This is a genomic window from Pseudomonas sp. GW821-FHT01D09 (assembly GCF_059422465.1).
Genome location: NZ_JBWKWY010000007.1, coordinates 56,064 through 170,290 on the forward strand (window position 1 = coordinate 56,064; position 114,227 = coordinate 170,290).

A 114,227-nucleotide genomic window follows, 5' to 3' on the forward strand; every position below is an offset into this window, starting at 1 on the left:
CGTATTTGAACAGCTCTTCCTTGCCGCTGCGCTCGTCCTTGAGGACGATACCCACACCGGAGTTGAGGAAGGACAGCTCACGAATCCGCTTGGCCAGGATGTCCCAGCTGAAGTGGATATTCTTGAAAGTGTCAGCCGAAGGCTTGAAGTGAATCTGGGTACCCGTGGTTTCGCTTTCACCGACGATCGCCATCGGTGCCTGAGGCACGCCATGCACATAGGTCTGTTCCCAGATCTTGCCGCTGCGGCGAACGGTCAGGATCAGTTCTTCTGACAGAGCGTTGACCACCGACACACCTACACCGTGCAAACCGCCGGATACTTTATAGGAGTTGTCGTCGAACTTACCGCCAGCGTGGAGCACGGTCATGATGACCTCTGCCGCCGATACGCCTTCTTCTTTATGCACATCTACCGGAATGCCACGACCGTTGTCGCGCACGGTGATGGATTCATCCGGGTGGATGATGATGCTGATGTCGTCGCAATGGCCGGCGAGCGCTTCGTCGATGGAGTTGTCGACCACCTCGAACACCATGTGGTGCAGACCGCTACCATCATCGGTGTCGCCAATGTACATACCGGGACGTTTGCGTACGGCATCCAAACCTTTCAGCACTTTAATGCTGGTCGAGTCGTACGTGTTTTCTTCGCTCATGCCTTCACTCCCGATGGTCGTGGGTCTGGGTGATACGGCCTTGTTCCACGTGGAACAAAGCGACTGGCGTTTCCGTCTGCCAGCCTTCCCTCAATAATTCGTGGTCTACACAGGTAATAAACACCTGGCAGCGTAAGTCTTCCAACAAGCGGCATAGCGCGCGGCGGTGTTGCTCATCCAATTCGGAGGGCAAGTCATCCACCAGATAAATACACTGACCGCGCCGGGCTTGGCTAACCAAATGCCCCTGGGCGATACGCAGCGCGCAGACCACCAACTTCTGCTGGCCACGGGACAAGATATCCGCAGCGTTATGTGCACCTAATCTAAGGCGCAAATCAGCGCGTTGCGGTCCTGCCTGGGTGTGGCCAATTTGCTGATCCCGTTGCAAAGAGGTGGCGAGTACTGCACTCAAGTCACGCTCTTTGTCCCAACCACGGTAGTAACTCAGCGTCAGCCCCTCGAGTTCCAGCAACTCACTCAAGGTCTGCTCAAAGACTGGTTTCAAGGCTTTGATGTAGGTGCGGCGGTATTCATCAATTTCGTCGCTGGCCAGGCACAGTTCACGGTCCCAGGCCGCTTGCGAAGCGGCGTCAAGTGTACCATGCCGCAGCCATGAGTTCCGCTGCCGCAGGGCCTTCTGCAGGCGCTGCCATGTGGCCATGAACCGCGGTTCCACGTGGAACACTCCCCAATCGAGGAACTGTCTGCGGATTTTGGGTGCGCCTTCCAGCAAGCGGAAGCTGTCAGGGTTGATCAATTGCAGGGGCAGGATTTCCGCCAACTGCGCGGCACTGCGCGCATTCTGCCCATCAATACGGATCTGGAACTCCCCCTGGCGATCACGGGATATCCCCAGGCTGCTGTGCCCGCCTTGCGCCAGTTCAACCTGGCCAAATACGGTGCACGCCAATTGCTCGTACTGAATTACCGGTAACAGGCGGGCGCTGCGAAAAGAACGAGCCAGGCCCAGCAAGTGAATGGCTTCCAGCACGCTGGTTTTGCCACTGCCGTTGGCACCGTGGAGGATATTGATGCGGGGGGAGGGGGAGAAGGTCACCGGGTGCAGATTGCGCACCGCGGTGACCGAGACGCGACTGAGGGACATCTAGCTTCTGCTGAGCATGATTACAGGCGCATCGGCATAACAACGTAAGCCGAGTCGTCGTTATCGGATTCTTGCACCAGGGCGCTGCTGTTGGAGTCCGACAGGATCAGACGCACCTGCTCGGTGGTCATCACCCCCAGCACGTCCAGCAGGTAGCTCACGTTGAAGCCGATTTCCAACGAACCACCGTTGTAATCAACGCTGATTTCTTCTTCAGCTTCTTCCTGCTCCGGGTTATTGGCCTGGATTTTCAGTTGACCGTTGGCCAATTGCAGGCGAATGCCGCGATATTTTTCGTTGGACAGGATCGCCGTACGGCTGAAGGCTTCACGCAGGGCCTGACGATCACCGATCACCAGTTTGTCGCCACCCTTGGGCAGCACGCGCTCATAGTCCGGGAACTTGCCATCTACCAGCTTGGACGTGAAGGTGAACTCGCCTGTGGTGGCCCGGATGTGATGCTGGCCCAAAACAATGCTGACGTTACCGTCCGGCTCGGTGAGCAGGCGCGCCAGTTCGAGGATACCTTTGCGCGGCACGATCACCTGGTGACGATCCGGCTGACCGATATCAGCCTTCATCGAGCACATTGCCAGGCGGTGACCGTCGGTGGCCACGGCACGGATAATGCCTTCGGAGACTTCCAGCAGCATACCGTTGAGGTAGTAACGCACGTCCTGCTGGGCCATGGCGAAGCTGGTGCGCTCGATCAAACGGCGCAGGCGGCTTTGCTCCAGGCTGCAGGTCAGCGAACCCGGGCCTTCTTCCACAGTTGGGAAGTCGTTGGCCGGCAAGGTCGACAGGGTGAAACGACTGCGCCCGGCCTTGACCACCAACTTCTGCTCATCGACCTTGATGTCGATCAGCGCGTCGTTGGGCAGGCTTTTGCAGATATCCATCAGCTTGCGCGCAGGCACGGTGATCTCGCCGGGCTCGGCGGGTTCTTCCAGCTGTACACGACCAACCAGTTCGACTTCCAGGTCGGTACCGGTCAACGACAGCTGCTGGCCTTCGACAACCAACAATACGTTGGAAAGTACCGGCAAGGTCTGTCGGCGCTCGACGACGCCTGCGACCAGTTGCAGGGGTTTCAACAGGGCTTCGCGTTGAATGGTGAAATGCATGGTCTAGTCCCTTGCCTTAATAAGCTGCGCTGGTGTTCATCAAGTTGTCAGTGTACGCAGCAGGTTCTTGTAGTCCTCGCGAATATCCGCGTCGGATTCCTTAAGTTCATTGATCTTGCGGCACGCGTGCAAGACCGTGGTGTGGTCGCGACCACCAAACACATCGCCAATTTCCGGCAGGCTATGGTTGGTCAGCTCTTTGGAGAGCGCCATGGCCACCTGACGGGGACGCGCTACCGAGCGCGAGCGGCGCTTGGATAGCAGGTCGGAAATCTTGATCTTGTAGTACTCGGCCACGGTGCGTTGAATGTTATCCACACTGACCAGTTTGTCTTGCAACGCCAACAGGTCTTTGAGGGATTCGCGAATCAACTCGATGGTAATGTCGCGGCCCATGAAGTGCGAGTGAGCGATGACCCGCTTAAGCGCGCCTTCCAGTTCACGCACGTTGGAGCGAATGCGCTGGGCAATGAAGAACGCCGCGTCGTGAGGCAGGTCGACTTTCGCCTGGTCGGCCTTCTTCATCAGGATCGCGACCCGGGTTTCCAGTTCCGGCGGCTCTACCGCAACGGTCAGGCCCCAGCCGAAACGCGATTTCAGGCGTTCTTCCAGGCCTTCGATTTCCTTCGGGTAACGGTCGCTGGTGAGGATGACCTGCTGGCCACCTTCAAGCAGGGCGTTGAACGTGTGGAAAAACTCTTCCTGGGAACGTTCCTTGCGCGCGAAGAATTGAATGTCATCGATCAGCAGCGCATCAACGGAGCGATAGAAGCGCTTGAATTCGTTGATCGCATTGAGTTGCAACGCCTTGACCATGTCGGCCACGAAGCGCTCCGAGTGCAGGTACACGACCTTGGCATTCGGGTTCTTCTTTAATAGGTGGTTACCTACGGCGTGCATCAAGTGCGTCTTACCCAAGCCAACGCCGCCATACAGGAAGAGCGGGTTGTAACCGTGCTTGGGATTATCAGCCACCTGCCAGGCCGCGGCGCGGGCCAGTTGGTTGGATTTACCTTCGACGAAGTTCTCAAAGGTAAAGGTGCGGTTCAGGTAGCTGGTGTGCTTGAGTGCGCCTTCGACCTGGACCGTGCGCTGTTCGGCACGCACCGGTGCCTGCTGCGAGCTGGCGCCCGCCATTGGGTCGAAGCTGTCTCGGGACGGCTCTTCACTGACCGGCGCATTTTTTTGCGCCATGGATTTGCTCGGCGCTGGCTGCGCCAGCGCCGGTGCGTGGTTGACCGGTGCGGCAGCGGCCTGGGCGTGCGATGCAGCGGCCGCCAGCGGCGCATTAGGCGCAGCGCGCGGCGCGGAGCTGCGTTTGCTGCCTATTAATAAGGAGAGCGCCGGAGCCATACCATTGCCATGTTCGTCGAACAATTCGAGAACGCGGCTCAGGTACTTCTCGTTGACCCAGTCGAGTACAAAACGATTGGGTGCGTAGACACGCAACTCGTCGCCTTCGGCTTCGACCTGTAGCGGACGGATCCAGGTGTTGAATTGCTGGGCAGGCAGCTCATCGCGCAAAAGCTCCACGCACTGCTGCCAAAGTTCCACTGACACGGATATCCCCTAAGTTGAAAGCCGGTGAGGCAAAAACAGCCGCCATTGTAGCGGCGAGCGGCCCACTTATCCACATGTAGGTTTCTCACAGCCCGCCAAGAATCAATGCCTTAACCGTAAAAAAGGCGACAAATGGTCTGTGCATAAGCTCTGTGGATAAGCGCCCCTAAGCTCGTTGTACAAGTGGGGTCGAAAGTCTGTGGGTAACTAGCCTGTGGATAAGTAGCCATTCCACACACAGCTTATCCGATAGCGCAGCACAGGCAGAGCACCGTTTCTCCCCCGTGTTGTCATTCTCTGTACAGCACGTGGAATATGGCCTCAAGGCAGTTATCCACAGAAGATCGCGTGCCTAGCTTTTATAAGCTTTACAGAAAAGCTTTAAATAACTTCCTTCTTTATTTTTATATCTATGGCATTGCTCGTCAAAGTCGAACCGCCTGGAATCGGTCCCGATGCCTTCAGATATCTAATTGAAGGAATAGCTGGTTGGAAATTGACCTAGAGGCTTGCTTTCTCTAGAATCCCCGGTCTCTTAAAACGGGGGCCATTCCGGCCCGTTGTGGACGAACCAGGTAACACGCCATGAAACGTACTTTCCAACCAAGCACCATCAAACGCGCCCGTACCCACGGTTTCCGTGCTCGCATGGCTACCAAGAACGGCCGTGCTGTCCTGTCGCGTCGCCGCGCCAAAGGTCGTGCGCGTCTGGCAGTTTGATAATCCGGTACTGGTGGTGAGTCAGGACTTCAGTCGGGAAAAGCGTCTGCTAACCCCCCGGCATTTCAAGGCAGTCTTTGACTCCCCCACCGGCAAGGTTCCGGGGAAAAATCTCCTGCTCCTTGCGCGTAACAACGATCTGGATCACCCCCGTCTCGGGTTGGTGATCGGCAAGAAGAGCGTAAAGCTCTCCGTTGAGCGCAATCGCCTCAAGCGTCTGATGCGCGAATCGTTTCGCCTCCACCAGGACACTCTGGTTGGTTGGGATATTGTTATCGTCGCGCGCAAAGGCTTGGGGGACGTAGAAAACCCCGAATTGATTCAGCATTTCGGCAAGCTCTGGAAACGTTTGGCTCGCACCAGCAAGCCGACCCCAGCAGTCAGCCCCGAAACTGTAGGGGTAGACAGCACTGATGCGTAAACTGGCCCTCGTTCCGATCCAGTTTTACCGTTATGCCATTAGTCCGCTGATGGCCAGCCACTGTCGTTTCTACCCCAGTTGTTCCTGCTACGCGTATGAAGCCATAGAAAATCATGGCCTTCTGCGCGGTGGCTGGCTGACCTTTCGTCGTTTAGGTCGCTGTCATCCGTGGAATCCCGGTGGTTATGACCCGGTTCCGCCTATCCCTACCTCCCGTTCTTCTTCGATGGCCGAGTAATCATGGATATTAAACGCACGATCCTGATCGTCGCCCTGGCAATCGTGTCCTACGTTATGGTTCTGAAATGGAACCAGGACTATGGCCAGGCTGCCCTGCCGACTCAGAATGTTGCTACCAATCAGTCTGCTCCTGCTATTGCAGATGCACCGTTGGGTAACAATGCTTCCGCCAGTGCCGATGTACCCAGCGCGAATGCCGATACCAGCACCCCTGTAGATAACGCGGTCATCACCAATAAAGACCTCATCCACGTCAAGACGGATGTGCTGGACCTGGCGATCGATCCACAGGGCGGCGATATCGCCCAGTTGAAATTGCCACTGTATCCACGTCGCCAAGACCACCCGGATGTTCCTTTCCAGTTGTTCGATAACGGTGGCGAGCGTGTTTATCTGGCGCAAAGCGGCCTGACTGGCACTGATGGTCCTGATGCTCGTGCTACCGGTCGTCCGGTTTATTCGACCGAACAGAAGACTTATCAACTGGCTGATGGCCAGAACCAGTTGAACGTCGACCTGAAATTCAGTCACGACGGCATCAATTACATCAAGCGCTTCAGCTTCACCCGCGGTTTGTACGATCTGAAAGTCACGTACCTGATCGACAACACCAGCGAAAAGGCCTGGACCGGCAACCTGTTTGCCCAGCTCAAGCGTGATGGCAGCTCCGATCCGTCTTCCAGCACGGCCACCGGCACCGCGACTTACCTGGGCGCCGCCCTGTGGACAAGTAGCGAGCCGTACAAAAAAGTGTCGATGAAAGATATCGACAAGGCCGCGCTGAAAGAAACAGTGCAAGGTGGTTGGGTAGCTTGGCTGCAACACTACTTTGTAACCGCGTGGATCCCGAACAAGGGTGAAGCCAACCTGGTCCAGACCCGCAAGGACAACCAGGGCAACTACATCATTGGTTTCACTGGCCCGGCGTTGACCGTTGCGCCAGGCGCCAAGGCTGAAACCAGTGCCACCTTGTATGCCGGCCCGAAAAGCCAGGCCGTACTCAAGGAGTTATCCCCAGGTCTGGAACTGACTGTGGATTACGGCATCCTGTGGTTCATTGCCCAACCAATCTTCTGGTTGCTGCAACATATCCACAGCATCGTCGGTAACTGGGGCTGGTCGATCATCTTCCTGACCATGCTGATCAAGGGGATTTTCTTCCCGCTGTCGGCCGCCAGCTACAAGTCGATGGCCCGTATGCGCGCCGTTGCGCCGAAACTGGCTGCACTCAAAGAGCAACATGGCGACGACCGGCAGAAAATGTCGCAAGCCATGATGGAGCTGTACAAGAAAGAGAAGATCAACCCGCTGGGTGGATGCTTGCCGATTCTGGTACAGATGCCGGTGTTCCTGTCGCTGTACTGGGTACTCCTGGAAAGCGTGGAAATGCGCCAGGCGCCGTTCATGCTGTGGATAACTGACCTGTCGATCAAGGACCCGTTCTTTATCCTGCCGATCATCATGGGCGCGACCATGTTCATCCAGCAGCGCCTGAACCCGACTCCTCCAGATCCGATGCAGGCCAAGGTAATGAAAATGATGCCTATCATCTTCACCTTCTTCTTCCTGTGGTTCCCGGCTGGTCTGGTTCTGTACTGGGTGGTCAACAACGTGTTGTCGATCTCTCAACAGTGGTACATCACACGTAAGATCGAAGCGGCTGCCAAAAAAGCCGAGGCGTAACTTACTCTGTGGATAACCACTCAAGACGCCCCCTCGTGGGGCGTTTTGCATTCTGTCACTTTTGTCTGGGAAACCGCTGATGAGCGCTCCTCGTGAAACCATCGCCGCCGTCGCCACCGCTCAAGGCCGGGGCGGTGTCGGTATCGTTCGTATTTCCGGGCCGCTTGCCGGCATAGCCGCCCAAGCGATCAGTGGGCGTGAGCTCAAGCCCCGGTATGCGCATTACGGGCCTTTTTTCGGCGAGGAGCTTGAGGTACTGGATGAGGGCCTGGCCCTGTATTTCCCGGGCCCGAACTCATTCACCGGTGAAGATGTGCTGGAACTGCAGGGCCATGGCGGGCCTATCGTCCTGGATATGCTGCTGCAGCGCTGCCTGCAACTGGGTTGCCGCCTTGCCCAGCCGGGTGAATTCAGCGAGCGCGCATTTCTCAACGACAAGCTCGACCTGGCCCAGGCCGAAGCCATCGCCGACCTGATCGAGGCCAGTTCTGCACAGGCGGCGCGCAATGCCTTGCGCTCGTTGCAGGGGGCGTTTTCCCTGCGTGTGCATAACCTCACCGAGCAATTGATCAGTTTGCGCATCTATGTCGAGGCGGCGATTGATTTCCCGGAAGAAGAAATCGACTTTCTTGCCGATGGCCATGTCCTGGCCATGCTCGATAAGGTGCGGGACGAGTTATCCACAGTTTTGAAGGAGGCCGGGCAGGGCGCATTGCTGCGTGATGGCATGACCGTGGTGATTGCCGGCCGGCCCAACGCCGGCAAGTCCAGCTTGCTCAACGCCCTGGCGGGGCGTGAAGCGGCGATTGTCACCGAAATTGCCGGCACCACCCGGGATATCCTGCGCGAACATATCCACATTGATGGCATGCCGCTGCACGTGGTCGATACCGCGGGGTTGCGTGATACCGATGACCAGGTGGAAAAGATTGGTGTGGAGCGGGCGCTCAAGGCCATCGGAGAAGCCGATCGGGTGCTGCTGGTAGTGGATGCCACCGCGCCTGAGGCCGTGGATCCTTTTGCCCTGTGGCCGGAGTTCCTTGAGCAACGGCCAGACCCGGCCAAGGTCACGCTGATTCGCAACAAGGCAGACCTGACCGGTGAAGCCATCGCCCTGGAAGTCAGTGACGATGGCCATGTCACCATCAGCCTCAGCGCCAAGTCTGCCGGCGATGGCCTGGAGCTGCTGCGCGATCATCTCAAGGCCTGCATGGGCTACGAACAGACCTCGGAAAGCAGCTTCAGTGCTCGCCGTCGCCACCTTGAGGCACTGCGCCATGCCAGTGCCGCCCTTGAGCATGGTCGAGCGCAGTTGACCCTGGCAGGGGCAGGAGAGCTTCTGGCCGAGGATTTGCGCCAGGCACAGCAGCTTCTGGGGGAGATTACCGGGGCATTCAGTTCCGATGATCTGCTGGGTAGGATCTTTTCCAGTTTCTGTATCGGTAAATAACCCTTCGTTGTTCACAGACAGGCCATTGGTGCCTGTCTGTTTTGTCCGTTTCAGGACACTCCCACGTATTTTCTAACAATAACCTCGCCCCGAGGTGGCCTTGCCGTGGGCGAATTTTGCCGGGGTTGATGCGTTTCTGTGGATTAAGCCCTGTGAATAACCGCCCCTGTGCCCAGTTGATAACAGGGCTTGAAACCTGAGTAAAAACCCCTCTGTGGATAACAACCTGTTTAATCCACAGGCTTAAAGCACTTATCCAAGGGCCTCCCGACCACCTAACCACAGACTTTTGATTCTCTGTACACAAAGTAAATAAAGGCCTGTAGCAATCTATCCACAGAAAGTAGGCTCAGTAGAAATAAACATAAAAACAAAGATTTAATAAATTTCTCTCTTTTAATTTCTATTGTCTGTGATTCATCCACAGCTGGTTAAATTTTGTGCAAAGGGTTCTTTAGGAAGGGCTAAGTCCCTATACTTGCCGCCATAGCTCCAAAACCCTTTCAACAAACAATTCCTGATTACCTACATAAGCAGGCACGAGGTGCGTGGTGGATTTCCCTTCCCGTTTTGAAGTGATCGTCATCGGCGGCGGTCATGCCGGTACCGAGGCAGCACTGGCGTCAGCCCGCATGGGGGTCAAAACCCTGTTGCTGACGCACAACGTGGAAACCCTCGGTGCCATGAGTTGCAACCCCGCCATCGGTGGGATCGGCAAGAGCCATCTGGTCAAGGAAATCGACGCCCTTGGCGGTGTGATGGCCATGGCTACCGACAAGGGTGGTATTCAATTTCGCGTGCTCAACAGCCGCAAAGGCCCGGCCGTGCGGGCTACCCGGGCACAAGCCGACCGCATCCTGTACAAGGCGGCTGTGCGCGAAACCCTGGAAAACCAACCCAACCTGTGGATATTTCAACAGGCAGCGGATGACCTGATCGTCGAGCAGGACCAGGTGCGTGGTGTTGTCACTCAGATGGGCCTGCGTTTCTTCGCAGAATCCGTAGTGTTGACCACCGGTACCTTCCTCGGTGGACTTATCCACATCGGGATGCAGAACTATTCCGGTGGTCGCGCCGGTGATCCGCCGTCGATTGCCTTGGCTCATCGCCTGCGCGAACTGCCGCTGCGTGTCGGCCGCCTGAAAACCGGGACCCCGCCGCGTATCGACGGGCGTTCTGTGGATTTCTCGGTGATGACCGAGCAAGCCGGGGATACGCCGATCCCGGTAATGTCGTTCATGGGTTCCAAGGAGCAACACCCCAAACAGGTGAGTTGCTGGATTACCCACACCAATGCGCGGACCCACGAAATCATCGCCGCCAACCTCGATCGTTCGCCGATGTATTCCGGGGTGATCGAGGGCATCGGCCCGCGTTATTGCCCGTCGATCGAAGACAAGATCCACCGCTTTGCCGACAAGGAAAGCCATCAGGTCTTTATCGAGCCGGAAGGTTTGACGACCCACGAGCTGTACCCGAACGGGATTTCCACTTCCCTGCCGTTCGATGTGCAAATCCAGATCGTGCAGTCGATTCGCGGCATGGAAAACGCGCATATCGTGCGCCCTGGCTACGCCATCGAGTACGACTACTTCGACCCACGGGACTTGAAATACAGCCTGGAGACCAAAGTGATCGGCGGTCTGTTCTTCGCTGGGCAAATCAACGGCACCACCGGTTACGAAGAAGCCGGCGCCCAGGGTTTGCTGGCCGGGACCAACGCTGCATTGCGCGCCCAGGGCAAAGACAGCTGGTGCCCGCGTCGCGATGAAGCGTATATCGGGGTGTTGGTCGACGACCTGATTACCCTGGGCACCCAGGAACCGTACCGGATGTTCACTTCCCGGGCCGAATATCGCCTGATCCTGCGCGAAGACAACGCCGACCTGCGCCTGACCGAAAAAGGTCGCGAGCTGGGCCTGGTCGATGACGCGCGTTGGGCAGCGTTCTGCAAAAAACGCGAAAGCATCGAACTGGAAGAGCAGCGCCTGAAAAGTACCTGGGTCCGCCCGGGCACCGAGCAGGGCGATGCCATTGCCGAAAAATTCGGCACGCCGCTGACCCACGAGTACAACCTGTTGAACCTGCTGTCCCGCCCGGAAATTGACTACGCTGGTCTAGTCTCGGTAACCGGCGGCGGCGCAGAAGATCCACAGGTGGCCGAGCAGGTCGAAATCAAGACCAAATATGCCGGTTACATTGACCGCCAGCAGGACGAGATCGCTCGACTGCGCGCCAGTGAAGACACCAAGCTGCCGGCGGATATCGATTACACCGGGATTTCCGGGCTGTCGAAAGAGATTCAAAGCAAGCTGGGGATAACTCGTCCCGAGACCCTGGGCCAGGCTTCCCGTATCCCGGGTGTCACCCCGGCAGCCATTTCGCTGTTGATGATTCATTTGAAAAAACGCGGCGCGGGCCGTCAGTTGGAGCAAAGCGCTTGAGTTCGTTGGTCACCTCGCAACACGCCGAAGAGTTATCCACAGGGGCACGCCAGTTGGGCGTGGACCTGACCGCAGCCCAGCACGAATTGCTGCTGGGCTACCTGGCCCTGTTGATCAAATGGAACAAGGCCTACAACCTCACGGCGGTGCGCGATCCCGATGAAATGGTCTCGCGCCACCTGCTCGACAGCTTGAGCGTGATGCCATTTATCGAAAATGGCCGCTGGCTGGACGTCGGCAGTGGCGGTGGCATGCCTGGCATCCCGCTGGCCATCCTGTTTCCCGAGTCGCAAGTGACCTGCCTGGACAGCAACGGCAAGAAAACCCGCTTCCTGACCCAGGTCAAACTCGAACTCAAGCTGGACAACCTGCAAGTTATCCACAGCCGCGTCGAAGCCTTCACGCCTGAACTGCCCTTCAACGGAATTGTTTCCAGGGCCTTCAGCAGCATGGAGAACTTCAGCAACTGGACCCGCCACCTGGGCGACCTGAACACCCGTTGGCTGGCAATGAAGGGCGTTCATCCAAGCGACGAGCTGTTAGCATTGCCGGCAGACTTCCACCTCGATAGCGAACACGCCTTGGCCGTACCCGGTTGCCAAGGCCAACGCCATCTGCTGATACTGCGCCGCACGGCATGATTGGGAACACAAGCAAGAATGGCTAAGGTATTCGCGATAGCGAACCAGAAAGGTGGCGTGGGCAAAACCACCACCTGCATCAACCTCGCAGCATCCCTGGTCGCTACCAAGCGTCGGGTGCTGTTGATCGATCTCGATCCACAGGGCAACGCCACCATGGGTAGCGGTGTGGATAAACACGGCCTGGAAAACTCGGTCTACGACTTGCTGATAGGCGAGTGCGACCTGGCCCAGGCCATGCACTATTCCGAGCATGGCGGTTATCAACTGCTGCCGGCCAACCGCGACCTGACCGCGGCGGAAGTGGTGCTGCTGGAAATGCAGATGAAAGAAAGCCGTCTGCGCAGCGCCCTGGCGCCGATCCGCGAGAATTACGATTACATTTTGATCGACTGCCCGCCGTCGCTGTCGATGCTGACGCTCAACGCATTGGTCGCCGCCGATGGGGTGATTATCCCCATGCAGTGCGAGTACTTCGCCCTCGAAGGCTTGAGCGACCTTGTGGATAACATCAAGCGTATCGCCGAGTTGCTCAACCCGAACCTGAAAATCGAAGGCCTGCTGCGGACCATGTATGACCCGCGCCTGAGCCTGATGAACGATGTGTCGGCGCAGCTCAAGGAACACTTTGGCGAGCAGCTCTACGACACCGTGATCCCGCGTAACATCCGCCTGGCCGAAGCGCCAAGCTATGGCATGCCCGCGCTGGCGTACGACAAGTCATCGCGCGGTGCCATTGCCTACCTGGCGCTGGCCGGCGAGATGGTTCGTCGCCAACGCCGTCATTCACGCACCGCTGCAGCCCAGCCAACTTAAGGAATCCCCATGGCCGTCAAGAAACGAGGTCTCGGACGTGGACTGGATGCACTGCTGAGTGGTCCGACTGTCACTTCGCTGGAAGAACAGGCGGTGCAGGCCGACTCCCGTGAGCTGCAACACTTGCCCCTGGACCTGATCCAGCGTGGCAAGTACCAGCCGCGCCGGGACATGGACCCGCAGGCGCTGGAGGAGTTGGCGAACTCGATCAAGGCCCAGGGCGTGATGCAGCCGATTGTCGTACGCCCCATTGGTGGCGGCCGGTTTGAAATCATCGCCGGAGAACGCCGCTGGCGCGCCAGCCAGCAGGCTGGCCAGGAAACCATCCCGGCGATGGTGCGCGATGTGCCGGATGAAACGGCCATCGCCATGGCGCTGATCGAGAATATCCAGCGCGAAGACCTCAATCCCATCGAAGAAGCCATTGCCCTGCAGCGCTTGCAGCAGGAATTCAAGCTGACCCAGCAAGAAGTGGCCGACGCGGTGGGCAAATCCCGTGTCACGGTTTCCAACCTGCTGCGCCTGATCGCGCTGCCGGAAGTGATCAAGACCATGCTGTCCCACGGCGACCTGGAAATGGGTCATGCCCGTGCTTTGCTCGGTTTGCCGGAAAATCAACAGGTTGAAGGGGCGCGACACGTTGTCGCACGAGGTCTCACCGTTCGTCAGACCGAGGCCCTGGTGCGTCAGTGGCTCAGTGGTAAACCTGCGCCGGTCGAAACCACCAAGACTGATCCGGATATTGCGCGCCTGGAGCAGCGCCTGGCCGAGCGGCTGGGCTCTGCGGTACAGATTCGCCACGGCAAGAAGGGCAAAGGGCAATTGGTTATCGGATATAACTCCCTCGATGAGCTTCAGGGCGTTCTTTCCCACATCCGCTGAAACATTTGCTTATGTAGCGCGCAGTCGGAAATCACTACCTGGCAGTTGAATAGGGGCTGAACCGCCCCTATACTCTGCGCGCATTTTGTCGGCACAAATTATGCCAAGTTATTGATTTCCGGCAGCCGACCATTGAGGAGCAAGAGTGATGGAAACCCGCACGCCAAACACGTTGCCGTTCCATCGCTTGGCTGTTTTTCCGGTTTTATTGGCCCAATTTGTCATTTTGCTGATCGCTGCATTGGCGCTTTGGTACTGGCATGGGGTCGTAGCCGGATATTCAGGACTCTGCGGAGGCCTGATAGCCTTGCTGCCCAATATGTATTTTGCTCACAGGGCCTTTCGGTTTTCCGGCGCCCGGGCAGCCCAGGCTATCGTCCGGTCCTTTTATGCCGGCGAGGCAGGGAAACTGATTTTGACGGCAGTGCTGTTTGCACTGACCTTTGCAGGTGTGAAGCCATTGGCGCCGCTGGCTGTATTTGGCGTCTTCGTGTTGACCCAACTGGTCAGCTGGTTCGCTCCCCTGCTAATGAAAACAAGACTTTCGAAACCTTAGGGCGTTTGAGGCAACCATGGCAGAAACAACCGCTTCGGGCTATATCCAGCACCACTTGCAGAACCTGACCTTCGGTCAGCTTCCCAACGGCGGCTGGGGCTTTGCCCACTCCGCAGCAGAGGCCAAAGAAATGGGCTTCTGGGCTTTCCACCTGGATACTCTGGGCTGGTCGGTCGCATTGGGTCTGATCTTCGTCCTGATTTTCCGCATGGCGGCAAAGAAGGCGACTTCCGGTCAGCCAGGTGCCTTGCAGAACTTCGTTGAAGTATTGGTCGAATTCGTCGATGGCAGCGTGAAAGACAGCTTCCATGGCCGTAGCCCGGTAATTGCACCGCTGGCACTGACCATCTTCGTCTGGGTGTTCCTGATGAACGCCGTCGACCTGATCCCGGTGGACTGGATTCCTCAGTTGGCCATCCTGATCTCCGGCGACCCGCACATTCCATTCCGCGCGGTATCGACCACTGACCCGAACGCGACCCTGGGCATGGCCCTGTCGGTATTCGCGTTGATCATTTTCTACAGCATCAAGATCAAGGGCATCGGCGGCTTCATCGGCGAACTGACCCTGCACCCGTTCGGCAGCAAGAACATTTTCGTTCAAGCCCTGCTGATCCCGGTGAACTTCCTGCTGGAATTCGTCACCCTGATCGCCAAGCCAATTTCCCTGGCCCTGCGACTGTTCGGCAACATGTATGCCGGCGAGCTGGTGTTCATCCTGATCGCTGTGATGTTCGGCAGCGGCCTGCTCTGGCTTAGCGGCCTGGGCATTGTTCTGCAGTGGGCGTGGGCTGTGTTCCACATCCTGATCATCACCCTGCAGGCGTTTATCTTCATGATGCTGACCATCGTCTACCTGTCGATGGCGCACGAAGAGAACCATTAAGACCAGTCTCGACTAGTCTGATGTCCTTCCCGGTGAAACGGGAAGGTGGCCCCCAAGGGCTATGAAACGATTTGTTTTACCGCTTTAAAATCTAAAAAACCTAAACCATACGACGTAAAAGTCGGGAGGAAAGATGGAAACTGTAGTTGGTCTAACCGCTATCGCTGTTGCACTGTTGATCGGCCTGGGCGCCCTGGGTACTGCCATTGGTTTCGGCCTGTTGGGCGGCAAGTTCCTGGAAGGCGCAGCGCGTCAGCCAGAAATGGTTCCAATGCTGCAAGTTAAAATGTTCATCGTTGCCGGCCTGCTCGACGCCGTGACCATGATCGGTGTTGGTATCGCTCTGTTCTTCACCTTCGCGAACCCCTTCGTTGGTCAACTCGCCGGTTAATCACTCGTTTTTTCGAGTGATTGGTGTGTTGTGCAACGAACGAGCGAGGTATTGGCGTGAACATTAATGCAACCATTATTGGTCAGTCCTTAGCGTTCTTGATTTTTGTTGTTTTCTGCATGAAGTTCGTATGGCCTCCGGTCATCGCGGCTTTGCACGAACGTCAGAAGAAGATCGCGGATGGACTGGACGCTGCCGCACGAGCAGCTCGCGACCTGGAGTTGGCCCAAGATAAAGCGGGTCAGCAACTGCGCGAAGCGAAGGCTCAGGCAGCTGAAATCATTGAGCAAGCCAAGAAACGCGGTAACCAGATTGTTGAAGAGGCTGTTGAAAAAGCCCGTATCGACGCTGACCGTGTGAAGGTTCAGGCTCAGGCCGAGATCGAACAGGAACTCAATGGTGTCAAAGATGCGCTGCGTGCCCAACTGGGTGCTCTGGCCGTCGGCGGTGCTGAGAAGATCCTGGGTGCCACAATCGATCAAAACGCGCACGCGGAGCTGGTAAACAAACTGGCTGCTGAAATTTAAGCGAGGGCGATCATGGCAGAATTGACCACGTTGGCCCGACCTTACGCTAAGGCAGCCTTCGAGCACGCCCAGGCCCACCAGCAGCTGGCCTCTTGGTCAGCCATGCTCGGCCTGGCTGCAGCAGTGTCGCAAGACGACACCATGCAGCGCGTGCTCAAGGCCCCGCGACTGACGAGCGCAGACAAGGCCGCCACGTTTATTGACGTGTGCGGCGACAAGTTTGATGTGAAAGTGCAGAACTTCATCCACGTCGTTGCCGAAAACGACCGTCTCCCGCTTTTGCCGGAGATTGCCGCTCTGTTCGACCTGTACAAGGCCGAGCAAGAGAAGTCGGTAGACGTTGAAGTGACCAGTGCTTTTGCATTGAACCAAGAACAGCAAGACAAACTCGCCAAGGTTCTCAGTGCACGACTCGACCGGGAAGTGCGCCTGCAAGTTGCGGAAGACCCATCCCTTATTGGGGGTGTTGTCATTCGCGCCGGCGACCTGGTTATCGATGGCTCGATTCGCGGCAAACTCGCGAATCTTGCCGAAGCATTGAAATCTTGAGTTTGAAGGGGCAGCAGAGCAATGCAGCAACTCAATCCTTCCGAAATAAGTGAAATTATCAAGGGCCGCATCGACAAGCTCGATGTGACCTCCCAAGCCCGTAACGAAGGCACTGTCGTCAGCGTATCTGACGGCATCGTGCGGATTCACGGTCTGGCCGACGTAATGTACGGCGAGATGATCGAGTTTCCGGGCGGCGTCTACGGTATGGCCCTCAACCTGGAGCAAGACTCCGTAGGTGCCGTTGTATTGGGCGCGTACACCAGTCTGGCTGAAGGCATGAGTGCCAAGTGCACAGGCCGCATCCTCGAAGTTCCGGTGGGTAAGGAACTGCTGGGTCGCGTTGTCGACGCACTGGGTAACCCTGTTGACGGTAAAGGTCCACTGGGCAACACCGAGACCGACGCGGTCGAGAAAGTTGCTCCAGGCGTGATCTGGCGTAAGTCGGTAGACCAGCCTGTACAGACTGGCTACAAGGCTGTCGATGCCATGATCCCAGTCGGCCGTGGCCAGCGTGAGCTGATCATCGGTGACCGTCAGATCGGTAAGACCGCTCTGGCGATTGACGCGATCATCAACCAGAAAGACAGCGGCATTTTCTGCGTCTACGTCGCGATCGGTCAGAAACAATCGACCATCGCCAACGTGGTTCGCAAGCTGGAAGAAAACGGCGCCCTGGCCAACACGATCATCGTGGCTGCCAGTGCTTCGGAATCTCCTGCGCTGCAATTCCTGGCACCGTACTCCGGTTGCACCATGGGTGAATTCTTCCGCGACCGCGGTGAAGACGCGCTGATCGTTTATGACGATCTGTCCAAGCAAGCAGTGGCTTACCGCCAGATTTCCCTGCTGCTGCGCCGTCCACCAGGCCGTGAAGCCTACCCAGGCGACGTGTTCTATCTCCACTCCCGTCTGCTGGAGCGCGCATCCCGCGTTTCCGAAGAGTACGTAGAGAAGTTCACCAACGGCGCAGTGACCGGCAAAACCGGTTCCCTGACCGCACTGCCGATCATCGAAACCCAGGCTGGCGACGTTTCTGCGTTCGTTCCGACCAACGTGATTTCCATCACCGACGGTCAGATCTTCCTGGAATCGGCCATGTTCAACTCCGGGATCCGTCCTGCTGTGAACGCCGGTGTTTCGGTATCCCGTGTGGGTGGTGCCGCTCAGACCAAGATCATCAAGAAGCTCTCCGGTGGTATCCGTACCGCTCTGGCTCAGTACCGTGAACTGGCGGCATTCGCCCAGTTCGCTTCTGACCTGGACGAAGCGACCCGTAAGCAACTTGAGCATGGTCAGCGCGTTACCGAGCTGATGAAGCAGAAGCAATACGCGCCAATGTCGATCGCTGACATGTCGCTGTCGCTGTATGCCGCTGAGCGTGGGTTCCTGACTGACGTCGAAATCGCCAAGGTCGGCAGCTTTGAACAAGCGCTGATTGCTTACTTCAACCGAGATCATGCCGATTTGATGGCCAAGATCAACGTGAAGGGTGACTTCAATGACGAAATCGACGCTGGCCTGAAGGCCGGTATCGAGAAGTTCAAGGCCACCCAAACCTGGTAAGCCGCAGCGGGAGCCGCAAGGCTCCCGCTTGCTAACCTGATAGGTGTTACATGGCAGGCGCAAAAGAGATTCGCAGTAAGATTGCGAGCATCAAAAGCACGCAAAAAATTACCAGCGCCATGGAGAAAGTGGCGGTCAGCAAAATGCGCAAGGCACAAATGCGCATGTCGGCTAGCCGTCCTTATGCGGAGCGTATCCGCCAGGTAATTGGGCATCTGGCCAACGCCAACCCGGAATACCGCCACCCGTTCATGATCGAACGCGCCGTCAAGCGTGTAGGTTATGTGGTAGTGAGCAGTGACCGTGGTTTGTGCGGTGGTTTGAATACCAACCTGTTCAAGGCCCTGGTCAAGGACATGGCGGTAAACCGCGAAAACGGCGTCGAGATTGATCTGTGTGTTGTTGGTAGCAAGGGTGCGGCCTTTTTCCGCAACTTCGGCGGTAACGTCGTTGCAGCTATCAGCCACCTGGGTGAAGAGCCGTCGATCAATGACTTGATCGGCAGTGTGAAGGTGATGCTGGATGCGTACCTGGAAGGCCGGATTGACCGCCTGTCCGTGGTATCCAACAAGTTCATCAACACCATGACCCAGCAGCCAACCGTGGAGCAATTGATTCCACTGGTGGCGACCCCGGATCAGGAACTCAAGCACCACTGGGACTACCTCTACGAACCAGACGCCAAAGAGCTGCTTGACGGCTTGATGGTGCGCTACGTGGAGTCGCAGGTGTACCAGGCGGTGGTCGAGAACAACGCAGCTGAACAAGCGGCGCGGATGATCGCGATGAAAAACGCTACCGACAACGCCGGTGATCTGATCAGCGATTTGCAGCTGATCTACAACAAGGCGCGTCAGGCTGCGATCACCCAAGAGATCTCGGAAATCGTCGGCGGCGCTGCCGCGGTTTAACGGTTCAAATATTCAGAGGATCCAGCTATGAGTAGCGGACGTATCGTTCAAATCATCGGCGCCGTTATCGACGTGGAATTCCCACGCGACAGCGTACCGAGCATCTACAACGCGCTGAAAGTACAAGGCGCGGAAACTACTCTGGAAGTTCAGCAGCAGCTGGGCGACGGCGTAGTTCGTACCATTGCGATGGGTTCCACCGAAGGCTTGAAGCGCGGTCTGGACGTTGTCGACACTGGCGCTGCCATTTCCGTACCGGTCGGTAAAGCGACCCTGGGCCGGATCATGGACGTACTGGGCAACCCGATTGACGAAGCTGGCCCGATCGATACCGAAGAGCGCTGGGGCATTCACCGTCCAGCACCTTCGTTCGCCGAGCAAGCGGGCGGCAACGACCTGCTGGAAACCGGCATCAAGGTTATCGACCTGGTTTGCCCGTTCGCCAAGGGCGGTAAAGTCGGTCTGTTCGGTGGTGCCGGTGTAGGCAAGACCGTAAACATGATGGAACTGATCCGTAACATCGCCATCGAGCACAGCGGTTATTCCGTGTTCGCCGGTGTGGGTGAGCGTACCCGTGAGGGTAACGACTTCTACCACGAGATGAAGGACTCCAACGTTCTGGACAAAGTGGCACTGGTCTACGGTCAGATGAACGAGCCGCCGGGTAACCGTCTGCGCGTCGCACTGACTGGCCTGACCATGGCCGAGAAGTTCCGTGACGAAGGTAACGACGTTCTGCTGTTCGTCGACAACATCTACCGTTACACCCTGGCCGGTACTGAAGTATCCGCACTGCTGGGCCGTATGCCTTCGGCAGTAGGTTACCAGCCGACCCTGGCTGAAGAGATGGGCGTTCTGCAAGAACGTATCACTTCGACCAAGGAAGGTTCGATCACTTCGATCCAAGCGGTATACGTACCTGCGGATGACTTGACCGACCCATCGCCTGCGACCACCTTCGCCCACTTGGACGCCACCGTCGTACTGTCCCGTGACATCGCTTCCCTGGGTATCTACCCAGCGGTCGATCCACTGGACTCGACTTCGCGCCAGCTGGACCCGAACGTGATCGGCCAGGAGCACTACGACACCGCTCGCGGCGTTCAGTACGTGCTGCAGCGTTACAAAGAGCTGAAGGACATCATTGCGATCCTGGGTATGGACGAGCTGTCGGAAACCGACAAGCAGTTGGTATCCCGCGCTCGTAAGATCCAGCGCTTCTTGTCGCAGCCGTTCTTCGTGGCTGAAGTCTTCACCGGTGCCTCGGGTAAATACGTTTCCCTGAAAGACACCATTGCTGGCTTCAAAGGCATCCTCAACGGTGACTACGACCACCTGCCAGAACAAGCGTTCTACATGGTCGGCGGCATCGAAGAAGCGATCGAGAAAGCCAAGAAACTGTAATCCAGGCGCCCGGCAACGGGCGCTCATCAGGTTGAGGCAATCAGATGGCTATGACAGTCCATTGCGATATCGTCAGCGCGGAAGGGGAAATCTTCTCCGGTCTGGTAGAGATGGTAATTGCACACGGCGAGTTGGGTGACCTGGGTATTGCCTTGGGCCACACACCGCTGATCACCAGCTTGAAGCCCGGTCCGATTACTCTGACCAAGCAGGGCGGGGAAAAGGAGGTGTTCTACATCTCTGGCGGTTTCCTCGAAGTTCAGCCGAACATGGTCAAGGTTCTTGCCGACACCGTGCAACGTGCTGGCGACCTGGATGAAGCCTCCGCTCAGGAAGCCGTCAAGGCTGCCGAGAAGGCTCTGCACGAAAAAGGTGCGGACTTCGACTACAGCGCTGCTGCTGTACGTCTGGCCGAGGCTGCAGCCCAGCTGCGCACGCTCCAGCAGATCCGCAAGAAGTAAGCGGCCAAGCCGTCATGCTTCATGCGCGATTGATTAAAAAGGGTAGCCTCGGCTACCCTTTTTCTTTTTTTGCAAAACACTTCTTTGGTCTGAAGCCGGACCGCCCAGGATTGGTAGCCATTCATGTCTCTTGAAATCGTCATTCTCGCCGCTGGCCAGGGCACCCGCATGCGTTCTGCCCTGCCCAAGGTACTGCACCCGGTTGCGGGTAACTCCATGCTGGGCCATGTTATCCACAGCGCCCGGCAACTGGACCCACAGCGTATCCACGTAGTGATTGGCCACGGTGCCGATGCGGTGCGTGAGCGTCTGGCAGCCGCTGACTTGAATTTCGTATTGCAGGACAAGCAACTGGGTACCGGTCATGCCACCGCGCAAGCCGTGCCGTTCATCAAGGCCGACACCGTGCTGATCCTCTACGGGGATGTGCCGCTGATCGAAGTGCAAACCCTGCAGCGCTTGCTCAAGCACGTAGTGCCGGGCCAGATGGGCCTGCTTACCGTCGAACTGGACGACCCCACCGGTTATGGCCGCATCGTGCGTGATGCCGACGGCAAGGTTGCCGCCATCGTCGAGCATAAAGATGCCAGCGAGGCCCAGCGGGCGATAACCGAAGGCAATACCGGGATTCTCGCGGTGCCGGCGGCTCACCTGGCAGACTGGATGAGTCGCTTGTCGAATAACAATGTCCAGGGCGAGTACTACCTCACCGACGTCATCGAGATGGCCGTCAGCGACGGCCTGCTGGTCGCCACCGAGCAGCCCCACGACCCGATGGAAGTGCAGGGCGCCAACGACCGCAAGCAACTGGCGGAACTGGAGCGTCACTACCAGCTGCGCGAAGGCCGCCGCCTGATGGCGCAGGGCGTGACACTGCGTGACCCGGCGCGTTTCGACGTACGCGGTGAGGTTACCGTGGGCCGTGACGTGCTGATCGATATCAACGTGATTCTCGAAGGCCGCGTAATTATCGAAGACGACGTGGTGATTGGTCCGAACTGCGTGATCAAGGACAGCACCCTGCGCAAAGGCGTGGTGGTCAAGGCCAACAGTCACTTAGAGGGCGCTGTGATGGGCGAGGGCAGCGATGCCGGGCCGTTCGCACGGTTGCGTCCTGGAAGCGTGCTGGGCGCCAGGGCCCATGTGGGTAACTTTGTTGAGCTGAAAAATGCCCACCTGGGCGAGGGCGCCAAGGCTGGTCACCTGACTTACCTGGGCGATGCCGTTATCGGTGCGCGCACCAACATCGGCGCCGGTACCATCACCTGCAACTACGATGGCGCCAACAAGCACCAGACCGTGCTGGGTGAAGATGTATTCATCGGCTCCAACAACTCGCTGGTTGCCCCAGTGAAAGTGGGCGATGGTGCCAGCACGGCTGCTGGCTCCACCATCAATCAGGATGTGGATAACTTGCAGCTGGGTGTGGCCCGGGCCCGCCAACGCAACATCGACGGCTGGAAACGCCCGGTCAAAATCAAAAAGACCTGAGTTATCCACAACCTCCCAGGCACCACCCATCCATGTGGGAGCTGGCTTGCCTGCGATAGCGATATTTCAGTCACGTTTTCATCGACTGATACACCGCTATCGCAGGCAAGCCAGCTCCCACATTTTTTGATCGGGGCCTTAACAAAATTTCATTCGGCCGCTTGACGACTTCCCGCCAATAGGTTTTGATTGCCTTCGTTATCTTTCGGAACGAAACTTATCATCACCATGTCGAAACGAAATACACCACAACGACGCCACAACATCCTCACCTTGCTCACCGAGCAGGGTGAAGTGAGCGTGGATGAATTGGCCAAGCGTTTCGAGACCTCCGAAGTGACCATCCGCAAGGACCTCGCCGCCCTGGAAAGCAACGGCTTGCTGCTGCGCCGCTACGGTGGCGCAATCACCATGCCCCAGGAGCTGGTGGGCGATCCTGCCCAGCCCATTTCCGTGCACAAGCGCGCCATTGCCCGGGCGGCGGTCAAACGCCTGCGTGAACATGCACGGATCATCATCGACAGCGGCAGCACCACCGCCGCGATGATCCCCGAACTGGGCCATCAGCCCGGCCTGGTGGTGATGACCAACTCCCTGCATGTGGCCAGTGCCCTGAGTGAACTGGAGCATGAGCCGGTGCTGTTGATGACCGGGGGCACCTGGGACCCGCATTCGGACTCGTTCCAGGGGCAGGTGGCCGAACAGGTGCTGCGCTCTTATGACTTCGACCAACTGTTCATCGGCGCCGACGGCATCGACCTGCAGCGCGGCACCACCACCTTCAATGAATTGCTGGGCCTGAGCCGCGTGATGGCCGAAGTTGCCCGTGAAGTAGTGGTGATGGTCGAGTCCGACAAGATTGGCCGCAAGATCCCCAACCAGGAACTGCCCTGGAGCAGCGTCCATACCCTTATTACTGATGATCGCCTGCCGCTTGAGGCCCGCGACCAGATTCAAGCCCGCGGCATTACGCTGATTTGCGCGGCAGTCATCTAGGAGAGAAACCATGTGTGGAATTGTAGGCGCAGTCGCTGAACGAAACGTTACCGCCATTTTGCTCGAAGGCCTCAAGCGCCTGGAATACCGTGGCTACGACAGTGCCGGCGTGGCGGTCTTCAGCAACGCGGGCAAGCTTGAGCGCATGCGTCGTCCAGGCAAGGTCAGCGAACTGGAACAGGCCCTGGCCGGTGAGCCCCTGGCGGGCCGCCTGGGCATCGCCCACACCCGCTGGGCGACCCACGGTGCACCGTGCGAGCGCAATGCGCACCCACACTTCTCCGGTGATATTGCGGTGGTGCACAACGGCATCATCGAAAACCACGAAGTGCTGCGCGAACAACTCAAGGGCCAGGGTTACGTCTTTACCTCGGACACCGACACTGAAGTTATCGCCCACCTGCTCAACCACAAGCTCAAGGACCACAGCGACCTGACCACCGCCCTCAAGGCCACGGTCAAGGAGCTGCATGGCGCCTACGGCCTGGCGGTGATCAGCGCCAGCCAACCGGACCGCGTGGTTGCCGCCCGCAGTGGCAGCCCGCTGGTGATCGGCCTGGGCCTGGGGGAAAACTTCCTCGCCTCCGACCAACTGGCCCTGCGCCAGGTCACCGACCGCTTCATGTACCTGGAAGAAGGCGATATCGCCGATATCCGCCGTGAAAGCGTGGCGATCTGGGACGTCAACGGCAACTCCGTCGAGCGCGAAGCGGTGCAGTACCGCGATGGTGCCGAAGCCGCCGACAAGGGCGCGTTCCGCCACTTCATGCTCAAGGAAATCCACGAGCAACCGGTCGTGGTGCAGCGCACCCTGGAAGGTCGCCTTGTCGACAAGCAAGTACTGGTTAATGCGTTCGGTCCGCAAGCCGCCGAGCTGTTCGCCAAAGTGCGCAATGTGCAGATCGTCGCCTGTGGCACCAGCTACCACGCCGGCATGGTCGCGCGTTACTGGCTCGAAGAGCTGGCCGGCATCCCGTGCCAGGTCGAAGTGGCCAGCGAGTTCCGCTACCGCAAGGTGGTAGTGCAGCCCGATACCCTGTTCGTCACCATCTCCCAGTCCGGCGAGACCGCCGACACCCTGGCTGCCCTGCGCAATGCCAAAGAACTGGGCTACCTGGCGAGCCTGGCGATCTGCAACGTGAGCATCAGCTCCCTGGTGCGTGAGTCCGACCTGACCCTGCTGACCCAGGCCGGCCGCGAAATCGGCGTAGCCTCCACCAAGGCCTTCACCACCCAATTGGTGGGGCTGCTGCTGCTGACCCTGTCCCTGGGCCAGGTGCGCGGCACATTGGCCGCAGGCGTGGAAGCCACCCTGGTCGAAGAACTGCGCCGCCTGCCCACCCGCCTGGGCGAAGCCCTGGCCATGGACAGCACCGTAGAGAAAGTCGCCGAGCTGTTTGCCGACAAGAACCACACCCTGTTCCTCGGCCGTGGCGCGCAATACCCAGTGGCGATGGAAGGCTCCCTGAAACTCAAGGAAATCTCCTATATCCACGCCGAAGCCTACCCGGCCGGTGAACTCAAGCACGGTCCATTGGCCTTGGTGGACGACGACATGCCCGTGGTCACCGTGGCGCCGAACAACGAACTGCTGGAGAAGCTCAAGTCCAACCTGCAGGAAGTACGTGCCCGTGGCGGCCAACTGATCGTGTTCGCCGACGAAAAGGCCGCCATGACCAACGGCGAAGGCACCCACGTCATCAACATGCCGCACATCCACGACACCCTGTCGCCGATCCTCTACACCATCCCGCTGCAGCTGCTGTCGTATTACGTGGCCGTGCTCAAGGGCACCGACGTTGACCAGCCGCGTAATTTGGCCAAGTCGGTGACGGTTGAGTAACGTCTACCGGTCATGAGAAAGGGCTGAAACTACGAATCTGTCGCTGGCGCCTTCGCAGGGAACGTTGAAGGCGCCGCAAACGTGGCGGCGCCGTTAAGCTCCCCCCGCTACGGAGGCGAGAGCCGCTTGCGCATCGCAGGGACCAGGACGACACCCTCGATCAAGCGGTGAACCCACCATCGATGGTCAGGCTTGCTCCAGTGATAAAACCGGACTCCTCGCCTGCCAGGTATGCCACAAACGCCGCTATTTCCTCTGGGCGACTGAAACGATCCAAGGCCATTTGCTCTCTCATGAACCCTGAGAACTCGCCATCCTCGGGGTTCATGTCCGTAGCCACCGGACCGGGCTGGACGTTGTTGATCGTAATACCTCGGGGCCCCAGGTCGCGGGCCAGTCCTTTGACCAGGCCGACCAGGGCGGACTTGCTCATGGCATAAGCCGCGCCCCCCTGGAAAGGCATGCGCTCGGCATTGCAACTGCCGATATTGATCACACGGCCACCCTCGGGCATGTGCTTGATTGCCGCCTGAGTGGCGACGAAGACCGCGCGGACATTGACCGCCAGGACCTGATCGAAACTCTCCAGGGAAAGATGCTCGATAGGTGCTATCACAGCCACCCCGGCGTTGTTCACCAGGATATCGATACCGCCCAGGGCAGCGACCGTCTGTTCGACCGCCGCGATGACACTCTGCGGCTCGGCGCTGTCGGCCTGGATGACCACGGCCCTGACACCCCGTTCACGGGCAAGCGTGGCCGTCTTTTCCGCGCTTTCGCGTTGACTCACATAGGTCAATGCTACATCGGCACCTTCTTCGGCAAGCCGCAGCACAATGGCGGCTCCAATACCACGACTACCCCCCGTGACCAGGACTCGCTTACCGGTCAATTTTTTACTCATGGGAACTCTCCAGTTATTGAGATCAACTTTTTCATGCTTGAATACATCTCCCGAAGCAACAACAGCCTTCTCTTGGATAAAACTTTGCGGCGAACGAACAGATTGTTTATTTCTTATTAAGAAACTTCACCACCAACTCATTCATGGGCGCCGCGCACTCTTCTGGCAACCAGTGGCCACAGCCAGGAAGAATGTGGCCCTCTACATCATTTGCATATTCTTTCATCTGATCGATCTGAAACTGCCCCATACCACCGTGACCACCACCGCTTAGCGCCATGGTCGGCATCGTCAACTTGGTTTTCGACAACTTGATGTTTTGTTCAATGCTCTTGTTCAGGGCCCGATAGTATTCAAAGGAGGCATTCAGGCTATGTGGCTTGGAATAAGACTTGGCATACAGGTCCAGCAACTTCTCGGTGAACACACTCGTATTCGTACCGTGGGACTTGATGAAATGACTGAGAAAGAACTTTTCCTTGCCGGTGATCAGGGTTTCAGCCAGCTTCCCATTGGCCGCGAAGAAGCTGAAGTGCCAGACCAGCGACTCGCCTTCGGGCGTGAAGGCCGGAAAGTCATAGGCTTTGGCATCTGGAATGGGGGCTTCCATATAGACCAGTTTGGCAATATCTGCCTGGTTCTTGACCACCATCGGATACGTGTTCCAGATACCAATGTCATGGGCGACAAGATTAAAAGGCTTATCCGGGCTGAAGTTTTTAGCGAGCTTGTACAAATAGGGTGCTACGTCCTCCCCGGAGTAAGCCTTGGGCGGCTCGGACTGCCCTAGCCCAGGAAGATCGGGAGCGACCACCGTGAAGTTGCGCGCCAGTTCAGGCATCAATTGATGCCATTCGTACCAGGTCTGGCCAAAGCCATGCACCAGCATGACCAGGGGGCCACTGCCACCGGTAACGTAATGCATCTTCACGCCATCGACTTCCTTGTACTCACTTTTAAATCCCGGCGGCAGCGGAAACTCGGTTTCCGCCAGGGCCCATCCTGAAAAACTCAAGGCGACAGCAGCCAGCACACCCTTAATAGATGTTTTCATGGAACTTCCTCTTTAGTGTTTAATTGAAAACTTTCAGTATCAGAAAGTTTGTAGCGCCAACGACACGACCGACCAATGCTGCAACAGACACTTGTCGCTCCCTATATTTATTGCCTTATCGAACCGACAACTTGACGGGTTCCAGTCAATGACTCTTTTATCAATGTCCGATATTGACAGTAACCGTCGATACACCTGGCTTTTTGTCATCCGACAGGACGAAAAGCAGCAGCGCAACCACCGCGGCCACCAGGCTCAGTGCAGCCCCTACCCAACCGAGCAGAGACAACCCGCCACTCTTTATCACCAGCCCCCCGGCCACGGCCCCTAGACCGATCCCCACATTGCAAGCCGATACATTCAGGGAGGCCGCGAAGGCCGGCGCTTGTGGCGCGGACTTCATGACCCTTACTTGCCCGACGATAAACAGGGCCGCCTGGGCAACGCCCCACACCACCAGGCTGGCCATCAGCATCCAGGCGTCATGGATGACCAGCGTCAATGAACTCAAGCCGACCGCCATCATCAGGGCAAACACCAGCGTCGCGCCCAACGGGCTATGGTCCACGAACTTGCCTCCCAGCCAGTTGCCAATCAGCCCCACCAGGCCAAACCCCATGAGCGTCCAGCCGACAAGCGCACCATTGAAGCCGGCGAGGCGTTCGAGAATGTCGGCCAGATAGGTGTAGGTGGTGAACATCGCGGTAAAAACCAGCAGCGACAGCAGCAGATGCCCAAGCACCGAGGGACTGCGCAACACCCGGACCTGCTGACGCATCGACAGGACGGCATGCCCCTCCATGCGCGGCAGCAACAGCAACAGAATGGCCTTGGCGAAGGACATCACTGCCAGGATCGCGAACGCAGTCCGCCAACCCCAGGCATCCGAGATCAAGGTGCCGAGAGGTATACCCAGCACAGTGGCCGCTACCACACCAAAAAACACCCACGATACGGCCCTTCCCGCCTTTGCTGGCCCGGCCAGTTGGGCTGCCGCTTCACTGGCCATGGCCCAGAACACCGGCAACGCCAGGGCCGGGAAAAAACGCGCGAGCGCCATGACCCAAAGGTTATTGGCTGACGCGGCTACTGCATTCGACACCGCAAAGATCAGCAGGCAACCGACGAATAATCGCTTGCGTTCGACATGGCTCAAGGCAGCGGTGAGGAAAGGACCAAAAATGGCGACGGAAAAAGCGAAAAGGCTTACCAGCAACCCAGCCTGGGAAATGCTGATCCCCAGGTCCCGTGCCATCGGCGGAAGCAGGCCGATGATCAGGAATTCGGTGGTGACAATGGTAAAGGCTGCCGAGGCGAGCAATGAAATGGGTAGCAACACGATAATACCCTCGATGGAATCCAGTGCCCTCTGGAGCGGTTAGCGCAAGGCGGGGCATCGCCGATTTACGTAGTGATCGCTATGCTAATTGAAAAAAGATCGGCGTCAAGTATATTTGTATCGATCGATATTTATATATTTAGAGGGTGCTACTGATGGCTATACGCGGAAGACCTCGGACCTTTGACAGGGAGAAGGCCCTGGCCTTGGCCATGGAGGTTTTTTGGGAGTACGGCTACGACGGCGCATCCCTGACACTGCTGACCGGCGCCATGGGCATCAGCACTCCCAGCTTGTACTCGGCATTTGGCAACAAGGAAGTTCTGTTTCGCGAGGCGCTGGCGCATTACCTGTTCTTGCATGGCCCGGACCACCAGGGCTCCCTGGGCAACGCCGCCACCGCCCGGGAAGGCATAGCCGGGTTATTGCGTGAAACGGTGGACATGCTTTGTACCCACCAGCAATCCCGTGGCTGCCTGATTGTGCTGGCAGCCTTGTCCGGAAACCCGGAGAGCAAGGCCGTACGAGATGCCCTGTGCCAGCAGCGCAAGGAGTCCGTCCGGTTGTTTCGACAGCGCCTGGAACAAGGGGCAATTGATGGCGAATTGCCGGTCGAGCGGATCGAAGAGTTGGCGGTGTTCTATTCCACTGTCCTGTTTGGCCTGAGCATCCAGGCTCGAGACCAGGTTCCCCGGGAACAACTGTATTCGGTGGTCGATACTGCGATGCGCGCCTGGCCGCAGGAATAGCCGTTGTGCCAGTCGCCCCAGACGGTCCGCATCAGGCACAGAAAACGAGGTACCGTCCTTTGGGGGCACCTCGCGCCTGATGGACGAACACTGAGCTACAGGTGGAAATCGCCCGCAGCCTCCGGCTGGTAAAGCACTTTCCTGATCTCAATCCGACGGGTCCGATCAGAAATCCGCCAGTCGATGGCGTCCCCTTCCTGATAGCCGAGGATGGCGGCGCCGATGTCGGAATACACGGAATGCTTCCCTGCATTGCTGTCGGCGTCTTCAGGGTAGACCAAGGCCACTTCGATCTCTTCTTCGTCCAGCTGCAGCAAGGTCCTGGAGTTCATCGTGACGACATTGCACGCCACCTGCTGCGGCTTGACGACAATGGCCCGCTCAAGCTCATGTTCGAGGTCAATAACGGCTGGGCCTTGCTCGAGCGCGATCAGGCTCTCGAGCCTGGCCTTGTCGATTTCAGTGATGTAGATCCTGGTGGAGTCGCCAAAGGCGCCTTCGCGCAAGAACTGGAGGTAGCGCCCCGCCGTCATGGAAAATGATTTCAATGTCGGCGTTTCGCTCTCAAGCACAAAGCCGCTGCGCAGAAAAGCTTTCAGCGAGCGCGCGTTGTCCGGGTGGATCTTGGCGATGAGCTTCTTGGCCCGCATGTCGAGGAACGCCAGTTTCATGCCTTCGCGGATCGTGCGGGCGCCAAGGTTGCGGTCCCATTTGTCGCTGTCTCCGATGACCAGGACGATCTCGCAATCTGAGCCGGTCTTGATTAGACGGACAAAGCCCACCGGGGCGTCATGCCGGTCATAGGCCATGAAGAATCGCCCGCCCCGGTTGAATAGATGGGTCAGGATCGGCAATTGAGTCCGATCGATGGCTTGCTCGATGGAGCGGGAGACATGACGCGAATCGCTCAGATAGCAGGTGACGCGCTCATCCTCCAACCAATCCATTAGCGTCAGCGCGTGCGCCCGAGTAATTTCAGGGCACAGCGAAATGAAAGGCTTGTTCATCTTCAGCACACTTATTTGTAGTCGAAAAGGATGGAAGCCTGTCATGGCTATGGCCATGACGGTTCTTTCGGCAACCGGCTATGTTAAGACATAACGCGGGTAATGCCGAACAGCCTGGAACAGATGGCGCCTGACATTACGTTTTCGTGAGCAAGCCCGCACATTCGATCGCCGTTAGCCTTTAGACAGGTGTGACTCAAGTCCACCAATACCGCACCAAATGAAAGAAAATCGGCGCCGCAAAACACACCGAATCCAGCCGATCCAGCATCCCGCCGTGTCCTTCGATCATATGTCCCCAGTCCTTCACGCCTCGGTCGCGCTTGATCGCCGACATCACAATTCCGCCGGCAAAACCCAGCAGGTTGATCAGCAGTGCAATCAGGAAGGACTGCCAGGGGGTGAACGGGGTGGTCCACCACAGCGCTGCGCCGATCAGGGAGGACAGCAGGATCCCGCCGACAAAGCCTTCGACGGTTTTCGACGGTGACAGGTTGGGCGCGATCTTGTGTTTGCCGAACAGTTTGCCGCACACGTACTGCAATACATCCGAGAGCTGCACCACGATCACCAGGTAGGCGATCAGCAGCAGGTTGCGGCCCTCGTAGCCGACGATGTCGAGGGTCAGCAGGGCGGGGACGAAGGACACGCAGAACACCGCGATCATCAGCCCCCACTGCACTTTCGACGCCCGTTCCAGGAAGTGTGTGCTGTCGCCGCCCAGCGAGGCCAGGATGGGCAGCAGCAGGAACACGTAGACCGGGATAAAGATCGAGAACAGGCCGTACCAGTCGAAATAGATCAGCAGGTATTGCAGGGGCAGCGCCAGGTAGAACGCGGCGACCAGCGCCGGGTAGTCGCTGCGGCGAGTGGGTGTGAGGGTGAGGAATTCGCGCAGGGCGTAGAACGATACGGCGTAGAACAGCAGGATTACCGCGCCGGTGCCGAGCCAGAAGGCGATGCCGATCATCACCACCATCACCCACCAGGCATTGATGCGGGCGTTGAGGTTGTCGATCACCGCGTTGGGTGTGCCACGGGTGCGCAGCTTGAGGATCAGGCCGATCAACGAGGCGAGCACCAGGATCAGGCCGATGCCGCCGAACAACATCAGGGTTTGGCTATCCATGTCAGGAATGCTCCGGGGCGAGGGCGAGCAGGGCGTCGCGGCTGCGGGCGAGAAACAGGGTTTTGTCTTCACCGTCTGCAAGCTGCAGCGGTGCGCCAAAACTGGTGGTGCACAACAGCGGCAGCGGCAGCACACGGCCCTTGGGCATCACACGGTTGAGGTTGGCGATCCACACCGGGATCAGTTGTGCCTGTGGATAACTTTTTGCCAGGTGATACAGGCCACTCTTGAAAGGCAACAGGCCATCTTCCAGGTTGCGCGTGCCTTCGGGGAATATGATCAGCGAGTCGCCGTGCTCCAGGGCTTCGAGCATCGGTTGCAACGGGTTATCCACAGGGTCTTTGCGTTCGCGGTCGATCAGCACGCCGTTGAACACCCGGTTGATGATGTAGCGGCGCAGTGCACTCTTGTTCCAGTAGTCGGTGCCGGCCACCGGGCGCGTGGCTTTGCGCAGGTTTTGCGGCAACGACGCCCACAGCAGCACGAAGTCGCCGTGGCTGCTGTGGTTGGCAAAATAGATGCGCTGCACGGGTTCCGGGGCGCAGCCCAGCCACAGGCTGCGGGCGCCGGTTACTGTGCGGGCCATGGAGGTAATCAGGGTCGCGACCAGGGGTTCGAGCATGAGGATTCCTTATCCGGCGAAGGGCAGCCACGGGCTGGCCAGGATGACGGCCAATGTCAGTAACACTTGCGCGCCCAGCAGGTAAGCCTGTTTGCGCAATAACTTGAGGGCGCCACGCCGGCGTTCGGTCCAGGGCCGGCTGGGGCGGTTGGCGGGTTGCAGGCCCAGGGTCTGTAGGGTCTGGTCCAGCTCGCCGGTACGTTCTATGTCCTTGGCCATCAGCGCAAACAGATCGGCGTCGAAGGCCACCCGTAGTGCCCAGTACTTTTGCAGCAGTCCGAGGATAATCATCCACAGGCTCAGCAGCAGGCAGATCGGCGTGATGCTGACCATCAACCATTGCGCCAGGCCAAACAGCACCCCGAGCAGGGTCAGGCCTGTGGATAACTGATCCAGGGAGCGGCCTCGGCGTAGCAGGCTGGCGACCACCTGGAGTTGCATATCAGCGGGCATAAGGCAGTGCTCCCAAGGCTTGACGATGATTGGCGTGCAGGACCACATCCGGTCGTGCTGTACGAATAATAGCCAGCGCTTCATCCACTGTGCTGGCGCGCCCGCTGTGCAGCAGCCAGGCCGCCACGGCGCTGGCGCTGCGGGAGTAGCCAAGGGCGCAGCACACCAGCAACGGTCCGTGTTCGCGCAAGCGCTCAATGGCTTGGGCCGCTTCCAGGCACTGCGCAGGTGTAGGGGCGGTCAGGTCGAGGACGGGCAGGGCATGGTATGCGCGGCCCTGTGGATAAACAGGCAGTTCGGCACACAGATCGACCACGGCACTGAATGAATTCAGCTGCGCTGGCGTCGGAATCCGCCCCAGCCACACGTTATCCACAACCCAGTCTGGCTGCGGATGCTTGCGCGTCCATAGCCGCGAGTTGAGCCACGCCGCCGCGAGATAAGGCGCATACAGCCAGCGTGCTGCCGGGCTGAGGCGGCCATCGGCGTGTTTCTGAAAGCCTGCGGCGCCCAGCAGCCAATAGTTGAGTGCCACCAGCAACACCGCGACGGCAGGCCACAGCAGCCATAACCAGGCGCCGCCCCCGGTAAAGGCGGCTATCGCCAGCCCCAGGGCGCCCAGTGCGTAACGCAGCCCCAGGTGCCAGCGTTTCGGGTCTTTGGCCAGCCGCGCATTCAGCAGCGGGCTTGGATGATCCACCGGCCAGAGCCACACACACAGCCAGCCGGCCAGGGCACCTGTGGGTAAGTCGATAAAGTGATGCTGGTAAGTGGTCAGCACCGAGATACCAATCAGCGCAAACCAGCCATGCACCAGCCAGCGCCACAGGCCTTGGCTATGCCGCTGGTACATGACCCACAGGATCACCAGCAAAGCGATATGCAGCGACGGCGCCTGGTTGAACGGTTTGTCGAACCCCGCCAGCACCGCGAACAGCCAGCCGAACACGCCGTCCATTTCCGGGCGTTCAAAGGTGAAGCGCAACGGCCAGAGCAGGAAGCAGCTCACGGCAATCACCTGGGCACTGAGCAGGCGCAGGGCATGTTGCTTGAGCTCATGGCGGCTGATGGGCAGCAACAGGGAGAAACCGTAGAGCAGGTCGATCGACCAATAGGGCACGATGGTCCAGGCCCAGAACGGCATATGGGTTTCCCAGCCGAACACCAACGTGCCGACATCGCTGCGTTGGCTGGTGACCCAGGTGGCAAAGCCGTAGGTGCTGAAAAACAGCGGCGCCAACAGCAGCAGCCACAGCAACGCGGGTTTGAAGAGGCCCGGTTCGCGCATGGTCAGATCTTCTGCGCCAGCGATACGCTGAAAATGCCCCACTCATCCACACGCTGGGTGATCTTGCGAAAGCCCGCCGCTGCCACCAGTTGATCCATTTCCGCCTGGCTGCGACGGCGCATCACCCAGGCCTGGCCCTGGCGATGGCTGGTCAGGGCACGGGCGATCAGTTCCAGTTGCGGGTGCCACGGTTGGCCGGTGTACACCAGGTAGCCACCGGGCTCCACGGCTTCGGCCAGGCCAGCGAGGGAACCTGCGACCATGGCGTTGTCGGCAAACAGCTCATACAGCCCGGACACCACCGCCAGCGTCGGCTTGGGCGCCAGTGCCGCCAGGTCGGCCCGGTCGAAGGCATCGCCTTTGACGAACTGCGCAATATCCCCCAGGCCTTTCTCGCGAATCAGCGCGCCACCGTCGTGCACGTTGATATCGCTGTAGTCGCGCAACAGGATCGATTCCGGCAGTGGGGAAACGCCCTGCAAGGCTTCCAGAATGTACCGACCGTGCCCTGCGGCGATGTCGACGATACGCACCTCGCGCCCGTCGTCCCGCAGCTGGGTCATGGCCAGGCGCAGCAACTCTTCGGCATGCAGCTTGCGCTGGCGGATCCCGCGCCAGCCAATGGAGTTCAGGTAGTTGGTATCGATCATCCGCCCTAGCGCGCCCTTGCCGGTGGGGGTATTGCGGTACACGTAGTCCAGGGTGCTGCCCGAGTCGAAACCGGTGTCGAAGCCCAGCTTCACCCCCTCGGACAATTGGCGGCCCAGGCCCATGCTGGCGCGGGTCATGCGCCAGTACAGGTCGCGCAACGAGTTGCGCGGCAGCGGCGCGGCGAGGGCTTCGGATTCGGCGCAGGTCGCGCCGAGCTTGTCGGCATCCAGCAGGCTGGCGCGGTCCAGCGGGTGGGCAAAGTTTTGCAGGATAAAACGCCTGGCGCTGGCCAACGCCACGGCGCGCTCACGTTCGCCGAGGGTGTCGTGGAAAAAGCCGGGGAGGATGTGCAGTTCCTTTTTCAGGCTGCCAAGGCGCTCGAAGAACTGTTGCTGGGGTTTGCGATGCACCACAAAGTCCGAGCCGGAGATCAGCAGTTGGGTCGGCACCTGGATGGCCTGGGCATCGGCGACTACGCGGTCGGCCGCTTCGTACAGGCCCAGCAGCACATTCACCGAGATCGCCTTGGTGATCAGCGGGTCAGTGTCATAGGACGCGACACGCTCGGGGTCATGGCTGAGGAACTTGGCCTTGACGTAGCTGTTGACGAAAAAGTTGCCGCGAAAGCGCCGCATCAACGCCAGGCCCGGGCGGGCGAAGGGCACGTAGAGCTTGACCTTGAAGGCCGGGGAGGCAAGCACCAGGGCGCGGATGTTCGGCGCGTAGTCATGGACCCAGGTGGCGGCGATCACCGCGCCGACGCTTTGGGCGATGACGGCGAGGTTGTCTGGCGCGATGCCATAGGCGCTGCCGATATGGTCGCAGAAGGTCTGCACATCCCGCGCGCTGGTGGCAAAGCTTGGGCTGTCGCCACGCTCGCCGGGGGACTGGCCGTGGCCACGGGCGTCCCAGGCGAAGAAATCGAAGTGCGGCAGGTCCAGTTCATCCACCAGGTGTGCAATGCGCCCGGAATGCTCGTGGCCCCGATGGAACAGCAGGATCGCCTGGCGTGGCTCGGGCCCGGTGGCGGTGGTCGCGGGCCAATGCCGATAGAAAAGCTCTACGCCATCATGGGTGCTGAAGGTGTGCTGTTGCTGTTCGCGCATCGCAAGATCCTTATGCCGTCGGGGAGATGTCGGGTTGTTCTTTAAGGCCCTGGCGCACTCGATTGACCAGGGTATAGGCGAGCAGTGCAGCCACCAGCCACATCACCCCATCGACCCAGCCTGCGCCGAACCAGCCCAGGGCCACGCCGGTGGCCAGCACACCGAGGACAAATGCACGATCACTCTTGCCCATGGGGCCGTCATAACGCCGCGAGGCACCGACCATGGGCCCGAGCACGCCGGCGTATTCGCTGAACACCGCCAGCAGCGTCACCAGCAACACCGGCGCCAGGCTGGCCCCGGGGATCAGCGCAAACGGCAGGATCAGCGCACTGTCGGCGATCACATCGCACAGTTCATTGAGGTAGGCGCCCAGGCGTGATTGCTGGCCGAACTCCCGGGCGAGCATGCCGTCGATGGCATTGAGGGCCATGCGCAGGATCATCCACAACGGGATCAATACGAACACCCAGGCGTACTGGGCGAAACCCGCGACCAGCAGGCCCACCAGCAACGACACGACCCCGGCCAGCACGGTGATCTGGTTGGCGGTGGTGCCGTTGTCATACAGACGCTGCACCAGGGGCCGCAGCAGGTTTTGAAAACGCGGTTTGAGCTGATAGATCGAAATCATGAGAGTGACGCTTCCTTGTCCGTGATCCCGCGAAAAATCTGCTGTGAGTGTGACGATAAATCGCGGTGGGCACTAGTGATGGTTCCTACAAGGACTCAGGAAACCACGAAAATTCTCACAGCGTTGTAACGCCTCTCAGGCACCTCACTCTAGTGCTGTGTCGGGACTGAACAAACCGTTCAGCCGACCCCCTACAGACCCATGAGGAATACCACAATGAATATCAAGAATGCCGTTTCCGGTGCTGCCCTGGCCATTGCTGCCGCCACGATGTTTGCCGGTGTCGCGACCCAGGTCCAGGCGGCCGATGAAGCGAACGTGCATTGCTATGGCGTGACCTCCTGCAAAGGCATGAACGACTGCAAGACCGCCGAAAACGCCTGTAAAGGCCAGGCTGTCTGCAAGGGCCATGGCTTCAAGGCCATGACCAAGGCCGCCTGCGATGCGGCGGGTGGCAAAGTCGGCGAATAACCGCGAATACGTGATCCCGCAGCGGTGTGCACGTCGCTGCGGACACTTTCCAGGAGTTCGTCATGTCGCTATCGGTTCCTTGCCTGGGCTACGGCCTGGGATTACGCAGCACTTACTATCAACAGATTATCGAGCAGTCGCCGGATGTGGACTGGTTTGAAATCGTCTCCGAGAATTATCTGGTGCCGGGCGGCAAGGCCCTGTACTACCTGGACGCCATCGCCGAGCGTTATCCGTTGGTGATGCATGGGGTGTCCCTGTCGATCGGCGGGCCCCATGCCCTCGATAGGGATTACCTCAAGCAACTCAAGCAATTGGCCGACCGGGTCAAGCCGGCGTGGGTGTCCGATCACCTGTGCTGGAGCCGTGGCAACGCCCATCAACTGCATGACTTGTTGCCGCTGCCCTATACCGGGGAAAGCCTGCGCCACGTCGCGTCCCGTGTGCGGCAGGTACAAGATGTGTTGCAGCGGCCATTGGTGCTGGAAAACGTCTCCAGTTATGTGCGATCCAAGGACGATGAATTCACCGAGTGGGAATTCCTCAGCGCCTTGAGCCACCTCAGCGGTTGCGAGCTGCTGTTGGACGTCAACAACGTGTATGTCAGCTCGCGTAACCATGGCTTCGACCCCTGGACCTTTATTCGCAACCTGCCGCCGCAGAGCATCCGCCAACTGCATTTGGCCGGGCATATGGACTACGGCGACTACGTGGTCGATACCCATGACCATCCGGTGTGCGATCCGGTGTGGCAACTGTTTCAACAGACCCTGGAGCACCTGGGGCCGGTGGCCACTTTGCTGGAGCGCGATGACCACTTCCCGCCGTTCGCCGAGTTGCTCGATGAGCTGGGCAAAGCCCGTGAGTTGGGGGCTGGCGCCTTGGCCCGGAGGTCGCTATGCGCCTGATCGACTGGCAGCTGGCATTTGAACGGCATCTCTTGGCAGAGGCTGGCAACTGTGGTTTTGCCAGCACCTTGATCGGTGGCCCGACCCTGGGTGTCGAGACGGGCCTGGCGATCTATCACAACGCCTATCGGGCCCGTTTGCTGGAAGTGATGCAGGGGGATTTCCCGGCCGTGTGGCATTGGCTGGGGGATGATGAATTTGCCGGGTTGGTGGCGGCCTATGTGCAGCGCTATCCATCGACGCATTTCAGCTTGCGCTGGCTGGGGCAACGGTTTGCAGGCTTTATCGACGAGCATCTGGTCGCCGAGCAAAGTGCGCCCCTGGCCGAGCTGGCGCGCCTGGAATGGGCCTTTACCCTGGCGTTTGATGCGCCTGCGGGCCAACCCCTGAGCCTGCTGGACATGGCCCGGCTGGCGCCCGAGGCCTGGCCATTGTTGCAGGTTGAGTGGGTGCCGGCAGTGCAGCAGGTGTTGTGTCGCTTCAACAGCCTGCAGATTTGGCGTGCGGTCAAGGCACAGGCTGGGTTTCCCGGCAGCCAGCCGTTGCCGCTGGCCGAGGTGTGCCTGATCTGGCGTGACCAGCAGGTGTGCCGCTACCGCAGCCTGGAGCCCGCCGAGGCATATGCCCTGGCCGGGATGGTCGACAAGGGGTGGACGTTTTCAGAACTGTGCGCCGAATTGGCAGTCACTTATCAAGAGGGCGCGCCGCTGCAAGCTGTTACCTGGTTGAAACAGTGGGTTCAGGACGGTTTGCTGCAATGTCGGGCACCATAGAATGGGGCTATTAAATCGATAGCCTGCTACTTTTTTATGGATGGTCTACCCTCATTTCAGACGTCTGAAACGAGGGGGACTACTCATGTTTGCGCAACTTCCACCGGCCTTACAGAATCTTCAGCTTCCGCTGCGTCTGCGACTCTGGGATGGCCATGAATTCAACCTGGGCCCGGAGCCCAGCGTCACCATCGTGGTCAAGGACCCGGTGATGGTGACGCAACTGAGCCATCCTACGCTCGACTCCCTGGGGTCTGCCTTCGTGGAAGGCAAACTGGAGCTGGAAGGCTCCATCAGTGATGTTATCCGGGTGTGTGACGAATTGAGCCATGCCCTGGTCGAGGAGGCTGAGCACACCGGGGCGGTGCGCTCGATCCACGACAAGGCCACGGACGCCGCCGCGATTTCCTACCACTACGACCTGTCGAACGAGTTCTACCAGCTCTGGCTGGACCGTGACATGGCCTATTCCTGCGGTTACTTCGAGACCGGCAGCGAATCCCTCGACCAGGCCCAACAAGACAAATTCCGCCACCTGTGCCGCAAGCTGCGCCTGCAGCCTGGGGAGTATCTGCTGGATGTCGGTTGCGGCTGGGGCGGGTTGGCGCGTTATGCGGCGCGTGAGTTCGGGGTCAAGGTGTTCGGCATCACCCTGAGCAAGGAACAACTGGCATTGGCCAGGGAGCGGGTGCTCGCCGAGGGCCTGGAAGACCGGGTGGAGCTGGCGTTGCTCGACTACCGCGACCTGCCACAGGACGGGCGGTTCGACAAAGTGGTCAGCGTCGGTATGTTTGAACATGTCGGCCACGCCAACCTGGCGCAGTACTGCCAGACCCTGTTTAGCGCCGTGCGTGAAGGTGGCCTGGTGCTCAACCATGGCATCACGGCCAAACATACCGATGGCCGCCCGGTGGGGCGTGGTGCCGGGGACTTTATCGAGCGTTACGTGTTCCCCAATGGCGAGCTGCCGCACCTGGTGATGATCAGCGCCGAAATCAGCGAAGTCGGCCTGGAAGTGGTCGACGTGGAAAGCCTGCGCCTGCATTACGCACGCACCCTGGACCACTGGAGCGAGCGCCTGGAAGACAACCTGGAGGCGGCGGCAAACATGGTCCCGGCCCAGGCGTTACGTATCTGGCGCCTGTACCTGGCGGGTTGCGCATATGCGTTTGCCCGGGGCTGGATCAACCTGCACCAGATCCTGGCGGTCAAGCCCCATGCCGATGGCAGCCATGAGTTGCCGTGGACGCGGGAAGATCTCTATCGCTGAGATCTTTGGCTACGTTGAAATACTAAATGTGTGAGCTGAGCTTGTGTGGGAGCTGGCTTGCCTGCGATGCAGACACCGCGTTTTTTCAGTTACAACGCAGTGATGCAATCGCAGGCAAGCCAGCTCCCACATTTGGTTCGGTGCAATTTATAAGATGGGGGAAATCAACCGCGCCACGCGCATCCCCAGTTGCTGCAGGCGGCGAGTCTGCTGGCTTTCTTCCTGGCTGGTTTCGTGGGCCTGGGCGAAGTCGTCCAGCAGCATATGTTCCACTTCGCTGGCGAAGGCTTTATCGACGGTCAGCAACATCACTTCAAAGTTGAGGCGGAACGAACGGTTGTCCAGGTTCGCACTGCCGATGGCGCTGATTTCGCGGTCTACCAGCACCACTTTCTGATGCAAGAACCCCGGCTTGTAGCGGAATACCCGCACGCCGGCGCGCACCGCCTCAATCGCGTACAGGCTGGAGGCGGCGTAGACAATGCGGTGGTCGGGGCGTGACGGCAGCAGCAGGCGCACGTCCACGCCGCGCAACACCGCCAGGCGCAGTGCGGCGAATACGGCTTCGTCAGGGATGAAATACGGGCTGGTGATCCACACCCGCTCAGTCGCCGCATGAATGGCTTCGACGAAAAACAGCGAGCAGGTCTCATAGGGGTCCGCCGGACCGCTGGCCAGCAATTGGCAGAGTACGCCGTCATCGGCATAGGTGTCGGGCAGGATCAGCGGCGGCAGTTCACGCGCGGCCCAGAACCAGTCTTCGGCAAACGACTCCTGCAGGCACGCCACCACCGGGCCGCTGACTTGCACATGGGTGTCGCGCCAGGGGGCCAGCGGTGGTTTCTTGCCCATGTATTCGTCGCCGACGTTATGCCCGCCGACAAACCCGGTCAGGCCATCGACCACGACAATCTTGCGGTGATTGCGGAAATTTACCTGGAAACGATTGAACCAGCCGCTGCGGGTGGCAAACGCCTTGATCTGCACCCCGGCGTCACGCAGCGATTGCACATAACCGTGGGGCAGGGAATGGCTGCCGATGCGGTCATACAGCACATAGATGGCAACACCCTCGGCGGCCTTGGCCTTGAGCAGGCTGTGCAGCTGGCGCCCCAGTTGATCGTCATGAATGATGAAAAACTGCACCAGCACCGCAGTCTTGGCAGCGCGGATGGCGTCGAAAATGGCGCTGAAGGTGGCGTTGCCATTGACCAGTAAACGCACCTGGTTATTGGCCAGGCACGGCATGCGTCCCAGCTTGGGCATGGCGCGCAGCGAGGCATAGGCGTGGGAGTTGCGCGCGGCCAGGGCTTCTTCGACCCAGGGGCGCCAGTTCAATTCGGTGATGGCCTTGTGCATTTCCTGGTTGGCCTGGCGCCGGGCCTGGATATAGGCATCGAAGCTGCTGCGGCCAAAGATCAGGTAGGGGATCAGCGTCAGGTACGGCATGAACATCAGCGACAGTGCCCAGGCAATCGAGCCTTGGGCGGTACGCACGGTCAGCACCGCGTGCAGGGCGGCCAGGGAGCCGAGAAAATGCAGGGTGGCGATAAAGTAGCCAAGCAAATGCGGGCCGAAGAAATCCATGGACAACGATACTCCTGACGATCCAATGCGTAACAGACCATGTTCGACGGCGATTGTCGCTATTTTATTGAGCATGCAACGCCGAGCGCTTTGCGACGTCTAACGCCGACAATTACCCAGGAGTTACCCGATGAATGCTCGTCTGCTTGGTTTGGCCATGGTTGTAGGGTTGACGCTGCCTGTGGCAGCGCAGGCGCAGATGTTGGCGCCGGGCTTGTGGGAATTGACCACCAGCAATATGAAAGTCGATAACCAGAACCTGCCGGACTTGTCGTTGATCCTCGGCCAACTGAAACAACAGATGACCCCGGAACAGCGCGCGATGCTGGAAAAACAGGGCATCACCATGGCCGGCAAAGGTGTGCAGGTCTGCCTGACGCCGGCCCAGGTAGCCTCCGATACCATCCCGCTGACCGACCCGCAATCGGGTTGCAAGCAAGAGGTCACCGACAAGACTGGCAACCAGTGGAAATTCCGCTTCAGTTGCCCGAAAGCCCAGGGCACGGGCGTGGCCACATTCCAGAGCCAGAAGGCATTCACCACCACGGTCAACGGTACTTTCAATGCCACCGGCGTGCAGCAGAACGGCAGCCTCGACACCCAGGCACAGTGGCTGGGTAACGACTGCGGCACGGTCAAGCCCCGCGCCTGAACGGCTCCTGGGTTTTAGCGCAGAAAATGCAGGGGCAGCCCCTGGCAACTGTCAATGACCTGCCCCTGGTGCCAGGCCACATGGCCTGACACCAGGGTAGTGCTGACGCTATGGCGAAAGCTGCGCCCGGCAAAGGGTGTCCAGCCGCAGCGGGCGAGGATCGGCTGGCTGCTCACCGGCTTGCCTGCGGGCTCGGGCTTGATCAGTACCAGGTCGGCCCAGTAGCCCTCGCGTAGATAACCCCGGTCAGGAATGGCGAACAGGTCGGCGACGCGATGACTGGTTTTCGCCACCAGGGTGGTCAGGGGCAACAGGCCGTCAGCCACCAACTCCAGCAATGCCGGTAGCGCATGTTGCACCAGGGGCAATCCCGCAGGCGCTTCGCGGTACGCCCGTTGTTTTTGCTCCCAGGTATGAGGCGCATGGTCGGTGCCGATCACATCCAGGCGATCGCTCAGCAGTGCCAGGCGCAGGGCATTGCGGTCGGCGCGGGTCTTGATCGCCGGGTTGCATTTGATCTGGTGCCCGAGGCGGGCGTAGTCGCGGTCATCGAACAGCAGGTGATGCACGCACACTTCTGCAGTGATGCGTTTTTCTGCCAGCGGTTTGTCTTCAAACAGTGGCAGTTCCCGGGCGCTGGTCAGGTGCAACACATGCAGGCGCGTACCGTGGCGGCGCGCCAATTCCACGGCCAGGGACGAGGAGCGATAGCAGGCTTCGGCGTCGCGAATCAGTGGGTGGGCGACGGCGGGGATTGCCTCGCCAAACCGGTTTCGCAAACGTTGCTCATTGGCCTGGATGCTCGGCGTGTGTTCGCAATGGGCCAGGAGAATGGTCGGCACCTCGGCAAACAGGCGCTCTAGAACCCTTGGATCATCCACCAGCATATTGCCGGTGGAGGCGCCCATGAAGACTTTGACCCCGGCGACCTGCCGCGGATCAAGGGCGGCCACGGTGTCGAGGTTGTCGTTGCTGACGCCAAAGTGAAACCCATAATTGGCCACCGAGTGCAGCGCGGCGCGGCGTTTCTTGTCGGCCAGGGCTTCCAGGGTCAGGGTCGCCGGTTGGGTATTGGGCATGTCCATGAAACTGGTGATGCCACCGGCCACCGCGGCGCGGGACTCGCTGTAGAAACTGCCTTTATCCGATGCCCCCGGTTCGCGGAAATGCACCTGGTCGTCGATCATGCCCGGCAGCAACCATTGGCCTTGGGCATCGATCTCGCTCTCGGCCGTTTGCCCCTGGAGACTACTGGCGATGTTTTCGATACGGCCGTTGGCGACCAGCACGTCGGCGTCGAATTCCCGGCCCTCATTCACCAGGCGTGCGTTGCGGATCAGCAGGCGGCTCATGTTCAGAACTCGTTTTGCAGGGCTTTGTAGCCACGCACCAGGTCGACATTGGTGCGCGCCACGTCTTCGGAAAACTCCGACGCGCTGACGCTGACGGGCGGGAACTGCGACAGGTCGGTATTGGGCCCGATACGGGTGGTGGACGGCACGTAGAAGGCGGCCGGCAAGTCACGGCCATCGACCACCGAGTTGTGCCGCACCACGCAGCCATCGCCGACCACGCAGTTGAACAGCACGCTGTTGAAGCCGATAAACACCCGGTCGCCGACGGTGCACGGGCCGTGGACAATCGAGCGATGGGCGATGGAGGTGAATTCGCCGATGGTCACCGCCGCCCCGGATTTGGAGTGGATCACCACGCCGTCCTGGATATTGGAGTTGGCGCCGATGGTGATCGGGTCCATGGCGCCGTCGGCGTTGACTTCGTCGGCGCGGATCACCGCATAGGGGCCGACAAATACGTTCTCGCCGATGATCACCTTGCCGCAGATGATCGCGGTTTTATCCACGTAGGCCGATTCGGCAATCACCGGCAGATCGCCGGAAGGGTTCTTGCGGATCATGCAGCAGGTTCCTTGAGGGGCGCGGTGAGGATATGCACTTGGTCGTCTTCGATGGCGTTGTAAAAGCAGGTGGGGCGGCCGGTATGGCAGGCCGGGCCTTGTTGGTCGACGATCAGCAAGATGGCATCGCCGTCGCAGTCCAGGCGTGCTTCGATCAATTGCTGCCAGTGGCCGGAGCTTTCGCCTTTGCGCCACAACTGCTGGCGTGAGCGTGACCAGTAGCAGACCTGGCCGCTGGCGAGGGTTTCGTCGAGGGCCCGGCGGTTCATCCAGGCCAGCATCAACACCTCGCCGCTGCCGTGTTGCTGGGCAATGGCGGCGATCAGTCCGTCACGGTTCCACGGCAAGGCCTCCAGTACCGGGGCCAGGGGAAAGCGGCTGCCCACGGCGGCGGCTTCCAGGTCGAGCATTGTCAGCTTCATGATGTGCCCAAGGCCGCCCTCGTCCAACGGCTTTCGGCCACCGCGTCATGGGCGTGCAGGCTTTCGGCGTGGATGACCTTCAGGTGAAAGGCTTGCACCGTATCCAAACGTTTTAGCGCCAGATTCAGGCGGCGAGCGGCGTCCTCGCAGAACATCAGGTTTTGGCCATTGGCCAAGGCGAAGGCTTGTTCATCGGCGCGTTTTACGGCGGTCTGTACGGCGGTGCCGAGGGCTGCTTCAGCCTGGTCAATCACGTCAGTCAGGGGCAAGGCTTGAACGCCGGGTTGCAGATGGACCTGCAACAGCGCACTGCTGCGTTGGCTGTGGGGGGTGGCGACGATGCCGTTGGGGCTGCCCAGCCAGGCCAATACCTCTTCGTGTTGAAATGAGGTGTTGGCGAAATCATCGACAAATTGCTGTTGAATCAACTGCCTGGCGAGGGCGGCTGAGCACGGACAGGTTGAGGAGTAGCTCACGTCAATTTTTAGTTCCACGTGGAACATCTGTTTTTCCAGACGCGCTTCGATGGTCACTGGGTAGGTCTTCCAGCCTGATAGTGGGCTGACCAATGCCGGGCGTTTAAGCAGCAAGTCGCTATGAATCCGCAGGTAGGCGCTGCTCGATAACCCTTCGTGGCTATCGAGGAATTGCTGCAACACCTGGCGTAACAGCGCCGGCCGCAGGTCTTGTTGCTCAAGCATTGCCAGCGCCAGGTACAGGCGCGACATATGAATGCCGCGCGCCTCGCCGTCATCCAGGCTCACGCCCGCATCGGCCTTGGCGCTCAAGCGTTGGCCGTCGATCAGGATAGGAAGGGCAATGCCGCACATGCCCACCCAGTCGAGAGGCAAGGCTTGGCGAGAAGCCTGCGCGGCGATATCCGGCAGAGTCAGCGCATTCATGAGCAGGTCCGTCGTTGAAAATAATTCGGCATGTTATATTATAACAATTGAACCGACGATTATTTTTCTGCGACAGGCCTAGCACCCACTGATCCGGCTGCAGGTGAACTTGGCGCTGGAGCCCCCCGAACTGGAAAACCGGTTGATCGTGGTCCAGCCCACACGCCGTGTGTAGCCGACCCACGCCTCACCGTCGGAGGCCAGCCCGGTAAAGAACGTCAATTGGCCATAGCGGCTATTAGTCTGCGCCCAGTAGCGCTTGCCGATCACCTCGAACCCGCGCAAATACGTGGTGTTGCCTGCGGTCGCGACACTGTAGGCATTGCCCTGGGCATCGACGCAGGCCAACAGGGTGGCACTGCGGGTGCAGGTGGCCAGCGGGCCGGGCACTTGGGCGCCGGCCTGGGTCGCCGCCAGCAGCAACACGCTGCATAACAGGTATTTCATCGCGGTTCTCGGAGCCTGGAGGGGCTCAAGGATTGCGCCCTTCGTCGTGACGGGCAAGAGGGGATTGGCTTATTTGCATTGTTATACTATAACATAAAAGCACAACCTGACCCGTGAACCGTCCCGATGACTGAACAAGACCTGCTTGCCCAACCGCCTGCGGATTACATGAATGAGGCCCAGCAAGCCTTTTTCCGCGAGCGGCTATTGGCCCAGCGCGATGACCTGCAAGCGCGCATCGAAGCCGAATTTATCGTGCTGCGCGAGCAAGAGCCCAACAGCGACCTCGCCGATATCGGCAGTGCCGAAGAACAGCGCCAGTGGCAATTGCGCCTGCTGGAGCGGGAAAAGAAGCTGCTGGACAAGATCGACGAAGCCCTTGAGCTCCTGGCGCGTGGTGAATACGGCTGGTGTCGCGAGACGGGCGAGCCGATTGGCCTCCAGCGTCTGTTGCTGCGGCCCACCGCCACCCTGTGTATCGAAGCCAAAGAACGTGAAGAGCTGCGCGAACGCCATCAACGGGCGATTTGACCGGCCACCCTGATGAGGAACACCCGATGACCGACCGTCTACCCGTTACTGTGCTCTCCGGCTTTCTCGGCGCCGGTAAAAGCACGCTGCTCAATTACGTCCTGCGCAACCGCGAAAATCTGCGGGTGGCGGTGATCGTCAACGATATGAGCGAAATCAACATTGATGGCGCCGCAGTCCAGCGCGACGTCAGCCTCAATCGCGCCGAAGAAAAACTGGTGGAGATGAGCAACGGCTGCATCTGCTGCACCTTGCGCGAAGACTTGCTGGTCGAGGTAGGAAAGCTCGCCAGGGAGGGTCGGTTCGATTACCTGCTGATCGAATCCACCGGCATTTCCGAGCCGCTGCCGGTGGCGGAAACCTTCACCTTTCGCGATGAAAACGGCCAGAGCCTGGCGGATATTGCGCGGCTCGACACCATGGTCACCGTGGTCGACGGCATGAACTTCCTGCTCGATTACCAGGCGGCCGAAAGCCTGGCGTCCCGCGGCGAAACGTTGGGTGAGGACGATGAACGCTCCATCACCGACCTGCTGATTGAACAGATCGAGTTCGCCGACGTCATTCTGATCAGCAAGATCGACCTGATCAGCCGCCACGAACGTGAAGAACTGGTGGCCATCCTGGAGCGCCTGAATGCCCAGGCGCGCATTATCCCCATGGTGATGGGCGAGGTGCCGCTGGCCGAGATCCTCAATACCGGGCGTTTTGATTTTGAGCGCGCGGCCCAGGCGCCGGGCTGGTTGCAGGAGCTGCGCGGCGAACATGTGCCGGAAACCGAGGAATATGGCATCGCCTCCACGGCTTATCGGGCGCGCCGGCCATTCCATCCCCAGCGCTTTTTCGACTTTATCGACCGCCCGTGGAGCAATGGCAAGCTGCTGCGCTCCAAGGGGTTTTTCTGGCTGGCCAGCAAGCACCGTGACGCTGGCAGTTGGTCCCAGGCCGGTGGCCTGATGCGCCATGGTTTTGCCGGTCGCTGGTGGCGCTTTGTGCCGAAAAGCCAATGGCCCGAGGACCAGGAAAGCGTCGCGGCAATCATGGGTAACTGGCAACTGAGCACCGGCGATTGCCGCCAGGAACTGGTGTTTATCGGGCAGAACATCGATTTTGTGCAAATGCGTATGGAACTGGACGCGTGTCTGCTGACGGATGAAGAAATGGCCCTGGGCGCCGAAGGTTGGGGCCTGCTGGCCGATCCTTTTGGCCCTTGGTACGAGGAGGCAGCCGCCTGATGCTGGCACCTGTGATTCAACTGCGTCCGGTGATTCGCCAGACCCGTGGGGAAACCCCGTTGGCCCTCGCCGACATCCTGGATAACGGCGTCAACCTGGCGCTGTGGCAGCGCCAGTTGCCGCTGCACATCGCCGAGTTTGGCGCGTTGCTGGTCTCGCTGGGCGAGCCGCTCGCCGAGTCGCTGGTGGTGGAGTTGGACAGCGAAGACGCCGAACCCAACTTGCAGGGGCTGGCCGCAGGCTGTCGTGACCTTGAGGGCTACGAAGGCTTTATCGCTGATGTTGCCTGGCTGATCAGCGCTTTTGCCTGCCTGTTGGGCGCCAAGCGTATTGGCGTGCGGCTGAGGCTGCTGGACAAGGCCATGTGCCCGCGCTTTCACGTCGATCACGTGCCCGTGCGTTTGATCACCACCTATGCCGGCATCGGCAGCCAATGGCTGCGCGAAGGGGTGATGGACCGGCGCCAGTTGAGCCAGGCAGACGCGGAACCCCGCGAGCGTATCGAGCAGATCCACTGTGGCGAAGTCGCCCTGCTCAAGGGCGAAAAGTGGCGCGGCAATGAAGGCTATGGCTTGATTCACCGCTCGCCGACGCTGGCCGCCAACGAGCGACGGCTGATTCTGACGCTGGATTGGCTGGCATAACCGGGTAGGATCAAGCGTCTCTACACGGCCTGAATAATGTCCACGATGCTGCAGAATATTCCCACGCATGTGATTGCCGGCCCATTGGGGGCCGGCAAGACCAGTTTGATCAAACACCTGTTCACCCAGCGTCCGGCCAACGAGCGCTGGGCCGTGTTGATCAATGAGTTCGGGCAGATCGGCCTGGATGCCGCGCTGCTGACCCTGGATGACGACGGCATTGCCCTTGGCGAAGTGGCCGGTGGCTGTTTGTGTTGTGTGAATGGTGCGCCGTTCCAGATAGGGCTGGGCCGCCTACTGCGTAAGGCCAAGCCGGACCGGCTGTTTATCGAGCCCTCGGGGTTGGGGCACCCGGCGCAATTGCTTGCGCAGTTGCGCCAGGCGCCCTGGCAAACCGTGCTTGCCGTCCAGCCTTGTGTGCTGGTACTCGATGCCCAGGCACTGGCGGCGGGCAGACCGTTGCCCGACGCGCAACGCGAGGCATTGGCCAGTGCCGGGTTGCTGGTGCTGAACAAGGAAGAAGGGCTGGACCCCGCGCAACGAACCGCGATCGAAAGGGCACTGCCGGCCTGCGAGGTTTACTGGGCGCGGCAGGCGCAGTTGCCATTGGCTCGGCTACCGGGGTTTGGCGCACAGGCCGGGGCGGCTGTGGATAACTTTCAAGTGCCCAAGGGAGTGGTGCAAATCCCGGCAATCTGGAGCGATCCGTGTGTGCCGATTTGCCTGCATCAGGCCCAGGAGGGGGGCTGGAGCATCGGTTGGCGCTGGCACCCGAGCCAGCAGTTCGACCCCACGCTGCTGCGGCAATGCTTGCAGGGCCTGGACTGGCGTCGTGCCAAATTGGTTATCCACAGCGCCGCGGGTTGGGTCTCGGCCAACGCTGTGGATAACACCACGCTCACCTGGCAGCCCAGCGAATGGCGCCGGGACTCGCGCATCGAGCTGATCTTTCGCGAAGAGCAGGACGTGACAGCACTGCAAAAAGCCTTGGCCGCTTGCCGTCAGTGACGGCCCTTGCCGTGCTCCTGGCGCCACTGGCTCAGTTCAATCACTTCGGCGCTAGGCTGTGGCGTCTTTATTTCAAACGGGTAGGGCGCCAGTTCGATCTGCGCACTGTGGGCCCCAAACTGGGTGATGGTGCCGGGATGGCGGGCTTCGCCGGTCACGGTGAATTCAAAGTTGTAGATCCGCGCCAAACGCCGTCGGCCGCTGGCGTCCTTGACGAAACCGATGCGTTTCAAGGCCACGGCACCATCGAGCAGTTCGATGTCGAGCTTGGCGCAATGCTGTTTGACCCTCTCCAGCGCGCGCTCGCGCAAGCCGTGGTTGTGCCACACCCAGGCGGCAGCCGCCGCCAGCAGCATCAGCACAAAGATATTTCCCAGGGTCAGCATGCGATTTGCTCCAACAAAGTAAGGCCAGCTTAACTGTGTCTCCGGTCTGTCGTACAGGCTGCTTTTAGTCGCATACTGCGCGGCCAGAATTTAACGGTTTTACGGAAGTTTCCTGCATGAAACGTACTCCTCATCTGCTTGCGATCCAGTCCCATGTGGTCTTCGGCCATGCCGGCAACAGCGCCGCCGTGTTTCCCATGCAACGGGTGGGGGTGAATGTCTGGCCGCTCAACACTGTGCAGTTCTCCAACCATACCCAGTATGGCCAGTGGGCGGGAGAAGTGTTGGCGCCGCAGCAAATTCCTGCGCTGGTGGAGGGGATTGCGGCGATTGGCGAGCTGGGCAACTGCGATGCAGTGCTGTCCGGCTACCTGGGCAGCGCCGCCCAGGGCCGGGCGATCCTGAGCGGTGTGGCACGGATCAAGGCGATCAACCCCAAGGCCCTGTACCTGTGCGACCCGGTAATGGGCCACCCGGAAAAAGGCTGCATCGTGCCCCAGGAAGTCAGTGATTTTTTGCTGGACGAAGCGCTGGCCATGGCTGACTTCTTGTGCCCCAACCAATTGGAGCTGGACAGTTTTTGCGGGCGTAAACCGCAGTCGCTGTTCGATTGCCTGGGCATGGCGCGGGCCCTGCTGGCCCGTGGACCGAAAGCGGTGCTGGTCAAGCACTTGGATTATCCAGGCAAGCTGGCAGAGGGTTTCGAGATGCTGCTGGTGACGGCTGAAGGCAGTTGGCACCTGCGTCGGCCATTGCTGGCCTTTGCGCGCCAGCCGGTGGGGGTCGGCGATCTGACGTCGGGCCTGTTCCTGGCGCGGGTGTTGCTGGGCGACAGCCTGCTGGCGGCCTTCGAGTTCACCGCCGCAGCCGTGCACGAAGTACTGCTGGAAACCCAGGCGTGCGCCAGCTACGAGTTGGAATTGGTGCGGGCCCAGGACCGCATCGCCCATCCGCGTGTGCGCTTTGAAGCCACGCCGATCAGCCTCTAACACCACCAGCCCAATGTGGGGTCCACAGCCTGGGATCAGAGAGTGTCAGCCTTGATCTCCTGGTAGCGCTTCTCCAGCTCCTGGCGAACCTGCCGGCGCTGTTTGGCCTGGATAAACCGGCGTTTGTCTTCACTGCTCTGTGGCTGCAACGTGGGCACGGCGGTCGGTTTGCGGTCGTCGTCGACGGCGACCATGGTGAAGAAGCAACTGTTGGTATGGCGTACCGAACGCTCGCGGATGTTCTCGGTGACGACCTTGACCCCCACTTCCATCGACGTATTGCCGGTGTAGTTGACCGAAGCCAGGAATGTCACGAGCTCGCCCACATGGATCGGCTCGCGAAAAGTCACCTGGTCCACCGACAGTGTGACTACGTAGCGGCCGGCATAACGGCTGGCGCAGGCGTAGGCCACTTCGTCGAGGTATTTGAGCAGGGTGCCACCGTGGACATTGCCTGAAAAATTGGCCATATCAGGGGTCATCAATACCGTCATCGACAGCTGGGCGTTTCCGGGTTCCATAGCACACTCACGGTTGTAGGCATTGGTTGGGGGGCACCTCTGCGGATGCTGGAATCATTACAGCGCCATCCCTTACGGGACGCCGGGGCGGGGCTTGCCGTCACGCCCGGGTCGATCTGTTTCCATATATTGCACCGGCTTTCTGCCGCAAGTCGCGGTGTTACCCTTGAAAAGCTCATTTCAAGGGCATTTCTTACGAATAACACAGACTTTTCCTTCCGCACATTGCGCGCCGTTGTGGCGGCTGCGTGGAACCTGGGAACGTGCCAGTACCCTCAAGGAGCCCCTCGCCATGCACGCCATCAGCTTTATCCAGGACTTGGCGGTGATCATGCTCGTGGCAGGGGTGGTGACCATCCTGTTCCACCGTCTCAAGCAGCCGGTCGTCCTGGGGTACATCGTCGCCGGCTTTATCATCGGCCCGCACACCCCGCCATTCGGCCTGATCCACGACGAAGACACCATCAAGACCCTGGCTGAGCTGGGGGTGATCTTCCTGATGTTCTGCCTGGGCCTGGAGTTCAGCCTGCGCAAGCTATTCAAGGTGGGCGCCACGGCGTTTATCGCGGCCTTCCTGGAAATCATCCTGATGATCTGGATTGGCTACGAAATTGGCCAATGGTTCGACTGGAACACCATGGACTCGCTGTTCCTCGGCGCGATCCTGGCGATTTCCTCGACCACCATCATCGTCAAGGCCCTCAACGACCTGAAGATGAAAAACCAGCGCTTTGCCCAACTGATCTTTGGCGTGCTGATCGTCGAAGACATTCTGGGCATTGGCATCATCGCCCTGCTGTCGAGTATCGCCGTCAGTGGCACGGTCAGTTCCGGCGAGGTGTTTTCCACGGTCGGCAAGCTCTCGCTGTTCATGATCGTGGCCCTGGTGATCGGCATCTTGCTGGTGCCACGGCTGCTGGCCTACGTGGCCAAGTTTGAAAGCAACGAGATGTTGCTGATCACCGTCCTGGGCCTGTGTTTCGGTTTTTGCCTGCTGGTGGTCAAGCTGGAGTACAGCATGGTGCTGGGCGCCTTCCTGATCGGTGCGATCATGGCCGAATCCCGGCAGTTGCTGAAAATCGAGCGCCTGATCGAGCCGGTTCGCGACATGTTCAGCGCGATCTTCTTTGTGGCCATCGGCTTGATGATCGACCCGCAGATCCTGCTGCAATACGCGTGGCCGATCGCGGTGATTACCGTGGCCGTGGTGCTGGGCAAGATGCTGTCCTGTGGCCTTGGCGCGTTTATCGCCGGTAACGACGGCCGCACCTCGTTGCGGGTGGGCATGGGGCTGTCACAGATTGGCGAGTTTTCTTTCATCATTGCGGCGCTGGGGATGACCTTGCAGGTCACCAGCGACTTTCTCTACCCGGTGGCGGTGGCCGTGTCGGCGATTACCACCTTGCTCACGCCGTACCTGATTCGTGGCGCCGACCCGTTGTCCTTGAAAATCGCGGCGGTGATGCCGCAGCGCCTGAGCCGGGTGTTTGGCCTGTATGGCGAATGGCTGCGCAGCATCCAACCCCAGGGCGAAGGCGCGATGCTGGCGTCGATGATCCGCAAGATCATCCTGCAGGTGGGGGTGAACCTGGCGCTGGTGGTGGCAATCTTCTTTACCGGCAGCTTTTTCGCCGCGCGGATTGGCGGGTATCTGCAAGGCTGGATCAGTGATCCAAGTTGGCAGAAGGCATTGATCTGGGGCGCTGCGTTGTTGCTGTCGCTGCCATTTTTGATCGCCGCGTATCGCAAGCTCAAGGCGCTGTCGATGTTGCTGGCGGAGATGAGCGTGAAGCCGGAAATGGCCGGGCGCCATACCCAGCGCGTGCGGCGAGTGATTGCCGAACTGATCCCGATCCTCTCGCTGTTGGTAATTTTTCTGCTATTGGCAGCCTTGTCGGCCAGTATCCTGCCGACCAACAAGTTGCTGGTGTTGATTGCCGTGGTGGCGGCGGCAGTGGCCGCCGTGCTCTGGCGCTGGTTCATCCGCATCCATACGCGCATGCAGGTAGCCTTGCTGGAGACCCTGGACAATCACAAGGACACGCCGGAGCACTGACCTTATGTGGCGAGGGGGCAAGCCCATCGCCACGTAAACCGGCCTGTCACAGGCTTGGGATCAGCTTTCCAGCCACACGTCCCGTGCCCAGTGCCACACCGACTCCCAGGACTCTTCGGTCACCAGTTCCTCTTCGCCGGACCACAACACCACCGTGCCGTCTTCTTCGACGCAGTAGTAGTCGTCGCCGTCCTGGCAAATCGGGATCAGCTCGCGAGGCACGCCAATATCCCAGGCATTGGCGGCGACTTCCGGCAGATAGGTGTGGGACTGGGGGTCGGTGATGGTCACCGGCTCCAGGCTGCCATACACCACATCGCTGACGGTCAGCAGGAATTCCTTGAAGACAAACGGGATGTTGATAAACAGCTGTTCTTCGACTTCCACCAACTGGTCTTCGTCGGGCAGTTCCAGAGGAACCGGTACCGGTTCGTTGGCTTCACGCAATTGTTCGATGACTTCTTCCACGGCCGGGATCCTCATGCTAGATGGCGCGGTTTATAGGGGCGTTTTATACAGTAGCTCGCTATAAGTGCAACCGCGAAATAGAAAACCCGGTGAAGCCGGTTAAAACTGCTTTTCTAGCTTTAGGCTGATGCTGTTTTTGTCGTAGGAATAAAGCCAATCCACATTACTGACAACCTTGTTGTACTTGACCGTCAGGCTGGGCACCGCATCCAGCACCGCCAGGCGTGGGGCACGTAGGATAAAGGTGTAGCCTTGTTCTTTCTCATTGCGTCGGTCATCGACGATAGCGCTGTAGGCATCGTATTGGCGTTTGCGGTACGAGGCGAACAGCACGGCGCTGACGCCCACCTCGAAATCCTTCGCCACCCCTAGCCGCACGCCCTTTTGCAGGTAGGCCGCCGTGCGGTCCTGGGTGTTGCGGTCGCTCAAGTCTACGCCGCCGAACAGCGTCCACCGCTGGGGCAGGGCCTGCCACAGGGTGGCGTAGACCGAACTGATGCCGCCGTCGAGGTTGCTATTGATCTCGTGTTTGTAGGCCATGTCCTTGTATTCGCCTTCCAGCTTGAACATACGTGTGGCCGACAGTGTATGAATCCATTCGCCGCGCAGCCCCCAGGCGCTGTACATGGCGTTGTCACCAATCGTATTGAATTCAAACGACGGCCCGAGGGCGTACTGGTTTTTGGCGTCGTGGTAGCTATAGCCGGCGTTATTGATGAGGGTGCCTTCGTTGTACTTGCTCTGTTTTTCATAGGCCTGGCCATAGAGCAGCGAGCGCATGAACACCCCGTGATGGCCGCTGATGGCCACGCGTTTGTTGAGCGTGGCCTCGTAGTCCGCGCCGTGGGCAGACACGGCCTTGGGCAGTGAGCGTTTGACGTAGATGGTTTCGTCGGGGGTGACGTAGCGATAAGTCACCTCGCTTTCCGGGGACTGGTTGAGGTTGTAGCCCCAGGTCGGGCCGATAGCCAGGGAGCCCTGCCAGTCTTCACGGTGGTCCAGGGCCTGGATAAAACTGTCGACGGTCTTGCCCACGCCCATGGCTTGCGCATCGGCTGGGCTGAGGCTGCTGCTGATCTGCTGGAATACGCTGTTGGACTCGCCATCCTTGCGGTTCTCGAACAACACCCGCGCCAGTTCCAGGCGCCCGGGCAGGAAGTCGGCCTGCAATGCCAGCAACTGGCGGTATTGGCTTTCGGCCTGTTCAAGATCGCCATCGGCGCGGGCCAGGCCGCCCTTGGCATAGGCGGTGAGCATCGGGTCGTGGCCGGGCAGGGCGGTGTAGCGCCTAAGGTAATCCCTGGCTTGCGGCCATTGCTGGCGCTCGATGGACAGGTACACCGCGCGGCCCAGTTCATCGAGGTTGTTGCCCACGCTGTAGGTCTGCCCATCGATATTCAACAGCGGCGGTGCGCCGTCGCTGGGCAGTTCATCCTTGAGCAGCTCGCGCTCTTGCTGGTTGGCGCGGTATTCGATGGTCTGGTTCAGGCGCAGGCGGGTGTCCTGGTCGGCGGCAAAAACCCTCGGGGCCATGGACAGCAGCAGAAAAAAGGGCAGAACGTGGAGCGTAAGGGATCGCATGCAGTAGGGCTGGGGCATTACCGGGCTCTCGGGATCGCTTCAAAACGCCAAAAGCAAGTGCCTGGGGGCAGGCACTTGCTTGGGTGGTGCTACAACAGGTTCAACGGGCGATTACTTGGCGACGCCACCGAAGGCGGTGTCGTAGTTGCGGTCGGTGAACTTGGCGATACCGGCCAGCGACGCGGTAGAGCCTGCGCCGAAGAAGCTGCCTTGTGAGGTGCCGGACGAAAGCAGTGCATTGGTTGCGGTATTACGCGCCTGGGCAGTACCGGCGAAGCCTGCGGTGGCGGTGTCGATGGCTGCGGTGACTTGAACTTTAAGCGCGCTGTTGCTCAGCGAGCCGGTCAAGGTGGGTGTCGCGTTGCCGAACGAGGCGGTCAGGTCGCCAGACAGCACATTTGCCCCGGAGTAGTTGTTGATGCCCTGTACTGCATAGGTCACGTTGGCTGTTGGCAATACACGGCCGGTGGTGTCGCCAGAGTAGTACACGACACGGGTCGGGTCGTTGGTGGCGCCGGTCTGCGACCATTCGCCGTAGTACACCTGCTGGTTGGCGACTTGTTTGAAGTCGAAGTTGCCAAGGGCGGAGTGAGAGGCTGGCATCATTGCCGGGGTAATGGTTGTCACCCCATTGGTGTCAGTGGCCACCATGCCTTTGAGGCCGCTAAACGGCACTTTTGCGCCACCGTAGAACGCGAGGACGCCCACGGCGGGCTGGCCTGGCGAGCTTGGGTGGTTAGGCGATGTGGCGCCCGTGCCGCCGACGACGATAGTACCGGTGTAACTTTGCGCGGAAGAAGTGTCTGCCTGGGCAACGCCGGCTAGACCCAGAAGTGCCACTGCCAATACTGTGTAGTTGAAAGATTTCATTTCATCATCCATTGAGTGATTTAAATTAAGTCAACACGTCAAGCGTTTGCCAATTTCTTCTTTAGCCTCCCATGCAGTACCTCCAAACTTAAAAAGTAGTGGTGAAAGCGAGTTTTAACGTTCGACCGGGCGCGGGCATGGCCGAACGCGTCAGTGGGTCGATGTAATAAAGGTTGCTCAAGTTGGTGCCGGTTAACTCGACGGATGCGTCATCGGTCAATTTGTAGTTAACGTAGGCGTCATACGTGATGATCTTGTCCCATGACATGGGCGTATTCAGGTAATAACTGACCATGGCGCTGTTGGGGTAGTTGTCATAGAACTTGTTTTCATGTTGGCGGTAATAAATAGCCCGTCCGCCCACTTCCAGTTTGCGATCAAGGAAGCGCGCACCTAACCCGAGGTTGGCAGTCCACTCTGGCATTGCCATGCTCACCAGGTATCCACCTACAAAACCGTCATCCACGCAGTTGGGGGTACTGCCGTCGGTGCTGACGGAGACCGCCGAGTTTTCATCGCAGACTCTGTTTTTCAGGACATGGCCGATACTCATATCGGTGAAAAAACGTCCGTTATCGTAGCGACCCTGGAACTCCACGCCGGAAGTGACTTGCTTCTCAAGGTTACTGAAGCGCAGTTGTGGGTCGCGTTCGATCACGTTTTTTGTAGTGTTGTAGTAATAGCTCAGCTTGATGTCAGCGCTTTCACTGCCACCCCAGCCGGCCAGGTTATGGATGTAGGCGGCTTCGTAGTTATGCGCATGTTCTGGCTCAAGCCCCCAGGGGTTGACCGATGAGGAAAAGCCAATGGTGCTTTCAAACATGCTTGGGTAACGGATGGCCTCGCTGTAGCGCAGGTAGACCCGGCCATTTTCCGAGGTATAGAACGTTGCAGAAAGCGAAGGTGCCCAGCCACTGTCTTTCTGGTGTTTGGCTTTGATATCTTTTTCGTAGCCCTCGCCGTTTCCGGAAGCGCTGCAGGAAATGATATTTTCGCCTGCACTCAATCCATTAATGCATGGATTGTTATCGCGTGAATAACGACCTTTTGCGTCACTCGCCCAATCCGCCTTGTGCTGAGTGTCTTGCACACGTGGTGTTTGTTGTTTGATTACGTCAATTATCTCCTGACGCTCCGACTCCGGGGTATCAAACATATCCCAGAAAACTTTGTTGTTTGCAATTTGTCGATCAATGTCGGCTTGCCACTCGGACTCGGTCAGCGTCTTTCGCGTGGTGTAATCCACCTGCCGCCCGGTTTCTTCAAGTTGTGTTGTGACCCCACTCTTGTCTTGGGCACTTTTCAAGTAGTCATCAAATGCCCAATAAGACGAGTAACGCATCCCCGCCTCAAACTTGGCAAAACTCACGGGCCGCCAGTCGAATTTGAAGTTGTATTCCTGTTCCTCGCGGCGTCCGGCCCGAGGGTACATGCGCAACGTGTCGCTGATGATAGGGTCGTAATAGTTGTCGTTCGAGCCCAACTTTTCATGCTGATAACTACCACCCAGGGTCAGATCGAGGCTATCAAGCAACTTAAACTTATTGCTTGCGGTCAGGCCGACCCGGTCATGCTTGGCGTTGGCCAGGGCGGTATTACGGTACACCGGGTCGGCGATGGTGGTTTGATTGGGCACGCCACCGCTGCTGTAGGTATCGCTACGGGTGTTGGTCATCCACAGGTTGGAATAGAAATCCACCCACGGGTTGCCTTCGGGCTTGAGGTTGTATTCCAGGTTGTAGGCTTTGCTTTGCACATGGCTCAACGGCCATTGCGGCACGCCGTTGGTGGCGGCGTCGTAAGTCGTGCCGGGTTTAAAGAACGAGATCCGTGATGGCAGGATCTCGCCGTACAGCGCATCGGTGTCGCGATAGCCGAATTCCAGGGACTGGTTTTCATCAATCTTGAGTTTGGCCTTGCCCAGCCAGGACTCCATCTTGCTGGAGGTGTTGGGCACTTCATCGCCCGGTTTGTAGATAGTGGCGAGGTTGGGAATGTAGTCAAACTCGCCGTTGACTTGCTTGCCGCTGGAATAGAAGCCGCTCTTGTTCTTACCCGCGTAGTGGTTGCCTTTTTCACGCAAGGCGTAGGCTGCCAGCAGTTCGAATTTTTCCTGGCGCGTGGCCAGTGCCAGGCGGTAGGCGGAGTCATCGCTGGACAGCAGTTTGTTACTGCTGCTGGTGCGTGGGTGTTTGTACAGCGAGTGATCGTAATAGCCCCTGATGGGTGAGTACTCATAGCCGGGGCTGGGCATTTGCCCGGTCATCAGCGTCGGCAGTTTGGGCGACACCGAGTTGTTGCTGCCTTCGATTTTAAGTTCGCCACCATATTCCTGGTCCTGCTTGAGCACGTCGTCGACGTTTAGGGTGCTGGCCACCACCGCGCCGCCAATGCCGCTGTAGACGTTGCGCTCCAGGTTCGGCCCCTTGAGCACCTTGATACTGCCGATCAGGTTGGGGTCGATATAGTTACGGTTGTTGGCGCCCATGTAGCCGCGATAAGCGGTGATTGCCTGTTCGGTGCCGTCGATGGTCAGGGGCACGCGGCCAGGGCCCTGGATGCCGCGGATGTTCGGGTCCAGTGCGCCGCTGTTGCGCGAATCGCCGCTGTACACGTTGAGCATGCCCTTGAACATATCGGCGGGGGCCGCGCCTTTGTAGCGTTCGATCTGCTCCTTGCCGGCATACACCGAGGAGATGTCCTGATCGTAGATATCGTTGTAGCCCTTTTCGTCGCGGGACTGCTTGCCTTCCATGCCCATGACGTAGGTCGGATGCAGGTCGCCGGCCTGGATCCCCGTCGAATTGGGTGCCGATTGCACCTGGATGATCGGGCGCTCGGCTGAGCCGGTGAGGCTGTAGCTGACCCCTTGGTTGGCTAGCAGTGTTTGCAGCGCAGCGTCCAGGGACAGGCGACCCTTGACCGGGTTGCCGTAGCTGTTGGTGAAGTCGTTGCTGCCCAGATACAGCTCGACACCGGCCTGGCGCGCCAGCAGGACCAAGGCTTGATCCAGCGCCAGGGTGGGCACGTCGAAGTTGTGTACGTCAGTGGCCGGGGCGTGGTTGGCGCTTGCGGCTGGCGCTGCCAGCACCGGGCTGATGGTCGTGGCATCGGCGACCAGCGCAATGGCGGCCAACTGAATCCCCAGGCTCAGTCGGGTGCGTTTTGTTGCCTTGCGCTTTTTGTTGTTTTCTTGCGTCTGCAAAACCGGCCTCACTAAAGTAAATAAGATTTATTCACATGTAGTAGAAACGGCCCAGCTGCAAAAACGCGATAGATCGTTATGATCTATGAATATGGTTTTTTATCTGATTTTGAAGTTGTCGCGGCGTGAGGCAGCTCAGTAGATCAGCGTCAACCCAGGCAGGTTAACCATGCGCCCGTGGACTTGCGCCACCAGATGTTCAAGCGCGGCGTCGAGGTTATCCAGGCGCATTACCGCGCTGACCCGTACGTTGCGCAGGGCCTCGCCCTTGACCAGCACCCGCCCGGGTCGGTAACGGTTGATGTGGGCTGCGACGTCGGCCAGGGATTTGCGCTGGAAGACCAGCCGGCCTTCCTGCCAACTGGCCAGTTCCTCGGGGCTGGTGTTCAGCGGTACCAGGCCCGTCTTGGGGCTGAAGTGCAGGCTGTTGCCCTGTTCCAGCAGGGCTGCGCCTGCGGCTTCATCGCGCCCGTGCGGGGTCAGGTTGACCTCGACCCGATGTTGCAGCACACCCACCCAGCCTTCGCGATCCTTGCCGATCCCCACCAGGTAACGCGTGCCGCGCGCCGTGATATCGGCCCCCGGCGCCTGTACGGTGAAGGGGCGCCGCTCCTGTTCATTCATCGGCGCAGGGCTGAACACGGCCTCGCCCTGGCTCAGAAGCACCCGGCGGGTCTGGTCGTCGTAGGCCAGGTTCAGGAGGCTGTGGCTCCCCAGTTGCACCTGGCTGCCGTCGGCCAGGGTGATCTGGCGCACTTCGCCAAACCCGGTGTGATAGTCGCTGTTCAGGGCTTGGACCCAGAAAGGTGGCGCCAGCAGCATCCAGCAGCCCAGCGCCAGCGCAGCCACGGCGCTGCCGCCGACCACCGGCATACGCAGCCAGGCGGCACGCGGCGGGCGCTGGGGTTTTACATAACCGGGGCGTTGCTTAAGCTGGGCGGTGGCCTGCCACGCACGGTTGGCGCGCTCGGCGGCGGCGGCGTGCAACGGGTCGGCGGCCAGCCAGCGCTGAAAAGCCTCGAGTTCACGTGCCGAAAGCTGTCCTTGGCGATGGCGCATCACCCAGTCGGCAGCTTTGCGCTCTACCGGGTCGATAGTGTGTGGGGAGGCGTTCACGGTTCGGTCTATTTACCTTTTGGCTCTTTGTCGTACACAAGGCTCAGCCCTCTTGGCCAGGCTCCAGCGCCCGACCAATCCTGGCCAGGGCCATTGCCATGTGTTTTTGTACAGAGCTTGTGGATATCCGTAAATAGCGCGCGGTCTCTTTGTGCGTCATGCCCTCCACCCGGCACAGCATGAACACATCGCGGGTACGCGGTGGCATGCGCTCCAGCAGGCTTTCCAGGTGCTCCAGCTCCAGTGCGCCGAGGGCCTGTTCTTCGGGGCAACTGGTCTCATCGACCAGGGTGGCGAAGAAGGCGGTGGGGTCATTGTCGTAGCGCTTTTCACCATAACGGCGGTGATGATCGATCATCAGGTTGTGCGCCACCCGAAACAGGTAGGACGGTGCGCACAGCACGCGCTCCAGGCTCTCCAACTGAGCGATGCGCAGGAAGGTGTCCTGCACCAGGTCCGAGGCCAGGCTTGGGGAGCATTTCTTGCGCAACAGGTAACGATGCAAGGCAGGCGCATGTTGAGTGAACAGTTTTTCCAGCACGGCGGCACTTTCCTATGCTCGGGCAGAACCGGGGAGGGCGAGTATAATGAGAGTCGTTCTCATTAATCCAGCGAAACTGCGCACTGACTTTTCCACAGGCAAAAAAACACCCCGGTTGTGCAGGCTCCCAAGAGCACTGCACACGACCGGGGTGTGTGTTACAGCAGGCTGTGTGCCTTTGCGGATCAGCCGTTCTGGCGGATACCGGCGACCAGCCAAGGCTGGTTTTCGCCCTGCGGACGTTCCATGTTCCAGCTTTCGCTGAACACTTCGCCCTGGTCGAAGCGCGAAGTCTTCGACACACCGCTGAAGGTCAGGGTGGCGATGGTCTTGTCGGCGCGGTCATCCACACCGTCCAGTTGCACGCGCAGGTCGTCGATATAGGTCGACTGGAACGCGTCGCCCAACTCGGCGCGTTCGCGCTTGAGGAACTCCAGCAGTTGCGGGGTCACGAACTCGGCGATCTTGTCCATTTCGTTGGCGTCCCAGTGTTGCTGCAGGGACTGGAAGTGGTTGCGGGCCGCTTCGACGAAACGCTCTTCGTTGAACCAGGCTGGCGCGTTGATCACCGGACGAGCGGCGGCAGCCGGTGCCGCCGAGCCGCCGAAGATCGAACCCATGGCAGGCTTCTGCTCGAACACTTCACGCTGCATCGGCGCGCCGGCTGGAGCCAGGTGCTCCTGCTGCTTGCGGCGACGGGCGGCGATAAAGCGGAAGATCACAAAGGCGATGACCGCCATGATCAGGATGTCGAAGATCTGCATGCCCTGGAAGCCGCCGCCCATGAACATGGAAGCGAGCAGGCCGCCGGCAGCGATACCGGCCAGCGGGCCCAACCAGCGCGAAGCACCGCCGGCCTTGGCAGCAGCGCCCGCAGCACCGGCCGCACCTGCGGTGGCCGCCGCTCCGCCCATGCCGCCAGCGGCGGGGGCCATTTGGCTGGTCTGGTGGCTTGGCGCTGCGCCGGAGCTTTTACCGCCACCGAAGCGTTTGGCGTTGGCGTCGAGGCTCATCGTCAGGCCGATGCACAACGCCATGGCGATGCTAAGAAAACGTTTCATAAAGGGAATTCCCATTTGTGGATTGCACGCGCGCCATGTTGCACAGGTGCAGAGGCAGTGGCTAGCAGCATAATGTTTCGGGCTTTTGCGTAAGACCTATTCGGAATAGTCTGTAGGACTAATTACAGATATTGGCCCGTACTTGCTAAAAACAAGGGCAGGGCGCCTTCAAGAGCGGACGCAGAGCGTCCAGGGCAGCGTTCCCACGCAGAGCGTGGGAACGATCAGACCGCTTCGAGCTTGGCGTAACCCATCATCAGCCACTTGCTGCCTTCGGCGAAGTTCACCTGCACCCGAGCCTGGGCCCCGGCGCCTTCGAAGTTAAGGATCACCCCTTCGCCAAAGATCGCATGCCGGACCTGCTGGCCAAGGCTGAACGGGGTCTCGGGAATTTCCGAACCGGCAAACAGGCTGCTGGAGCTCTGCTGCTGGCCCCCGCCAAACGGCCGGCTGACGCTATTGGACAAGCGCACTTCCTGAATCAGCCCTTTCGGCACTTCCCGTACGAAACGCGACACTTTGTTGTAGGTCTCGCTGCCATACAGGCGCCGTGTCTCGGCGTAGGTCATCACCAGGTTCTGCATGGCCCGGGTGATGCCCACATAGGCCAGGCGGCGCTCTTCTTCAAGGCGGCCGGGCTCTTCCAGGCTCATCTTGTGCGGGAACAGGCCTTCTTCCATGCCCACCAGGAACACGTAGGGGAACTCCAGGCCCTTGGCACTGTGCAGGGTCATCAGTTGCACGCTGTCTTCGTGTTCGTCGGCCTGGGTATCGCCGGCTTCCAGGGAGGCGTGGCCGAGGAACGCCGCCAGTGGCGACAGGTCGGCATCTTCCTCGCTGTTCTCGAAGGCGCGGGCGGCGCTGACCAGTTCCTCAAGGTTTTCTACCCGGGCCTGGCCTTTCTCGCCTTTTTCCGCTTCGTGATAAGCGATCAGGCCGGATTGCTCGATCACGGTCTGGGTCATCAGGTGCAGCGGCATTTCCAGGCACTTGGCGGCGAGGTTGTCGATCAGCTCGACAAACGCCCCCAAGGCCCCGGCAGCACGGCCGGTCAGGCCTTTATTGGCGATCAGCAGGCGCATGGCCTCCCACATCGACACATCGCTGTGACGCGCATGCTCGCGGATCGCCTCGACGGTTTTCTCGCCGATGCCCCGCGCCGGTACGTTGATCACCCGTTCCAGCGCGGCGTCATTGCCGCGACCTTCCAGCAAACGCAGGTAGGCCATGGCGTTCTTGATTTCTGCGCGCTCGAAGAAGCGCTGGCCGCCGTAGATCCGGTACGGGATACGCTCGCGCAGCAAGGCCTCTTCCAGCACCCGCGACTGGGCGTTGGAACGGTACAAAATGGCGATATCGCTGCGTGCCAGCCCGGTTTTCAGGGCGCTTTCAATGGTTTCCACCACGTAGCGCGCTTCGTCGTGCTCGTTGAAGGCCGCGTAGAGGTTGATCGCCTCGCCTTCGCCGCCGTCGGTCCACAATTCCTTGCCCAGGCGCCCGGTGTTATTGGCGATCAAGGCGTTGGCGGCCTTGAGGATCCCGGCGGTGGAGCGATAGTTCTGCTCCAGGCGAATGGTCTCGGCGTCGGGGAAGTCGTCGGAATACTGGTAGATGTTCTCGATTTTCGCGCCACGCCAGCCGTAGATCGACTGATCGTCGTCGCCCACCACCATCAGGCTGTCGCCGCCCTTGGCCAGCAGGCGCAACCAGGCGTACTGCACGGCGTTGGTGTCCTGGAACTCGTCCACCAAAATGTGCCGGAAGCGCTTCTGGTAATGGGCCAGCAAGCCGGGGTTGTCGCGCCACAGGTCAAGGGCCCGCAACAGCAGTTCGGAGAAGTCGATGACGCCGGCCCGCTGGCAGGCCACTTCATAGGCTTCATAAATGCTGCGCATGGTGGCCAGGAACAGGTCGCCGCTGGCCTGGATATGTTGCGGGCGCAGGCCTTCGTCTTTCTGGCCGTTGATAAACCACTGGGCCTGGCGTACCGGCCAGCGTTGTTCATCCAGGCCCAGCTCGCGGATCACCCGCTTGACCAGGCGTTGCTGGTCATCGCTGTCGAGAATCTGGAAGGTCTGGGCCAGGCCCGCCTCCTGCCAGTGGGCCCGCAACAAGCGGTGCGCCAGGCCGTGGAAGGTCCCGACCCACATTCCGGCCGGGCTGATGCCCATCAACTGCTCGATGCGGTGGCGCATCTCGGCAGCGGCCTTGTTGGTGAACGTCACCGACAGGATGGAATGCGGGGACGCGTTCTCGACCTGGATCAACCAGGCGATACGGTGCACCAGCACTCGGGTTTTACCGGAGCCAGCACCGGCCAGGACCAACTGACGGCCAACGGGGGCGGCTACGGCCTGGCGTTGGGCATCGTTGAGGGAATTCAGCAAAAGGGAGAGATCATCGCGCATCGGCGCATTCTAGGGTGCCGGGGGGAGGGGGGCAAATCCCATTGCCCGGTGGTCGGCACAAAAAAACGCCGGCGATCTTCAATTGGTCACTGTTGGAGCCATAGTGATGACCGGTAAGTCATCGCCTGTAGCCCGCGCCCTGTCTTGTTAAGCCCCTCTGGCCCGAAGGTTTGCGCAGGTTTATTCGCGAATTTTTATGATCCAGAGCAGTTTGGTCTGCCCGTCTGCTTGTGTATGCTCCGTCGACGTTTCGGGCTCACCATTATAAGAACACTGCCTATGACCCTCAGCACCGACTTGTCTGGCCCCTCTGTCGTGCCGGCGCAGGTTATCCGCAAGCATTACGCCATGGAGATGGCGGTCGAGCGTACGCGTCTGTTGTACCAGGGGTCGCTGCTCCCCACTTTATTGATGTTACTTAACGGTCTGGTCTGCGCCTGGTTGCTCTGGAGCCCGCAGCGCTATGTGCTGGTCGGCAGTTGGTTGGTGTGGTTGCTGGCCCTGGTGGCGCTGCGCGTGATCCAGGTGGCGGCCTTCGATAGCGCTCTGCCCAGCCGGCAGGCCCAGCCGATCTGGCGGCGCATGTTTATGCTGGGCTCGGCGGCCAGCGGCCTGACCCTGGCGAGCGCGGCCATTGCCCTGGTGCCACTGGACAGCTTTGTGCAACAGGCCTGGATCTTCGGCCTGATTGGCGTGGCCACCTTATCGGCCAGCGTGGCCTATGCCGTCAGCGTGCCGGCGTTTTTGTCGTTTGCCTTGCCCTGCCTGGTGCCCACCATCCTCTATCTGTTCTGGAGCGGCGAACCGCAATTGCAGGGCTGGAGTTACCTGGGCCTGATCCTGCTGGCGTCCCTGAGCCTGGTGGCATGGCAGGTCAACCGCCTGATCCAGCGCGGTTTGCTGCGCCGGTTCCAGAACCAGGCCTTGATCGAGCACTTGCAGCAGGCGCGCCAGCGCAGCGAGCAGTTGAATCAGGACCTGGTGCGCGAGGTCGAGCAGCGGCGCGAGGTCGAGCAGGAACTGCGTCAGGCCCAGGTCGGCCTGCAGCAGCGCGTCGAGCAGCGCGGCCAGCAATTGGACGCCGCCAGCCTGGCCCTGAGCAAAAGCGAGGCGCGCCTGGCCATGGCGTTGCAGGCCAGCGAGCTGGGCTTGTGGGACTGGAACCTGCAAACCGATGAAGTCCACCACACCCGGCTCAAGGAACTGTTTGGCCTGGAGCCGGAGTATGTCACGGCGATGCTGCGCGACCTCAAGCCACGCCTGCACCCGGACGACTTGCCGCTGCTCAAGCGCGCGCTGGTGGGGCACTTGAAGGGGCGCAGCGAGGACTATCAGGTGGAGTACCGCGTGCGCCATGGCGACGGGCGCTGGGTGTGGATCGAGGACCGTGGGCGTGCCGTGGAGCGTACCGCCAGCGGGCGCGTGACGCGCATGCTCGGCACCCGGCGCGATATCAGCGTCGGCAAGGCGCTGGAAGAGCAACTGCGGCTGGCGTCGACGGTGTTCGAGGCGGCCAGCGAAGGCATTGTGATCCTGGACCCGGAGTACGTGTTGATTGCCGTCAACCAGGCCTTTAGCCGCGTCACCGGTTTTGATATCGACGACATGCTCGGGCGCAATGTCGTGGAGTTGCCGTGCAGCCGCGACGCGCGCCGACACTTCCCGGTAATTCGCCAGGCCTTGTTGAGCCACGGCAGTTGGCAGGGCGAGCTGGTGGAAGCGCGCAAGAACGGCGAGCTCTACCCCCAGTGGCTGCAATTGAGCGTGGTGCGCGATGTTCGGGGAAATGTCAGCCATATCGTAGGCTTTTTCGCCGATCTGTCGGCCCGCCGCGAATCGGAGGAGCGCATGCGCTACCTCACTCATTACGACGAACTGACGGGCCTGGCCAACCGCTCGTTGTTCCGCGAGCGCCTGCGCGAGGCCCATCAACGGGTGCGCCAGGGCGGCCGCAGCCTGGCGTTGCTGCATATCAACCTGGATCGCTTCAAGCTGCTCAATGACAGCCTGGGCCATGAAGTCGCCGACCAGTTGTTGCAGAAAATGGCCCGGCGCCTGATCAATGCCTTACCGGAAGCCGACACCATTGCGCGGCTGTCCGGCGACGAATTCGCGGTGTTGTTCGACGCCTATGGCAGCTTGTCGAGCCTGGCGCGGGTGGCCACCCGGCTGTTGGCCAAACTGCGCGTGCCGATGACGGTGGACGGGCATGAGTTGGTGGTCAGCGCCTCAATGGGTGTCAGCCTGTTACCGGATAACGCCCGGGAAATTTCCGCACTGGTCAGCCAGTCGAACATGGCCATGCAGCATGCCAAGCACCTGGGCGGCAATAACTTCCAGTTTTACACCGACAGCCTTCAGGCCAGCACCCTTGAGCGTTTGCAGCTGGAAAACCAACTGCGCAAAGCCATTGATGAGCGGCAATTGAAAGTGTTCTACCAACCCAAGCTGTGCCTGGTCACCGGCAAGATGACCGGCGCCGAGGCGCTGGTGCGTTGGGATCATCCGCAATGGGGCAGCGTGCCGCCCGGTGATTTTATCGGGCTGGCGGAAGAGACCGGGCTGATCGTGCCATTGGGCGAGTTCGTGCTGCGCCAGGCCTGCTGGCAGGCGTGTGAATGGCAGCGCCAGGGCCTGGCGCCGATCCGGGTCTCGGTCAACCTGTCGGTGCATCAACTGCGCCAGGGCAAGCTGGTGAGCCTGGTGCGCCAGGTGCTGGGCGAAACCGGGCTGGCGCCGCAATACCTGGAGCTGGAACTGACCGAAAGCCAGTTGCTCGACAGCGTCGAGCACATCATCGCCACCTTCCAGCAATTGCGGGACTTGGGGGTGAAGCTGGCCATCGACGACTTTGGCACCGGCTATTCGTCCCTCAGCTACCTCAAGCGCATCCCGGTGGATTACGTGAAGATCGACCAGACCTTTATCCGTGGCCTGGGCCAGGGGCGTGAAGACCTGGCGATTACCCGGGCGATCATCGCCATGGCCCATGGCTTGGCGCTCAAAGTGGTGGCCGAGGGCGTGGAGGATCAGCAGCAGTTGGATTTTCTCAGGGCCGAACAGTGTGACGAGGTGCAGGGCTACTTGATCAGTCGCCCGATGGAGGCCGAAGGGCTGGCAGATTTGTTACGGAAAAATGCAGATTTTCCTTAGTGTATCCAAGGCAGCATCCAGGGCTACATTGCGCTTGCCCGCTGATTCAGGGGGCAACAGGGTGATTTAGTGATGCATCGAACGGGCAAATCGGCAATTCTTGTAGTATAACTACAAGCTTGCTACATCCCTGGCGCCTGCCAATAACAAGAGTCCTGCCCTTTGAACCTGTTGCAACATATCGCCCAGTCGCGCCACCTGTTACGCAAATCGGAACTCAAGGTTGCCGATCACGTGCTGCTTGACCCTGCGGCCGTGATGCACAGCTCCATGGCTGACCTGGCCCACAGCGTGGGGATCAGCGAGCCGACCATCGTGCGCTTCTGCCGCGCCATCGGTTGCTCGGGGTTCCAGGACTTGAAGCTGAAACTGGCCCAGAGCCTGGCGGCCGGCGCCAGCTTCGGGCAGTTTGCGATCCACGAAGACGACTCCGTCGCCGACTACAGTCTGAAAATTTTCGATACCACCCTGCACACCCTGATGGAAGTGCGGGAAAAGCTCGACCCGATCGAGCTGCAAAAAGCCGTGACGGCCATGTCCCAGGCCCAGCGCGTGGAGTTCTATGGCTTTGGTGCCTCCGGCGCGGTGGCGGCGGATGCCCAGCACAAATTCTTCCGCCTGCTGCTGACGGCGGCGGCCTACAGCGACCCGCACATGCAGGCGATGTCGGCGGTGACGTTGAAGCCCACCGACGTGGCGATCTGTATTTCCCAGTCGGGCCGCTCCAAGGACTTGCTGATCACCGCCAATCTGGTGCGTGAAAGCGGCGCGTCGCTGATCACCTTGTGCCCGAGCCAGACGCCCTTGGCGGAACTGTCCACGGTCAACCTGGCGATCGATGTGCACGAAGACACCGAGATCTACACCCCGCTGACCTCGCGCATCGCCCACCTGGTGGTGATCGACGTGCTGGCAATGGGCGTGGCCATGGCGCGCGGGCCGAGCCTGGTCAACCACCTCAAGAGCGTCAAACGCAGCTTGCGCAGCCTGCGTCTCTCGCCCAAATCGGTCAAAGCCCTCGACGACTGAAGGTTACACACAGTCAAAAATGTGGGAGCGGGCTTGCTCGCGATAGCGGTGGATCAGTCGACATATCAGGCGTCTGGCCCACTGCTATCGCGAGCAAGCCCGCTCCCACATTTAGATCTTGCGCATATTAAGAAGATTCATCGTCCTGTAACCCCCACGCCGCCAAACCGTCATCCCCCGCGCCCATCCTGAACTCCCCGTACTCGCATTGGGAGACTCGAAATGGCCCGGCACTACGAAGACAGCACCAGCACCGTCAAGACCCGTCGTCAGCAGGAAGACCAGCGCCGCATGGCGTTCCGGCGTGCAATTGAAGATCGCTGCGAACAGCGCCAATTACAGCAAAGCATCAGTGACTACCCGGAGCTGCACTGGCAGGCATCCGCGGCTGCCCAGCGAAGCGTTCAGCCAGCGCGCTGATCTGCACCCGCTCGCTGCGGATAAAGCCCAGGAACGCATGGGCCACCGGTGACAGGCGCTTGGCCTTGGCCTGCACCAGGCACCAGCTGCGGTACAGCGGCAGCTCTTCCACCGGCAGCTCCTTGAGCCCGCCGGTGGCCAGTTCCAGGTTCAGGGCGTGGCGCGTCAGCAGCGCCACGCCCAACCCCGCCACCACGCACTCACGTTGCGCCTCGGCCGACGCCACTTCCACCGTCTGGGTGAAGTGCACGCGTTTTTCCTTGAAATACTCCTCGCAGGCCAACCGCGTCCCGGAACCCGGCTCGCGCAGCAGCAACGTATAAGGCTCCAGGTCCTGCAGGCGCAATGGGCCTTGCAGGCTCAGTGGATGGTCCGGCGGGGCCACCGCCACAATCGGGTTATTAAGAAACGGCAGGAACTCCAGGCCCATGTCCTGGGGCACCATGGACATGATCACCAGGTCATCACGATTGTCTGAGAGCCGGCGGATCACCTGGGCGCGGTTGACCACCGTCAGGTGCAACTGCACCTCCGGGTGCTGGCGCTTGAAGGCCGCGAACAAGTGCGGCACGAAGTATTTGGCGCTGGACTCCACCGCCAGCTTCAATTGCCCCTGCAGCGAGCCCTGCATGTCCGAGAGCTGCATATCGAGGTTTTCCAGGCGCCCGAAAATGTCCCGGCTGGCCCGTTGCAGGGCTTCGGCGGCTTCGGTCATGTAGAGTTTTTTGCCCACATAGTCGAACAGTGGTTGGCCGATCAGCTCTTCGAGCTGGCGAATTTGTAGGCTGACGGCGGGCTGCGTAAGGGACATTTCCTCGGCGGCGCGGCTGTAGGAGCGCAAATCACAGACCTCATTGAAGATCTGCAATTGCCGTAATGTAAGGCGCATCAATGACTTACGCATAGTTCAAAGCAACTCGCCGGGGCTGTAGGGTCAACTATAAGGCTTTACTTATACACGGCCCAATAATTATTGATTTTTGTTAATCCCTAAGTGCGCATAGTGTGTGTCTGGCGACTGGCCTGAAACATTTGGTCACGCGCCGACCTGGTCTAGCAGGTCGAAGAACGCAGCAATCGGCTCAAGGGAATTTCCAAGTGATAACAAAGATCCTGATCGCCAACCGTGGTGAGATTGCCGTCCGCATTGTGCGGGCCTGTGCCGAAATGGGGATCCGTTCGGTGGCGGTCTATTCCGACGCAGACCGGCATGCCTTGCACGTCAAGCGCGCCGATGAGGCCCACAGCATTGGTGCCGAGCCCCTGGCCGGTTACCTGAACCCGCGCAAGCTGGTGAACCTGGCCGTGGAAACCGGCTGCGACGCGCTGCACCCTGGCTACGGCTTCCTGTCGGAAAACGCCGAACTGGCGGATATCTGCGCCGAACGTGGGATCAAGTTCATTGGTCCATCGGCCGAAGTGATTCGCCGCATGGGCGACAAGACCGAAGCGCGCCGCAGCATGATCAAGGCCGGTGTGCCGGTCACCCCCGGCACCGAAGGCAACGTCGCTGACATCGCCGAAGCGCTGACCGAAGGCGACCGCATCGGCTACCCGGTGATGCTCAAGGCCACCTCCGGTGGTGGCGGTCGCGGCATTCGTCGCTGCAACAGCCGTGAAGAACTCGAACAAGCCTTCCCCCGCGTGATCTCCGAGGCCACCAAGGCCTTTGGTTCGGCGGAAGTGTTCCTGGAAAAATGCATCGTCAACCCCAAGCACATCGAGGCGCAGATCCTCGGTGACAGCTTTGGCAACGTGGTGCATCTGTTCGAGCGCGATTGCTCGATCCAGCGTCGTAACCAGAAACTCATCGAAATCGCCCCCAGCCCCCAACTGACCCCCGAGCAGCGCGCCTATATCGGCGACCTGTCGGTGCGCGCGGCCAAGGCCGTGGGCTATGAGAACGCCGGCACCGTGGAGTTTCTGCTCGCCGAGGGCGAGGTGTACTTCATGGAAATGAACACCCGGGTGCAGGTGGAACACACCATCACCGAAGAAATTACCGGCATTGATATCGTCCGCGAGCAGATCCGCATTGCCTCGGGCCTGCCGCTGTCGGTGAAACAGGAAGATATCCAGCACCGTGGCTTTGCGTTGCAGTTCCGTATCAACGCCGAAGACCCGAAGAACAACTTCCTCCCCAGCTTCGGCAAGATCACCCGCTACTACGCCCCCGGCGGCCCTGGCGTGCGTACCGACACGGCGATCTACACCGGCTACACCATCCCGCCGTTCTACGACTCCATGTGCCTGAAACTGGTGGTCTGGGCGTTGACCTGGGAAGAAGCCATGGACCGCGGCCTGCGTGCCCTGGACGATATGCGCCTGCAAGGCGTGAAAACCACCGCCGCTTACTACCAGGAAATCCTGCGCAACCCGGAATTCCGCAGCGGCCAGTTCAACACCAGTTTTGTGGAAAGCCATCCTGAGCTGACCAACTACTCGATCAAGCGCAAACCCGAAGAGCTGGCCCTGGCCATCGCCGCCGCCATCGCCGCCCACGCAGGCCTGTGAGGAATATAACAATGAGCAAGAAGATCTTCGTTACCGACACCATCCTGCGCGACGCCCACCAATCGTTGCTGGCTACCCGCATGCGTACCGACGACATGCTGCCGATCTGCGACAAGCTCGACAAAGTCGGCTACTGGTCCCTGGAAGTCTGGGGCGGCGCGACCTTCGACGCCTGCGTACGCTTCTTGAAAGAAGACCCGTGGGAGCGCCTGCGCAAACTGCGCGCCGCGTTGCCCAACACGCGCCTGCAAATGCTCCTGCGTGGGCAGAACCTGCTGGGCTACCGCCATTACAGCGACGACGTGGTCAAGGCCTTCGTGGCCAAGGCGGCGGTGAATGGCATCGACGTGTTCCGCATCTTCGATGCGATGAACGACGTGCGTAACCTGCGGGTGGCCATCGAAGCGGTGAAAGCGGCGGGCAAGCACGCCCAGGGCACCATCGCCTACACCACCAGCCCGGTGCACACCATCGAGGCGTTTGTGGCCCAGGCCAAGCAAATGGAGGCCATGGGTTGCGACTCGGTGGCGATCAAGGACATGGCCGGCCTGCTGACCCCATACGCCACCGGCGAGTTGGTCAAGGCGCTGAAGGCCGAGCAGAGCCTGCCGATCTTTATCCACTCCCATGACACAGCGGGTTTGGCCGCGATGTGCCAACTCAAGGCCATCGAAAACGGTGCCGACCATATCGACACCGCCATCTCCAGCTTCGCCTGGGGCACCAGCCACCCGGGCACCGAGTCGATGGTCGCCGCCCTCAAAGGCAGCGAGTTCGACACCGGCCTGGACCTGGAACTGCTGCAGGAAATCGGCCTGTACTTCTACGCCGTGCGCAAGAAGTATCACCAGTTTGAAAGCGAATTCACTGCGGTCGACACCCGCGTGCAAGTCAACCAGGTGCCGGGCGGGATGATTTCCAACCTGGCCAACCAGTTGAAGGAGCAGGGCGCCCTCAACCGCATGAGCGAAGTGCTGGCGGAAATCCCGCGGGTGCGTGAAGACCTCGGCTTCCCGCCGCTGGTGACGCCAACCTCGCAGATCGTCGGCACCCAGGCGTTCTTCAACGTGCTGGCCGGCGAGCGCTACAAGACCATCACCAACGAAGTGAAGCTGTATCTGCAAGGCGGCTACGGCAAGGCACCAGGCACGGTGGACGAGAAACTGCGGCGCCAGGCCATCGGCAGCGAAGACGTGATCGACGTGCGCCCGGCCGACCTGCTCAAGCCGGAAATGACCAAGCTGCGCGGTGAAATCGGCACCTTGGCCAAGTCCGAAGAAGACGTGCTGACTTATGCGATGTTCCCGGACATCGGGCGCAAGTTCCTCGAAGAGCGTGAAGCCGGCACCCTGAGCCCTGAAGTGCTGCTGCCGATCCCCGAAGCCGGCGGCGTGGCCCGTGCCGGTGGCGAAGGTGTACCGACCGAGTTCGTTATCGACGTGCATGGCGAAAGCTACCGCGTGGATATCACCGGTGTCGGCGTCAAGGCCGAAGGCAAGCGCCACTTCTACCTGTCCATCGACGGCATGCCGGAAGAAGTGGTGTTCGAGCCGCTCAACGAATTCGTCGGCGGCGGCACCAGCAAGCGTAAGCAAGCCAGCGCGCCGGGCCATGTCAGCACGGCGATGCCGGGCAATATCGTCGATGTGCTGGTCAAGGAAGGCGATGTGGTCAAGGCCGGTCAGGCCGTGCTGATCACCGAAGCGATGAAGATGGAGACCGAAGTACAGGCGGCCATCGCCGGCAAGGTCAGCGCCGTTCACGTGGCCAAGGGCGACCGGGTCAACCCGGGCGAAATCCTGATCGAAATCGAAGGCTGATTTCCAGCCTTCGACACTACCGTTTAATCCTCGGGGGGCAATGTTGCCCCCTTTTTTTCGCCTGCAAAACGTGCGAAATCAGAAGGCCAGGGTCCATTGGCCCATCACCGCCTGGTTGCTGCTGCGGGCGCCAAAGTCGCCGGTATAGGTCAGGCCCACGCTTTGCGTGGTCGACATACCGAGCCCCAGCCCGGCTTGCAGGGCCAGGCTATTGCGGTCCAGAGCCGTGCCTTCGATGGTGAAGTCGCTGTTGAACACCGACCTGTCCACCCAGGCCGAGGACTGGCGCACGTGGCTGCCGACATTGCCGTACAGGTGCTTCCAGCTTGCACTGAGGTGGGGCTTGAGGGTCATCTGGTTGTCCAGGGTATAGAGGCTGCTCAGGCGCAGGCCCAAGGTACTGCTGAGGTTTTGTTGGGTCTGTTCGCCGACGTTAAGGGCGCTGAGGCCGCCTTTTTCCTTGAAGCGTTCGCGGTGGTAGCGCTGAAAGCCCACGCCGGCGAATGGTTCGGCGGCGAAACTGCCGGAATCCACGCGATAGCCCAGTTCGCTGAAGATATTCTGGCTCTGGGCGGTGTACTTGCCCTTGAGCTGCTCTCGGTAATCGATGAAATCAAAATCGACACTGCGTTTGTTCAGCCCGGCGTGGTTGCTGTAGATCGCCCCCAGGCGCAGCGCCAGCGGCCCGTCCTGGCGCACCGCATAAGCCCCCAGGTGCCAGCTGTCCAGTGCAGCCTTGAAGCGTTTGGCACTGAGGTCGCTGGTGGTCTTGGCCCCCATGACCCCTGCGCGCCAGGCGTGGTCCACGGCCCAATCGGCGCCCAGCACCAGGCCTTGGGTGCGCTGCTGCAAATCGGCCGCGCCGTGCTGGCCGTCCAGGCTGCCGGCGTTGCCCAGGCCTTGCAGCCAGAAGCGGCCAGCGGCGTCGCTGTTCACGTCGCCCATGGCCGACAGCAGGCTGGCCTGCACAGGCTTGAGGCTGTTATGGGTGGCGCTGCCCAGGTTGGCGTTCTGGCTGGCGGCCAGTTGCTCAAGCACCGCGCCGATTCTTCCGGGGGCCAGGTTGCCCATATAACGGGCGTCATCTGCAATCAGATACTGCTCGCGCACGCTCAGGTTGTCTGACTCCAGCAAGGCATCCACCGCACGGTCCAGCACCAGGGCCACGCTCCGACCATTGCCGGTGGTGGCGTAATCGACAAAATAGAACGGCGTGGCCGGTTCTGGGTAGGCAGGGTCATGGTCGCTTGGCGGCTCCATATCTCCGCGTGCCACGGCCAATTGAATGCTGAAAAGACTCAGCGTGAAGGTGATGACAAGGGCGAGTCGCTTGGATGTGCGGGGCATAGGGTCCGACCTCTGATATGTGAGGCGGGGAATTTAGCGAGGCGCTGGAGGGATAACTGTCAGGGTGAGCGTTTGCGGTTTGCGGGAGAGGTCTTCGGTGCCAGAAGAATCAAGGTGTAGGGGTTGTGGTCTGGAGGGGGGGGATTTTATTGCGTTAGTTGAGCTCATCGCACCAAGACAAGTGTTGCGCTCGGCAAACTGGACCAACGTCTACAGCAATGGGGGCTCAGATGACTGTCAGCATGGATACCCGCGCCTTGTTGATCCAGAGCGTGGAACAGGGCCTGGCCGAGGGCACCCTGCAGATCGGCGAAGCCGTGCGCCGGCTACGGGTGGAAGTCACCGGCCTGCACCAGAGCCAATTCGCCAGGATGTGCAAGATTTCCCTGCGCACCCTGGTGCATATCGAGCACGGCGAGGGCAATCAGACGCTCAAGTCGTTGAACGCGGTGTTCCGGCCGTTCGGCTTGCAGATGGGCGTGGTCAAGGTTCGGCGGTCGTTGAGCTGAGTGTCAGCCCCGGCATTGCGCCAGGCTTTTCACCTGCCCATCCGCCGTCTGGTTAGCCTCGCCCAGCCACGCCTCAAACCCCGCGCCCACCTTGGCCCATTCTCCATCGAGGATCGAATACCACGCCGTATCGCGGTTTTGCCCCTTGACCACCATATGCTGGCGGAACACCCCTTCAAAACTGAAGCCCAGGCGCTCGGCCGCGTATTTGGAGCGGGCGTTGGCGTTGTTGCACTTCCATTCCAGGCGCCGGTAGCCCAGCTCAAACGCGTGTCGGGCCAGCAGGTATACGGCCTCGGTGCTTTTGGGCGAGCGCTGCATCGGCGCGCCGAAGGTGACGTGGCCGATTTCGATGCGGCCCTGGGCCGGGACGATCGACATCAGGCTGAGGAGGCCCTGCACATCGCCGCTGGCGCGGTCGAGCACGCTGAAAAAGTACGGGTCGCTGTTGGCCGCGTGGTTGTCCAGCCACGCGTCGAACGCGGCGCGCTCGGGAAATGGGCCGTAGGGCAAATAGTCCCACAGCTTGGGATCGGCGCCGGGGCCCTGTAGGGCCTGCCACAGGCCATCGGCGTGGCGGGCCGGGTCGAGTTTTTCCAGGCGGATAAAACGCCCTTCGATCAATTGGGCGGTGGGCGCAGGGGCACCTTTCCAGTCTGCGAGTGAGGTCGACATGCGCTGCTCCTTAAAGGCCGTGGCGAAATTGGATAAAGCCGGGACGTTCGGCGATGCGCTCGTATAACGCAATCGCAGTGGCATTGCTCTCATGGGTCAGCCAGTGGACTTTGCAACACCCCTCGGCCTTGGCGGTGGTGTAGACGAACTCGATCAGTGTGCGACCGACCCCGGTGCCGCGTTGGGCGACCTCCACGAACAGGTCTTGCAGGTAACAGGCGCTTTCGATGCTCCAGTTGGAGCGATGGTAGATAAAGTTGACCAGGCCCAGCGCCTTGCCGTCCTGCCAGGCCAGGGCCGAATGGGTCGGCTCGTTGGGGTCGAGCAGGCGTTGCCAGGTACTGGTGCTGACCGCGTCCGGCAGCTCGGTGTTGTAGAAGCGCAGGTAGGCCTGCCACAGCGGCAACCAGGCAGCATGGTCGGCGGCGGTTACCCGGCGGATTGCGATCGGGCTCATGTGGGCTCCTTGGGAATGAATCGGGCGAGGGTTTGGTCGCGCACGTCAGGGCTGGCAGCCAGCCCTTGGCGCACGCCGGCGATATCTGCCGCGCTGCGGTTCTGGCTGAGCTTGCGTTTGCCTTGCAGGCGCTGGATCGGCAGGGCGAAACCGACGATGGCCTTGAGCATGCCATCCATGTAGTCCGCGGGTGCGTCGCTGACTTGCCAGGGCTGGGCGCGGCCGCGCTCGTGGCGGTCGGTCAGGGCGCTGACCAGTGTGAGCAGGCGCTCGGCTTCGGTGAACACCTCGGCCTGGCCATAGGCGTGGACTGCCAGGTAATTCCAGGTGGGCACCACTTTGCCGTGCTCAGCCTTGGTCGGGTAAAACGCCGGGCTGATATAAGCCTCGGCACCGGCAAAAATCACCAGGGCCTGGCTGCCGTTCTGCAGGTCCTGCCACTGGCGATTGGCTTTGGCCATATGCCCATAGAGCGTACCGTTGGGCCCTTCATCCGGGTTGAGCAGCAGCGGCAAGTGGCTGGCTTGCAGGCCGTGTTCGCCAAAGGTCACCAACTGCGCCAGGCGCGTGTGCCGGATCAGTTGCTGTATTTCGGGCAAGTCGTCGAGGGCAAAGGCGCAGGGTGTGTACATGAATATTTTCCTTGGCGAATGGCAGCATCCTAGGCAGGCTAATGGTTCGTTGTAAGAGCCATCTTTGATCCATTTCATGGGTCCAATGTGCGGAGTCCATGCCATGCCCCCGTTAGCGCCCCCGCTGTCGTTCAACCCGGCCGGAATCGAACTGGACCGCCGTCAGGGCCTGACGCGGCAGTTATACGAAGCGCTGCGCCAGCGGGTGCTGGATGGGCGGCTGGTCAGCGGCACCCGGTTGCCGGCCAGCCGGGATCTGGCGGCGGCGTTGTCGATTTCCCGCAACAGTGTGGTACGGGCCTACGACCAGCTGTATGCCGAGGGCTTTATCCAGGGACGGGTCGGCGATGGGACCTATGTGGCGCAACTGGCAGAAAAATTATCCACAAAACTGTCCACAGGGTTATCAACAGGCTTATCCCCAGCCTTATCCACAATTCACGCCGATCCGCCTGGGATTTCCCCCAGGAAAGTTATCCACAGCCCCGCCTTGGGGCGCCTGGAAACCAACCATTTACCCTTGCCCCCCACGGGCCCGCCCCGGGCTTTTCGCGTAGGTGTACCGGCCTTTGACCTGTTCCCGTTTGACGTGTGGGCCAAGCTCAATGCGGCTTTTTGGCGCAAACCGGACCTGCAGCAACTGTGCTACGGCGATCCGGCGGGGGACGAGCGCCTGCGCGGGCTGATCGCCGCCTACCTGCGCAGTTCGCGAGGCCTGCAGTGCAGCGCTGAGCAAATAGTGATCACCAGCGGCGCACAGCAGGGAATCAGCCTTTGTGCACAGCTGCTGGTGGCGCCCGGGGATCGCGTGGCGCTTGAAAATCCCGGCTACCGGGCGGCAGGGCATGCGTTCGCCATTGCGGGGGCGAAACTGGAGGGCGTGGCGGTAGACGCCGAAGGCATCGACTGCCAGGCATTGAACGCGCTCCACGACTGCCGCCTGGCTTATGTCACGCCTTCGCACCAGTACCCGACTGGGGTGGTCATGAGCCTGCCCCGGCGCCTGGAGTTGCTGGCCTGGGCCGAGCGCACGGGCGGCTGGATCATCGAGGACGACTACGACGGCGAGTACCGCTACAGCGGCGCGCCCCTGGCCCCGCTGGCCGCCCTCGACCGCAGTGGCCGGGTGCTCTATGTGGGGACGTTCGGCAAGGTGGCGTTCCCGGCGTTGCGCCTGGGCTACCTGGTACTGCCACACGGGTGGGTGGACGCCTTCACCCGGCGCCGTGCCGTGGATGTGCGGCACTCGGAAGTCAGCACCCAGGCGGTGATGGCCGAGTTCATGGCGGCCGGGCACTTCCAGCGGCATATCCGCCGCATGCGCCGCGCTGCCTTGAGTCGGCGCAATGCTTTGCTCGCCGGCTGGCCGGCTGACGTGCCGGGCATGGGCAGCCTGCCTGGCGTCGCGGCGGGGTTGCACCTCACGGTGCGGGTAGAGGGCCTGGCCCGTGAAGCGCAATTGCTGGCCCAGGCCCACGGGGCGGGTGTCGAGATCAATGGCCTGAGCAGCTATTGGTTGCCCGACGCCAGCCCTACGGGCAACCCGCGGGCCGGCCTGGTGCTGGGGTTTGCCGCCGTGCCCGAAGCCGCCATCGTCCAGGCCCTGGCCAGGCTGCGCCGGGCATGGCAGGTCGGTTGACGGTCAGCTTTGGAAGAACAGTGACCGGGCCAATTGCGGGCTGATTTCACTGCGATAAATGGCGATCTGGTCGCGGTCGCTCAAGCCTGTACGGTGGATCGCGCCGCCGAGTTTTTGCTGGTCGCGGGTTTTCAGGTGGCCGGCGCTAAAGTGTTCGGGGGCGGCGGTGGGCGATTCATAGTGAAAGTGGGCATACCACAGCACGGCGTGAGTCTGGTGATCGCGCACTTCGTATTCGTCCAGGTAGTTTTTGCCGGGGCCCTTGAGGCGCCGGCGGGTGACGACCTTGGCAATTTTTACCAACCCCTTGGCATGCAGCCACTCCACCCGTGCGGCGGTGGGCGGTTGCTGTTTGGTCATGCGGATGCGGGTGGTTGTGCCCTGCTCGTAGAGCCGCTGGGCTGTGTCGTTGAGTTTGCGGTTGAGGGTGGCGGCTGATGGGTTGTCGCTGTCTGTGAGGTTGAGCCGGGTCAGCGCTTCTTCAATGGCGCTCGCTGCGTGCTCCAGGCGTGCGGCGTACTGATGGAGCATTTCTTCGATTTCCACCGGGATGCGTCCGGCTTTTTTTGCATGTTCCAAGGTGCGCAGGGTCGAGGTGGGTTCTTCATTGAGCAGTGTCTGCCCAGCCTCCATGCTGGTCGCCAGGTCGCGGGTCTGTGGCTCGCGCCGGCTTGAAGACGGGCTCTGGCGCTCGACCCAGACCCCCGGGCTTTTTTCGTGAAAGGTCGCAATGACCTTGCCGGTCACCGGTGCCTTGATGTCGACCAGATCGCTTTGGGCCGCCCGCGGTTCGCCCACCATCACACCATTGAAGCGCGTCTTGATGACTTTGCGCCTGGGTGTCTGCGGTGTTCTTGAAGTGCCGGGCTTGGGCACCTGGGCTTTTCTTTCTCTGAGCAGCAGCGCCAGTTCCCGCACGGCGGATTGGTTGAATTGATCGATTTGCTGACGAAGGGTTTCCAGGGGTTCGCGCAGCACGTATTCCGGGTGTTCGGCATGCAGGTCCAGCAGGCGTTGATCGACGAGTGCAAACTGCTCGACCAGGCTGTTGAGTACCTCAATGCGCTCGTCCCGGTTGCTGATGTGGGTTTCGGTCAGGGTCTCGATCCACGTTTGCACGTTGAGGTCGGCGATATTGATGATGTCATTGAGCTGGATATAGGTATCGGTGAAGGCTTCCCCACTGCCTTCCCCTATGCAGAGGTAGCGACTAAGGGTCAGTTGCAGGGCCTTGAGGTCGTGAATCCTGAAATCGGGCAAGGCCCGTATGGTGGCCTGAATCACCTTCGCCCCTTCTACACCAAGACTTTCAAGCTCACGGTAGCGGGTTTGCGTGTACTCCATGCGCTTGATCATATCCAGGTTCAGGTCAGCCATGGTTTGTGCGACCTCGGTGCGCTTTTTTATATCCAGGCTGGTCATGGCTTCGATGTCTTCCACGGTCCCCACCAGCTTGTCGCGAAATATCGGTAGGCGCTCGGCAATGGCAGAGCGCGTCAGCAGCAGTTGCTTGCGCAGATAGTCGATCATGCTGCTCTGGTAGTTGGGCACCGTGTCGATGATGTTCAGCGACCGCAACTGCCGGATGGGCACGTCATAGTCCGCCAGGCGGCTGTCCACCTTATCGAGGAACGCTTGGCGCTGCCGGTTGCTGGACGGCCCGGGCACCGGGTCGATCGCCGCCCGTGCCTGGGACACTTCCGTTTGCCCGCGTTTTTCGTCGGCGTCGAACTTGTTGAGTTTTTCCCGTAGGTCACTGATGCGCGAGGGCGCCTTGTCTCGGGCCGATTGCCGGCGGTTCCTGAAACCGGCACCGCGCAGGCGCAGGCGGGTATCGACAAACCACTGGCCGGCCAGATTACTCACCAGCAAGGGGCCGGTGTGCGAGGGGTGGGTGGGGTCGATGATGATCACATTGTCGTTGCTATCCACCTTGACCTCGAACCAGCGCTCCCCGACGTTTGCATACCATTTATGTGCAAGGGCATAGAGGTGCAGGTGCGGCCCGGGCTCTTTGACCTGTTCGCCCAGCCCGGCAGGTTGACTGACTTTGAAGCGGTCCAGGGTTGCGCCCAGGCTGGAGGGCGTGCGGTTCAGCGCACCGCTGATGTGCAGGGGGCCTTGATGGTGTGCAGGGAGTTCGACGGTGGGCAGATCGGGTTGTCGCACCACAAGGATTTTTTTTACCGGGGGCAGGCTTTCAGGTTCCTCTACCAGGCTGAGGCCAGGTTCTAAGGGACGGGCCTTGGTGGTGTCTACCGGGTCGGGGTGTCGTAGCGCCACGTGCAGTAGCAGCGCCATGCCCAGGTTGAGCAGCAGGTCGACCTGGGCGGTCCAGGCCGGTTGCTCGTCAGCGCTGGGCTCGCTGTGCGCCACTGTTTGCAGGTCATCCATGATTTGCCAGATCCAGGCGGCGATGCCGACGGTGCGGCCCATAAAGGGCAATGTCGCACTGAAGAGCTGCCAGCCGATCTGCCGGTAGCTTGCCCAACGTTTCTGCACGTTGGACACCGACTGCCGGGTCGCCAGTTCAACCAGGGCATGGGCGTGGGCCTGGAACAATGTGGCCAGGGTGTCGTTACCGAGCACTTCATCGCTCAGGGCGATGGGCCCACTCATTTGCACCGCCACCTGCGGCTCCACCAACCCCTGCACGACGGTCCACGGTGAAGGCAGTTTGCCAGGGAAGACATACTGTTCGTAGTTGAAGCGTATGTCTTCGGGCAGCCAGGCCAGTACGGCATCGCGCAAGGTGCGGTGGTGTTTGATGGCATAGAGCAGGTTTTGCCGCGACGGGTATTGCGCCAGCACCGGGTCCAGCAGCGGGCTATACAGCAGGCAGGGGCCTTGGGTGTGGTCGCGGGGGCCGATCACGAACATGTTGGCAACCACGTCCTGTTCCTGGCCGGGGCGCAGGGTCGGGATAAACGCCAGGCGCCGGATGACGATCTCTTGCCCGTCGGCTTGCCGGTCATGGTCCTGGGCCTGTACGGCGGCGGCGACCATGCGGTAGCCGCGCTCGTCAAGGCCGTTGCGGCCCTGGATCTTCCACTGCAAGGCCAGTAATGGCAGCTGCAGCCGTAAGTGCCGGGTGTAGAGCAATTGGCGGTCGAGGGCCTCGGCTGGGTTGTCCAGGAGGGTGCGTTTGATCAGCGCCGGGTAGTGCTCGCCGATGTCCAGGGTTTCGATCAGCTCTTTGAGGTAGTTGTACGACAGCCATTCGGGGGCCGGGCCACCGTTGTAGCGTACGCTGGCCTGGCCGGTGGGCAGCCCGGTCAGGTTTGCCAGGGCCAGGTCGATCAGGCTGTGCTGGGTGGTATCGCTGGCGCCGGGCAGGATGAACGTGCCCCAGAGCACCGGGCTTTCGATACTGACCTGGATCTTGTCCACATTCAGGCCAGCGCCTTGGGGGTGCTCGCGAAGACGGTTTTGCAGGTGTTCGCGGGCGTAGTCGCGGATCGGCAAGATACCGTCGCGAAAGGAGCGCCCACGGGACTGGGTATGCAATTGGGCCAGTTCGGTCATGTACCGGCTGTAGGTCGTCACGTCCAGGTCCGACGCATTGGCCAGCCAGTCGGGCAGCCGTTCATGGATCTGGTGCATGTTCGACAACGATTGATCGCTGAGGTCTTCAAGCACCGGCAAGACCCGTGTGACGGCCTGCACGGGCATGGTCTGCGCCGGCGGTTTTTCAAGGTCGGAGGAGCCCAGTGAGCCGATGGCCTGCAGTTGCAGGGCGATCAGGGCACAGGCCGTGCTGTCGAAGAAGTTGCCGGCGGGCTCGTACAGCCGCCACTGCAGCGTCACGTCTGGACGGTACTGCACCACACTGGAAGGTAGCGCTGCGCCGAGGCGCTCCAGGGACTCGAATTTCCGGTACCCGTCGGCCAGCGAATACGTGAGGATCCGCTGGCGCCGTTCATGCTCGCCAATCAACACCGCCATGTCTGTGAGGCCGACATGGGTTAAGCGGTTGTCGTGCAAGGCATCGATGTCCACCAGGTAGGCCCGGAGCCGATAGGGGTCGAATCCCGGGCGCCTGAGCGGGTCGGGAAAGTGGAACAGCATCCTGGCCATGGCGCAGTCGTGTTCATCCCAACCCTCCAGGGCGGTGAGGTTCCACATGTTGCGCAGGGACTGGGAGAGCCGCTGCCAGCGAGGGCCTGTGGTGTCATTGGATGCATTCCAGTGGTCCAGTTGCTGTTCCTGGAACGCCACGAATATCAACGGCGACAGCTCATTGATCAGGCGGGCGATGGCATCGATCTTGACCGGTAGATGCAGGGCCGGACGTACCTCTGGTTGCAGCGTGAGGTAATGCTCGCCATCGATGTAGATCACCGGCTCAGGCGACAGGGCCTGGCGAGCCAGGACGCTGGTCAGCGACTGGGCAGACGGCGGTGCCGGTTGGATGAGATAGGGGGCGATACGCCAATGGGGCGTGATGACCATGGCCAGGTCCGGGTCGATCATGAGTGTCGGGTATTGCTCCCTGAGGGCTGAACGCAACAGGTTGGCGGCGACTTCCCGGATGGTGGGGCCGGTGCTCAACTGTGTCAGCAGTTCGTAGGTACTGGGGGCGTGGTGGTTGTCCTGGGTCGAGTTGTCGGGCATGTGCAGCTCCTTGGCCGGTGTAAGGCGTGAAGAGCTGCACAGTAGTTTCTGGTGTGATCGGGAAGACGGTAGATAAATAAGCCTGGCCGGGATTTGCCCCCGGCCATCCTCGGTCAGGTCCCGGACTTGATCTTGGTCCAGGCGCGCGTCCTGGCCCGCTCGGCATCGCGGCCCAGGGGCTTGAGCGTATAGAGCGTGGCCATCGCCGCGTCGGTGGGGTACAGGTTGGGGTTGTTGCGGATCGCCACGTCGACGTGTTCGGTCGCGTCTTTGTTGGGGTTGGGGTAACCGACAAAATCACTGATGGGCGCGATCACCTGGGGTTGCAGCAAGTAGTTGATAAAGGTGTAGGCGTCCTGCGGGTTTTTTGCCCCCTTGGGGATGGCCAGCATGTCGAACCAGATCGGTGCGCCCTCCTTGGGCAGGCGCATATCGACGACCACCCCGTTCCTGGCTTCCCTGGCCCGGTTGGCGGCCTGGGAAAAGCTGCCGGAGTAGCCGACGGCCACGCAGATGTCGCCGTTGGCAATATCGGCCATGTATTTGGAGGAGTGGAAGTAGGTGATGTACGGGCGGATTTTCAGCAGCAGCGCTTCGGCCTTTTCATAGTCCCCGGGGTGGCTGCTGTTGGGGTCCAGGCCCAGGTGCTGCAGGGCCAGGGGCAGGATTTCCGAGGGTGAATCCAGCAGCGCCACGCCGCACTGCTTGAGCTTTTTGATGTGCTGTTCGTTGAAGATCAGGTCCCAGCTGTCCACCGGTGCATCAGCGCCCAGGGCGGCCTTGACCTTGTCCGGGTTGAAGCCGATCAGGATGGTGCCGTACATGTAGGGTACCGCATGGTTGTTACCGGGATCGTTGGCCTCGATCAGCTTCATCAGCTTGGGGTCGAGGTGGTTCCAGTTGGGCAACTGGCTGCGGTCCAGCGCCTGGAACACCCCGGCCTCGATCTGCTTGGCCAGGAACACATTGGAGGGCACCACCACGTCATAGCCGGAGTTGCCGGTGAGCAGCTTGGCCTCCAGGGCTTCATTGGTATCGAAGATGTCATAGACCAGTTTGATCGCCGGGTTCTGCGCCTTGAAGTCTTCCAGGGCCTTGGGGGTGATGTAGTCGAACCAGTTGTAGACCCGCAGGGTTTTTTCTTCGGCCTGGGCGGCGCTGCTCAATATCGCAGCGCAGAGCAGCAGAGACTTGAGCCTATTCATTTAGCTGCCCCCTCAAAACCTTCAAGAACATTGACGGCGTTGATGCCGATTTCCTCCACGGCATAACCGCCCTCCATCACAAACAGCGTCGGCTTGCCGAGCCTGGCGATACGCTTGCCCATGGCCAGGTAGTCCGGGCTGTCGAGCTTGAACTGGGAAATGGGGTCGTCCTTGAACGTGTCCACCCCCAGGGAGACCACGAGGATGTCGGCCCCATAGCGCTCGATTTCCTCGCAGGCCTGCTCCAGCGCCGCGCTCCACTGGGCCCAGCCAGAGCCGGCCGGCAGCGGGTAATTGAAATTGAAGCCTTCGCCGGCCCCCTCGCCCCGCTCATCGGCATAACCGAGAAAAAACGGAAACTCCGCTTCCGGGTGCCCGTGGATCGAGGTGAAGAGCACGTCGTCGCGGGCATAAAAGATCGACTGGGTGCCGTTGCCGTGGTGGTAATCCACATCGAGAATCGCAACCCGGCTGTGGCCCTGGTCGATAAAGGCCTGGGCGGCGATGGCAGCGTTGTTGAGGTAGCAATAGCCGCCCATCAAGTCGCTGGCGGCATGGTGCCCCGGTGGCCGGCACAGGGCGAAGGCGCCAGGGGCGCCGTGTTGGATCGCCTGTTGTGCCGTCAGCGCGACCTGCGCCGCGCTGTAGGCCGCTTGCCAGGTGCCGGCGGTGATCGGTGCGCCGCCGTCGAAACTGTAGTAACCCAACTGGCCATGCAGGCTGGTGGGCAACACCCGGCGCAGGGTGCGGGCGGGCCAGGTGTAGGGCAGCAGGTCGCCGTCCTGGCCAAAGGCCGTCCAGCGTTGCCAGGCGCCTTTGAAAAAGTCCAGGTAGTCGCGGCTGTGGATGCGTTGCAGCGGCGCCAGGCCAAAGTCCTGCGGCGCTTGCACCGGGCCCAGCTCACGGTCCTTGACCCGTTGCAGCACATGGTCGGCGCGCGAGGGCATTTCAAAGCAGGGCATCAGTTGCCCGTCCATCAATTCGCAACGGCCGTGGTGCAGGTGATGATCGTCCGAATAGATCGTCAGCATGGTTATTGTTCTCCGCAGGCGGGTTGAGATGCCTTGCAGTGTTGCGGGGCGGGCAGGTTTGGAGAACGGCAGGAGCGGCCAAAAGGGGATAAATATGGCCAAAGAATGTGTCCGTTATTCGCCCCATGCAGGCGCGGGCCGGCACGCGACAGCCTCAACACGGTGCAGGCGCACTGCGCGAGGCTCAAGGGCGAAACTGACTCGGCGCCACGCCACTCCAGCGCACGAAGGCATGGCGGAAACTCGCGGTTTCGCTAAAGCCCAACTGCTCGGCAATGCAGTAGATCGGCAGTTCATCCTCCCCCAGCAACTGTTTGGCTCGCTCGAAGCGTAGTTCATCCAGCAGTTCCTGATAGCTACAGCCCAGGTCGTGCAGGTGGCGGCGCAAGGTGCGCGGCGAACAATTCATCTGCGCGGCCAGGCCATCGATGCCCGGTGCGACGTTCAATTGCGCCGCCAGCAACAGGCGCACCCGCCCCAGCCACGCCTGGCGCCCGGTAAACTCGGTGTTTTGCTTGCGGCAGCGCTCGGCCATGGCGCGGTGGGTGATGGCATCGGCCAGCGGCAGCGGTTGATCGAGCCAATGGCGGTCGAAGGCAAAGGCATTGGTGCTGGCGTCGAACTGCAGCGGGCAATCGAAGCGCTCGGCATAACGCGCCCGGTAGTCAGGCGCGGTGTATTCAAAGCGGGCGCCGAGCAACGGCAGGGCGTGGCCCAGCAGGTCGTCGCAGATGACTTTCAACGAGACCAGGCAGAATTCGACATTGAAGGCGGCCAGCGCCGGGTTTTCCCGGTAATCGCTGGCGGTAAACCAGAGGTGCTGGCCGTCTTGCTCCAGGTTCAACGCAAAAAGTGTTCCCAACAGCGCCGGGTAGCGCAGGGCCAGGCGCAAAGCGTCACCGAAGGTGGCACTGGTCAGTAGCGCGTAGCCGAGCATGCCGTAGGACGACACATGCATGCGCTGGCCCAGTTCCAGGCCGATATCCCGGCGCAAGGCCACGGCGTTGGTACACACGCGCATCTCCTGGTTGGTGGTGATGCGCGGGTCGGGCCGGCTCAAGTCGGCGCTACAGATGCCGCTGCCGGCCAGCAACAGGTCGCTCGCGACGCCTTCGGCCTTGAAGGTATCGAGTATCAGCGAGACGGCATTGAGCGTTGTCAGGTGCGAGTGCAGCATCGGTGAGTCCTGCCAGGGTTGGGCAAGAGCCAGCAAGGAGTGTGCCGCCTACTTGTGGTCAAAAAATAAGCGCTTGGCGGCCTCCAGGTTGATCTCGCTCCGGTAGTAGGCAATTTGCTGCTGTTCGTCGAGCCCTTTGATGGAGTCGGCCGCCGGGCCCTGGCGATACTCGTGGGTTGTTTTCAAGCGCGCGGACAGGAATGACTTGGCGGGTGTCCAGTTGGCCGAATAATGAAAATGCGCATACCAGAGGACTTCGTGGGTGCTGCGCTCGGTGATGATGTATTCGTCCAGGTAGTCTGGCTCGCGGCTCTTGAGCCGGCGGCGCTTGATGGATTGCTTGATGGCGATGAGGTTGCGGTCCTTGAGCCATTCAACCCCGGCGGTGGTCGGCGGATGCTGTTTGATCATGCGTGTCATGTAGCCGCTGGCCTGATCGTAGAGATCGCTCGCGGCCTTTTCGAGTTGTTTGCCGAGGACGGTTGCCGGGTGCGCTTGGCTGTCCGTGACGTTACTGCGGGTCAGCGCCTCTTCGATATGTTGATTGGTTTCTTCCAGCAGCAACGCATGGCGGTGGTACAGGTATTCGATGCCCACCGCCGTGCGATCCGGCTTGCTCGCCTGCTCGCTGGCCCTGTGCTTGAACGCGCCCAAGCCGTCCAGCAGGGCTCGGCCCTGTGCCAGGCTGGTCGACAGGTCAGGTATGGCGACCTCGCTTGGCGTTGAGGTGATGCGCTGTACCCAGACATTCGGGCTTTTCTCGTGGAACGTAGCGATGATCTGCTGGGTCAGCGGTGACTTGACGTCCACCAGGTCCGTTTCCAGCCCCAGGGCTGTCAGGCGCGTCTCGCCAATGATCACTCCGTTGTAGCGGGTATGGATAAACCGCTTGCGGGGCTTGGGGGGTGTGGCGGGAGGCGTGGGCCGGTTTCTCAGCATGTCGCGTTCAGCATGCAATAGGGCAAGGTGGCTCAGGGCGTCGCGGGCAAACCCGCGCAGCCGTTCCCGCAGGCGTTCGACGGGGCCGGGCAGGGCCTGCCGGGAAAACTCCTGGGGGAAATCCTCCAGGCGTTCGTCGATGACCTTGAACTGCTCGATCAGGCTGCCCAGGCTGTCGATACGCTCGTCCAGCCGGGACTCGCTGCGCTCCTGCACGGTATCGCGCAAGGCCTGCACCGACAGGTCGGCGCTGTCGACTATGTTGTCGAGGGCGGCCCAGGCGGTGGGCTCGGTGGTGTCTTCTTTCAGGCACAGATTGCGGGCCAGGGTCACTTGCAGGCTCTTGAGGTCGGTACTGGTGTAGGAGGGCAATTTTTTCTTGGCGTCCTGGATCAGGCGCAGGCCGTCCTGGGCGAGGGTCTGGAGTTGGCTGAAGCGTGTTTGCGTGTACTCCAGACGTTCGATCATGTCCTCGCTCATCTGCGTCATCTGCCGGGCGTCTTCTATTTGCCGGCTCTGGGGGGTGTGGGCCTGGAGTTCAATGTGATCGAGCACGGTTCTGAGCTTGGGCGTGAAAGTGGTCTGTGCTTCCCGGATGCCGGCATCGGTGAGGTCCAGTTGAGCCTTGACATAACTGAGCGCCCTTTGCGGGTAATCGGGGAGCGGGGTAAACACATTCAGGGTCTTGAGCTGTTGCAGCGCCGCTTCATAGTCCGCACTCTGGCTGTCGAGTTTGTCCAGGTAGGCCTGGCGCCTGGTGGCGCCGGCGGAGGTGCCAACAACGTCGCTCATCGCCAGGCGCGCTTGTTGCAGCTCATGCTGGGCCGTCTTTTTGGCGTTCTCGAAGGCGGTCAGTTTGCGTCGCACCTCGGTCGCCTTGAGCGTTGCATCGGCCTCAGCTTTATTGATCATGCGCTTGGGGCCACCCCCGCGCAGGCGCAGGCGCGTGTCGACGAACCACTGGCCGGCGGCGTTGTGCAGTAGCGGCGGCCCGGTTCGCGCGGGTTGCCGGGGGTCGATGATCAGCACGGTATCGTCCTCGTCCGTCGTTACTTCAAACCAGCGCTCGCCCACCTGGGCGTAGTGTTTTTCGCCAAGGCGAGAGAGGTATTGGTACGGGCCCGCTTGGGTTTGCGGGGTGCCCAGACCTTGTGGCTGGCTGACCTTGAAGCTGTCCAGCACCTTGCCCAGGGTTGCTGGCGCACGATTCACCGCGCCACTGGTGTGCAGCAGTTGAGCATGGTTTGGCGGCAGTTCGTGGGTAGCCAGGGTATCCAGTTGCTTGACCTTGACCTGATGTTCTACCGCAGGTGTGCCTGGCTCGGGCTCGGTTTTATGGGCGCCGGGGTGCAAGCGCGTGCTGATATGCAGGGTGATCGCCATTGCCAGGTTCAGCAGGGCATCGGTGAAGGCCGCCCACTGTGCGGGTTTATCACCCTGCTCGCGGGCATCGACGAACTGCTGCAATTGCTCGACGACCTGCCAGATCCAGGTGCCGGTGGCCACGGCAGGGCTGGTAAAGGGCAGCAGGGTATTGAGGATCAGCCAGCCGGCTTGCTTGAAGGTGGCCCAGCGGTTTTCGGCATTGGAAACCGACTGGCGGTCAGCCAGCGTGGTCAGTGCGCGGGCGTTGGCTTCGTACAGGGTACTGAACCACTCACCGTCCAGAGCCCTGTCGTCCAGGCGCATGGGCCCGCTCATGGTCCACAGTGTCGAGGTATCCACCAGGAAGTCCGCGACGGCCCAGGGCGATGGCAGGTCGCCGGGGAACACATAGTTGGCGTATTCGTTGCGCACCGGGTCGGGCAACCAGGCCAGCACCGAGCTGCGCAGGCTGGGGGACTGGGCAATGGCATACAGCAGGTTGGTCGGGGATGGGTATTGGGCAAGTGTGGGGGTAAACAACGGCCGATACAGCAGGCAGGGGCCGGTGGATGGGTCCCGGGGGCCGATCACATACATGTTGGCGACCGTATCCGGCGTGGAGGGCGCACGGCGTTCGGGGATGAAGGCCAGCGGCCGGATGACAATCGGCTGCCCATCCACCCGGCGGTCTGTGGCTTGCGCTTGCATCAGTGCAGACACGTAGCGGTAGCCTTGCTCGTCCAGCCCGTGTTCCTGGCGGATCTTGTTTTGCAGGGCCAACAGCGGTAGTTGCGTACGCATCTGTTGCTCATACAGGGTTTTGCGCCGTGAGGCTTCGCTGGGGTTCTCCAGCAGTTTGCTCTTGATCAGCGCCGGATAGGCCTGGCCGATATTGGCTTGAGTGATGAGCCCTTCGAGGTAATCGACAGTCAGCCATGCCGGTAGTGGCTGGACACTTTTCCACTGCAATGTCTTGTTGCCGACAGGCACCGCGATCAGGTTCTGCAGGGCCAGTTCGCTAAGGCTCAAGAGTGTGGTGTCGGTCCTGCCGGGGACGATGAACGCGCCCCAGACCACCGGGCTCTGGACCCGCAGGGTGAGCTGCTCCAACGGCAGGTGGGCGGCTTCGGGATGCTGCTTGAGCATTTCGGCTTTCAGCACACTCAGCGCATAGGGCTCGATGGACGGAATATCGTCCTGATAGGAGGCTGCGCCGTTGAGGCTTTGCTGCACGGCCAAATCCTTCAAGTGCCGCGCATAGAAGTTCAGGTCTGAGGTGGAGGCTTCACGCAACCAGTCGGGCAGCGATCTCTGGTACCAGGCCCGGTCCATCTCGTGATCACCGGACAGTTCACTGAGGATGGGGGCGGGTGGGGCGTCAGGCGACTGGAGATCGGAAAAATCCAGTGCGCCGATGACCGCAACCTGCAACGCGATCAGGTTGATGGCCTGATGATCGAAAAAATTGCCATCGGGCTCGAACAGGCGCCACTGGAGCTGTTGGCGTGTCGCCGAAGGGGTCAGGCGCTCGGGCAGGGTCTGGCCCAGCTGTGCCAGGGAGGCGAACTTTTCATAACCCTTGAGCAGGGAGTGGGTGAGGATGACGTCCTGGCCGGCCTGCTGGCCGATCAACACGGCCATGGAGAACTCATTGAGATGGGTCACCTGCGTGCCATCGACCTGGTCAATATCGATCAGGCAGGCGCGGATGTTGTAGGGATCGTTGAGCCGTCCCAGGCGGGCCGGGGCGTGGAACAGCAGGCGGGCCATGGCGCAGTCGCGGTCACTCCAGCCCTCGACCTGATGCACGTTCCACGCGGTACGCAAGGTATTGGACAGCTCGTGCCAATGGGGGCCATTGCCATCGCTCTTGTTCCAGTAGTCCACCTGCTGCGCCTGGAAGGCGCGCAGCATGACCGGCGCCAGGATGTTGAGGGTATGGGCAATGTCGACAATCCGCACCGGCAGGTGCGTTGGCGGCTCGGTGAGGGGGTGCCGGGTGAGGAAATGCTCGCCTTCGATACACTCGGTCGGCCGGGCCAATACGGCCTGTTCGGCCAGGATATCGCTCAGCGGCTGGTAGGTGGTTGGGCCGCGCACGATCTGTTCATCGACGATCTCCCAGGTGGGCGTGCCCAGCAGGGTGGTGTCGGGGTCAAGGTCCAGTGTCGGGTGCTGTTCCTGTAGCCTTTGGCGCAATAGCACCGCCGCCACTTCTCTGAATGAGGGGCCCGCGTACAGCTGCGCAAGCAGTGCCTGCTGCAGGTTGGCGGCTTGGGCGGGCGATGATGAGGCGGTTGAGTGAGGCGTGGTCATGGGGCATCCCTGTCTTGCCGGTAGATGGAAACGGCCCGAGGTATCCACTCGGGTGTTCCATGCTAGGGGCCGGCCAGTCAGGGGCGGGGGTGATTATGTAGGGCGCGGTGGGGGCCTTAGCCCAGTTCGCCGCACAGGTCCAGCTCCACCAGCCGGCGCACCTCGGCGTTGGCCAGGCCTGCGCCGAGCAAGGCGTTGAGCTTGCCGAATGCCGCTTCGCGGGTCATCCCGCCCCCCGACAACACCCCAACACCCCGCAGGCGGCTGCCTGCTTCATACACGTCCAGTTCCACGCCACCTTCATGGCATTGGGTGATTGCTACCACCACGATGTGCCGATCCTGTGCTCGTTGCAGGCTGGCGAGGAACGCCGGGTTATCGCTCGGCCCGGTGCCGCTGCCAAAGCATTCGAGCACCAGCGCCTGGATGCCGCTGTCGAGCAGGGCATCCAGTTGCCCGGCGCCCATGCCCGGCACCAGGGGCAGTACGCCGACATTGGCCAGGGCCTTGGGCTGGCGGTAGTCCAGGGCGGCAGGCAGCGCCTGGGCCTTGGCCACGCCACCGTTGCGCTGCAAGGCGGCAAACGGATGGCGGCCAAAACTGCGGACCTTCGCACAACGGGTCGGCGCCATCAGTGCGCCGTGGAAGTACAGGTGCACCCCCGCTGCCAGGCCTTCGCCCAACGCCGCCAGGGCGCCGCTGACGTTTTCCCAGGCATCGCTGTCGGGCACCCCGGCCGGCAGCATCGAACCGGTGAACACCACGGGCGCCGGTAGGCCCAGCAGTTGGAAACTCATGGCCGCCGCGCTGTAGGCCAGGGTGTCGGTGCCATGCAGAATCAGCACGGCGTCGCAGCCCTCGTCCACGGCCTCGACCACGGCACTGCGCAGGCGCTGCCAGTAGGCGGGGGTCATGTTGGCGCTGTCGATCAGTGGCGACATTTCCCGAAAGCGCCAGGCTGGCGCCGGCAGGTGGGCCAGTTGCTCGCGCATGCGCGCTTCAAAACCCGACGCGGGCGCCAGGCCGTTGGCGCTGGCCTGCATGCCGATGGTGCCGCCGGTGTAGAGCACCATGATGTTATTGGCTTTGGACATCGAAGAATCTCCTGAACGAAAAACGCCGCCGGGCCCAGAGCATGCCCAAGGCCGGGCGGCGTGTCATCTGTCTACGCTCAGCGTTGCACTTGGGCGTTCAGTTCTACGCTGGCTTGAGTGCTGGGTTCAGGCTTTACCGGGTTGGCCGGCCAGGCCTTGCGGTCCAGGTCCAGGTCCGGGAACTGGCTGGAGTCGAACACCGGGGTCTTGATGCCCGCCGCGCGCTGGTTGTCGTAGTCGTTGAGGATACGCATGGCGATCTTGAACAGGAACGCCAGGGCGAACAGGTTGACGAACGCCAGCATGGTCATGGTGATGTCGGCGAAGGCGAACACCGTGCTCAGGTTCTCGATCGAACCCCAGAAGATCAGGACCAGCACCAGTGCGCGGTAACCGATCAGCACCTTGCGGTTGTTGCCCACCAAAAAGCGCAGGTTGCTCTCGCCCAGGTAGTAGTTGTACATGATCGACGTAAACACGAACAACGCCAGGGCCACCGAGATAAACATCCGGCCCCAGTCACCGACCACCGCCGCCAGGGAGTTCTGGGTCAGGGCAATGCCGTCGCCTTCAAAGCCCGGGGTGTAGAAGCCCGAAAGCAGGATCAGCAACGCCGTGCAGGTGCAGATGATAAAGGTGTCGAGGAACACGCTGAACGCTTGCACCACACCTTGGGCGACCGGGTGTTCCACCGAGGCCACGGCCGCTACGTTGGGCGCGCTGCCCAGGCCGGCTTCGTTGGCGAACACGCCGCGCTTCACGCCCATGATGATCGCGCTGCCCACCAGGCCACCAAACGCCTGGTCGAGGCCAAAGGCGCTCCTGACGATGGTCGCGAGCATGGCCGGCACCTGGTCGAATTGCAGCACGATCACGTAGATCGTCACGGCGATATAGACCAGGGTCTTGACCGGCACCAGCAGGTCGGCAATCGAGGCAATACGCTTGATCCCGCCGATAAACACCAGGCCCAGCAACACCGCCAGCGCCAGGCCGGTGTAGGTGGTGTCGAAACCAAAGGCGTTATTGAGCGAGTGGGTCACGGCATGGGCTTGCAGGCCGTTGAAGGCGAACCCGAAGGTCACCAGCAGCAGAAACGCCATGACCATGCCCAGCCAGCGTTTTTGCAGGCCGTGCTGGATGTAATAGGCCGGGCCGCCACGGTAGGTGCCTTCGGCGTCGGTGCGTTTGTAGAGCTGGCCCAGGGAGCACTCGATAAAGCTCGACGACATGCCCACCAGCGCGGTGACCCACATCCAGAACACCGCCCCCGGGCCACCCAGGGTTACGGCAATGCCGACCCCGGCGATATTACCGGCGCCCACCCGCCCGGCGAGGCTGAGCATCAGCGCCTGGAACGAACTGAGTTGGCCGGCGCTGCTTTTGAGGCTGTCGCGAAACACCGCGAACATATGAAAGAAGTGACGAAACTGAACGAAACGCGAGCGGATCGTGAAGTAACCACCGAGCCCGACAATGAGCACGATCAGTACTTTTCCTGAGAGGAAGTCGTTGATGACTTCTAGCATGGAGTATTCCTCGCTGTTTTTTTGTAAAGGCAAAAGCCGGACGGCTCGACGCCACACCATTTCGCAGACAGCACGATAGGTGGGGCGAGGGCTCGTCCCGGCTCCAAGTCGCGGGTTGTTATTAGTTCGGCGTTCGCATGCGGCAGACGATCGTGCATGCGAAGAGGGGCGGCACTATACCTAGCTGCGCGCCAGCCGTCTGCAAGCAGCGCAACTGACCGAGGAATGGTCGAGCGTCACACTGACCCAATGTGGGAGCTGTCGAGCTTTAGCGAGGCTGCGATAGGATCAACTCGGTACACCTGGGAAACCGAATTTGCTGCATCGCAGCCTCGCTAAAACTCGACAGCTCCCACCTGGCTAGAAGTAGTAACCGATATTCACGTTGGTGCGGTAATACCACTCGTTGCTGCCCACCGAACGGGTGTTGGTAAAACCGCTGCCATTCTCCGCGCCGCCGTAGGGGTTGGCGTTGCGCGCCCAGGTAAAGTCGACCCAGGCCATCACCGGCATCGCCAGGAACTGTGCGCCCACGGTGAACATCTGCGAGTCATCCCAGCCACTCTTGTCTTTCATCATCCGACTGTAATCGGTGTACAGCTTGACCTTCTTCAACTGCCCCAGCGTCGGCGTGTAGACGTCGTAGCCGAGGTTGACCGATGCCAGGCTGGCCTTGGACGCGATCAGGTACGCCGGGGTCAGGCCGTTGCCGCCCATCAGCACCGAATCCTTGCTGACGCCGGTGGGGTTTTCAGGGTCGTACTCGTAGCGGATGGCCTGGCTGGTAACGGTCCACAGCCCCTTGTTGATGATGGCGTGTACGCCAGCGGCCCAATAGTCGCCATCGTCCCTGGTGGTAGCGTTGTACAGCTGGGCGGTGACCAGCGAGGCGCCGATCTCGGTCTTCCAGCCATCGCTGTTGAAGGTGCGCGCCACGCGGGCGTTGAGCTGGTTGCGTTTCTCGTTGTCCTGGCGCGACTGGATCGCGGCAATCGCATTGCCCTTCAGGTCGGCGTAGCGCCCGACCTCAGGCGAATAGCGAATGTCGCTGGGCAACATGCGCGGGAAGAAACCCAGCTGCACATCCCAGTCCTGGTCCTTGTAGCTGTACTTGAGGCCGGTGCCGGCACTGGAGGCATAGCCCATGAAAAACGGCAGGTGGTAACTCCAGCCAAATTGCGGATACGGCTCCAGGCCAAAGGGCTTGAACGGTGCGCCCAGTTGCAGGTTGGAATGGGCATTGAGCCGATAACCAACGAAGCCACGGTCGATGGAGCGCTTGCCGTCGTCCTGGAACCAATAGCCGAGATCGCTATAGAGGCTCTTGTAGGTGGCCTGCACGTCCAGGCGGAACGTGTCGAAGAGGAAGCGGCCATTGTTCTCGGTGGTGTCCCAATGCTCGTCGCGATAGTTGGTGCGCAGCGCGCCGCCGATATCCAGGCTGCTGTCGCCGGCCTCACTGCGCCAGGCAATATGCGGGAAAGGTTTATTGGCGGCGTTGGCCCGCACCGGCTCCGAAGGAACCGGCTCTACGGCAAAACTGCTGAAACTGGTAAGTATCAATCCTGCACACAAGACACGCTTCATAGAGACCTCTATACCGGGTGATCGGCAACACTCGCCCGCTTGCCATTAAAGGCAACTAAGGAGGGAGCGGGTCTTACCGGGTTTAAGTGTTGGCTATTATTGTTTTATCGGCGAAACACCGTTTAACCAGTGGATGCGCAGGAGTTGAGCAGGAAGTGTGCCAGGCGGATTATTTACTGGTATTTAATAAAAAGCCGATTAAAAACAATTGTTTATATGGGAAACAAAGCACTTTGTATAACCCATGAAACAACCCGCAAGTGCGGTAACAAAGTTGCCCGTGATAGGTGCGAATTTATTGCACGCTGCCAATTAAACGGGCACTTGTGTGTTTTACGAAGATCGCTGTAGGAGCGAGCAAGCTCGCTCCTACATAGGATTGGGACTAGAGGTCCAGCACCAACCGTTGGCTCTTGCAGCCCGACACACACACCATCATCGAGGTGTTCGCCGCGCGCTCGGCCTTGGTCAGCACCCCGTCGCGGTGGTCGATCTGGCCTTCCACCACCCGCGTTTCACAGGAGCCGCACACCCCCTCGCGGCAGCTGTGATCGATGTCGCAACCGGCTTCGAGCAGCACATCCAGCAAGCTCAAGCCGGGCTCCACCGACAGCGTCTTGCCGGACTTTTTCAACTCCACGCTATAGCGGTTCTGCGCATCTTCGCTGGGCGGCAGTTCGGCGGCGGTAAAGCGCTCGATATGGGCATGGGGATAACCCAGGCGCTCACAGGTGCCCTCGAACGCATCCAGCATCGGCGTTGGGCCGCAGCAGTAGAAGTGCGTGTCCGCAGGCTGGCCGGCGAGGTAGGCGGCGAGGTCCGGCGGTACGCCTTTTTCGTCGTTGAAGTGGTACACCACCCGCGCATCCAGGCCGTTCAAGGCCTCCACCAGCGCCGCCTCCTGGCGTGAGCGTGCGCAATAGATCAGCTCGGCGGATTTTCCCTGGGCCAGCAGCTGGCGGAACATGCAGTAGATCGGCGTAATGCCGATGCCACCGGCCACCAGCACACTGTGGCTGGCGCTCAGGTCCAGCGCGAAGTTGTTGCGCGGCGCCGAGATCGATAGCGCCATGCCGACCCGCAGTTGGCTGTGCACATATTCCGAGCCGCCGCGGCTGTTGCGGTCGCGCAGGATACCCACGGTGTAGTGCCCCTGGTCGCTGGGGGAGTTGAGCAGCGAGTAACTGCGCACCAGGCCGTTGGCCAGGTGCAGGTCGATGTGCGAGCCGGCCTCGAACGGCGGGAACACGGTATCGCCCAACGGCCGGAACTCCACGCTGATGATGCCTTCGGCTTCATAGCGCAGGGTGTGCACGCGGGCGTTGAGCAGGGAGGGCTTAGACATCATTCACCTCTGTGACGGTACGCAGGTCGACATCGAGCCGGGCACTGGCCTCGATCTCGACCCGTAGTTCAGGAAACACCAGCGCGCTGACGGCCACCAGGGTGGAGGTGGGCAACACGGCCTGCCCGGCGAAAAAATCCCGCCGGGCTTGGCCCACCTGGTCCTTGTCGGCGATGTCGGTGAGGTACACCGTCAGCCGGTAGATATTGCCCACATGCCCACCGGCCGCCGTCACCAGCGCCTGGATCTTGCCCAACACCACCAGGGTCTGGGCGTAGCAATCCAGGGTCGCCTCGCGGCTGGCGGGGTGTGCGGTCATCCCCGACATCACCACCTCGCGGCCGATCAGCAGCGCATTCGACCAACTGGCCCCGGCGGGCGCCACCACGACCGGGTTCATGGCAGTTGCTTCGCGTCGATCAGTTCAAGCTGGGCCTTGGCCGCGTTCTTCAGGTAACGGCGCATACGCACCACGCCCAGGTCGTGCTGGTAGAGGTTTTCGCGCTGGTTGGCGTCCGGTTCCATAAACTCCAGCAGCACCCGATCCTGCTCCAGCACGGCCCAGTGCCGCGCTTCCAGGCGGTTTTTGTAGAGGAAGCGCCAGGTGTCGCGCTGCCAGCCGGTCAGCGGCCGGCAACGCCAGTGGAACACCGCCGACAGCGCGCGGCTGCTTGGGGTGTAGCTGCCGATAATGGTGAAGTTGCCGCCCGGGCCGCCGGTTTTCGGGTAGGGGATTTCCAGGCGCAGCCAATGGCAGCCGTTGTCCATGAATTCGGTCCAGTCGAAGTTCACCCCGCGCTGGCCTTCCTTCTCGAAGAAGAACCCGTTGTCGGTGTCGCGGGTGACGAACCTGGCGGTGGCTTCGCCTTCACTCATCGAGTGCGACATCTTGTGCAGGTAGGTGCCGTGCATCGGGTCCATGACGTTGTCGATCACGTAGCGGTAGTCGCCTTGCCACTCGGTGTAGCAGACGAAGCTGCTCCACTCGGGCGAGGTCAGTTGCTCGGGCAGCACCAGTTCCGGCGGGGTCTCCAGATGCGCGTCGGTGGCATTGAACAAAAAGATCGCACCTGCCGCTTCGCGGGTATGGAACATGCGGGTCGGGCGGCTGCCTTCGAGTTTGCAGCCGGGGCTGCCGGGCACCTTGGTCACGGTGCCGTCACAGCGCACTTCGATGCCGTGATACGGGCATTGCAGGCGATCACCCAACACCGGGCCCTGGGACAGCGGCGCACCGCGATGGGGGCAATGGTCTTCCAGGGCGTGCACGCGGCCATTGTTATCGCGCCACAGGGCGATCTTGTAGCCCAGGCGGCGTACCGATACCGGCTTTTCACCCAGCAGGTCCGAGGGTAATACCGGGAACCACAGGTCTTTGAGGCCATTGGCCAGATGGTTTTCAACAGGGTCGACGGTCACTTGCATAGTCATTGTTCTATTCCTTCTGCCGGGTCATTCGCCCAGCCGGGCCATCAGGGTTTGATAGGCATCTGCCGTCCACTCGCCGCTGGTCAGCGGGCAGGGCGGGCCGGCCAGGTTGAGGTGGGCAAGCAGCGCCGCAAGCTCGGTCACGCCGTTGCCGAAGGCCCGTTCAATGGAGTCGCCCAGCAGCTCTTCAAACTGGGTATTGGGCCGTTTGCGCGCCTGATGGGGTTCGAGGAAACGTTCGGTAGTGCTCATGTCATTGGCCTCCGTTGCGTACCCGTTCGCGGATGGTTTCGCGCACCGGGATAAAGTCGTATGTCGGGAAAACTTCAGTGCTGAACACGCCCCACGCCGAGCGCTCAAGCTCCACGTTAAGGGTCGGCAGCAGGCTCGGCGGCAAGCGCAGGGTGACGATCTGGCCCAGGCCCATGGCCACGGTCCAGCTCACCAGTTCCACGCCTTGGGGCGGAAAACGCTCCCACCAGTCCTGCTGCTTCATATGGCGCTGAATGTCTTCCAGGTTCTTCGATTGGTCGTGCTTGAGCAGCACCGTCACCAGCAAGGTCTCGTTCATGTTCAGGCCGCACGTTCGGTGGGCACGGCCCAGGCGTCGTAGCCGTAGACCCAATCGGCATTGCCGCCGTCCTTGAGCCACTGGTTGCCGCGCGAGCCGATCTGGATCTGGCTGGTGCGTTCCAGGCGCGCCTGCTGATAGCCCTGCAAGGCAGCTGCGACCTGGGACGGGCTGTCGAGGTCTTGCAGGTAACGGGCGAGCACCACCGCATCCTCGATGGCCTGGCCGGCACCCTGGGCCATGAACGGCATCATCGGGTGGCACGCATCGCCCAGCAGGGTGATCGCGCCCTTGGACCAGAACGGCAGCGGGTCGCGCTCATACAACGCGGTTTTGAGCACATCACTGCACGCATCCAGCAGGGCACGGGCGTCGGGGTGGAACGCCTGATAGTGGCTGCGCAGCTCGTCGGCATCGCCGGCGCTGGTCCACGACTCTTCGTGCCAACTGTCCTGGGCGGTGGTGGCGAAGATAAAGATGTCCTTGCCCTGGTTCAGCGGGAACGTAACGATCTGGCTCTGCGGGTTGGGGCCCCACCACTTGGTAAAGGCCTGGATATTCGGCACATGGGCCACCTGCTCGGCCGGCACCACCGCGCGGTACGCCACCACCCCGGTAAAGCGCGGATGTTCTTCGCCGAACAGCGCGTTGCGCACCACCGAGTGGATACCGTCGGCGCCGATCAGCACGTCACAGCGGTGCTGGCTGCCATCCTTGAAATGCAGGCAGATGCCGTCGTCAGTGTGCTCGACCCGTTCGGCACGCTTGGCAAATTGCACCTGCTCCAGCGGGAACACTTCGGCCAGGGCTGCCAGCAGGTCGGCGCGGTGGATGGTCAATTGCGGGGCGCCGTATTTCTGCTCGGCGGCGTCGGACATTTCCAGACGTGACGTCTCTTCGCCGCTGTCCCACATCCGGCTGATGCGATGGGTCGGCCGCGCGGCCGGGATGCGCACGGCGGCGCCAATGCCCAGGCCGTCCAGCGCACGGACCGCGTTGGGGGTAAGGTTGATATCGGCACCGACCCGCAAAAAGGCCTTGGACTGCTCAAACACGGTGACCTGGTGCCCGGCGCGGTGCAGGGCGATGGCGGCGGTCAGGCCGCCGATACCGGCACCGGCGATAGCAATATTTAAGGACGGCATGGGCGACTCCTGCTCAAGGTTTCGGTTTGTCGGTGAGGAACTTGCCTTGCGGCGCCTCGACGTGTTGCTGGCGCCGGGTATTGCCGTCGATGCCGCCGGCAATCGCCCATTCGGCGAACACCGTGGGCCCCGGCTCAAAGGTGCGTGGCTGCCATTCGCCAGTCAGTTGGTCTTCGTCGGCGTAGTACTCCACCAGCGCGCCGGCCGGGTTTTTGAAGTACCAGAAAAACGCCGACGACACCGGGTGGCGCCCCGGGCCGATCTCGGTCGGCCAGCCGCAGCGGGACACATGCATGCCGCCGCCAAACACCTCGTGTACATCGCGCACGGTAAAGGCCACATGGTTCAGCCCCGCCCGTGGCGCCGGCAGTTGCAGCATGAACAGGTCGTGGTGGCCGCCTTCCTCGGCGGTGCGCAAGAACGCGCCGCGATCCGGGTAGCGGTCCGAGGCCTGGAAGCCGAAACGCTCGTGGTAGAAGGCCTCGCAGGCGTTCACGTCCTTGACGAAAAACACCACGTGGCCGACTTCAATTGGCGTGGCGCGTTCGTAGATCGGCGCCGCCTTGTTGATCCGGCCCTTGGTCTGCCAGGTGTTGTGGCCGCTGCATTCAATCTCCAGCTCACGCTTGCGCGTCACTTGCAGGCGGATCGCCAAGCCGTTGGGGTCGGTGCAGCCGATGCGCCCGTTGCCCTCGACAAACCCCGGGTCGTTGGCGATGCGTTCGGCGTACAGCGCAAGGTCGGCCGCGTCGGCCACGCCCCACACCACTTCGCGCACGGTAGAACCGGCCTCGATGGCGGGCGGCAGGCCCGGTTTGTTCAGGTCGGCGAGCACTACGCGGCAGCCGTTGAGGGTCTCGAAGATCACCTCATCGGGTTGCGCACTGACCTGGGTCAGGCCCCAGTCGCTGAAAAACCGCACGCAGGTGTCGAGGTCCTCGACGCCATAGGTGACTTCATCAATACCTAAAACGCTCATCACGCTACCTCGGGTGGTACACCGGCCCAGGCCAGTGGCTGTTGGTTCATGCCCCAGTAGAGGCTCTTTTGTTCCATGTATTGCAGGATCCCCAGGCGGCCTTTTTCGCGGCCCAGGCCGCTGTCGCGCCAACCGCCGAACGGCGTGGAAATCGAGAACTGCTTGTACGTGTTGATCCACACCGTGCCGGCCTGCAAGCGCCGGCCCAGGGCCCAGGCGCGCTTGTAGTCGCGGCTCCAGATGCCAGCCGCGAGGGCGTACAGGCTGTCGTTGGCCTGCTCCAGCAGTTGCGCTTCGTCGTCGAAGGGCATGGCCACCAGCACCGGGCCGAAGATTTCTTCCTGGCACACCTGTTGTTGGTTGTGCAGGCCTTCGAGGATGGTCGGCGGGTAGAAGTAGCCCTGGTCATACAGGCCACCGCTGGGGCGCTGCCCGCCCAGGCGCAGGCGCCCGCCTTCGGCCAGGCCGAGGGCGACGTAGCGCTCCACCGATTCACGATGGCTGGCGCTGATCAGCGGGCCCATCTGCGTGTTTTCGTCGGCCGGGTCGCCCAGGCGCAGGTTCGCGGCGGCGGCTACCAGGCGTTGCATGAAGGGTTCGTACAGGGCGCGCGCGACAAACAGCCGCGAGCCGGCAATACAGGCCTCGCCCGAAGAGCTGAAGATGCCGTAGAGCACGCCCGCCACCGCGTGGTCGAGGTCGGCGTCATCCAGGACGATGGTCGGCGACTTGCCGCCCAGCTCCAAAGACACCGGCATCATCTTGTCGGCGGCGATATGGGCGATGTGCTTGCCGGTGCGGGTGCCGCCGGTGAACGACACGCGCTTGACCAGCGGGTGGCGGGTCAGCGCATCACCGAGCAGCGAGCCCTTGCCCGGCAGCACGCTGATCAGGCCCTTGGGCAGGCCGGCCTCTTCGCACAGACGCGCCAGGCGCAGGGCCAGCAGCGGGGTGATTTCCGCGGGCTTGATCACCACCGCATTGCCCGCCGCCAGGGCTGGCGCGACCTTTTGCGCCTCGCTGGCAATCGGCGAATTCCACGGGGTGATCGCGGCGACCACGCCCATCGGCTCATACACGCTCATGCTGACGAAATCGCCGCGCGAGGGGGTGATGGTTTCTTCGAGGGTTTCGCAGGCGGCGGCGAAGAACTGGAAGGTGCCGGCCGCACTGGCCACCAGCGCGCGGGTTTCATTGATCGGCTTGCCGTTGTCCTGGCGTTGCAGCTGCGCCAGTTCTTCACTGTGCCGGCGGATCAGCTCGGCGATGCGGTACAGCACACCGGCCCGCTCATGGGGTTTGCGCTGGGCCCAGCCGCTGTGCAGGAAGGCCTGGTGCGCGCCCTGGATGGCGTCTTCCACATCCTGCAAGTCGGCGGCATTGAGCCAGGCCACGGCCTCGCCGGTGGCCGGGTAGCGGCTGGCATAGCGCTCGCCACGGCCCAGGCGCCAGTGGCCGGCGATGCAGATCGGTAAAGTCTGTTCGAGAGTCATCGACGGGCTCCTAAATTGAGATGGCATGGGCGTGGTTGCCCAGCGCACGCACCACGCTGTACACGGTCAGCGCCGAGGTCTTGGGGTTGGCCAACAGCGGCTTGCCGCGCAGGCTCAACTCGAAACGGCCAAAGGCGCCGCAGGCTTCAAAGTGGTGGACGTTTTCGTCGCTGTGGGGGTCGGCGATCAGCGTGACGTGGGTGCGATCCAGGCCCAGCCCGGCCAGGGACAGGGTGGCGGCGACGTTGGCGTTTTTCGGATACAGCCGCGCGGCTTCGCGGGCGCTGCCCTGGAAGATCACCGTGGCTTGGCTGATGGAATCCAGATCGCAGGCCTGCTCGCCGGGGGTGTTCTTCCAGGCCCGGGCCGGTTTGCGCCCGGTGTAGTTGACCGAGTCCAGGCCGCCGACCTTGGCCGCCGACAACGCATCAATGCCGCCAATCGCCCCGGGCAGCAGCTCGATGCGGGTCTTGCCGCGCTCGGCGGCGGCCTCCAGGCGTTCCACCAGGCCCACTTCGGACAAGGCGCCGACCGAGACAATCAGGCAGGCAATCCCGCGCTCCAGGGCCGGCAGCACATGTTCCTCGATAGCGCGGTGGCCGGCGCACTCCACCAGCAAATCCGGGCGGGCGCCGGCGGGCAAGGCGGTGAGCACCTGCGGCGGTTGCTTGAAACTGGCCAGGCGCTGGCGCACCAGGGCTTCGGAGCCCTCGGAGGCAATGACGTAATCCACGCACAGCTGCGGATCGTTCTCCAGCAACTCCAGCACGCCGACGCCAATGGCGCCGCAGCCGATCATGGTGATATGCAGCATGCGACGATCCTCAGGCGGTGGCCTTCTGGGCTTTGGTTTCGCTGTTGGGCGGGCCGGCGAACTGGGTGGCGAAATTGCCCACGCTGAGCATGTCCACTTCCAGCAGGAACGGGCCGGGCTGGCTCAGGGCGCTGTCGACCACCTTGCCGAAATCCTTGAGGTCGGTGACCAGGCCATGGCGCAGGCCCATGGATTCGGCAAGCTTGGTGTAGTCCGGGGTGTGCAGGTCGACATAGCAATGCCGGCTGCCATAGACCGCGTCCTGGATATTGCGGATGACCCCATAGCGCTGGTCGTTCATCAGCAGGATCACCAGGTTGGCGCGCTCCTGGACCAGGGTCGCCAGCTCACCCAGGTTGAGGATGAAACCGCCATCGCCCGCCAGGGCGAACACCTTGCGCTCGGGCGCGGTTTCAGCGGCTGCCACCGCTGCCCCGATGCCCATCGCCAGGCCTTGGCCAATACCGCCGCCCAAGGCGTGAACCCCGGCACGCGGGTGGTATAAGTTGAGCAGGCGGTTGCCCCAGATGCTGTTGGACAGGGTCACATCGCGCACCCAGGAGAAGTTGCGCCCGGTGCTGGCCTGCAATTGCTCGACCATCGCCGAGTACGGGCCCAGGTCCGCCACCAGTTGGCTGCGCGACTGTTCACGCACGGCCTTGAGTTCGGCGAGGAACTGCGGGTCGGTGTGCAGTCGGCCTTCCAGGCGGTCAGCCAACCCTTCCAGGGCCAGGGCCGCGTCGCCGCAGATAAACAGTTCGCTGGCATAGCTGCGGCCTTCGATGGCCGGGTTGGCGTCGATGCGCAGGGTGTTCTGCGGCAGCTTGAGTGCGTACTTGAAGGTCTCGTTGCTGCGCAGGCGCGACCCGGCGATCAGCAGGGCATCGCAGGTTTGCAGGAACTGCTCGACCCGCTTGTTTTGCGAAAAGGCCCCCAGGCAACGCTCGTCGTCTTCATTGACCACGCCACGGCCTTGGGTCGAGGTGATCACCCCCACGCCCATCGCCAGCAGGCGCTTGACCTGCGCCCCGGCATGCCGTGCGCCGCCACCGAGCCAGAGCATCGGGCGCTTGGCACTGGCCAGGCGTTCGGCTACCAAGTCCAGGGCTTCCGGCGGCGGCACGGCCACCGGGATCGGCAGTGGCGACAGGTCGGTGGGCATGGGGATAAAGGTCGACTGGATATCGATCGGGATCTCGACGCTGACCGGGCCGGTGGGCGCGGTGAGGGCGGTCTGCACCGCGAGCTTCAGGGTGCTGATGGCGGTCTCGACGCTGCGCACGCGAAAGGCGGCCTTGGACACGGCCTTGAGCATGTTCAACTGGTCGCGGGCTTCGTGGATATACGCCAGTTCCTGGTCCAGGTACGGCGTCTCGATCTGCCCGGTGATGTGCAGCAGCGGGGTGCCGGCGGTCTGTGCTTCAACCATGGCGCCCGCGGCATTGCCGGCGGCGGTGCCGGTGGAGGTCAGGCACACGCCCAGACCGCCGGTGGTGCGGGCATAGGCGTCGGCCATGTTGGCGGCGCCGGCTTCACCCCGGGCCATGACGAAGCGGATATTGCCGCGCACGGCGAAGGCATCGAGGATCGGCATGTTGTGGATCGAGATCACGCCAAACACGGCCTTGACGTCGCATTGTTCGAGGAAGGCGGTGATGGCAGCGCCCACGGTGACAGTGTTTTCATTACGCATGGCGGGACAGGCCTCCGGATACATCGATATGGCTGCCTGTGGTGTAAGCCGACAGAGGCGAGGCCAGAAACAGGATCGCGCGGGCCGCTTCAAGCGGCAGGCCCAGGCGCCCCAGGGGAATATGTTTTTGTTGGGCCAGGCGGGCGGTCCATTGCGCCCAGTCGAGGTCGCGCTCTTCACGCGCTTCAAAGCGGCGGCGCCATTGCCCGGATTCCACCAGGCCAATCAGGATGCCGTTGACGCGGATGCCTTGCGGGGCGAATTCGGTGGCCATCGAGCGCACCAGGTTCTTGACCCCGGCGCGGGCGGCCGAAGTGGCGACCATGTGCGGTTCCGGCTGGCTGGCCAGCAGCGAGTTGACGCAGACGATGGCGGCATCGGCCTGGTGTTGCAGTTGCGGCTTGAAGGCGCGGACCGGGTTGATCACCGAAAAAAACTTCAGGTTCAACTCTTCGGTCCAGGCGCTGTCGGTGGTGTCGGCAAAGGTCGAGACCCGGCCTTGCCCAGCGTTGTTGATCAACACACTGGCGGCGCCCAGCGCAGCCAGGCTGGCACTGGCAAAGGCGTTGACCGCTTCGCCATCGAGCACATCGCACACCTGGGCCAGCAGCCGGCCTTGGGGGAAACGCTGGCGCAGGTCGCTTTCGGCATGGCGCAGGCGCTCTGCATCGCGGCCGCAGAACGCAACGGCGGCGCCGGCTTCCAGCAGCAGCTCGACGCACGCCAGGCCAATGCCCGAGGAGCCTCCGGTGACGATTGCGGTGCGGCCCTGCAATGAATAAAGGCTCATCTCAATCTCTCATCAAGGCAGTGACGCGAGGCTGGCCGCTGTGGGCGCCGCCGTTGTAATTGAGCAGGCGCGACAGCTCGTCTGCGCTGCGCCGCACTTGGTTCAGCAGCTCTTCAAAATTCACATGACCGATCTGTGTGGTGGGGATAGTCACGCCAAGGGCCGCCACGATGCCGCCGCTCTGGTCGCGCACGGGCGCGGCCACTGTGGAAATCGCCGACTCAAAGAACCCTTCGCCGCTGACAAAGCCGCGCTGGCGATCGGCCTGGAGCATGTCGAACAGCTCCATCACGGTTTTTGGCGTGCAGTGGGAGTGCTGTTCCAGGTGCTCTTCGGGGTACAGCTCGCGCAGTTCGGCCAGTGACAGCTCTTCGAGGAGGATGCGCCCCAGCACCGTGGCATGGGCCGGCAAACGGGTGCCGACGTTGACCGCGTTGGAGAACACCGAAGGCGGCGAGACCTTGGCCACGTACACGATGGAACGCCCGTCGCGCACCACCAGGTTGCTGGGGTAGTTAACCCGGTCGCACAAACGGGCCAGCAGCGGCTGGCCGAGTTCGGTCAGCTCCAGCGATGCCAGGTACTCGAAGCCCAGGCGCAGCACCGACATGCCCAGGCGGTATTCGTTGCCGCTGCGGGTGACGAAGCCCATGGTTTCCAGGGTGGTCAGCAGGCGGAAAATGGTCGAGCGCGGCAGCGCCAGGCGCCGTGCCAGCTCCGGCGCTGTCAGGGTGCGGTTGCGCCGGCTGAACTCGCACAGCAGCAGCAAGCCGCGCTCCAGGCCCGGCACGATGTATTTGTCCTGGGCATCCTTCAGCAGATCTGAGTCGTTCATAGGGTTCTACCTGTCAGGGATTGTTTGAGGGCGTAGGCCAGGCGACCGGCAACCACCAGCGGTTGTTCGATGGGGCTGGCATGGCCGGCGTCGGCGATCAGGTTGAAGCTGGCGCCCAGGGCCTTGGCCACGCCCAGGCAGGTGTCGGGCGTGGTGATGGCGTCGGCTTCGCCGCAATGCACCTCGCAGGGCATTGCCGGTTGGCCGTGGCGCAGCAAGTCGTCGCCGCACAGCAGCTCGATGGCCTGGCGATAACCCAGCGGGTTCAGGCGCGCCATGTTCCAGTGCACCCAGGCCAAGGTTTCGGGCTGGGCCCGGGGCGAGAGCATATGGGCACTGCGTTGTGCGGCCAGGCCGGCGATGCCCAGGCGTTGCAGGTTGTCCAGGCGTTGCTGGCGCACTTGTTGGCGCTGCTGGCTGCGCTCGGGTGCGCCATAGCCGCGGGCCGGGCTGATCAGCACCAGGCGGCTCACGCGCTGGGCCTGGGCACTGCGGGCCAAGGCCAGGGCGGTCAGCGCGCCCAGGGAATGGCCGACCAGCACGCACTCATTCACCTGCAGCGCATCGAGCATCTGCACCAGGCGCGCGGCGTATTGCTCGGCCTTGGGTACTTGCGATTCCAGGGGGCTGGAGTCGCCATAGCCGGGGGCGTCCCAGGCGATAACCCGCGCCTTGGCCACCAGGTGCTGTGCCACCTGCAGCCAGGACGCCGCCCCGGAGCCGATGCCGTGCAGCAGCACCACCGCCGGCCCGGTGCCGCATTCGCGCAGGGCCTGCTGGCCACCCGCTGACGCGACCCATTGCTGGGGGAAATCGCGCTGCAGTTGGGCTTGCAGGTCGGCCGTCGGCGCGGCTTGCGTGAGTCCTGGCAACATGGGCTTACCCGCGCTTGATCGAGGCCAGAGGGTGCTCTGGCGGATAGGTCGGGGTGATCGGCTTTTTCGCGCCGAGCATCACGCACATCAGCGCGTCTTCGTCGCCGATATTGATCTCTTCGCGGTACACGCCCGGCGGCACGGAAATCACGTCGCGGTCGGTGAGGATGGTTTCAAAACGCTCGCCGTCCTTTTCCAGTACCACCTTGAGTTTGCCGCGCAGCACGAAAAACACTTCTTCGACGTCAATGTGCAGGTGCGGCGGGCCTTCGTGACCGGCGGGGATAACCATGGTGGAAAAGGTGAAGTGCTCCGACGGGATGGTGTTCATGTCGGTGCTGATGCCGGTGCCGCCGGTGCCGATGTAGCGCATTTGCGCGCGGCGGAACTTGGGGTCGTAGTCGGCCTGGAACTTCAGGGCATCCCAGTCGTACTTGCGCGTCTCGTAGCGGGCGATGCGCGTGCTCATCCAGCTTTCCAGGCTGGCGCCGGCAGGGCGGTCCCAGCTTTTGGGGGTGTCGTTTTGGGCAGATAGATCAGTCATGACAGTCTCCAGATCAAGGCATGACGAACCCGCCGTTGACCGGCAGGGTTTGTCCAGTGATAAAGCGGGCAAGGTCGGACAGCGCGAACAGCACGGCGCCGCTGACGTCTTCGGGCAATTGCGGGCGTTGCAGGGCCCGTTGGTCGTTGTACAAACGGTGGCGCGCCTCGGGCACGTAGGCGGTGGCTTCCACCAGCACCAGGCCGGGGGCGATGGCGTTGACGGTGATGTTGCTGCTGCCCAGTTCCCGCGCCAGGCTGCGGGTCATGGCGATGATTGCGCCCTTGCTGGCCACGTAGGCCAACAGGTTCGGCGCGCCCCACAGCGGGGTGTCCGAGGCCAGGTTGACGATGGCGCCCTGGCCGCTGGCGCGCAGGGCCGGCAGGCAGGCGGTGGTCATCAGCCAGGTGCCGCGCACGTTGACCTGCATCACCTGGTCCCAGGTGTCGATGCTCAGCTCTTCGCAGCCCTTGCCCCCGGAGTTGGTGATCGAGGCGTTGTTCACCAGGCCATCGAGGCCGCCCAGCAGGCTGATCGTCGCGTCGACACAGGCCTGGATCGACGCGGGTTGCGCCAGGTCGACAGCCACGGCTTGTACGTCCAGGCCCAGCGCCCGCAGTTCACCGGCGGCCTGCTGCACACGTTCGTGCAGCACATCGGCAATCACCACCCGCGCACCGGCCTGGCCGATGGCCTGGGCAAAGGCATAGCCCAGGCCCCGGGCGCCACCGGTGACCAGCACGCGGCGGCCTGCAAGCAAAAGGTCATGGCGGCTCATCATTGGGTGCTCAACATAGCTTTGGGCATGTAGTGCAGGACGCGTTTTTCTGCCCACACCACCGCGCCGTAGGCGATCACCCCAATCAGGGTCAGCGCCACGATGGCGACGAACACCCCGGCGGTATTGCCCTGGCCCTCGGCGTCTACCAGCAAGAAGCCCAGGCCCTGGTTGCCACCGACCAGCTCACCGACGGTGACGCCGATCACGGCCAGGGTCGAGGCGATGCGCAGGCCGGAAAACAGCGCGGCCATGGCCGACGGGAACTCCACCAGGCGGAAGATCTGCCAGCGACTGGCGTTCATGGTGCGGACCAGGTTGATCATGTCCGGGTCGACGGTGCGGATCGCCGAGAGCACGTTGATCATCACCGGGAAGAACACGATCAGGATCGCGATCAAAATCTTCGGGTAGATGGTGTAGCCCAGCCACATCACGAACAGCGGCGCGAAGGCGACTTTCGGGGCGATCTGCAAGGCCAGGATGTACGGCGACAACATGGCTTCGGCCGCCGGCGACAGGCCCAGGGACACGCCGATCATCACGCCCAGCAGGGCGCCGAGGGCGAAGCCGACGACGATCTCCAGGGCGGTGATCAGGGTGTGTTGCAGCAGGCCGCCGGTCTGCCACATCACCAGGCCTTCCTGGGCCACACGGCTGAGTTTTGGCATGACGAACTCGGGCATGCCGAGCAGGCCGGGGCCCCATTGCCACAGCACCAGGAACAGGATCAGCAGCGCGACGCTACCGAGCACGGAGTTGTTGTTTTTCATCGTGTGCGTTCCTCAATGTCCCCGACCGGGCTGTCGACGAATTGGTTGGTAAAGAGCTCCTCAAGCGCGGTCGCCTGGGTGACGATGCCTTCGCTGACATAGAACTGGCGGACCTTGTCCAGGTGCTGTGGGTCGATGCGCCCGAGCACGGCCTGCCTGGCGTAGACGTGTTCGATGTAGAGCTTGAAGATCTTCTCCAGCGAGTCTTCCTTGCCGGCATAGGCCGGCACCGCCTTGGCAAAGGTCACGGCGGCGGCGCGCGGGTCCTGGATGATGTCGCGCATGCCTTGCAGGGTGCCCTGCACCACGCCACGCACAATCTGTGGCTGGTTCTTGATCGCGGCGTCCGAGGCGAGAATCGCCTGGGCCATGCTCTCGAAGATCTGGTCCTGGGGGATCAGCTTGATCTGCACCCCGGCTTCCTGGGCATTGATCACCCAGTCCGGCACGCCCGCCATGGCCTGGGCCTTGTTGGCGGAGAACAATTGCCAGACCCCGGCCGGGCCGGCGGCCTGGATGTTCACGTCGTTCTTGCCCAGCCCGGCTTTGCGCAGCGAGGCGAGCAGGGCGTAGTAGGTGGTGTCGGAGTACGACATCACCGTCAGGGTCTTGCCCTTGAGGTCGCTGATGCTGTTGATGTTGTCCTTGGCGTTGGTGGCGATCATCGTCACCCCGCCGTCGCCCAGTACCGCCACGGCGCGCACCGGGATGCCATTGGCCCGCACCACAATCGGCGTGTCGCCGATGGCCCCGCCGATCAATGCGTTACCGGCGCCGATCTGCTTGGCCACATCCACGCCACCTTTGGCGGCGATAAAGGTCAGGTCCAGGTCCTGGGCGGTGTAGTAGCCCTTTTCCTTGGCGATGATCCACGGTGCGAACGCAGGCGAGTTGGGCGGCGCCGGCAGCAGGTAGGTGACCTTGGTCGGCTGCGCCTGGGCGGCACAGGCCATGCCGAGGCCCAGGCTGAAGGCGCAAAGACGTTGAAACAGAGACTTGAGCATGGGGACTCCGGAATCGGTTGGGGGCCGCAAGGGCGGTGATCAGTGCAGTTCGGTGTCGGCGCCGACCTGGAGCAACTCCATCAGGCGACCGACCAGCGGGCCGATTTCCGGCAGCTTGCGGCGCTCCAGGGGGTTGTCGCGAAACGGCAGGTCGATACTGATTTCCTCGATGATCGTGCCGGGGCGGGCGCTCATGACCAGCAAGCGGTCGGACATGGCGATGCCTTCGATCAGGTCGTGGGTGATAAACAGCGCGGTCTTCTTTTCGTCGAACAGCATCCGCGCCATGTCCTGTTGCAGGATCATCTTGGTCTGGGCATCGAGGGCCGAGAACGGCTCGTCGAGGAACAGCACCTGTGGGTCGATGGCCAGGGTGCGGGCCAGGGCGGCGCGCTGGCGCATGCCGCCAGACAACTGGAACGGGTAGTGATCGGCGTAGCCATTGAGGTGGCAGCGCTCGAGCAAGTCCAGGGCCACCTTCTGCCGGGTGGCGGCCGCCACGCCCTGGATCTCCAGGCCCAGTTCGACGTTGCGGCGGATGCTGCGCCAGGGCATCAACAGGTCCTTTTGCAGCATGAACGCAACCTGCGGCACCGGCCCGGTGACCGGCTTGCCACCGACGAACACTTCTCCTTCGCTGGGGCGGTACAAGCCCGAGCCCATATTGAGAATGGTGCTTTTGCCGCAACCGGAAGGGCCGATGATCGACACCACTTCACCCCGGCGAATCTTGAAGTTCACCTCGCGAATGGCGAAGGGCGCGTGCGCTTTACCCTTGGCCGGGAAACATTTACCGACATTGCGAAATTCAATTTCAGTCGGCTCCAGCTCTTCCCTGAGAGCTTGGTTATTCCATTGGGGCGTCACGGCGTACATCTCTTTCACAGCCATCAGGAAGGTACTCTGGTCTGTTTTATAGGTGATACGACGTTTAGTGCATGAACAATGCCAGTGACTTATTTCCTACGGGCTTTCAGAAAATATTCTTTGTTATTAGTGGGTTGGGTTTAATTTGATAAAGTTTTAATGTTTCATATATAAAACGTTGGTTCTTATATGGCACGAAATTGCACGCGCCCGGGCATGTCATGGGAAGTTGCGAGGAGTTGGTGCTTTTTCAGGTAACGCGGGGGAGTTATGAAAGGGCTTGTTTGTTTTATCTATAAAACGCAGTTGCGCGTTTCTATATAGGTGCTCACTTGTTAAAAAGCAGGCAAAAAAAAGGGCCTGAAGATCGAAATCTTCAAGCCCTCAAAAGGGTGAGAGGTGTCTAGTCCCTCAACCTGGTGAGCGGTGCTACAGGCGTTCAGGCCTTCAAAGGCACCAGACGCGGGGCAATCATGTTTTCCGGGCGCAGGATGTCGTCGAGCATGGCGTCGTCGAGCAAGCCTTCTTCGCGCACCAGTTCCAGCACGCCGCGGCCGCTTTCGAGGGCGATGCGGGCGATGCGGGTGGCGTTTTCATAGCCGATGTACGGGTTCAGCGCGGTGACCAGGCCGATGGAGTGCTCCACCAGTTCGCGGCAGCGTGCTTCGTTGGCGGTGATGCCGACGATGCAGTGTTCGCGCAGCATGTCCATGGCGCGTTGCAGCAGGCGGATCGAGTCGAAGATCTTGAAGGCGATCAGCGGCTCCATCACGTTCAGTTGCAGCTGGCCGCCTTCGGCCGCCATGGTCAGGGCCAGGTCGTTACCGATGACCTGGAAGGCCACCTGGTTCACGGCTTCCGGGATGACCGGGTTGACCTTGCCGGGCATGATCGAGCTGCCTGGCTGACGCGCTGGCAGGTTGATCTCGTTGATCCCGGTACGTGGGCCGCTGGACAGCAGGCGCAGGTCGTTGCAGATCTTCGACAGCTTCACCGCCGTCCGCTTGAGCATGCCGGAGAACAGCACGAACGCGCCCATGTCGGAGGTGGCTTCGATCAGGTCGGCCGCCGGTACCAGCGGCTGGCCGCTGATGGTGGCCAGGCGTTGCACGGCCAGGGCCTGGTAGCGCGGGTCGGCGTTGATGCCGGTGCCGATGGCGGTGCCGCCCAGGTTGACTTCGGTCAGCAGCTCCGGGGCCAGGGTCTTGAGGCGTGCCAGGTCTTCACCCAGGGTGGTGGCGAAGGCGCGGAATTCCTGGCCGAGGGTCATCGGCACGGCGTCTTGCAGTTGGGTGCGGCCCATTTTCAGGACGTGGCCGAACTCGACGCCTTTGGCGGCGAACGCTTGGATCAGGCTGTCGAGGCTGGCCAGCAGCGCGTCATGGCCCAACAGCAGACCCAGGCGGATCGCGGTCGGGTAGGCGTCGTTGGTCGACTGCGCCATGTTCACGTCGTTGTTGGGGTGCAGGTATTGGTATTCGCCTTTGTTGTGGCCCATGGCCTCCAACGCGATATTGGCGATGACTTCGTTGGCATTCATGTTGGTTGAAGTGCCAGCGCCGCCTTGAATCATGTCCACCACGAACTCTTCGTGGAAGTCGCCGCGGATCAGGCGGGCACAGGCTTCGCTGATGGCAGCGTGCTTGGCTTCGCTGAGCTGGCCCAACTCGCGGTTGGCATCAGCGGCGGCTTGCTTGACCATTGCCAGACCGACCACCAATTTCGGGTAATGCGAAATCGGAACGCCGGAGAGACGGAAGTTATTCACGGCTCGCAGGGTCTGGATGCCGTAATACGCTTGGGCAGGTACTTCGAGTACGCCAAGCAGGTCTTTTTCGGTACGGAATGATGCAGCGCAGGACATGACGGAAATCATCTCGATATGGACCCGGGCTAGGCCGGAACGCTGTGAATGCTAGGCTTGTGGAAGTTTTTGGGCCAATGCTGTTAAGCGCTGACCTATGCACAAACGGCATAATGTTGATGTGACCCGGTTAACATGGCGGGCGTGTGTGCCAAAATGGTGCATGCCCTGGAGAATCTGATGAACCTTGAAAGCAAATGGCTGGAAGACTTTAGCGCCCTGGCGGCCACGCGCAGCTTCTCCCAGGCGGCGGAGCGGCGCTTTGTCACCCAGCCGGCCTTCAGCCGACGTATCCGCAGCCTTGAGGCCGCGTTGGGGCTGACCCTGGTCAACCGCTCGCGCACGCCGGTGGAACTGACGGCGGCGGGGCAGTTGTTTTTGGTCACGGCGCGCACGGTGGTCGAGCAACTGGGCGAAGTGCTGCGCCATTTGCATCACCTTGAAGGCGGCCAGGGCGAAGTCATGCAAGTGGCGGCGGCGCACTCCCTGGCGCTGGGCTTTTTCCCACGCTGGATCGCGCAATTGCGCAATGAAGGGCTGAACATCGCCACGCGCCTGGTGGCCACCAACGTCGGCGACGCGGTGCATGCCCTGCGTGAAGGCGGCTGCGACCTGATGCTGGCGTTCTATGATCCGGATGCGGCGATGCAGATGGACCCGGATATTTTCCCGTCGCTGCACCTGGGCAATACCGAAATGCTCCCGGTGTGCGCCGCCGATGCCGAAGGCAAGCCGTTATTCGACCTGGAAGGCGAGGGCAGCGTGCCATTGCTGGCCTACAGCGCCGGGGCGTTCCTTGGGCGTTCGGTGAACCTGCTGCTGCGCCAGCGCGCCCTGCGCTTTACCACGGTGTACGAAACCGCCATGGCCGACAGCCTCAAAAGCATGGCCCTGGAAGGGTTGGGGATCGCCTGGGTGCCACAGTTGAGCGTGCGTGCCGAACTGGCCCGGGGTGAGTTGGTGGTGTGTGGCGGGCCGCAGTGGCATGTGCCGTTGGAGATTCGCCTGTATCGCTGCGCGTTGGTGCGCAAGGCAAACGTGCGGTTGTTGTGGCGCAAGCTGGAAGGTGGGGCGGCGCAGAGTAGCTGAACCCAGCACAGAACAAATGTGGGAGTTGGCTTGCCTGCGATAGCGGTGTATCAGCCG

General features: G+C 61.1%; 103 protein-coding genes (1 of these 103 only partly in view). 41 read left to right on the forward strand and 62 right to left on the reverse strand.

Going from position 1 to position 114,227, the window contains the following annotated elements; all coding sequences use genetic code 11:
- The 4 genes in view from gyrB to dnaA are tightly spaced (at most 39 nt apart) and all read right to left on the reverse strand, a layout consistent with a single transcriptional unit that may run on beyond the window.
- Positions 1-658 carry the start of a DNA topoisomerase (ATP-hydrolyzing) subunit B gene (gene gyrB / locus AC07W7_RS10050; RefSeq protein ID WP_076964396.1) on the reverse strand. The gene continues 1,760 nt to the left of window position 1, outside the view, so only the first 658 of its 2,418 coding nucleotides appear in the window; it begins with the start codon at positions 656-658; its stop codon lies beyond the left edge, outside the window.
- 4 nt (positions 659-662) lie between these two features.
- Complete coding sequence (gene recF, locus AC07W7_RS10055; protein WP_029290195.1) at positions 663-1,766, reverse strand: DNA replication/repair protein RecF; 1,104 nt, start codon at positions 1,764-1,766, stop codon at positions 663-665.
- A 20-nt stretch (positions 1,767-1,786) separates the two neighbouring features.
- The gene (gene dnaN / locus AC07W7_RS10060; RefSeq protein WP_029290193.1) at positions 1,787-2,890 is read right to left on the reverse strand and encodes a DNA polymerase III subunit beta; all 1,104 of its coding nucleotides are present in this window, start codon (positions 2,888-2,890) and stop codon (positions 1,787-1,789) included.
- Positions 2,891-2,929: 39 nt separating this feature from the next.
- The gene (gene dnaA / locus AC07W7_RS10065; RefSeq protein WP_076964397.1) at positions 2,930-4,450 is read right to left on the reverse strand and encodes a chromosomal replication initiator protein DnaA; all 1,521 of its coding nucleotides are present in this window, start codon (positions 4,448-4,450) and stop codon (positions 2,930-2,932) included.
- A 585-nt stretch (positions 4,451-5,035) separates the two neighbouring features.
- On the opposite strand from dnaA, the gene rpmH reads away from it, so the two are divergent.
- The 21 genes from rpmH (at position 5,036) to glmS (ending at position 25,328) form a co-directional block, all read left to right on the forward strand.
- Positions 5,036-5,170, forward strand: a complete 135-nt coding sequence (gene rpmH, locus AC07W7_RS10070; protein WP_003213577.1) for a 50S ribosomal protein L34 — start codon at positions 5,036-5,038, stop codon at positions 5,168-5,170.
- Between the two features lie 16 nt (positions 5,171-5,186).
- Positions 5,187-5,591 (forward strand): ribonuclease P protein component, encoded by a 405-nt coding sequence (gene rnpA / locus AC07W7_RS10075; protein WP_029290189.1) that lies wholly within the window; start codon positions 5,187-5,189, stop codon positions 5,589-5,591.
- Complete coding sequence (gene yidD, locus AC07W7_RS10080) at positions 5,584-5,829, forward strand: membrane protein insertion efficiency factor YidD (RefSeq protein ID WP_010465488.1); 246 nt, start codon at positions 5,584-5,586, stop codon at positions 5,827-5,829. Before rnpA ends, yidD begins: the two co-directional genes overlap by 8 nt.
- Positions 5,830-5,831: 2 nt before the next feature.
- Positions 5,832-7,514, forward strand: coding sequence for a membrane protein insertase YidC (gene yidC, locus AC07W7_RS10085; RefSeq protein WP_076964399.1), 1,683 nt, complete (start codon positions 5,832-5,834; stop codon positions 7,512-7,514).
- Positions 7,515-7,593: 79 nt separating this feature from the next.
- On the forward strand, positions 7,594-8,964 hold the full coding sequence (gene mnmE / locus AC07W7_RS10090; protein WP_495039235.1) for a tRNA uridine-5-carboxymethylaminomethyl(34) synthesis GTPase MnmE: 1,371 nt from the start codon (positions 7,594-7,596) through the stop codon (positions 8,962-8,964).
- Positions 8,965-9,515: 551 nt separating this feature from the next.
- Positions 9,516-11,408, forward strand: a complete 1,893-nt coding sequence (mnmG, locus tag AC07W7_RS10095; RefSeq protein WP_236309788.1) for a tRNA uridine-5-carboxymethylaminomethyl(34) synthesis enzyme MnmG — start codon at positions 9,516-9,518, stop codon at positions 11,406-11,408.
- On the forward strand, positions 11,405-12,049 hold the full coding sequence (rsmG, locus tag AC07W7_RS10100; protein WP_169902059.1) for a 16S rRNA (guanine(527)-N(7))-methyltransferase RsmG: 645 nt from the start codon (positions 11,405-11,407) through the stop codon (positions 12,047-12,049). The genes mnmG and rsmG overlap by 4 nt, the downstream gene beginning before the upstream one ends.
- Before the next feature lie 18 nt (positions 12,050-12,067).
- Positions 12,068-12,865, forward strand: a complete 798-nt coding sequence (locus AC07W7_RS10105; protein WP_076964402.1) for a ParA family protein — start codon at positions 12,068-12,070, stop codon at positions 12,863-12,865.
- A gap of 9 nt (positions 12,866-12,874) precedes the next feature.
- A complete protein-coding gene (locus AC07W7_RS10110; protein ID WP_169390057.1) occupies positions 12,875-13,747 on the forward strand; it encodes a ParB/RepB/Spo0J family partition protein in 873 nt (290 codons plus the stop codon).
- A gap of 148 nt (positions 13,748-13,895) precedes the next feature.
- Positions 13,896-14,303 carry a F0F1 ATP synthase subunit I gene (locus tag AC07W7_RS10115; protein ID WP_010565865.1) on the forward strand — a complete coding sequence of 136 codons (408 nt, stop codon included), beginning with the start codon at positions 13,896-13,898 and terminating at the stop codon, positions 14,301-14,303.
- A gap of 16 nt (positions 14,304-14,319) precedes the next feature.
- Entirely contained in the window at positions 14,320-15,189 is an 870-nt protein-coding gene (atpB, locus tag AC07W7_RS10120; protein WP_049710820.1) for a F0F1 ATP synthase subunit A, read from the forward strand.
- Positions 15,190-15,322: 133 nt separating this feature from the next.
- Positions 15,323-15,580 (forward strand): F0F1 ATP synthase subunit C, encoded by a 258-nt coding sequence (gene atpE / locus AC07W7_RS10125; RefSeq protein WP_002555987.1) that lies wholly within the window; start codon positions 15,323-15,325, stop codon positions 15,578-15,580.
- Between the two features lie 56 nt (positions 15,581-15,636).
- Positions 15,637-16,107: a F0F1 ATP synthase subunit B gene (locus AC07W7_RS10130; RefSeq protein WP_008439543.1), complete on the forward strand. Its 471-nt coding sequence runs from the start codon at positions 15,637-15,639 to the stop codon at positions 16,105-16,107.
- A 12-nt stretch (positions 16,108-16,119) separates the two neighbouring features.
- The gene (locus tag AC07W7_RS10135) at positions 16,120-16,656 is read left to right on the forward strand and encodes a F0F1 ATP synthase subunit delta (protein ID WP_057439298.1); all 537 of its coding nucleotides are present in this window, start codon (positions 16,120-16,122) and stop codon (positions 16,654-16,656) included.
- 21 nt (positions 16,657-16,677) lie between these two features.
- Entirely contained in the window at positions 16,678-18,222 is a 1,545-nt protein-coding gene (atpA, locus tag AC07W7_RS10140) for a F0F1 ATP synthase subunit alpha (RefSeq protein ID WP_029290137.1), read from the forward strand.
- Between the two features lie 50 nt (positions 18,223-18,272).
- Positions 18,273-19,133 (forward strand): F0F1 ATP synthase subunit gamma, encoded by an 861-nt coding sequence (atpG, locus tag AC07W7_RS10145; protein ID WP_029290134.1) that lies wholly within the window; start codon positions 18,273-18,275, stop codon positions 19,131-19,133.
- 27 nt (positions 19,134-19,160) lie between these two features.
- A complete protein-coding gene (gene atpD / locus AC07W7_RS10150; protein WP_015886645.1) occupies positions 19,161-20,537 on the forward strand; it encodes a F0F1 ATP synthase subunit beta in 1,377 nt (458 codons plus the stop codon).
- 44 nt (positions 20,538-20,581) lie between these two features.
- A complete protein-coding gene (locus AC07W7_RS10155; protein WP_099170855.1) occupies positions 20,582-20,998 on the forward strand; it encodes a F0F1 ATP synthase subunit epsilon in 417 nt (138 codons plus the stop codon).
- A gap of 123 nt (positions 20,999-21,121) precedes the next feature.
- Positions 21,122-22,489: a bifunctional UDP-N-acetylglucosamine diphosphorylase/glucosamine-1-phosphate N-acetyltransferase GlmU gene (gene glmU, locus AC07W7_RS10160; protein WP_169897670.1), complete on the forward strand. Its 1,368-nt coding sequence runs from the start codon at positions 21,122-21,124 to the stop codon at positions 22,487-22,489.
- A 228-nt stretch (positions 22,490-22,717) separates the two neighbouring features.
- Complete coding sequence (locus AC07W7_RS10165; RefSeq protein ID WP_495039236.1) at positions 22,718-23,485, forward strand: DeoR/GlpR family DNA-binding transcription regulator; 768 nt, start codon at positions 22,718-22,720, stop codon at positions 23,483-23,485.
- A 10-nt stretch (positions 23,486-23,495) separates the two neighbouring features.
- On the forward strand, positions 23,496-25,328 hold the full coding sequence (gene glmS / locus AC07W7_RS10170) for a glutamine--fructose-6-phosphate transaminase (isomerizing) (RefSeq protein ID WP_495039237.1): 1,833 nt from the start codon (positions 23,496-23,498) through the stop codon (positions 25,326-25,328).
- A gap of 160 nt (positions 25,329-25,488) precedes the next feature.
- Here glmS and AC07W7_RS10175 read toward each other — a convergent pair whose 3' ends face one another.
- From AC07W7_RS10175 to AC07W7_RS10185, 3 genes are all read right to left on the reverse strand, one after another.
- Entirely contained in the window at positions 25,489-26,232 is a 744-nt protein-coding gene (locus AC07W7_RS10175) for a 3-oxoacyl-ACP reductase family protein (protein ID WP_076963051.1), read from the reverse strand.
- A gap of 106 nt (positions 26,233-26,338) precedes the next feature.
- Positions 26,339-27,286, reverse strand: coding sequence for an alpha/beta fold hydrolase (locus tag AC07W7_RS10180; RefSeq protein ID WP_076963052.1), 948 nt, complete (start codon positions 27,284-27,286; stop codon positions 26,339-26,341).
- 160 nt (positions 27,287-27,446) lie between these two features.
- A complete protein-coding gene (locus AC07W7_RS10185) occupies positions 27,447-28,625 on the reverse strand; it encodes an MFS transporter (RefSeq protein ID WP_076963053.1) in 1,179 nt (392 codons plus the stop codon).
- 212 nt (positions 28,626-28,837) lie between these two features.
- On the opposite strand from AC07W7_RS10185, the gene AC07W7_RS10190 reads away from it, so the two are divergent.
- Positions 28,838-29,374, forward strand: a complete 537-nt coding sequence (locus AC07W7_RS10190; RefSeq protein ID WP_232243963.1) for a TetR/AcrR family transcriptional regulator — start codon at positions 28,838-28,840, stop codon at positions 29,372-29,374.
- A gap of 95 nt (positions 29,375-29,469) precedes the next feature.
- On the opposite strand, the gene AC07W7_RS10195 is transcribed toward AC07W7_RS10190, so the two are convergent.
- From AC07W7_RS10195 to AC07W7_RS10225, 7 genes are all read right to left on the reverse strand, one after another.
- A complete protein-coding gene (locus AC07W7_RS10195) occupies positions 29,470-30,438 on the reverse strand; it encodes a bifunctional GNAT family N-acetyltransferase/nucleoside diphosphate kinase regulator (RefSeq protein WP_495039238.1) in 969 nt (322 codons plus the stop codon).
- 139 nt (positions 30,439-30,577) lie between these two features.
- Positions 30,578-31,510, reverse strand: coding sequence for a phosphatidate cytidylyltransferase (locus tag AC07W7_RS10200; RefSeq protein ID WP_169866710.1), 933 nt, complete (start codon positions 31,508-31,510; stop codon positions 30,578-30,580).
- A 1-nt stretch (position 31,511) separates the two neighbouring features.
- A complete protein-coding gene (locus AC07W7_RS10205; protein ID WP_495039239.1) occupies positions 31,512-32,132 on the reverse strand; it encodes a lysophospholipid acyltransferase family protein in 621 nt (206 codons plus the stop codon).
- A gap of 9 nt (positions 32,133-32,141) precedes the next feature.
- Positions 32,142-32,585, reverse strand: a complete 444-nt coding sequence (locus AC07W7_RS10210) for a hypothetical protein (protein ID WP_076963057.1) — start codon at positions 32,583-32,585, stop codon at positions 32,142-32,144.
- Positions 32,575-33,873, reverse strand: coding sequence for a phosphatase PAP2/dual specificity phosphatase family protein (locus AC07W7_RS10215; protein WP_495039240.1), 1,299 nt, complete (start codon positions 33,871-33,873; stop codon positions 32,575-32,577). The genes AC07W7_RS10210 and AC07W7_RS10215 overlap by 11 nt, the downstream gene beginning before the upstream one ends.
- A 2-nt stretch (positions 33,874-33,875) precedes the next feature.
- On the reverse strand, positions 33,876-35,630 hold the full coding sequence (locus AC07W7_RS10220) for a bifunctional alpha/beta hydrolase/class I SAM-dependent methyltransferase (protein WP_495039241.1): 1,755 nt from the start codon (positions 35,628-35,630) through the stop codon (positions 33,876-33,878).
- Positions 35,631-35,640: 10 nt separating this feature from the next.
- A complete protein-coding gene (locus AC07W7_RS10225; protein WP_169897445.1) occupies positions 35,641-36,264 on the reverse strand; it encodes a CDP-alcohol phosphatidyltransferase family protein in 624 nt (207 codons plus the stop codon).
- A 216-nt stretch (positions 36,265-36,480) separates the two neighbouring features.
- On the opposite strand from AC07W7_RS10225, the gene bufA2 reads away from it, so the two are divergent.
- The 4 genes from bufA2 (at position 36,481) to cfaB (ending at position 39,686) form a co-directional block, all read left to right on the forward strand.
- On the forward strand, positions 36,481-36,735 hold the full coding sequence (gene bufA2, locus AC07W7_RS10230; RefSeq protein ID WP_076963061.1) for a BufA2 family periplasmic bufferin-type metallophore: 255 nt from the start codon (positions 36,481-36,483) through the stop codon (positions 36,733-36,735).
- Positions 36,736-36,797: 62 nt separating this feature from the next.
- Positions 36,798-37,643, forward strand: a complete 846-nt coding sequence (gene bufB / locus AC07W7_RS10235) for an MNIO family bufferin maturase (protein WP_495039242.1) — start codon at positions 36,798-36,800, stop codon at positions 37,641-37,643.
- Positions 37,634-38,416, forward strand: coding sequence for an HvfC/BufC family peptide modification chaperone (locus tag AC07W7_RS10240; RefSeq protein ID WP_495039243.1), 783 nt, complete (start codon positions 37,634-37,636; stop codon positions 38,414-38,416). The genes bufB and AC07W7_RS10240 overlap by 10 nt, the downstream gene beginning before the upstream one ends.
- Positions 38,417-38,501: 85 nt before the next feature.
- A complete protein-coding gene (gene cfaB / locus AC07W7_RS10245; protein ID WP_076963064.1) occupies positions 38,502-39,686 on the forward strand; it encodes a C17 cyclopropane fatty acid synthase CfaB in 1,185 nt (394 codons plus the stop codon).
- A gap of 147 nt (positions 39,687-39,833) precedes the next feature.
- Here the strand turns inward: cfaB and cls are convergent, their stop codons facing one another.
- Positions 39,834-41,273: a cardiolipin synthase gene (gene cls / locus AC07W7_RS10250; protein ID WP_495039244.1), complete on the reverse strand. Its 1,440-nt coding sequence runs from the start codon at positions 41,271-41,273 to the stop codon at positions 39,834-39,836.
- 130 nt (positions 41,274-41,403) lie between these two features.
- Here cls and AC07W7_RS10255 point away from each other — a divergent pair, with 130 nt between their 5' ends.
- Positions 41,404-41,925: a DUF3617 domain-containing protein gene (locus AC07W7_RS10255; protein ID WP_076963066.1), complete on the forward strand. Its 522-nt coding sequence runs from the start codon at positions 41,404-41,406 to the stop codon at positions 41,923-41,925.
- Between the two features lie 14 nt (positions 41,926-41,939).
- On the opposite strand, the gene AC07W7_RS10260 is transcribed toward AC07W7_RS10255, so the two are convergent.
- The 5 genes from AC07W7_RS10260 to AC07W7_RS10280 form a co-directional block, all read right to left on the reverse strand.
- Positions 41,940-43,277: a dihydroorotase gene (locus AC07W7_RS10260; RefSeq protein WP_099170873.1), complete on the reverse strand. Its 1,338-nt coding sequence runs from the start codon at positions 43,275-43,277 to the stop codon at positions 41,940-41,942.
- A gap of 2 nt (positions 43,278-43,279) precedes the next feature.
- Entirely contained in the window at positions 43,280-43,840 is a 561-nt protein-coding gene (locus AC07W7_RS10265) for a gamma carbonic anhydrase family protein (RefSeq protein WP_076963068.1), read from the reverse strand.
- Positions 43,837-44,262 carry a phosphoribosyl-AMP cyclohydrolase gene (hisI, locus tag AC07W7_RS10270; RefSeq protein ID WP_169866716.1) on the reverse strand — a complete coding sequence of 142 codons (426 nt, stop codon included), beginning with the start codon at positions 44,260-44,262 and terminating at the stop codon, positions 43,837-43,839. The genes AC07W7_RS10265 and hisI overlap by 4 nt, the downstream gene beginning before the upstream one ends.
- A complete protein-coding gene (gene folE2 / locus AC07W7_RS10275) occupies positions 44,259-45,164 on the reverse strand; it encodes a GTP cyclohydrolase FolE2 (RefSeq protein ID WP_495039245.1) in 906 nt (301 codons plus the stop codon). Before folE2 ends, hisI begins: the two co-directional genes overlap by 4 nt.
- Positions 45,165-45,242: 78 nt before the next feature.
- On the reverse strand, positions 45,243-45,611 hold the full coding sequence (locus AC07W7_RS10280; RefSeq protein WP_169901001.1) for a glutamine synthetase: 369 nt from the start codon (positions 45,609-45,611) through the stop codon (positions 45,243-45,245).
- A 126-nt stretch (positions 45,612-45,737) separates the two neighbouring features.
- Between AC07W7_RS10280 and dksA the strand changes: the two genes are divergently transcribed.
- From dksA to AC07W7_RS10300, 4 genes are read left to right on the forward strand one after another with little or no spacing between them, the layout of a single operon-like run.
- Positions 45,738-46,142 (forward strand): RNA polymerase-binding protein DksA, encoded by a 405-nt coding sequence (gene dksA, locus AC07W7_RS10285; RefSeq protein ID WP_099170876.1) that lies wholly within the window; start codon positions 45,738-45,740, stop codon positions 46,140-46,142.
- 26 nt (positions 46,143-46,168) lie between these two features.
- The gene (zigA, locus tag AC07W7_RS10290; protein ID WP_076963073.1) at positions 46,169-47,377 is read left to right on the forward strand and encodes a zinc metallochaperone GTPase ZigA; all 1,209 of its coding nucleotides are present in this window, start codon (positions 46,169-46,171) and stop codon (positions 47,375-47,377) included.
- Positions 47,377-48,021, forward strand: a complete 645-nt coding sequence (locus AC07W7_RS10295) for a DUF1826 domain-containing protein (RefSeq protein ID WP_099170877.1) — start codon at positions 47,377-47,379, stop codon at positions 48,019-48,021. Before zigA ends, AC07W7_RS10295 begins: the two co-directional genes overlap by 1 nt.
- A 45-nt stretch (positions 48,022-48,066) precedes the next feature.
- Positions 48,067-49,029: a CobW family GTP-binding protein gene (locus AC07W7_RS10300; RefSeq protein WP_495039266.1), complete on the forward strand. Its 963-nt coding sequence runs from the start codon at positions 48,067-48,069 to the stop codon at positions 49,027-49,029.
- Here the strand turns inward: AC07W7_RS10300 and AC07W7_RS10305 are convergent.
- Complete coding sequence (locus tag AC07W7_RS10305) at positions 49,023-49,415, reverse strand: DUF3301 domain-containing protein (RefSeq protein ID WP_495039246.1); 393 nt, start codon at positions 49,413-49,415, stop codon at positions 49,023-49,025. The genes AC07W7_RS10300 and AC07W7_RS10305 overlap by 7 nt on opposite strands.
- A gap of 116 nt (positions 49,416-49,531) precedes the next feature.
- Between AC07W7_RS10305 and pdxY the strand changes: the two genes are divergently transcribed.
- Positions 49,532-50,404, forward strand: a complete 873-nt coding sequence (gene pdxY, locus AC07W7_RS10310; RefSeq protein WP_076963077.1) for a pyridoxal kinase PdxY — start codon at positions 49,532-49,534, stop codon at positions 50,402-50,404.
- A 35-nt stretch (positions 50,405-50,439) separates the two neighbouring features.
- Here pdxY and AC07W7_RS10315 read toward each other — a convergent pair whose 3' ends face one another.
- Complete coding sequence (locus tag AC07W7_RS10315; RefSeq protein ID WP_076963078.1) at positions 50,440-50,925, reverse strand: acyl-CoA thioesterase; 486 nt, start codon at positions 50,923-50,925, stop codon at positions 50,440-50,442.
- 292 nt (positions 50,926-51,217) lie between these two features.
- Between AC07W7_RS10315 and AC07W7_RS10320 the strand changes: the two genes are divergently transcribed.
- Positions 51,218-52,981 (forward strand): cation:proton antiporter, encoded by a 1,764-nt coding sequence (locus AC07W7_RS10320; RefSeq protein ID WP_076963079.1) that lies wholly within the window; start codon positions 51,218-51,220, stop codon positions 52,979-52,981.
- Positions 52,982-53,041: 60 nt separating this feature from the next.
- Here the strand turns inward: AC07W7_RS10320 and AC07W7_RS10325 are convergent, their stop codons facing one another.
- The 8 genes from AC07W7_RS10325 to uvrD all read right to left on the reverse strand — a co-directional run bounded on the left by AC07W7_RS10325 (position 53,042) and on the right by uvrD (position 64,231).
- Positions 53,042-53,449 carry an SMI1/KNR4 family protein gene (locus AC07W7_RS10325; protein WP_029290059.1) on the reverse strand — a complete coding sequence of 136 codons (408 nt, stop codon included), beginning with the start codon at positions 53,447-53,449 and terminating at the stop codon, positions 53,042-53,044.
- 99 nt (positions 53,450-53,548) lie between these two features.
- The gene (locus tag AC07W7_RS10330) at positions 53,549-54,982 is read right to left on the reverse strand and encodes a surface lipoprotein assembly modifier (protein WP_236309575.1); all 1,434 of its coding nucleotides are present in this window, start codon (positions 54,980-54,982) and stop codon (positions 53,549-53,551) included.
- A 159-nt stretch (positions 54,983-55,141) separates the two neighbouring features.
- Positions 55,142-55,900, reverse strand: a complete 759-nt coding sequence (locus AC07W7_RS10335) for a Slam-dependent surface lipoprotein (RefSeq protein WP_076963080.1) — start codon at positions 55,898-55,900, stop codon at positions 55,142-55,144.
- A gap of 88 nt (positions 55,901-55,988) precedes the next feature.
- Complete coding sequence (locus AC07W7_RS10340) at positions 55,989-59,105, reverse strand: TonB-dependent receptor domain-containing protein (RefSeq protein ID WP_169897441.1); 3,117 nt, start codon at positions 59,103-59,105, stop codon at positions 55,989-55,991.
- A 135-nt stretch (positions 59,106-59,240) separates the two neighbouring features.
- Positions 59,241-60,221 carry a FecR family protein gene (locus AC07W7_RS10345; protein WP_495039247.1) on the reverse strand — a complete coding sequence of 327 codons (981 nt, stop codon included), beginning with the start codon at positions 60,219-60,221 and terminating at the stop codon, positions 59,241-59,243.
- A gap of 43 nt (positions 60,222-60,264) precedes the next feature.
- Positions 60,265-60,762: an RNA polymerase sigma factor gene (locus tag AC07W7_RS10350; RefSeq protein ID WP_038444572.1), complete on the reverse strand. Its 498-nt coding sequence runs from the start codon at positions 60,760-60,762 to the stop codon at positions 60,265-60,267.
- Between the two features lie 185 nt (positions 60,763-60,947).
- Positions 60,948-61,823, reverse strand: coding sequence for a Tim44 domain-containing protein (locus AC07W7_RS10355; RefSeq protein ID WP_169901005.1), 876 nt, complete (start codon positions 61,821-61,823; stop codon positions 60,948-60,950).
- Between the two features lie 224 nt (positions 61,824-62,047).
- Complete coding sequence (uvrD, locus tag AC07W7_RS10360; protein WP_076963083.1) at positions 62,048-64,231, reverse strand: DNA helicase II; 2,184 nt, start codon at positions 64,229-64,231, stop codon at positions 62,048-62,050.
- A gap of 279 nt (positions 64,232-64,510) precedes the next feature.
- On the opposite strand from uvrD, the gene AC07W7_RS10365 reads away from it, so the two are divergent.
- From AC07W7_RS10365 to AC07W7_RS10375, 3 genes are all read left to right on the forward strand, one after another.
- Positions 64,511-67,384 carry an EAL domain-containing protein gene (locus AC07W7_RS10365; RefSeq protein ID WP_076963084.1) on the forward strand — a complete coding sequence of 958 codons (2,874 nt, stop codon included), beginning with the start codon at positions 64,511-64,513 and terminating at the stop codon, positions 67,382-67,384.
- Between the two features lie 162 nt (positions 67,385-67,546).
- On the forward strand, positions 67,547-68,413 hold the full coding sequence (gene hexR, locus AC07W7_RS10370; protein WP_029290040.1) for a transcriptional regulator HexR: 867 nt from the start codon (positions 67,547-67,549) through the stop codon (positions 68,411-68,413).
- Positions 68,414-68,635: 222 nt separating this feature from the next.
- Positions 68,636-68,833 carry a PA3496 family putative envelope integrity protein gene (locus AC07W7_RS10375; RefSeq protein WP_076963085.1) on the forward strand — a complete coding sequence of 66 codons (198 nt, stop codon included), beginning with the start codon at positions 68,636-68,638 and terminating at the stop codon, positions 68,831-68,833.
- Here the strand turns inward: AC07W7_RS10375 and AC07W7_RS10380 are convergent.
- On the reverse strand, positions 68,763-69,737 hold the full coding sequence (locus AC07W7_RS10380) for a LysR family transcriptional regulator (protein ID WP_076963086.1): 975 nt from the start codon (positions 69,735-69,737) through the stop codon (positions 68,763-68,765). The genes AC07W7_RS10375 and AC07W7_RS10380 overlap by 71 nt on opposite strands.
- Positions 69,738-69,931: 194 nt before the next feature.
- On the opposite strand from AC07W7_RS10380, the gene AC07W7_RS10385 reads away from it, so the two are divergent.
- Both AC07W7_RS10385 and oadA read left to right on the forward strand, forming a co-directional pair.
- Positions 69,932-71,347, forward strand: coding sequence for an acetyl-CoA carboxylase biotin carboxylase subunit (locus tag AC07W7_RS10385; protein WP_029290035.1), 1,416 nt, complete (start codon positions 69,932-69,934; stop codon positions 71,345-71,347).
- A gap of 11 nt (positions 71,348-71,358) precedes the next feature.
- Positions 71,359-73,167: a sodium-extruding oxaloacetate decarboxylase subunit alpha gene (oadA, locus tag AC07W7_RS10390; protein WP_076963087.1), complete on the forward strand. Its 1,809-nt coding sequence runs from the start codon at positions 71,359-71,361 to the stop codon at positions 73,165-73,167.
- A gap of 78 nt (positions 73,168-73,245) precedes the next feature.
- Here the strand turns inward: oadA and AC07W7_RS10395 are convergent, their stop codons facing one another.
- The gene (locus AC07W7_RS10395) at positions 73,246-74,514 is read right to left on the reverse strand and encodes an autotransporter outer membrane beta-barrel domain-containing protein (RefSeq protein WP_495039248.1); all 1,269 of its coding nucleotides are present in this window, start codon (positions 74,512-74,514) and stop codon (positions 73,246-73,248) included.
- A 230-nt stretch (positions 74,515-74,744) separates the two neighbouring features.
- On the opposite strand from AC07W7_RS10395, the gene AC07W7_RS10400 reads away from it, so the two are divergent.
- Positions 74,745-75,023, forward strand: a complete 279-nt coding sequence (locus AC07W7_RS10400; protein ID WP_076963090.1) for a helix-turn-helix domain-containing protein — start codon at positions 74,745-74,747, stop codon at positions 75,021-75,023.
- A 3-nt stretch (positions 75,024-75,026) separates the two neighbouring features.
- On the opposite strand, the gene AC07W7_RS10405 is transcribed toward AC07W7_RS10400, so the two are convergent.
- The 3 genes from AC07W7_RS10405 to AC07W7_RS10415 are packed head-to-tail and all read right to left on the reverse strand — an operon-like array spanning position 75,027 to position 76,787.
- Positions 75,027-75,698 carry a GNAT family N-acetyltransferase gene (locus AC07W7_RS10405; protein ID WP_169867227.1) on the reverse strand — a complete coding sequence of 224 codons (672 nt, stop codon included), beginning with the start codon at positions 75,696-75,698 and terminating at the stop codon, positions 75,027-75,029.
- A gap of 10 nt (positions 75,699-75,708) precedes the next feature.
- Entirely contained in the window at positions 75,709-76,155 is a 447-nt protein-coding gene (locus tag AC07W7_RS10410) for a GNAT family N-acetyltransferase (protein ID WP_495039249.1), read from the reverse strand.
- Positions 76,152-76,787 (reverse strand): FMN-binding negative transcriptional regulator, encoded by a 636-nt coding sequence (locus AC07W7_RS10415; protein WP_495039250.1) that lies wholly within the window; start codon positions 76,785-76,787, stop codon positions 76,152-76,154. Before AC07W7_RS10415 ends, AC07W7_RS10410 begins: the two co-directional genes overlap by 4 nt.
- Positions 76,788-76,890: 103 nt before the next feature.
- Between AC07W7_RS10415 and pdxR the strand changes: the two genes are divergently transcribed.
- Positions 76,891-78,426 carry a MocR-like pyridoxine biosynthesis transcription factor PdxR gene (pdxR, locus tag AC07W7_RS10420; RefSeq protein ID WP_495039251.1) on the forward strand — a complete coding sequence of 512 codons (1,536 nt, stop codon included), beginning with the start codon at positions 76,891-76,893 and terminating at the stop codon, positions 78,424-78,426.
- A gap of 3 nt (positions 78,427-78,429) precedes the next feature.
- Here pdxR and AC07W7_RS10425 read toward each other — a convergent pair whose 3' ends face one another.
- From AC07W7_RS10425 to aspA, 27 genes are all read right to left on the reverse strand, one after another.
- Positions 78,430-83,040: a dermonecrotic toxin domain-containing protein gene (locus AC07W7_RS10425; RefSeq protein WP_495039252.1), complete on the reverse strand. Its 4,611-nt coding sequence runs from the start codon at positions 83,038-83,040 to the stop codon at positions 78,430-78,432.
- Positions 83,041-83,153: 113 nt separating this feature from the next.
- Positions 83,154-84,245 carry a polyamine ABC transporter substrate-binding protein gene (locus tag AC07W7_RS10430; RefSeq protein WP_076963096.1) on the reverse strand — a complete coding sequence of 364 codons (1,092 nt, stop codon included), beginning with the start codon at positions 84,243-84,245 and terminating at the stop codon, positions 83,154-83,156.
- On the reverse strand, positions 84,242-85,276 hold the full coding sequence (locus AC07W7_RS10435; protein WP_076963097.1) for a histone deacetylase family protein: 1,035 nt from the start codon (positions 85,274-85,276) through the stop codon (positions 84,242-84,244). Before AC07W7_RS10435 ends, AC07W7_RS10430 begins: the two co-directional genes overlap by 4 nt.
- A 184-nt stretch (positions 85,277-85,460) precedes the next feature.
- Positions 85,461-86,453: an AraC family transcriptional regulator gene (locus AC07W7_RS10440; protein WP_495039253.1), complete on the reverse strand. Its 993-nt coding sequence runs from the start codon at positions 86,451-86,453 to the stop codon at positions 85,461-85,463.
- Between the two features lie 48 nt (positions 86,454-86,501).
- Positions 86,502-91,073 carry a hypothetical protein gene (locus AC07W7_RS10445; RefSeq protein ID WP_495039254.1) on the reverse strand — a complete coding sequence of 1,524 codons (4,572 nt, stop codon included), beginning with the start codon at positions 91,071-91,073 and terminating at the stop codon, positions 86,502-86,504.
- 116 nt (positions 91,074-91,189) lie between these two features.
- Positions 91,190-92,167: an asparaginase gene (locus AC07W7_RS10450; RefSeq protein WP_169867221.1), complete on the reverse strand. Its 978-nt coding sequence runs from the start codon at positions 92,165-92,167 to the stop codon at positions 91,190-91,192.
- Positions 92,168-92,244: 77 nt separating this feature from the next.
- The gene (locus AC07W7_RS10455) at positions 92,245-93,696 is read right to left on the reverse strand and encodes an alanine/glycine:cation symporter family protein (protein WP_169867220.1); all 1,452 of its coding nucleotides are present in this window, start codon (positions 93,694-93,696) and stop codon (positions 92,245-92,247) included.
- A gap of 360 nt (positions 93,697-94,056) precedes the next feature.
- Positions 94,057-95,283 carry a hypothetical protein gene (locus tag AC07W7_RS10460; protein WP_099169169.1) on the reverse strand — a complete coding sequence of 409 codons (1,227 nt, stop codon included), beginning with the start codon at positions 95,281-95,283 and terminating at the stop codon, positions 94,057-94,059.
- Between the two features lie 385 nt (positions 95,284-95,668).
- The gene (locus AC07W7_RS10465; protein ID WP_495039255.1) at positions 95,669-96,628 is read right to left on the reverse strand and encodes a PDR/VanB family oxidoreductase; all 960 of its coding nucleotides are present in this window, start codon (positions 96,626-96,628) and stop codon (positions 95,669-95,671) included.
- Complete coding sequence (locus AC07W7_RS10470; RefSeq protein WP_076963104.1) at positions 96,621-97,028, reverse strand: Rid family hydrolase; 408 nt, start codon at positions 97,026-97,028, stop codon at positions 96,621-96,623. Before AC07W7_RS10470 ends, AC07W7_RS10465 begins: the two co-directional genes overlap by 8 nt.
- On the reverse strand, positions 97,025-98,059 hold the full coding sequence (locus tag AC07W7_RS10475) for a Rieske 2Fe-2S domain-containing protein (protein WP_495039256.1): 1,035 nt from the start codon (positions 98,057-98,059) through the stop codon (positions 97,025-97,027). Before AC07W7_RS10475 ends, AC07W7_RS10470 begins: the two co-directional genes overlap by 4 nt.
- A 21-nt stretch (positions 98,060-98,080) precedes the next feature.
- On the reverse strand, positions 98,081-98,308 hold the full coding sequence (locus AC07W7_RS10480; RefSeq protein ID WP_029289990.1) for a recombinase-like helix-turn-helix domain-containing protein: 228 nt from the start codon (positions 98,306-98,308) through the stop codon (positions 98,081-98,083).
- Between the two features lies 1 nt (position 98,309).
- Positions 98,310-98,627: a hypothetical protein gene (locus tag AC07W7_RS10485; RefSeq protein ID WP_495039257.1), complete on the reverse strand. Its 318-nt coding sequence runs from the start codon at positions 98,625-98,627 to the stop codon at positions 98,310-98,312.
- Positions 98,628-98,629: 2 nt separating this feature from the next.
- A complete protein-coding gene (locus AC07W7_RS10490; protein ID WP_169901009.1) occupies positions 98,630-99,772 on the reverse strand; it encodes an FAD-dependent monooxygenase in 1,143 nt (380 codons plus the stop codon).
- A 13-nt stretch (positions 99,773-99,785) separates the two neighbouring features.
- A complete protein-coding gene (locus tag AC07W7_RS10495; RefSeq protein ID WP_169897430.1) occupies positions 99,786-100,751 on the reverse strand; it encodes a VOC family protein in 966 nt (321 codons plus the stop codon).
- Positions 100,751-102,244: an aldehyde dehydrogenase gene (locus AC07W7_RS10500; RefSeq protein WP_495039258.1), complete on the reverse strand. Its 1,494-nt coding sequence runs from the start codon at positions 102,242-102,244 to the stop codon at positions 100,751-100,753. Before AC07W7_RS10500 ends, AC07W7_RS10495 begins: the two co-directional genes overlap by 1 nt.
- A gap of 10 nt (positions 102,245-102,254) precedes the next feature.
- On the reverse strand, positions 102,255-103,058 hold the full coding sequence (locus tag AC07W7_RS10505; RefSeq protein ID WP_169866540.1) for an aspartate dehydrogenase: 804 nt from the start codon (positions 103,056-103,058) through the stop codon (positions 102,255-102,257).
- Positions 103,059-103,068: 10 nt separating this feature from the next.
- A complete protein-coding gene (locus AC07W7_RS10510; protein ID WP_495039259.1) occupies positions 103,069-104,751 on the reverse strand; it encodes a thiamine pyrophosphate-binding protein in 1,683 nt (560 codons plus the stop codon).
- Positions 104,744-105,541, reverse strand: coding sequence for an SDR family oxidoreductase (locus tag AC07W7_RS10515; protein ID WP_495039260.1), 798 nt, complete (start codon positions 105,539-105,541; stop codon positions 104,744-104,746). Before AC07W7_RS10515 ends, AC07W7_RS10510 begins: the two co-directional genes overlap by 8 nt.
- 1 nt (position 105,542) lies before the next feature.
- Entirely contained in the window at positions 105,543-106,376 is an 834-nt protein-coding gene (locus AC07W7_RS10520; protein ID WP_076963112.1) for an IclR family transcriptional regulator, read from the reverse strand.
- Positions 106,373-107,251 carry an alpha/beta fold hydrolase gene (locus AC07W7_RS10525; protein ID WP_495039261.1) on the reverse strand — a complete coding sequence of 293 codons (879 nt, stop codon included), beginning with the start codon at positions 107,249-107,251 and terminating at the stop codon, positions 106,373-106,375. Before AC07W7_RS10525 ends, AC07W7_RS10520 begins: the two co-directional genes overlap by 4 nt.
- A 4-nt stretch (positions 107,252-107,255) precedes the next feature.
- Positions 107,256-107,795 (reverse strand): cupin domain-containing protein, encoded by a 540-nt coding sequence (locus tag AC07W7_RS10530; RefSeq protein ID WP_029289969.1) that lies wholly within the window; start codon positions 107,793-107,795, stop codon positions 107,256-107,258.
- 13 nt (positions 107,796-107,808) lie between these two features.
- The gene (locus AC07W7_RS10535) at positions 107,809-108,573 is read right to left on the reverse strand and encodes an SDR family oxidoreductase (protein ID WP_495039267.1); all 765 of its coding nucleotides are present in this window, start codon (positions 108,571-108,573) and stop codon (positions 107,809-107,811) included.
- Positions 108,573-109,346 (reverse strand): ABC transporter permease, encoded by a 774-nt coding sequence (locus AC07W7_RS10540; protein WP_076963115.1) that lies wholly within the window; start codon positions 109,344-109,346, stop codon positions 108,573-108,575. Before AC07W7_RS10540 ends, AC07W7_RS10535 begins: the two co-directional genes overlap by 1 nt.
- Positions 109,343-110,350, reverse strand: a complete 1,008-nt coding sequence (locus tag AC07W7_RS10545) for an ABC transporter substrate-binding protein (protein ID WP_495039262.1) — start codon at positions 110,348-110,350, stop codon at positions 109,343-109,345. The genes AC07W7_RS10540 and AC07W7_RS10545 overlap by 4 nt, the downstream gene beginning before the upstream one ends.
- 39 nt (positions 110,351-110,389) lie before the next feature.
- Entirely contained in the window at positions 110,390-111,226 is an 837-nt protein-coding gene (locus AC07W7_RS10550; protein ID WP_076963117.1) for an ABC transporter ATP-binding protein, read from the reverse strand.
- Between the two features lie 430 nt (positions 111,227-111,656).
- Positions 111,657-113,081 (reverse strand): aspartate ammonia-lyase, encoded by a 1,425-nt coding sequence (gene aspA / locus AC07W7_RS10555; RefSeq protein ID WP_076965091.1) that lies wholly within the window; start codon positions 113,079-113,081, stop codon positions 111,657-111,659.
- 180 nt (positions 113,082-113,261) lie between these two features.
- Between aspA and AC07W7_RS10560 the strand changes: the two genes are divergently transcribed.
- Positions 113,262-114,170, forward strand: coding sequence for a LysR substrate-binding domain-containing protein (locus tag AC07W7_RS10560; RefSeq protein ID WP_076965092.1), 909 nt, complete (start codon positions 113,262-113,264; stop codon positions 114,168-114,170).
- The last annotated feature ends 57 nt before the right edge of the window (positions 114,171-114,227 follow it).

Coding starts and splice junctions, on each gene's coding strand:
- AC07W7_RS10515 (WP_495039260.1), bottom strand. CDS start 105,541: ATGAGCCTTTATTCATTGCAGGGCCGCACCGCAATCGTCACCGGAGGC.
- AC07W7_RS10530 (WP_029289969.1), bottom strand. CDS start 107,795: ATGACTGATCTATCTGCCCAAAACGACACCCCCAAAAGCTGGGACCGC.
- AC07W7_RS10485 (WP_495039257.1), bottom strand. CDS start 98,627: ATGAACGAGACCTTGCTGGTGACGGTGCTGCTCAAGCACGACCAATCG.
- AC07W7_RS10430 (WP_076963096.1), bottom strand. CDS start 84,245: ATGAATAGGCTCAAGTCTCTGCTGCTCTGCGCTGCGATATTGAGCAGC.
- AC07W7_RS10470 (WP_076963104.1), bottom strand. CDS start 97,028: ATGAACCCGGTCGTGGTGGCGCCCGCCGGGGCCAGTTGGTCGAATGCG.
- AC07W7_RS10475 (WP_495039256.1), bottom strand. CDS start 98,059: ATGACTATGCAAGTGACCGTCGACCCTGTTGAAAACCATCTGGCCAAT.
- AC07W7_RS10400 (WP_076963090.1), top strand. CDS start 74,745: ATGACTGTCAGCATGGATACCCGCGCCTTGTTGATCCAGAGCGTGGAA.
- AC07W7_RS10355 (WP_169901005.1), bottom strand. CDS start 61,823: ATGAAACGTTTTCTTAGCATCGCCATGGCGTTGTGCATCGGCCTGACG.
- AC07W7_RS10165 (WP_495039236.1), top strand. CDS start 22,718: ATGTCGAAACGAAATACACCACAACGACGCCACAACATCCTCACCTTG.
- pdxY (WP_076963077.1), top strand. CDS start 49,532: ATGAAACGTACTCCTCATCTGCTTGCGATCCAGTCCCATGTGGTCTTC.
- pdxR (WP_495039251.1), top strand. CDS start 76,891: ATGCCCCCGTTAGCGCCCCCGCTGTCGTTCAACCCGGCCGGAATCGAA.
- AC07W7_RS10375 (WP_076963085.1), top strand. CDS start 68,636: ATGGCCCGGCACTACGAAGACAGCACCAGCACCGTCAAGACCCGTCGT.
- AC07W7_RS10260 (WP_099170873.1), bottom strand. CDS start 43,277: ATGAGCCGCCTGCTGATCCGCAACGCACGCCTGGTGAATGAGGGCCGG.
- glmU (WP_169897670.1), top strand. CDS start 21,122: ATGTCTCTTGAAATCGTCATTCTCGCCGCTGGCCAGGGCACCCGCATG.
- AC07W7_RS10335 (WP_076963080.1), bottom strand. CDS start 55,900: ATGAAATCTTTCAACTACACAGTATTGGCAGTGGCACTTCTGGGTCTA.
- glmS (WP_495039237.1), top strand. CDS start 23,496: ATGTGTGGAATTGTAGGCGCAGTCGCTGAACGAAACGTTACCGCCATT.
- bufA2 (WP_076963061.1), top strand. CDS start 36,481: ATGAATATCAAGAATGCCGTTTCCGGTGCTGCCCTGGCCATTGCTGCC.
- AC07W7_RS10450 (WP_169867221.1), bottom strand. CDS start 92,167: ATGTCCAAAGCCAATAACATCATGGTGCTCTACACCGGCGGCACCATC.
- AC07W7_RS10155 (WP_099170855.1), top strand. CDS start 20,582: ATGGCTATGACAGTCCATTGCGATATCGTCAGCGCGGAAGGGGAAATC.
- AC07W7_RS10135 (WP_057439298.1), top strand. CDS start 16,120: ATGGCAGAATTGACCACGTTGGCCCGACCTTACGCTAAGGCAGCCTTC.
- AC07W7_RS10180 (WP_076963052.1), bottom strand. CDS start 27,286: ATGAAAACATCTATTAAGGGTGTGCTGGCTGCTGTCGCCTTGAGTTTT.
- AC07W7_RS10535 (WP_495039267.1), bottom strand. CDS start 108,573: ATGAGCCGCCATGACCTTTTGCTTGCAGGCCGCCGCGTGCTGGTCACC.
- recF (WP_029290195.1), bottom strand. CDS start 1,766: ATGTCCCTCAGTCGCGTCTCGGTCACCGCGGTGCGCAATCTGCACCCG.
- AC07W7_RS10560 (WP_076965092.1), top strand. CDS start 113,262: ATGAACCTTGAAAGCAAATGGCTGGAAGACTTTAGCGCCCTGGCGGCC.
- atpD (WP_015886645.1), top strand. CDS start 19,161: ATGAGTAGCGGACGTATCGTTCAAATCATCGGCGCCGTTATCGACGTG.
- AC07W7_RS10440 (WP_495039253.1), bottom strand. CDS start 86,453: ATGCTGCACTCGCACCTGACAACGCTCAATGCCGTCTCGCTGATACTC.
- AC07W7_RS10550 (WP_076963117.1), bottom strand. CDS start 111,226: ATGTACGCCGTGACGCCCCAATGGAATAACCAAGCTCTCAGGGAAGAG.
- AC07W7_RS10210 (WP_076963057.1), bottom strand. CDS start 32,585: ATGCCCGCTGATATGCAACTCCAGGTGGTCGCCAGCCTGCTACGCCGA.
- AC07W7_RS10220 (WP_495039241.1), bottom strand. CDS start 35,630: ATGCGCGAACAGCAACAGCACACCTTCAGCACCCATGATGGCGTAGAG.
- AC07W7_RS10300 (WP_495039266.1), top strand. CDS start 48,067: ATGCTGCAGAATATTCCCACGCATGTGATTGCCGGCCCATTGGGGGCC.
- aspA (WP_076965091.1), bottom strand. CDS start 113,081: ATGTCCTGCGCTGCATCATTCCGTACCGAAAAAGACCTGCTTGGCGTA.
- AC07W7_RS10445 (WP_495039254.1), bottom strand. CDS start 91,073: ATGACCACGCCTCACTCAACCGCCTCATCATCGCCCGCCCAAGCCGCC.
- AC07W7_RS10465 (WP_495039255.1), bottom strand. CDS start 96,628: ATGTCTAAGCCCTCCCTGCTCAACGCCCGCGTGCACACCCTGCGCTAT.
- dksA (WP_099170876.1), top strand. CDS start 45,738: ATGACTGAACAAGACCTGCTTGCCCAACCGCCTGCGGATTACATGAAT.
- AC07W7_RS10365 (WP_076963084.1), top strand. CDS start 64,511: ATGACCCTCAGCACCGACTTGTCTGGCCCCTCTGTCGTGCCGGCGCAG.
- AC07W7_RS10190 (WP_232243963.1), top strand. CDS start 28,838: ATGGAGGTTTTTTGGGAGTACGGCTACGACGGCGCATCCCTGACACTG.
- oadA (WP_076963087.1), top strand. CDS start 71,359: ATGAGCAAGAAGATCTTCGTTACCGACACCATCCTGCGCGACGCCCAC.
- AC07W7_RS10435 (WP_076963097.1), bottom strand. CDS start 85,276: ATGCTGACGATCTATTCGGACGATCATCACCTGCACCACGGCCGTTGC.
- AC07W7_RS10240 (WP_495039243.1), top strand. CDS start 37,634: ATGCGCCTGATCGACTGGCAGCTGGCATTTGAACGGCATCTCTTGGCA.
- rpmH (WP_003213577.1), top strand. CDS start 5,036: ATGAAACGTACTTTCCAACCAAGCACCATCAAACGCGCCCGTACCCAC.
- hisI (WP_169866716.1), bottom strand. CDS start 44,262: ATGAAGCTGACAATGCTCGACCTGGAAGCCGCCGCCGTGGGCAGCCGC.
- atpG (WP_029290134.1), top strand. CDS start 18,273: ATGGCAGGCGCAAAAGAGATTCGCAGTAAGATTGCGAGCATCAAAAGC.
- yidD (WP_010465488.1), top strand. CDS start 5,584: ATGCGTAAACTGGCCCTCGTTCCGATCCAGTTTTACCGTTATGCCATT.
- AC07W7_RS10455 (WP_169867220.1), bottom strand. CDS start 93,696: ATGCTAGAAGTCATCAACGACTTCCTCTCAGGAAAAGTACTGATCGTG.
- AC07W7_RS10490 (WP_169901009.1), bottom strand. CDS start 99,772: ATGCCGTCCTTAAATATTGCTATCGCCGGTGCCGGTATCGGCGGCCTG.
- AC07W7_RS10225 (WP_169897445.1), bottom strand. CDS start 36,264: ATGATTTCGATCTATCAGCTCAAACCGCGTTTTCAAAACCTGCTGCGG.
- AC07W7_RS10495 (WP_169897430.1), bottom strand. CDS start 100,751: ATGAGCGTTTTAGGTATTGATGAAGTCACCTATGGCGTCGAGGACCTC.
- AC07W7_RS10115 (WP_010565865.1), top strand. CDS start 13,896: ATGGAAACCCGCACGCCAAACACGTTGCCGTTCCATCGCTTGGCTGTT.
- atpA (WP_029290137.1), top strand. CDS start 16,678: ATGCAGCAACTCAATCCTTCCGAAATAAGTGAAATTATCAAGGGCCGC.
- AC07W7_RS10460 (WP_099169169.1), bottom strand. CDS start 95,283: ATGAAGCGTGTCTTGTGTGCAGGATTGATACTTACCAGTTTCAGCAGT.
- AC07W7_RS10405 (WP_169867227.1), bottom strand. CDS start 75,698: ATGTCGACCTCACTCGCAGACTGGAAAGGTGCCCCTGCGCCCACCGCC.
- AC07W7_RS10315 (WP_076963078.1), bottom strand. CDS start 50,925: ATGGAACCCGGAAACGCCCAGCTGTCGATGACGGTATTGATGACCCCT.
- AC07W7_RS10175 (WP_076963051.1), bottom strand. CDS start 26,232: ATGAGTAAAAAATTGACCGGTAAGCGAGTCCTGGTCACGGGGGGTAGT.
- AC07W7_RS10320 (WP_076963079.1), top strand. CDS start 51,218: ATGCACGCCATCAGCTTTATCCAGGACTTGGCGGTGATCATGCTCGTG.
- AC07W7_RS10215 (WP_495039240.1), bottom strand. CDS start 33,873: ATGCGCGAACCGGGCCTCTTCAAACCCGCGTTGCTGTGGCTGCTGCTG.
- zigA (WP_076963073.1), top strand. CDS start 46,169: ATGACCGACCGTCTACCCGTTACTGTGCTCTCCGGCTTTCTCGGCGCC.
- uvrD (WP_076963083.1), bottom strand. CDS start 64,231: ATGCGCGATGATCTCTCCCTTTTGCTGAATTCCCTCAACGATGCCCAA.
- mnmE (WP_495039235.1), top strand. CDS start 7,594: ATGAGCGCTCCTCGTGAAACCATCGCCGCCGTCGCCACCGCTCAAGGC.
- atpB (WP_049710820.1), top strand. CDS start 14,320: ATGGCAGAAACAACCGCTTCGGGCTATATCCAGCACCACTTGCAGAAC.
- AC07W7_RS10525 (WP_495039261.1), bottom strand. CDS start 107,251: ATGTTGCCAGGACTCACGCAAGCCGCGCCGACGGCCGACCTGCAAGCC.
- AC07W7_RS10480 (WP_029289990.1), bottom strand. CDS start 98,308: ATGAGCACTACCGAACGTTTCCTCGAACCCCATCAGGCGCGCAAACGG.
- AC07W7_RS10280 (WP_169901001.1), bottom strand. CDS start 45,611: ATGAAATACCTGTTATGCAGCGTGTTGCTGCTGGCGGCGACCCAGGCC.
- AC07W7_RS10200 (WP_169866710.1), bottom strand. CDS start 31,510: ATGGATAGCCAAACCCTGATGTTGTTCGGCGGCATCGGCCTGATCCTG.
- AC07W7_RS10540 (WP_076963115.1), bottom strand. CDS start 109,346: ATGAAAAACAACAACTCCGTGCTCGGTAGCGTCGCGCTGCTGATCCTG.
- AC07W7_RS10520 (WP_076963112.1), bottom strand. CDS start 106,376: ATGAACGACTCAGATCTGCTGAAGGATGCCCAGGACAAATACATCGTG.
- dnaN (WP_029290193.1), bottom strand. CDS start 2,890: ATGCATTTCACCATTCAACGCGAAGCCCTGTTGAAACCCCTGCAACTG.
- AC07W7_RS10265 (WP_076963068.1), bottom strand. CDS start 43,840: ATGATCCGCAAGAACCCTTCCGGCGATCTGCCGGTGATTGCCGAATCG.
- AC07W7_RS10380 (WP_076963086.1), bottom strand. CDS start 69,737: ATGCGTAAGTCATTGATGCGCCTTACATTACGGCAATTGCAGATCTTC.
- AC07W7_RS10410 (WP_495039249.1), bottom strand. CDS start 76,155: ATGAGCCCGATCGCAATCCGCCGGGTAACCGCCGCCGACCATGCTGCC.
- bufB (WP_495039242.1), top strand. CDS start 36,798: ATGTCGCTATCGGTTCCTTGCCTGGGCTACGGCCTGGGATTACGCAGC.
- AC07W7_RS10415 (WP_495039250.1), bottom strand. CDS start 76,787: ATGTACACACCCTGCGCCTTTGCCCTCGACGACTTGCCCGAAATACAG.
- AC07W7_RS10255 (WP_076963066.1), top strand. CDS start 41,404: ATGAATGCTCGTCTGCTTGGTTTGGCCATGGTTGTAGGGTTGACGCTG.
- yidC (WP_076964399.1), top strand. CDS start 5,832: ATGGATATTAAACGCACGATCCTGATCGTCGCCCTGGCAATCGTGTCC.
- AC07W7_RS10500 (WP_495039258.1), bottom strand. CDS start 102,244: ATGACTCTCGAACAGACTTTACCGATCTGCATCGCCGGCCACTGGCGC.
- AC07W7_RS10505 (WP_169866540.1), bottom strand. CDS start 103,058: ATGCTGCATATCACCATGATCGGCTGCGGCGCCATTGGCGTCGGCGTG.
- AC07W7_RS10395 (WP_495039248.1), bottom strand. CDS start 74,514: ATGCCCCGCACATCCAAGCGACTCGCCCTTGTCATCACCTTCACGCTG.
- AC07W7_RS10425 (WP_495039252.1), bottom strand. CDS start 83,040: ATGCCCGACAACTCGACCCAGGACAACCACCACGCCCCCAGTACCTAC.
- AC07W7_RS10330 (WP_236309575.1), bottom strand. CDS start 54,982: ATGGCCCCGAGGGTTTTTGCCGCCGACCAGGACACCCGCCTGCGCCTG.
- AC07W7_RS10105 (WP_076964402.1), top strand. CDS start 12,068: ATGGCTAAGGTATTCGCGATAGCGAACCAGAAAGGTGGCGTGGGCAAA.
- AC07W7_RS10510 (WP_495039259.1), bottom strand. CDS start 104,751: ATGCGTAATGAAAACACTGTCACCGTGGGCGCTGCCATCACCGCCTTC.
- AC07W7_RS10110 (WP_169390057.1), top strand. CDS start 12,875: ATGGCCGTCAAGAAACGAGGTCTCGGACGTGGACTGGATGCACTGCTG.
- AC07W7_RS10205 (WP_495039239.1), bottom strand. CDS start 32,132: ATGCTCGAACCCCTGGTCGCGACCCTGATTACCTCCATGGCCCGCACA.
- AC07W7_RS10545 (WP_495039262.1), bottom strand. CDS start 110,350: ATGCTCAAGTCTCTGTTTCAACGTCTTTGCGCCTTCAGCCTGGGCCTC.
- atpE (WP_002555987.1), top strand. CDS start 15,323: ATGGAAACTGTAGTTGGTCTAACCGCTATCGCTGTTGCACTGTTGATC.
- AC07W7_RS10295 (WP_099170877.1), top strand. CDS start 47,377: ATGCTGGCACCTGTGATTCAACTGCGTCCGGTGATTCGCCAGACCCGT.
- folE2 (WP_495039245.1), bottom strand. CDS start 45,164: ATGAATGCGCTGACTCTGCCGGATATCGCCGCGCAGGCTTCTCGCCAA.
- cfaB (WP_076963064.1), top strand. CDS start 38,502: ATGTTTGCGCAACTTCCACCGGCCTTACAGAATCTTCAGCTTCCGCTG.
- AC07W7_RS10305 (WP_495039246.1), bottom strand. CDS start 49,415: ATGCTGACCCTGGGAAATATCTTTGTGCTGATGCTGCTGGCGGCGGCT.
- AC07W7_RS10195 (WP_495039238.1), bottom strand. CDS start 30,438: ATGGCCATAGCCATGACAGGCTTCCATCCTTTTCGACTACAAATAAGT.
- cls (WP_495039244.1), bottom strand. CDS start 41,273: ATGGATTTCTTCGGCCCGCATTTGCTTGGCTACTTTATCGCCACCCTG.